Source organism: Formivibrio citricus, from assembly GCF_900115065.1.
GTDB classification, from domain to species: Bacteria; Pseudomonadota; Gammaproteobacteria; order Burkholderiales; family Chitinibacteraceae; genus Formivibrio; species Formivibrio citricus.
Map to the genome: position 1 here is coordinate 1 of NZ_FOVE01000005.1, position 115,343 is coordinate 115,343.

A 115,343-nucleotide genomic window follows, 5' to 3' on the forward strand; every position below is an offset into this window, starting at 1 on the left:
AAGCCTTGAATGCGGTGAAGCGGGAGTTCATCAACAGCCAGGATGGCCTCGATAACCCCGCCTACTGGGCTCCGTTTGTGTTGTATGGGGTGTGAGTGCCACAATATCCGCGACTCTCAATCATGGGGATTACGCAATGAGGTGGCTTGGTTTTTTGGTGAGTACAGCCGTATTACTGGCTGGCTGCGCCACGCAGCAAACGGACTCGGCACTGCAAGCACAAGAGACAAGTTTGCAGGCCAAAACTTTGGCCGCTTCTTCGTCCTCGGCCGCATCAAGACCAGCCAGAATCAGCCGGGGAATCCAGCAAACCCATGCCGTGATACGCGTCTATTTTGGTACTGACCGCAAACCGATGAGCAGCAGTGATCCTGCGCGAGCTTTTGGTAGCCAAAAAGCAGGCGGCATAACCTATGGCAACATCGATATCAGCATTCCCCGCGAGCACCGGATGGGCGCCTTGGAGCGCCCTTCCATCTGGCGGTTGGAATTTCGCCCCGATCCTGAAAAACATCTGGTGCTGCTATCCCTGAACCAGCAAGACAAAACACAATTTTTCAGTGAGGTTCTCAAGCGTTCGCGCGCGGGGGAGCGCCCCAAAGCTTTTGTATTTATTCATGGCTACAACGTCAGTTTTGAAAAAGCCGCCAAACGCACCGCCCAGATTTCGTACGATTTGGGATTCGAAGGTGCGCCTATTTTCTATAGCTGGCCTTCTCATGGCACCTTGCCCGGATACCGGAACGACGAAAAAACCGTCGAAGAAAGCGAGCCTTTGATCAAGCAATTTTTGAGCGATATCGCCCATCGGCTGGATAAGGAAGAGATCTACCTGATTGCCCACAGCATGGGTAATCGCCCCACAACGCGCGCACTGGCAAGCTTGCTCACTGAAAAACCCGGATTACGCTCGCGCTTCAAGGAAATTATCCTGATGGCGCCGGATATCGATGCCAAAGTCTTCAAAAACGAAATCGCCCCCAGACTGGTTGCGCCAGGACAACGCATCACCCTTTATGCATCATCCGAAGATATCGCCTTGAAAGGTTCCAAGGTGCTACACAAGGGGCAGAGGCTGGGAGATTCAAGCCCGCAAATCACGGTCATTTCCGGAATTGAATCGATCGACGCCAGCAATGTTGACACCAGTCTACTGGGGCATTCGTACTATGCCGACGCCAGCAGCGTACTTTCCGATTTGTTTGAAGTATTCCGGGATAAAGGCGCAGCCCGTTCGCGCAGTCAATTGACACGGATACCGCTTTCATCGGGAGAGTTCTTCCGTTTCCGTACGCAAAAATTGCAGACACCCAGAGTTGCGGACGCCGATTGACGTGAGGTCACAGAGGCGGAGATCGGAATATTAGATATGGGGGTACAAATAAAAATCGGCGCACTGATTGTGCGCCGATTTATATAAAACTGGCGTCCCCACGGGGATTCGAACCCCGGTTATCGCCGTGAAAGGGCGGTGTCCTAGGCCTCTAGACGATGGGGACAGAGGCAAAGTGGCGCGCCCGAAGAGATTCGAACTCCTGACCCTCTGGTTCGTAGCCAGATACTCTATCCAACTGAGCTACGGGCGCGCTGCTGAGAGGCCGAACTATACAAGCCATGCATGTGCCTGTCAATAACGGCGAACGATGTTTTTCAAAATAACGAAGCAATCGCATGAGCGCGCGCCGATTGACCAACTCCCTATTTGTAACCCCAGCCTACAGAACCTAGAATCAAGGGATACAGCTTCCATCCGATACCACACATGAATCTCCAGCCCTTTTTTAAATTGATGGCGGAACGCAACGCTTCCGATCTTTTCCTTTCCGCCAACTCGCCTATCGTCATCAAGATCCAGGGTGCCTGCTATCCGGTCAATAATCAGGTGCTCTCGGGCGAACACGTCAAGCAGCTTGTCTACCAACTGCTGTCCCCGGAAAGAATTGCCGCTTTCGAGCGAGACATGGAACTCAACATGGGGTACGAAATCCCCGGTGTGGGCAATTACCGGATCAACATTTTCCGCAGCCGGGGCGCTGTAGCCATGGTGGTGCGCTATATCCGGGCCGATCTGCCTACCATTGAAGAGTTGCGAATGCCGGAAACGCTCAAGACCCTGATCATGGAAAAGCGGGGCATCGTATTGCTGGTAGGCGCAACCGGGTCTGGCAAGTCATCCACGGTTTCTGCGATGCTGGAATATCGCAATCAAAACCACAACGGCCACATCCTGACCGTCGAAGACCCTGTCGAATTCATTTACACCCACAAGAAATCTCTGGTCAACCAGCGTGAGATCGGTGTGGATACAAAGAGCTATTCCGAGGCGCTGAAAAACGCGATGCGCGAAGCCCCCAACGTGCTAATGATCGGCGAAATTCGCGACCGCGAAACCATGTCGTACGCACTGCAATACGCGCTGGCAGGCCACCTGTGCATCTCTACTTTGCATGCCAACAACAGCTACCATTCACTCTCCCGTATCGTAAACTTCTTTCCGCTCGAAGCGCGCGAGAGTCTGCTCTATGATCTTTCCAACTCGCTCAAGGCGGTCGTTTCGCAGCGACTGGTAAGAGGCAAAGCCGGCAAGCTCATACCGGCGGTGGAGGTGATGCTCAATACCAGCTACATTGCGGAATTGATCCGCAACGGCGAGCTTTCAAAAATCAAGGAAGCCATGGAGCAGACGCTTTCAGAAGGCTCCCAGACGTTCGAGCAGGCACTCTACCGCCTCTATCGCGACGGCGAGATCGAGCTGGACGAAGCATTGCGCAACGCCGATTCGGCGACCAACCTTTCCTGGATGATCAACAACGCGCAGACCATCGAAGAGCGCGAGCAGGTGGTGCGTGACAAGAATGCCAGCAGCCAAACCAACAAGAAAGCGGGCGACGACCAGGACGGTGGCAATTTGATGTTCGACATGTCCCTACACTAAAAAACCATGAAGCTCTACGGCATCACCAACTGTACCACCGTCAAAAAGGCACGCGCTTGGCTGGATGAGCATGTGCTGGCTTATGAATTCCATGACTTCAAGAAATCCGGCATGGCAGCCGAACTTCTGGAAGCCTGGATCGAGCAGTGTGGATGGGAGTTGCTACTGAACCGCCGGGGAACCACCTGGCGCAAGCTCGACACCGCACTTCAGGCAAATATTGTTGATGCCAATTCTGCCAAGGCAGTGATGCTGGCCCATCCTTCCATCATCAAGCGCCCTATTCTTGACAAAGATGGTAGGATTTATATCGGCTTCAAACCTGAACAATACGAGACCCTATTCCGATGACCTCCCCGACCCTTACCCTCGCCCAGGAACTGATCCGCCGCAACTCGATCACGCCGGAAGATGCCGGTTGCCAGCAATACATCGCCGAGCGCTTGGCAAAAATCGGCTTTGCCAACGAGCACATGCCGCACAAGGAAGTGCTTAACCTGTGGTCACGGTTCGGAACAAGCGGCCCGGTCTTGGTCTTTGCCGGACATACCGATGTTGTTCCCACCGGCCCGGCCGAGCGCTGGCAACACCCTCCGTTCGCGGCAGAAGTACATGACGGCATTCTTTACGGCCGTGGCGCGGCAGACATGAAAGGTTCGGTCGCGGCTTTCATTGTCGCCGTGGAAAACTTCCTGAAAAAGCACCCCAATCCCAAGGGATCCATCGCACTGTTGCTGACTTCGGACGAGGAAGGTCCGGCCGTGGAAGGCACTGTTCGGGTGGTTGAAGCGCTGCAAGCGCGCAACGAAGTCATCGATTACTGCATCGTTGGTGAACCGACCTGCGAGAAAACCGTGGGCGACACGATCAAGAACGGTCGCCGTGGCTCACTCTCCGGCACGCTGGTCGTCCAAGGTATCCAGGGGCACATTGCCTATCCGCATTTGGCCGACAACCCCGTCCACCGACTTGCCCCGGCACTGACCGAGCTTGCTGCCACAGAATGGGATCAAGGGAACGAATTCTTCCCGCCCACATCCTGGCAGGTTTCCAATATCCGCGGGGGAACCGGTGCGACCAACGTCATTCCGGGTACGGTCGAAGTATTGTTCAACTTCCGCTTCTCAACGGCCAGCACCGAGGAGGGGCTTAAAGCCCGCGTGCACGAGATTCTTGACCGTCACGGGCTGAAATATCAGTTGCAATGGGAGCTTTCCGGTGAGCCATATCTCACAGGCAGTGGTGCGCTGGTCGATGCATTGCGCGAAGTAATCAGGGGGACCTGCGGCATGACACCGGAACTATCCACCAGCGGCGGCACTTCCGACGGGCGTTTTATCGCCAAGCACTGCCCGGAAGTTGTCGAATTCGGCCCGCTCAACGCCACCATTCACAAAATAGACGAGCACGTTCCAGTCAACGACCTGGAAATATTGTGTAAAGTCTACGAAATGGTGCTGGAAAAATTGGTTGCCTGAAGCAATAAATGAAGAATCGCGATTGCGGACGGATGGGAGAACATCGCATGAATCACATTCTGCTGGTCGACGACGACGAACGCGTCTTGTTTTCTCTCCGACGCCTGCTTGGTCGCATGCCCTGCGCCTACGAAGGAAAGAATTATCCTTTACAGGTGGAAGTCTGCCACGATCCGCTTGAGGCCATCGAGTATGTGCGCCAGCATGATCTCGACCTCGTAATTGCCGACTACCGCATGCCTCAGATAGATGGGATTACTTTTCTGAAGAAATGCCGCGATATCCAGCCCAACATGTCCCGGATGCTTCTTTCCGGACAGGCCGATCTCGAAGCCATGATAAGTGCAATCAACGAAGCTCAGATCTATCGCTTCATAGCCAAACCCTGGGATGACCACGAGCTAGTTTTCAGCATCGGGCAGTGCTTGGCGCACCATCATCACTTGAGAGCGGAAAGCCGCAAACTGGCAGAGCTGCAAGCCAACCTGCTTGGGCAACAAGAGGGAAGTTAGCTTGGCCTTCCATTGGCAACGCCCCGCTACCCGGAAAGCTGGCGGCCAGTTTGATTCACGAACAGCGAAAATTCCCGTTCAGCCCTGAACGGCCATGTTTGCCAGACCGATCTGATTGCGGCCCGCTGCCTTGGCCCGATAGAGTGCTTCGTCCGCAGCTTCGATCAAAGCTCGGCTGCTCATGCCCGGATCGAGCCGCGCCAGACCAGCACTGAACGTGGCATGAAAAACCCCGTCGCCGCGCTGCAAATCCAGCGCGGAGAAACGGTTGCGCAAGTAATCCATTTGCTGTGCGGCACGGATCAGCGTGGTATCCGGAAAAATCACTGCGAACTCTTCTCCACCGTAACGCCCCGCAAAGGCCGCCTCCCTGACGTGCTGGCGCAGCAATCGAGCCAAGCTCTTGATGACCCGGTCGCCGGTCGAATGGCCGAAGTTGTCGTTAACCTGCTTGAAATGATCGATATCTATCATTGCAAAAGCCAGCGGCGATTGCTCTGCCTTGGCGCGTGCAATTTCGTGCGTCAGGCTATCGGTAATATGGGTGTGGTTGAGCAAGCCCGTGAGACTGTCGCAGGTCATCCAGCGGCGCAAACGGCGGTATCGGGCAGCGGTAATGGACACGGCGGCAATCAGTTCGTCGCCATCGCTGGATTTGACGAGAAAATCGTCACCGCCCATGCTGCGCGCCATCAGTTGCCGACCACGGCTGGTTTCCGTGGAAAGAAACACGATGGGAATGCTGTCGTAGCTGGCATGCTGGCGGACGACTTGGGCAATTTCGTCGCCCGTGCATTCCGGCATGTAGACATCCATGAGGATGATTTCCGGCTTGAAACGCTCCAGCGAGAGGAAGATATTAAGCGGATTGTGCAGGACAGCCACTTGCATGCCTGCTTGAGTCAACATCGTGCGGGTCCACGTCGCAGAGGTTTCCGAATCGTCGACAACCAGAACGCGATATGGGCTTTCATGGCTGCGCTCCAGAAGGTGATCCAGTCGATCAATCAAGCGCAGGAGGTCAAATGGCTTGCCAATGAAATCGGTGATGCCGCTACGCAACAGCTCCAGTTGGCGCACTACGGGCAGAGGCTCCGAAATAAACAGAACCGGCCCTTTGGCCAGCTTGGCCGCAAGCGGGAGCGCTTGAGACAGCGGGGCATCTTCCAGTCCAGACTCATCCACCAGCAACGCGGCCGGCGGCGTGCCGTGCATGGCAGCCAATAGCCAGCTTTGCTTGGTGAACACCTTGACCGAAAAGCCGAACAGGTCCAGTTGACTGGATATTTCTGCCGCTTGTTGTTGCTGGCAGGTCACCAGATAGATCAGCGTTGGTTGATTTTCACCCATGAAATGACCGTCAAGCAAAATTTTGCTGACAGCATAGCAGATGCCCGCCCTTTCATGTTCACGAGTTATTGCGTTCAAAGAAATGTAATTGTCTGCGCCATTTCTTGGTCGGGCGGCCACGGACATCGGGATGTTCGAAGCGAGGCGCCAAGGCTTTTTCTTCCGCTGCACGCGCCCGTTTTTCGGCACTTTCCGGCGTTTCCGCATACAGAGTGCGCGCCACTTCCGCTGGTCCTCGCTTGTCGGCAAGCGCCACGACCTCAACCTCAAATTCGCCGTGAGTCGCAAGAATGCGCAACATGTCACCGATTTTCACGGTTCGCGCCGGTTTGACCTTGTCGCCGTTCAGATGGACATGCCCGCCTTCGATTGCCTCTGTCGCCAGGGAACGGGTCTTGAAGAATCGTGCGGCCCACAGCCATTTGTCGAGGCGAACCTTGTCGTTATCGTTCATGGTGCTTTCCATAAACAAACTCCCCGGCTGGCGGGGAGTTTGTATTTGATTGCTTGAGCATCACTCGGCAGCGCGCATGGCCCTGCGGCGGTCGTTTTCCGAAAGATGGCGCTTGCGGATACGGATGTTCTGCGGTGTGATTTCTACAAGCTCATCATCATCAATGAACTCAACGGCCGACTCCAGGGTCAGCTTGATCGGCGTAGTCAAACGCACGGCTTCGTCAGTACCGGAAGCGCGCACGTTGGTCAGCTTCTTGCCCTTGATCGGGTTGACGACCAGATCGTTGTCGCGGCTGTGAATGCCGATGATCATGCCTTCATAGAGCTTGTCGCCCGGACTTACGAACATGCGGCCGCGGTCTTCGAGGTTCCACAGCGCGTAGGCCACGGCTTCGCCGTTTTCCTGCGAGATCAGCACGCCATTGTGGCGACCCGGCATATCGGCCTTGACCGGCGCATAGTCGTCAAACACGTGGCTCATCAGGCCGGTACCACGGGTCATGGTCATGAAATCGCCCTGGAAGCCGATCAAGCCACGTGCCGGAATGTGGTACTCCAGACGGGTACGCCCCTGGCCGTCCGATTCCATATTGGTCAGCTCGCCACGACGGCGGCCGATTTCTTCCATGACAGCGCCCTGGTGGCCATCTTCCAGATCGATGGACAGGTTTTCATACGGCTCGCACTTTTCGCCGTTGATGTCCTTGTACACCACGCGCGGCTTGCCCACGGCCAATTCGAAGCCTTCACGGCGCATGTTTTCCAGCAGGATGGTCAGGTGCAGTTCACCTCGGCCGGAGACGCGGAAGATATCAGTGTCATCGGTATCTTCGACGCGCAACGCGACGTTGGTCAGCAGCTCCTTGGTCAGACGATCACGGATCTGGCGGCTGGTAACGAACTTGCCTTCGGTGCCGGCGAGCGGTGAGGAGTTCACCATGAAGTCCATGGTCAATGTCGGTTCGTCGACGGTCAGCATCGGCAAACCGATGGGATTGTCCTTATCGGAAATCGTGAGGCCGATACCGATATCATCAATGCCGGAAATAATGATGATGTCGCCAGCTTCGGCTTCTTCAACCGGAACGCGGTCCAGCCCCTGAAAGCCCAATACCTGATTGATGCGGCCTTGGCCAACCTGCTCTTCGTGATTCATTACCACTACGGACTGGCCAGGCTTGATGCGACCGTTCAGGATGCGGCCAACGCCTAGGCGGCCGGTGTAGGTCGAGTAATCAAGCTGGGCGATCTGCAATTGCAGCGGGGCTTCCGGGTCTCCGGCAGGTGCGGATACATGCGAGAGAATCGTTTCGAATAGCGGACGCATGGTATCGGAGGGGGTATCGATATCCAGCGTGGCGAAACCGTTGAGTGCAGAGGCGTAGACAATCGGGAAATCCAGCTGCTCATCAGTGGCGTGCAAGTTCACGAACAGATCGAAAGTCTGGTTGATCACCCAGTCAGGACGTGCGCCCGGGCGGTCGATTTTGTTGACCACGACGATAGGCTTCAAGCCTTGTGCCAGTGCCTTCTTGGTTACGAAGCGGGTTTGCGGCATCGGGCCTTCGACGGCATCCACAAGCAGAAGTACGCTGTCGACCATGCCGAGCACGCGTTCCACTTCACCACCGAAGTCGGCGTGACCCGGGGTGTCAACAATGTTGATATGCACGCCTTCGAATTCGATGGCGGTGTTCTTGGCCAGAATCGTAATGCCGCGCTCTTTTTCCAGATCGTTGGAATCCATCACGCGCTCGTCAACCTGCTGGTTGTCGCGGAAAGTGCCGGATTGGCGCAGAAGTTTGTCGACCAGCGTGGTTTTGCCGTGGTCAACGTGGGCGATAATGGCGATATTGCGGATGGCGCGGGTCATTGTGAACAGCCGGTATTTTGGGAAACCGGGGATTCTAGCATGTCCGGATGACTATTTGATTGTCAATCTGACAACCCAAAGCTGCGCAGGGCCGGTTTCAGGATCGCGGGAATTTTCAGAGGGTGTGTATTTTGTCCGTCTCGACCGGCTCGCCTTTCATTCCCAGAAGGCGGCCCAAGCCCACCAGCATGCCCGCCGTGGCGCCCCAAACCGTGATGCCTTCCAGTTCGATGAAATGCGAACGCACGCGCATGCCGGAACGCATGACCCAGCGCCGCTCGTAATGCCCCGGATCGATCAGTGCGGCAAGCGGCAGCTCGAATACTTCGGCAACCTCACGCGGATCGGGCTTGAGCAGGAACCCCGGACGTACCAATCCAACAACGGGCGTCACCCGGAAAGCACTGGCGGTGACATAGCTTCCCATTTCGCCCAGTACCCTGACCCGTTCAGGCATCAAGCCGATTTCTTCATGCGTCTCGCGCAGCGCGGCCGCCACGGCATCGGCGTCTTCCGGCTCGATTGCGCCTCCGGGGAAACTGACCTGTCCCGGATGCTTGTTCAGATTCAGGGCTCGCCGGGTCAGCAATACGGTCGGTCCCGACAGGTGAGTGACGATTCCGATCAACACCGCAGCAGGCAACATCGGTTCGATGCCGGCAATATCATGCCCGGCCGACTCATTTGCCCGTTCCAGTCGTTTTTTCAGCCAGTTGGCCAAGGCTTCATCGCCATGCGGCAACATTCGCTATCCAATTTCGTATCGATTCATGCCTGATGCAGTTGCGCAGCAAGCGCTTGTGCAAGCCTCTTCATGGCCGGGTATTCTGCGGCAGCCTCGTCGAGGCGCCCTTCCCTGCCCGCTCGCTCCAGAGACAAGGCGCGCGCAGCCAGGGATTTCGCCCCCAACTGAATCGAAGCACCTTTGAGTTTGTGCGCGACAGTCTGGACGACCTCGGCTTGCTTGTCGTCCAGCGCTTTTTCGAGAGCGGCCAAACATTCGATTTGCGTTGGGAAATACAATGCCAGTAATTCGTCGCGCATATCCATGCCCAGCATTTTATGAAGATCGGCAAAAGTAATTTCGATGCTGGCCAGATCGTCCCGCAGTTCATCCGATGTATCCGAAATTTCCGGATTTTCTCCGGTTGTTGTCTCTCCAGTCATCTCATCCGCATCGGGCGTCAATTCCGGCAACCAGCGGATCAAGGCTCGCAGCAAGGTTTCACGGGTAAAAGGTTTGGAAACAAAGTCATTCATGCCTGCGGCGATGCAACGATCCGCATCGGACTTGAACGCATTGGCCGTCAAGGCAATAATCGGAACCGAGCCCCTTTCCCCGGGCATTGCCCGAATGGCGGCAGCGGCAGAAAAACCGTCCATTTCCGGCATCTGGCAATCCATCAAAACCAGATCGTATTCCCAGCTTTCCAGTGCTGTGAGCGCAACTTTACCGTTTTCCGCCACATCTACCTGACAACCCATTCCTTCCAGCATCAATGCAGCCAGCCTCTGATTTACCGGATTGTCTTCCGCCAACAAAATATGGGGGCGAGAGACCGGCAAATTCCATGCCTTGATGAGAGGAGGCATTTCCTGCTGTTTGCCATTCAGGCGCAGAGCGTCGCGCACGCAGTGCAGCAAATGCGACTGGTGAATCGGTTTGCCAAGACTTGTCACAAACAGGACGTCCTCCGGATTTTCATGCAGAGGCAATGAGGCAAGCACAGTCTTGAGGCGGATCAGCGGTAATTCTTTCCAGCGTGGCGAACCCGCCAAATGACGTGCGAAGGCATATTCTTCGCCTTGGGCTGTCTGTGCATCGACGATCGCCAGAAGAAAACTTTCACTTGTTTCCTTGGAAAGCAGCGCCTGCGCCTCCCGGAGGTTCTCGCATCCGACGGCCACCAGGCCGATGGATTCCAGCTGCATTGCCAGTTGTTCGCGATACAAGGGGGAGGATTCCACAATCAATACTCTGCCCCCCAGGCATTCCTGGGAAAGCAGGTTCAATTCGCAACAGGCAGGGGCCTCATGCAATATCACTTCAAACCAGAACAGGGAGCCGGCCCCTGGCGTGCTTTGTACTCCCAGCACGCCCTGCATGGTTTCGACCAGCCTGCGGCAAATGGAAAGCCCCAGCCCGGTGCCACCGAAACGGCGTGTCGTCGAGGCGTCGGCTTGGGTAAAGGGCTGAAAAAGTCTTGCTTGTACTTCCGGAGGAATGCCGATGCCAGTATCCCGCACCTCGACACGCAGACGAATTCGCCCGTCGGACCTTTCGACGATGCTGGCTCGCGCAACCACCTCGCCGTATTCGGTAAACTTGACCGCGTTGTTGAGCAAGTTGAGCAAAATCTGGCGTAACCGCACCGGATCGCCCTTTGCCCAGAGCGGGACCGTCGGGGTGACGAGGAAGGCCAGATTGATGTTCTTTGCTGCGGCCTTGGGAGTGACGATATCGAGGGAGTCTTCCAGCGCGCTACGCAGGTCGAAATCGATCTCTTCCAGCTCAAGGCGGCCGGCCTCAATCTTCGAAAAATCCAGCAGATCGTTGATGAGTGTCAGCAAGGTATCGCCTGCCGTGTGGATCGAATCCACGAAATCGGCCTGACGGGATGTCAGCGCTGTTTCTGCAAGCAAAGTGGAAAAACCCAGAACCGCATTCAGCGGCGTACGTATTTCGTGACTCATGTTCGCGAGGAACTCGCTCTTGGCACGACTGGCCTCTTCTGCTGCGCGCCGCGCCTCCAGAAGTGCGATTTCGTTACGCTTGCGCTCGCTGATATCAATGTTCACCCCGAGCATGCGTGTCGGGCATCCAAGATCATCGTGGCTGACCACCCGCCCTACGCCCTGAATCCAGCGCCATTCTCCGGATTTGGCCAGCATGCGGTATTCACAGGAATAATATGGAGTCTCCCCCCGCCAGTGCGCTTCGTGGGCCGCCATGGTTCGTACATAGTCATCGGGATGCACCAGTACCTGCCAGGAAAACAGGTTCTGGTGGATATCATCGAGCGAGTATCCGATCATCTCACCCCATTTGCCGCCATATACCACCTCATTGGTCAGCAGGTTCCAGTCCCAGGTTCCAAGCCGCGCGCAGTCGATGGTAAGCGAGATCCGTTCGCGACTTTCACGCAGGTCCGCCTCTTGGCGCAGCATGTCGGTAATGTCGGCAAAAGTCCCGACTATCCGGATGACTTCGTCCTTGGCGTTGCGTTGCTGCACCAGCCTGCTGCGGACGGAAACCACATGTCCGTCTTTGTGCTGGAAGCGGAAAACCTCTTCAAAGCGGGTCGAATGCCCTTGCACGAAAGCATCGATCAGCTGCAGGCTTCGTTCGCGGTCTTCCAGCAAAACAAGCGCTTCCCACATCGCCAGCGTGTTATCGAGTTCAAATTCCTGATAGCCGAACATGGATTTCCACTGGGCGGAATACCACATCTGCCCGGAAACGAGATCCCAATCCCAGATACCCTCCTGTGCGGCTTGCGCTGCCAGTGCAAATCGCTCCTCCGATTGGCGCAACGATTGTTCGAGCATTTTTTGCGCCGTTACATCCTGAACCACACCGATAACGCTTTTCTGGCCGTCCTCATCCTCGGCTATCAGCATGTGGATATGCTGGTAACACAACTCACCATCGGCCAACCGTACACGAAACAGCAAGGATCGCCGCCCCTGAAAATGCAGTGCATCGCGCAGCGAGGCAACGATCTGTTCCCTGTCGTCTTCGTGGATGTACCGGAACCATTCGGCAAAGCTGCCCGTGAAGTCCTCCTGACTGACCCCGTAGAGGGCACAAGCCTTGTTGTCGGCGCTGAAATAATTGCTGTTCGGCCACCATTGCCATACGCCCAGCTCCGCGGCATCAAGCGCTAGAGCCAGACGGTGTTGCATCATTGCTTTTTCTTGTTCCTGTTGCCTGCGCCAGGAGATATCTCTCAGCATGAGCACGAAAAACAGGTCTTCGCCTGCAATACATTCGCCAACCGAGATTTCCGCGACAAAACGCCGCCCTTCATGGTCAATCAGCGTTCCCTCAAGTGTTTTTTCCGGAGTGCTGGCAATGAGTTCGCGGATGCGCGCCTCGTCGAAATTGATCAGTCCCGGAGTCAGTATCCCCGCATTTCGCCCCAGGATTTCTTCCTCGACGTAACCAAACAATTTCTGGGCCGCCCTGTTGAAACTGCGTATGGCGCCTTGCCGGTCAACGGTGATGATCGATTCAGCCGTGTTGTTGAAAATGGCTTCCAGTTGCGCTTCACGGGCACGCGCGGTTGCCGACATTTTTTCGGCCAGAAACAGGGCTATTTTGCGGGTATGGCCGGCAGCCAGTACAAACCAGGCCAGGAATAACGAAATCAGCGTTCCACCAAGCATGATGGAAAACGGATAACTTCGCTGGACGAACGGAACGATCGCTTTGTCGGTGGAAACGTTAAGAACGAATTCGGCATCGCCAAAACGCATCGGAATATCCCGCTCGAAATTCCGGCGCGCAGGCTGAGTATCCTGTGGTTTGCTTTCCTGTTCATTGTCCGAGTCAAACAACAGCGATGACGGATTTTTGGTGGCGCCGGAAAAAAGCATCACCCTCAGCGGTTGATCTTCGCTTATCTTCAAGCCGGCCATCATTCCTGGCAGGTGGATCGGGGCATAAACCCAGCCATACAGCGCTTGCCGACGCTGCTCTGGCGTCGAAACCGGCATGCCGTCGCGATAGCATGGCAGCATGAGAACGAAATATTTTCCGGGGAAAGGAGCCGACACGAGAGAAACCGGCCCATGGACAACGACTTGTCCGGTACGCATGGCCAAATCGAGTTTTTCTTTTCGATCGGGCGCCGTTGCATTGTCAAAACCGATGGATTGCTTGTTCAGCGCATATGGCTCCGTCATTTCAACGATGTAGCCATCGCCATTGCCTGCCGAGACGCCATAGGTTTTAAGGCGAAAAGAAGGATCGTTTCTTCTTTGCCGGGAAAGGTATTTTTCCATCCCGGTTGCTGGAACGTAACGCATGAAGCCAATACCGAGAAGGCCAGGCCTTTCCTCGGGCAGGTTGCGTCCGGCCAGGAAACGGCGCAGATCGTTCTGGTTCTGTTTGCCCTGCAAGGTTACGACCAACCCGCGGATACTGGACATCAACGACGTGGTTGCATCGAGATAAAGTGTTGCCTCCTTTTCCAGCTGGCTGCTGGCACGAAAGAAATCCGCCTGGGCCCTGGCTATGTTCTGCAAATGGACGAAGTACGCCAGCCCCAATGTAACAAGCAAACCCGTTGCGCCAACCGCAAATGCCAGTAGCCATACCTTGCCTTGAATTGTCTTGGGCAAACGCATTGTGCGGTTATTCCTTTGAGTGCCTGTTCATAGTCTTGCTGTGAGTGCCTGATCTGGGCTCACGCGTTGCTCGGATCCTAGTCATGACTGCGGCTTGCTTCGCGCCTCCGGAGCTCGAAAACACGTCCAAGCAGCGACACAAACTTGCGTGACTGACTACTAGGGATATTAGACCGCACGTCATCTGCCTGCCACTGGCTGCGTTATAATCCCCTCTTTCCGATCACCGCTGCATGCAACCGGCCATGACCCGCAAGATTCTCGTTACCTCTGCCCTGCCCTATGCCAACGGCGCCATCCATCTGGGCCACCTTGTTGAATACATCCAGACCGATATCTGGGTCCGTCTGCAAAAAATGCGTGGGCACACCTGCCACTATGTTTGCGCCGACGACACGCACGGTACGCCGGTCATGCTTTCAGCCGAGAAGGCCGGCATGACGCCCGAGCAACTGATCGACCGCGTCAACGCCGAGCACCAGGCCGATTTCGCCGGCTTCCATGTCGCGTTCGATAACTACTACAGTACGCACTCGCCCGAGAACAAGGAGCTGGTCTATCGCATCTATTCGGCGCTCAAGACCGACGGCAAGATCGTATGCCGCACCATCGAGCAGCTGTTTGATCCGGAAAAGAACATGTTCCTGCCGGATCGTTTCGTCAAGGGCGAATGCCCGAAGTGCGGCGCCAAAGATCAGTACGGCGATTCGTGCGAGGTATGCAGCGCCACCTACAGCCCGACCGAACTCAAGAACCCGTATTCCGCCGTATCCGGGGCGACGCCGGTATTGAAATCCTCCGAGCACTATTTCTTCACGCTCGGCGCCTGCCAGAATTTTCTCCAGCAGTGGACCACGCAGCCCGGCACGTTGCAGCCCGAAGCCGCCAACAAGATGCAGGAATGGCTGGCCAGTGACCTGCGCGACTGGGACATCTCGCGCGATGCGCCCTACTTCGGCTTCGAAATTCCCGATGCGCCGGGCAAGTTCTTCTATGTCTGGCTGGATGCTCCGATCGGCTACATGGCGTCCTTCAAGAATCTCTGCGGCAAACTGGGGCTGGATTTCGACGAATACTGGAAACCTGATTCCAAAACCGAGTTGTATCACTTCATCGGCAAGGACATCCTCTATTTTCACGCCCTGTTCTGGCCGGCCACGCTCAAGTATGCCGGCCTGCGCACGCCGACCGGCATCTTCACCCACGGCTACCTGACCGTTGGCGGCCAGAAGATGAGCAAGAGCCGCGGCACCTTCATCACCGCCAAGAGCTACCTCGACCAAGGCCTGAACGCCGAGTGGCTGCGCTACTACTATGCGGCCAAGCTCAACAGCAAGATCGAGGATATCGACCTCAACCTCGAAGACTTCGTCGCCCGCGTGAATGCCGATCTGGTCGGCAAGTACATCAACATCGCCAGCCGAGCAGCCGGTTTCATCACCAAGCGCTTTGGCGGCCAACTGGCCGCTGATCTGGGCGAGGCGCCGCTATTGACCCGCCTGCAAGCTGCCAGCGAAGAAATCGCCAAGACCTTCGAAGCACGCGAGTACGGTCATGCCATTCGCCTTGTCATGGCACTTGCCGACGAGGTCAACCAGTACGTCGATCAGAACAAGCCTTGGGAAATGGCCAAACAGGAAGGCCGCGATGCTGAACTGCAACAGGTCTGCACGGTGTTGATCAACGCCTTCCGCCTGCTCACCATCTACCTCAAGCCGGTGCTGCCAAAACTCGTCGCAGAGGTCGAAGCCTTCCTCAACATCGCACCGCTGACCTGGGCCGATGCGGCAACACTGCTCACCGGCCACACGATCAATGCTTACCAACACCTGATGACCCGCATCGACCCGAAGCAGATCGATGCCCTCGTCGAAGCCAACAAACAAACTCTGGAACCTGCCGTGACCGAACAAGCCAAACCGGAATACGAAATCCCCGCCATCGAACCGACGATCAGCATCGACGACTTCATGAAAATCGATCTGCGCGTTGCCAAGATCGTGGAGGCCAAGGCTGTCGAAGGCGCGGACAAGCTGGTCTCGCTCACGCTCGATATCGGTAGCGAAACCCGCCATGTATTCGCCGGCATCAAGTCGGCATACAAGCCGGAAGATCTGGTTGGCCGCATGACCGTGATGGTCGCCAACCTGGCGCCGCGCAAGATGAAGTTCGGCATGAGCGAGGGTATGGTGCTGGCCGCAGGCGGCGACGGCGGTCTCTACATCCTCACGCCGGACGAAGGCGCCAAGCCGGGTATGCGCGTGAAGTAACCGCACCGCATGACTCATCGCAAAGGGCACGAAGCACACCAGACTTCGTGCCCTTTTTCATGGCTCAGTCACAGGAGCAGAGATGATTGCCAAACGAATTCGGATTTACGGACGGGTGCAAGGCGTGGGCTTTCGCTGGTCGACCTGCCGCGAAGCCCGCCGTCTGGGAGTTAAAGGATGGGTACGCAATCGCGACGATGGAAGCGTGGAAATCCATGCCCAAGGCAACGCGGAATCCATCGCTGCATTGGAGGCTTGGGCAACCCAAGGCCCTCCTGCTGCGCGCGTTGACCGAATGGAGGCCACCGCAATGGCAATCGAGCTTTTCGATAATTTTATGGAATATCCGAACGGCTGAATGCAGCATTACAAAGAAAGCCGCACTTCCAGCCCCAATCCCTCGATCCGGGCTTTAAAGGCCTCCATCCACTCAGCCGGCAGCGCACTCAGGCCCGCGCCTTCCGGCAGCATCGGACGGCGCGCCAAGCCATAGAGCAACACTCCTTTGAGCGCCACACCTTCATCCAGCCGGGCTTTGACAAAATCCAGCCAAGCGACGATTTCCTCATCTGAAGGTGGTTCACCGTTGCGGGCGAACATGCAGGTCTGCAGCCAGGTGGAACAACGTGCAGCGGCAGAAGCCATGCGGCGCGCCACTTGTGTGGACGAGAGCACCACCTGGTTGACGGGATTGAAACGGCCATCCGGCGCGCGGTCAAACTTGAACCAGACTTCGCCATTGAGCTGGCGCATGTTTTCAAGCGCTGACAGCACTTCAGGCCGCCCCAACTGGCTGCCGTTGGTAATCAGCACCAACTTGATCTTGCCAACCAAACCGAAGTCTTCCAGTACGCGCCCCACGATCTCGACGCTTTGCGAAAACTGCTTGCAGGTCGTGGGCTCGCCATTGCCGGAAAAAGCGATGTCGTTCAGACGTCTGGCTTCTTCCGGTACGGAAGACTGCATGAAATCGCCCCGCACGATCTGTTGCAGCATCCAGCGCAACTCGTCTTCAAGTTGCAGTAGATCGATGTGCGGCGCAGCCCCGCGTTCAAGATCGGGAACCTGGCAATAGATGCAACGCCAGTTGCAGGCGTTATTGGGATTGAGGTTGATGCCGACCGAGACACCGCCGGCGCGTCGTGAAACCACTGGGTAGACGTAGGTCAACCCTGCGTTGTCGCGATCATGTTTTTCTACGCTCAAACGATGCTTGAGCGGGGAATCGGATACGATTTTCAAATCTCGCTTGCCTGGAGTCCATTTTATCTGCAAAAACGGACGTTTATTCTTTCAATCTGACCAGCAACACGGGTACGGGAGCATGGCGTACAACGCCTTCCGCCACGCTGCCCAGCAGTACATGTTTCAGGCCGCCATACCCATGTGTGCCCATGATGATCAGGTCGGCATTCCATTTGCCTGCATCTTCAATGATGACCTCGGACATGAGCCCGCCCCAAGTCTCCAGCATGGCCGAGTCCGGGGTGATTCCTGCGGCTTGCATGGCGGCGGTACTTTCTTTCAATACAGCCTGACCTCCTTCGCGCAGGGATGCCTGCAATCTGGGGACATCCAGAAATTCGTTGGCACTCCATGCAAACTGCGCAAGATCGATGACATGAACCAAGCGTACCTCCGCCTCTTCGCTTTTGGCAAAACGCTTGGCCTCTTCAAGCGCGGCACGGCTGGTGGCACTGTTGTCCACGGGAACCAGAATTCGTTTGTACATGATGCACCTCCTTGAACCAAGTCTAGCAGATAGCTGCACGCCCTCCGCAACATAGTTTCATTTCGCATTGCCCGCGTTTCAGCAACTCGATACACTGCCCCTCTGTCCAAGCCATACCTTTGCCCGATGCCGAGACTTCGCCTCGATTTGCCTGAACGCATTCTCCACACGGTCGAGCTCACCGTGCGTGTAACAGACCTCAACTATGGCAACCATCTGGGCAACAATGCTCTGCTCGGGTTGCTGCATGAAGCCCGCCTGCAATGGTTCCGCGCAATGGGTCACACCGACGAACGCAATCTGGGCGGTGCCGGTATCATCCTGGCCGATGCGGCCATCGTTTTCCAGAGCGAAGCCTTCCTTGGCGAAGAACTGCTGATCGAACTGCGCGTGGGAGAAGTGAGCCGCGCCGCGTTCGATCTTTATTATGTTGTCAAATCGAAAAAAGACCTCAGACAGGTGGCCAGAGCCAAGACTGGCGTGGTATTTTTCGACTATGAAACCCGGCGCACCGCGCCGATGCCAGCCGCCTTCAGAGCGGTGATCACGGAGGAAAAATGAAAAAATATCCTTACAACAGCCCGCAAGCGATGGCGCGCATCCTGATCATGCAAATGATCGGGGACGGCAATTTCGACCCAGCCGAGATTGACGAACTGGAACATCTGAATGTCTATGAAATCATTGGCATCAACCGCAAGGATTTCATCCATGTACTGCAGGATTATTGCAACGATTTGAGCGATGAGGCCGATCAGGAAGGCAATATTCACCTAATCGACAAGCAACGCATCGACGATCTGCTGGAAACCGTGGACGAACCGCAAAAGCGCCTGGTTGTCGCGGCGCTCGCTCTCGACATCGCCAAAGCCTGCCACGACTTTTCCGAGGTGGAAATGGCTGTATTCGCCCGCATGCTCCATCGCTGGCATCTCAGCCTGGACGATCTGCAAGCCACTTTCTCGGCCTGATCCTGACAGGGGCGTTCGCGAAATGCGAGCGGCCCTGTTGCGAAATTCACATAATATCCGGACTGTTCAATCCGCTGGCTGCGAGCAGCGCTTGGGTATAAGCGCTTTGCGGCGATACAAGCACGTCCCTGACATCGCCACTTTCCACAACCCGTCCATTTTTCAAAACCATGACCCGGTGCGCCATGGCGCGGACCAGCGCCAAGTCGTGGGTAATCAACAGGTAGCTGATACCGTACTGCTTCTGCAAATCGGCAAGCAAGACCAGCACCTGTTTTTGCACTGTCGCATCAAGAGCGGAAGTCGGTTCATCCAGGACCAGAATGTCCGGTCGCAACATCAGTGCGCGGGCAATCGCGATACGCTGGCGCTGGCCGCCGGAAAACTCATGCGGATAGCGTTCCAGCACTTCGACAGGCAAGCCGACTTGTTCCATGACTCGTTCAGCCCGCAAACGAAGCTCGGAATTTGAAAGAGTGGCCTCGTGAACCAGCAGCCCCTCGGTGACGATCTCACCCACGGTCTGGCGCGGCGACAAAGCGCCAAACGGATCCTGGAATACAATCTGCATATGGCGCCGGGCCTTCCGCAGGCTTGCACCTTTCAACAAATCGAAACGTTCGCCGGCACATTCGATTTCTCCCTGCGAGCCTTGCGCAAGCCGCAACAATGCGGTCGCCAAAGATGTTTTGCCGCTACCGGACTCACCCACGATAGCCAGTGTCTCTGCCCGTGACAGCTCAAGATCCAGCGGTTCAAGCGCTGTGAAATATTCGTCACGCAGGAAACGGCGCTTGCGCCATGTCTGCGCAAGCCCTCGCGCCTTCAAGATGATCCCCGAGTCAGGCAATGGGGAGGCTTGGCGGTCGGGCCGGCTTTCCAGCAACGTTCGCGTATAGGCTTCGCGGGGGGCTGCGAACAATTCAGAAGTTGTCGCTGTTTCGATAATGCGCCCGTACTGCATGACCGCGACCCGGTCGGCAAAACGCCTGACCAGATTGAGATCATGCGTAATCAGCAGCACGGCCATATTGCGTTCGCGCTGTAGCCCGGAAAGCAGATCAAGGATTTGTGCCTGGAGCGTGACATCCAGTGCGGTCGTGGGTTCGTCGGCAATCAGCAGTTCAGGATCGCCAGCCAGTGCCATGGCAATCATGGCACGCTGGCGCTGCCCGCCCGAAAGCTGATGAGGGAACGACTGCAGACGTTTTTCCGCATCGGAGATTCCCACGCGCTCAAGCAAGGAAATCGCCTGCCCGCGGGCTTGCAGACGCGTCAGGCCGCGATGCAGTTGCAGTACTTCACCGATCTGATCGCCGATGGAATAGAGGGGATTCAGTGCCGTCATCGGCTCCTGAAAAATCATGGCGATACGGTTACCGCGCAAAGCGCGCAAACGCGATTCCGGCAGGGCCAGCAGGTTTTCCTCTCTGTATCTGATCTCGCCTTCCAGCCGGGCACCCGGATCCAGCCGCAAAACAGCCCGGGCCGTCACGCTCTTGCCCGATCCCGATTCGCCTACGAGTGCGAGCCTTTCGCCCGCCTTGATGGCGAATGAAATACCGTTCACGGCAGGTTGCCTGGAAGAAGGAAAGTGTACAGAGAGATTGGAAATTTCAAGCAACGGCATGGAATCGGGAACTCCGCTAATCGGTAGCACTATAACCTTTTCGCCTGCGCCTCAGAAAGTGCTGTCTATGATGGGGAATGCCCGAGACCAGAAAGGATTCGTCATGAGTAATGTACGTCCTGCTGCGGTAGCCGGTTATTTTTATCCTGCCGATCGCAACCAGTTGGCCTCCGATATCCGCATGCTGCTGGACAAGACCACGGTCAAGCCAGGCAGCGCGTGCCCCAAAGCGCTGATCGTACCCCACGCAGGTTACATTTACTCCGGCCAGACCGCGGCCCATGCCTATCGTCTATTGGAACCCTGGGCTCAAACCATTTCGCGCGTCGTGCTGCTGGGGCCATCGCACCGGACATTCCTGCGCGGGCTTGCGTTGCCCTCGGCTGATTTTTTTGCCACCCCGCTGGGCGACATTCCCATCGACACGGAAACATGCCAGCGCCTTGCCGCCTTGCCTCAAGTGCATGTCATCCCGACCAGCCACATTTCCGAACACTCGCTGGAAGTGCAGTTGCCGTTTTTGCAAACAGTGTTGAAAACCTTCAGCCTGGTGCCGATGGCCATAGGGCTGGCTAGCCCCCAGGAAATTGCCGATGTGCTTGATTTATGCCGTGGGGGACAGGAAACGCTGATCGTCGTCAGCTCCGACCTCTCCCATTACCAAGCGTATGAACAGGCGCGAATTCACGACACAAACACGCTCAAGCACATTCTCTCGAACGACGGCCAGATTTCCGATGACGATGCCTGCGGTGCCGCGCCCATCCGGGGGTTGTTGTACCTGGCTCGCGATCTCGGATTGAAGGCCGAATTGCTGGACTACCGCAACTCCGGAGATACCGCGGGCGACAAAGACCGGGTCGTGGGGTATGCCGCGATTGCTTTTTCGGAGGCAACATGAGCAAGACCTTGGGAGAAGAACTGCTTGCTCAGGCTCGGTGCGCGATCGACGCTGCGCTGGGTGGCCCGCCCTGCCCTGCTGCGGCAGCCGATCTGCCGGAACTGAACGAGTTGGGCGCAACTTTCGTCACGCTCACCAAGGATGGCCAACTGCGTGGCTGTATCGGATCGCTGCAGGCGTGGCGACCGCTGGTTGAGGACGTTCGTGCCAACGCGGTAGCGGCTGCATTGCACGACCCGCGCTTCTACCCGCTTGAACGCAACGAGTTCGCCTCGATCCATGTGGAGGTTTCCCTGTTGAGTAAACCGGAACCGCTCGAATTTACGGACGAAGCCGATCTGTTGCAGAAGATCGTTCCCCACCAGGACGGACTGATTATCAATCGGCACATGCATCGCGCCACCTTTCTGCCGCAGGTCTGGGAACAGTTGCCCGACCCGCTGCAATTCCTCGCGCACCTCAAGCAGAAATCGGGCTTGCCGGCCGATACCCCCATCGAGCTATTCACCATCCAACGCTATCGGGTGCAAAAATGGAAAGAAAAGTAGCACCGCGCTGGCAGCACAGATTAACCGACGGCCGAATCCAGTGCGATCTCTGTCCGCGTGCCTGCCGCTTGCATGAAGGCCAGCGCGGAGCCTGTTTCATCCGCATGCGCCAAGGCGACGTTGTTATCCTGACTGCCTACGGCCGATCTTCCGGATTCTGTATCGATCCCGTGGAAAAGAAACCGCTCAACCACTTTTATCCGGGATCGAGCATCCTTTCCTTTGGCACGGAAGGCTGCAATCTGGCCTGCAAGTTCTGCCAGAACTGGGACATATCAAAGTCAAGAGAGACGGAAACGCTCATCGACGGTGCCACACCCTCCGCGATTGCCGACGCCTGCAAGATCTACGGCGCGGACAGCGTGGCCTTTACCTACAACGATCCGGTGATCTTCGCCGAATACGCGATGGACGTGGCCGATACCTGCCATGCCGTCGGCGTCAATACCGTCGCCGTCACGGCCGGTTATATCTGCGCCGATGCGCGGCGGGAATTCTTCGCCAAGATGGATGCGGCCAACGTCGATCTCAAATGTTTCACCGATGATTTTTACGTGCGCCTGTGCGGTGCGCACCTGCAACCGGTTCTGGATACGCTGGTTTACCTGAAACATGAAACCGGCGTCTGGCTTGAAATCACGACCCTTTTGATTCCCGGGGAAAACGACAGCCCAGACGAAATCGAAGCCATGTGCCGCTGGATATTGCGCGAACTCGGGCCGGATACGCCACTGCATTTCACAGCCTTCCATCCGGCCTGGAAACTGCTGGACCATCCACCTACCCCGGCCCGGACCTTGGTGGCCGCGAGGGAAATCGCTCAACAGGTCGGGCTTCACTATGTGTATCTTGGAAACATCCACACCACGGATGGCGCAACGACCTGGTGCCCGCAGTGCCATGCCGTATTGATCCGGCGCGAAGGTTACGACATCGCTGAGTACCGCCTCACCGAAGCGGGAACCTGCCCGGACTGCGGCGCAACCATCGCCGGCCGTTTCGGCCAATTCAAGGGCAGTTTCGGCAATCGCAGAATCCCCGTATATCTCGAAAAACGCTGATCCGGACATGCACCTCCATGCCGCTTCAAACGGCCGGCAGCGAGGAGCAGATCACCGGAACCCCAGATTCTGTCAGCCCACCAACTGCTCAGGCGGCATCGGCTTGGCATAGAGATACCCCTGGATAACATGGCAACCCAGCGTTTCCAGGAACTGCTGCTGTTCTTCGGTCTCGACTCCCTCGGCAACCAGCTCCAGCCGCATCGAGTGTGCCATTGCCACCACGGCAGCAATGACGGCCTCCGATTTGACCTGTCCGATGCGCGAAACAAAGAAACGGTCAATCTTGAGCACATTGATCGGGCATTCAATCAAGCGCTGGAGGGAGGAGTGTTCCATCCCGAAATCGTCGATAGCGATGTGTATGCCGTGATGCCGAAGTTCGCGCAGATTTTCGACCACCACATCGTATTGCCGGATCAGCGCGCGCTCCGTAATTTCGATTTCCAGCCGTCCGGGTGAAAGCCCGGCCTCCTCCAGCGCCTTGAGCACAGTCGGTACAAATTCCGTACCCAGCAAATCCAGCGTCGATACATTGATCGCTATACGATCAAAATCGAATCCTTGCTGCTCCCACAAGGCACCCTGCCGGCACGCAGTGCGCAGCACCCAGGAATCGATACTGCTCAGAATGCCGGAAAGTTCGGCCACATCGAGAAATTCCCCCGGCGATAGTAGACCGCGCTCAGGATGCTGCCATCGCAGCAATGCCTCGACGCCCGCCAGTCGTGCATTCCGCAAATCATGGCGCGGCTGGTAATGCAGGCAGAATTGCTCTTGCGCGAGAGCATTGCGCAACTCGTACTCCAGCAATGTGCGTCGCATGATCAGCCGGTGCATGTCGTCCGCATAGAAATGGTAGCGATTACCCCCCTGGCTCTTGGCCTGATACATGGCCAGGTCTGCCTGCTGGATAAGCTGCTCGGCATCGGCATCTTCCGACAGCAGTGAAATGCCGATGCTGGTGCCTACATGAAGGTAATTGCCGCCAACATTGATCGGCTGACTCAGGCTCTCCAGAATGCTCAGGGCAATCCGCTCGGCATTGCGCGGTGATTCGATCTGGTTGGCAATCACGGCGAACTCGTCGCCCCCCAATCGCGCCACGGTATCGTTCGAACGAATGCATCCTGAAATGCAGTGCGCAACCGCACACAGCAGTTCGTCGCCAACGGTATGCCCCAATGTGTCGTTGACTTGCTTGAAGTTGTCCAGATCGAAAAACAGCACGGCAACCATACGATTGGTATGGGTCGACTGTTCAATGGCACTGATCAGGTTCTGACGGAACCGTTCGCGATTAGGCAATCCGGTCAACGGATCATGTTCGGCAAGATGTCGTGCCTGTTGCTCGGCCTGACGCCGATCGGCAATTTCCACCTGCAGTTGCGTATTGGTCGACAGCAGCGCATCGGTGCGTTTTTGCACCAGGTCTTCCAGATGGTCGCGAACCTGGCGCAATTCGTTTTCGGTATGCTGCCGCTCCGTGATTTCATCTTCCAGCTTTTCCATCTGCTCGGTCACATGACTGGCTAACTGATCGAAAGAACTGGCCAGCTCGCCCATTTCATCGCGAACGGGCTGGTTGAAGCGAAAATCGCGGTCGCCGCTGCGGAAACGGGCGATGCCGTTTACCAGATAGGTGATCCGCCGCGTCAGGTAAGAGGCCATCCAGAAAGCAATCAGGATGACGGCCAGCGCCATCAGCAGTGTAGAGCCCCCCAAGCTGAGCGCCGTATTTTTCAGGTTGGTCCTGACTGCTTCCAGAGTCTCGGATGCCTGCGATTGCATGTCTGACTCAGTAACCCGGATCAGATCGTCGATTTTTTCCTTGGTCACGGTTGCTGGCCGGTGGAATTCATCCACGTTTGCACCGATGGTGACAATCCCGAAACCGCGCGGGGTTTGGCCATACTGGCCGGTGTGATAGGGAATGGCCGCTGCCGTGGTCAGTTTCCACAGCCCGCTCCAGAGAATCAGGAACGATCCGGAACCGCCGTTTTGGGTTACATCGAACCAGCCGATGCACTGCGGTGCGAAATTCAGATAGCGGCAATCCAGACCGAGCTGCCCTTTACGACTCTGTTCGGTAGCCGGCTTCTTGTCCAGCCCCTGCTCCCTGAAGGTTGGAACCGCGGACATGAACTCCCGGTAGGGTTTTCCGCTCTTCTGCCAATCGGCATAGATGCGGTCTTCCAGCCACGCCGGCACCGGCTCGCCCGTTTGCGGATCGAACCCCGGAATGAAGTAATGACGGGGGTGCGCAATGCTGCGGCCTTGATGGTCCCAGATGAAGGCGTAATTGCCTGCCGCGGCATCGGGAATATCCGAATACCGCTCTTCGGTCGGCACCTGATGGTCGGTAAACTCCATCACGTGATCGTGGTCGAGTGCCAGCGTGACATAACCGATGATCCGGCCACTGCGCACGACGGGCGTAGCCCAACGGATCAGGCCCTTGAAACGTTGGCCAACCGGGTTTTCCTTGCCGGCATAGGCTGCATTCTGTGGTTCATAGGGGATCCCCGCCTTCTTGGCACTCTCCGGCGTATAGTGCCCAACGACCCGCGAGCCCACATAGGCGCCGATGACATCGGAAACATAAATCTCGCCCGGCTTCAGCTTCTTGAGCGCGGCGAAATAGTTTTCTGCCCGCACATAAGTGTTGCGCGGTTGGGAAATGTCTTTCAGTTCCGGCGAAAGCCTCGGCGAACTGGTCACCTTGATCGACTCGCGACCATCAAGATCAACAAAACTGATTTCCAGATAAAGCGGTCGCAATTCTTCCTTGCCGAACCGCTCCTGCGGCCGGTAATGCAGCTCTTTCGTGCTGGACTTCAAGCTGAAGTTGATTGAATCCTCGACCTTGTGCATACGGGCCGCTTGCCAGGATTTCCCGTCTGGGGCCAACTCCCACTCCCCGTGGTCAACCAGTTTGCCTTTTCTGGCTTCAATAAAGCGCCGATAGATTTCTTTATCCGGCGCCAGTGATGCAGCAAGCCGGATATCGTCGTCACGCGCATACAGGAAGGAAGCCACCCGTTGCGCCGTATCGGTTGTCATGCGTTCGATGTCGTCACGTGCCCGCGTATCGAGGGCACGAACCGAATCGGCCACGGCCATCTCGCCGACCTCGGCCACAGCCTTGTTGGCCCGAGCGGACAAATCATTGGCACGCGACAGGAAGTGTTGCCCCAGATTACTGGCTTGGGACCAGGCCAGCCAGGCGAGCAGTATCAGCGGCAATATCTTGATGAGGATGAACAATGCCACGAGCTTGGCACGGATGCCCGGATGGATTGCGTCAAAACGCGCCCGGATGCGTTCCCGCAGATGGTCCAGCGTCTTTTTCATGCCGCGCCTATGGAAAACTCATAATTGTGTGGTTGCCGATCCGACTTTCTTCGTACGGTAAACACATGACATGCAGGCTCTGCCTCACTGCCAGCCCTACCGAAATACACAAATTATTTATAGTCAATCGATTGCGATGCCGCCCGTTCATCGCTTTGTCGACACAACAATCCGGATCTGAATGAAAAAACGGGGTGCAGAAAATCTGCACCCCGTTTTGTCCGGTGTTTTAGCCTTAGAGCCTGTTCACAATCTGTCGCGAGAAACCGTCAACGTGGTGAAGAGCCGCGCATGAGCCCCGATCACGGCTTCACAGCAAGATATTGAGCAGGTTCTTACAGGCCCTTCACGGCATAAATGGCCAGCGTATTGCGCCAGTAATCCTGGTAATCCATGCCACAGCCGAACAGGAAGCGATCTTCGACCTCCATGCCCACGAAATCCGCCTTGATACCCGGCGCTTTGCGATCATGCTGCTTGTCGATCAGAACGGCGACCAACACTTCCTTGGCGCCCTGCGCCTTGCAATATTCCACGATGGCGGCCAGCGTGTGGCCTTCGTCCAGGATGTCATCGACGATCACCACGGTCCGGCCGCGCATGTCGCCACGCGGTGGCACTTTCCACTCGATCTCTCCGCCGCTTGTTTCCATGCGGTAACGTGTGGCATGCAGATAGGACATCTGCAACGGCAGTTTCAGCCTGGGCAACAAATGTCCGGCAAGTATCATGCCTCCGTTGAGTACGGTGTATATGATCGGGTTGGCATGACGCAAACACGCGGTCATGTCTGCCCCCATGCGGTCGATGGCTGCCAGCACTTCCTGTTCGTCATGCAGGCAATCTGCGTTTTCCAAAATGGATTCGATTTGCGGGAGTTCCAAAGTCACGATACCAGTTCCAAAAAATCAATGGCCTTCAAAATCACATACGGTAAACAGCGGGATGCCCTGCTCGCGGATCAGTTTCGATCCACCCAGCTCCGGCAAATCGACGATTGCCGCAGTCTCCACCACTTTGGCGCCGATGCGGTCGAGCAGCTTGGCTGCCGCCAGCATGGTACCTCCGGTGGCAACCAGATCGTCGATCAACAGGATGCGATCCCCTGCCGTGCAGGCATCGGTATGGATTTCGACGGTGGCCGAACCATATTCAAGCTCATATTCCTCGGCTACGGTATCGAAGGGCAACTTGCCCTTCTTGCGTACCGGAATGAATCCGAGATTGAGCTCATAAGCCACGACGGCACCAAGGATAAAGCCGCGGGCATCCACGCCGGCTACATAGTCCAGCTTCTGGTCCATGTAGCGGTGAACGAACACGTCCACCAGCACGCGAAAAGTCTTCTTGTCCTGCAACAGCGGGGTGATATCGCGGAACATGATGCCGGGCTGGGGCCAGTCCGGCACCGTGCGGATGCGTTCGCGGATGTATTCGGCGTAAAAGGGCTTTTCCATGATGCGGCGTCGGTTATCCAAAATAGGCGAACTTTACCAGCCACAGCGCCGCAATGACCACTACCGCGATGGAAAGATCCTTGAAACGGCCGGCCAGTGCCTTGATGCCCACATAGCTGATGAAGCCGAAGGCAATGCCGTCTGCGATCGAGAAGGTAAACGGCATCGCAAACGCGGTCATCACGGCCGGAGCCGATTCGGTCAGGTCATCCCACTCGATTTCAGCCAGGCCGCGAGCCATCAGCACGGCTACGTAGCAGAGCGCCGGGGCGGTGGCGAAAGCGGGAACGGAACCGGCCAGCGGCGCAAAGAACAGCGCCGCGAGGAACAGGATGGCCACGACCAGCGAGGTCAGGCCGGTGCGGCCGCCTACTGCCGTACCTGCAGCCGATTCGATGTACGCGGTCGTTGAAGAAGTACCCAGCACAGCACCGGCGGCAATCGCCACGCTGTCAGCCAGCAGGGCTTTCTTCAGGCGCGGCAGCTTGCCGTCCTTGTCGAGCAGGCCCGCGCGATGCGAAACGCCGATCAACGTACCGGTGGTATCGAACAGATCCACGAAGAAGAACACGAAAATCACGCCGAGCAGGCCCGCATTCAGCGCGCCGGAAAGGTCCATCTGCATGAAGGTCGGTGCGATTGAGGGCGGCAGGGAGGCCACGCCGCCAAACTTGGAAAGCCCCATGGCGATGGAAAGCACGGTCACCGACATGATGCCGATGATGATGGAGCCCGGCACCTTGCGGTATTCGAGCGCCACGATCAGGAAAAAACCCATGATAGCCAACAGGCAGGAAGGCTCGTGGATCTTGCCCAGCGTGACCAGCGTTGCGGGCGAACCAACAATGATGCCGGCGTTTTTCAGGGCGATAATCGCCAGGAACATGCCTACGCCGGCGGAAATGGCGAGCTTCAGCGAATGCGGAATCGCATTGACGATGGCTTCACGAACCTTGAACAGACTCACGGCCAGAAAGATGATACCCGAGATGAAAACCGCCCCCAGCGCCACTTGCCAAGTCGTGCCCATCCCCTTGCACACGGTAAAGGTGAAGTAGGCATTCAGCCCCATGCCGGGCGCCAGTGCGATCGGATAATTGGCGACCAGCGCCATGATGCCGGTACCTAGCGCTGCTGCGAGGCAGGTGGCGACGAATACGGCATTGAAATCCATGCCGGAAATGGAAAGAATCGACGGATTGACGAAGACGATATAGGCCATCGTCAGAAAGGTGGTAAAACCGGCGATGACTTCGGTTTTGACGTTAGTGCCGTTTTCCTTGAGCTTGAACAGCCTTTCCAGCATGGGTGTTCCCCTGTTAAATAAATGAAGAAAGACCAGCCGGCTTGCGCCGACCGGTCGGTCCTGTCTGCGGATCGTGCGTCTCGAGACTGTTCACATGAATGACAGATCTCAGATTTGGGTGCCGACTCCGCAGAGCGCCAGCGTCCCCAGCAAAGCAAAAACAGCACAGGCTGCAAAGCGTACATATCGCAGCACATGCATGCGCGCGGAAATCCAGGTTCCGAGCAGTACTGCCGGCACGTTCGCCAGCATCATGCCCAGCGTCGTTCCCATGACCACCGCCCAGAGCGGCGAATATTTCACCGCCAAAGCGACTGTTGCAATTTGCGTCTTGTCGCCGATTTCCGCGATAAAGAATGCAATGGTGGTGGCAAGAAACGCTCCATAGGGCTTGAGTTGCGCTTCGTCTTCCTCGAATTTATCCGGGATTAGCGCCCAGCCCGCAATAGCGATAAACCCCAAGCCGACGATCCAGCGCAACGCGGCAGGAGAAATCAGGTGGGCCACCCACTGCCCCAGCCAGCCGGCGGCGAAGTGGTTGAGCGTCGTTGCTACAAATATCCCCAGAATGATCGGCCACGGCTTGCGAAAACGCGCGGCCAGAATCAGGGACAACAACTGGGTCTTGTCACCCATTTCGGCAATGGTGACAACACCGGTAGAAAGCAGGAAAGTTTCCATGAACGGGATTCCAGGGGCAGGCAGGCGACACGAGGCCGTTCGCCGCGGCCCACCCCATGAGCGCAGCAAACAAACCTCGGGTCTTGTCAAACCGGTCATTACCGGCCGGATGCGCCATGGGCAAGCCCAAGTCTGTTGACGCATCCCCGCATCTGGTGCGGCGACTACTCCCCCGACGGGAAAAACGCGCGCATTGTATCCTTACAACTAGCGGCCGGCAAGTTCGGGAATGGCCGATGGTTGGAGCAAGGCGCGAATCTCGTCCAGAATCCCGGCGCAGGCATCTTCGACCAGATCGAGAACGTGCTCGAATCCCTCCGCCCCACCGTAATACGGATCGGGCACTTCCCCGACCGATGCGCCTTGCGCATATTCCAGAAACAGGCGGACTTTGGATTTGTGTTCCGCCGGACACAAGCGATTCAGGACAGCAAAGTGGCTGCGGTCCATGGCCAGAATCAGGTCGTGGCGATGAAAATCTTCAGGCCCAACCTGCCGCGCACGCAACCCGGAAAGGTCATAACCGCGGCGCTGGGCATGCTGCTGCGCCCGTTGATCGGGTGCCTGGCCGACGTGGTAGCCCTGGGTTCCGGCCGAATCGACCTCCACCGTGCCATCCAGTTGGGCAGAGCTGACCAGTTTACGCAAAACACCGTCGGCCGTCGGGCTGCGGCAGATGTTGCCGGTACAGACGAACAAAACAGAAAATTTTTTCATTTCAGCGTGTTGCGTCCAAGATAGGGTGAACAGAAGTCCGCCTTTTGATTGCGGATGAACTGGTAATGCATTGGGGGTAGTCTACCACCGCCGATGACTAAAGTAAGGAAGATGCTTACACCTGTTTGCCAATTTTTTCCGGGAACTGTGTACTGTTTCCTGCCGGCATCCCGGGTAGACTTCCGGTTTACGCAACAGGTACTTCCATGCAATCCGGTATCCTGCGCGCATTGGGCGCCTATCTGATCTGGTCGTTGTTCCCCATCTACTTCAAGGCACTGCAAGCTATCCCGCCGCAGGAAGTCCTGCTGCATCGCATGGCCTGGTCGGTGCTTTTCCTGTTTGCCATCCTGCTGGTCAGGCGCAACTGGAAATGGTTGTGGAGCGCCCTGCAAGACCCCACAACCCTCAAGACGTTTTCACTGAGTGCGCTTCTCATTTCGGCCAACTGGTATGTCTACATCTGGGCCGTACAGGAAAACCGCGTGGTGGATGCCAGCCTCGGCTATTTCATCAACCCCTTGTTCAACGTATTGCTGGGCGTTTTCTTGTTGCGCGAACGCCTGCGCCCCGTGCAATGGACGGCGATTGCCCTTGCCGCCGCGGGCGTACTGTGGCTGACCGTAAAGGCCGGCCAGCTTCCCTGGATTGCGTTGTCGCTGGCCGCAACGTTCGGCACCTATGGCCTGATCCGCAAGACCGCACACCTGGGCGCGCAGGAAGGGCTGATGGTCGAAACCGCCCTGCTTTTCCCTTTCGCGACAGCGCTGCTGGCCTGGTTGGCAGCAACAGGCCAAAGCGGGTTCGTGAACGAGGGCTGGCACTACCGCTCCTTGCTGATCCTGGCTGGCCCCCTCACCGTGATCCCGCTGCTGTTGTATGCTTCCGGCGCGCGGCGGATTCCCTATTCACTGATGGGGATTTTGCAATATGTCACGCCGACGGTTCAGTTCATGCTGGGCGTTTTCCTGTGGCATGAACCGTTCAACCAGACGAAACTGGTCGGATTTTCCTTCATCTGGTTGGGGCTGGCGCTTTACACTGCCGAAAGTCTGATCACCTCGCAATTACGAAAGAAGCCATGCTGAGTTACCGCCACGCATTTCACGCCGGCAACCATGCCGACGTGCTCAAGCACTGTATCGAACTGTCACTGCTGGATTACCTGAACCAGAAAGACAAACCCTGGTGGTATGTGGACACTCATGCCGGCGCAGGTTGTTATGAACTGACCAAGGGCTATGCCGCCAAGAACGCCGAATACGAAACCGGCATCGCCCGGCTGTGGGAAAGAAAAGATTTGCCCCCGGCTCTGGGCCGCTATGTCGAGCTGGTGCGCAGTTTCAACCCGGACGGAAAACTGCATTTCTATCCGGGTTCGCCGCTGGTTGCGCTCCAAACTCTCCGCGAGGAAGACCGCCTGCGTCTTTTCGAACTGCACCCCAGCGACCATACCCTGCTGGCCGAGAATTTCGCCGAAGCAAGAAAGAAGACCATTATCCAGCAAACGGACGGCTTTGCCGGATTGCGCTCCGTTCTCCCGCCCCCACCGCGCCGGGCACTGGTGCTGATCGACCCGCCTTTCGAGGACAAAAGCGATTACCGGACCGTAATCACCGCTTTGCAGGATGCACTCAAGCGTTTTGCCACCGGCATCTATGCCGTCTGGTTCCCGCACCTGCAACGCCGCGAAATCGCCGAGTTGACCGCTGCACTGAAAACGCTGCCGTGCAAGAGTTGGTTGCATGCCGGATTGAATGTCCAGACGCCTTCGGCCGACGGCTTCGGGATGCATGGCAGCAGCATGTTCATCCTCAACCCGCCCTGGACACTCCATCAGGCGCTGCAAGAGGTTCTGCCTTACCTGGTCGAGTCACTCGGACAGGACAAAGGGGCCGGATATGTACTGGAACAGGTCGAAAACTGAGGCTTGCGGTTACGGAATTCCCGTTGGGCACGCCCTGAATCAAAACTGATCGCGCAAATTCCTTCGCAATGTGCCAATCTTGATTCAGGGTCTTGTCGCTCGATCAAGGATGGTCCATGTACGCGGAAGAAGTCGATTTTTCGATATTGCCCGAGGTGCTCGTCGAAGTTCAGGAACACTTGAACGAGCTGGAGCGCGATCTGCACCGCCTGGTGCAAGATCCGGTGTCGAACGACTTGCTGTCGAGCGCATTCCGGCACATGCACACGATCAAGGGCGATTTCAGCTATTGCCATGCCGCACCGATCGCCGATTTCGTGCATCAGCTGGAAGGCGTGCTGCAAAGCCTGCGCGAGCGCAAGTTCCAGTGCTCGGCACTGGTAGCCGAAGCGCTGGTGCAAAGCATGGACCAGGTCCAGTCCATGATGGACACATTGGCACGCAGCAAACGCTTTGACGGCATTGCGCGCGGCGTTTTGACCGGCCATATCAAGCAACTCGCCCAAGCACGCGGGCAGGAGTCGGCAGATCAGGCGGCTCGGCAGATTCTGCTCACGATCCACGATGAATTTCTCGGGGAACGTGACGCTGAAGTGGCCAGTGCACCGGCTGTTTCGGCAGAAAGCATCGTTCGCGCCACGGCGCTGGGCGAACAACTTGCCCAAGGTCTGGCGCTACGCATGCCGCGCTGGAAAAACCGGATTCATCAGCAGCGCAATCTGGTCTTGGCCCTGAACGAACGCTACCCGTTCCCGACCCCACCCGAAACACTGACCATCGCTGTTTACTGGCATGACGTCGGGCTGCTTGCAGCTCCCGATGCCCATCTGCAATCGCCGCCTCAACCCAAATCGCCGGACTGGGCAGCCTATTCGGCGCACCCGGAGCGCGCGGCGACCTGGCTGTTGAGCATCGCCCCGGATTGCACCGAGGTAGCGCAGATCATCCGCCAGCATCACCTCTGGGCCAACGGCGCGGGCATCGCCGCGCCAGCCTATGGCCTGCCGCCGCACCAAGGCGCCATGATGCTCGCCTGTGCCGACATGCTGCATGACAATGTGGCCGGGCTCAGCGGCGAAGACTACCGTCGCGGCGTACTGCGCACGCTGTTCGACGTAACCGGCGGGCTGGAAACCCGGTTCGACGCCGCCCTGATCAATGCCTTCGAAGCCGTGGCGCATGACCTGACACAACCAACCGGTTAAACGGCAATTGCCCGTCTTTATCACCGGGTGTCTTGAAAACTTTCCGGCCAAGCCCATCTTCGACGCAAAGACCAGTTTTTCACGAGGGTTATCATGCGTTTCGACAAACTCACGACCAAATTCCAGCAAGCCTTTGCCGATGCCCAGAGCCTCGCGCTGGCTCACGACAACGCCGCCATCGAGCCGCAGCATCTGCTGCTGGCGCTGCTCAACGATACCGACTCGGGCGCAGCCTCCCTGCTCTCCCGCGCCGGGGTCAACGTCGCGCCGTTCAAGACCGTGCTGGAACTTGCCATCAAACGCCTGCCCAAGGTGGAAGGCGTGGATGGCGAGATCACGGTTTCGCGCGATCTCAACAACCTGCTCAACCTGACCGACAAGGCAGCCACCAAGCGCGGCGACCAGTTCATTTCCAGTGACCTGTTCCTGCTCGCCCTCACCGAAGACAAAGGCGAGACTGGCAAGCTGCTCAAGCAGCATGGTGGCAAGCCGGAAGCCATCGCGGCGGCCATTGAAGCCGTACGCGGCGGCGCGAGCGTGGACAGCGCCGATGCCGAGCAGAAGCGCGAGGCGCTCACCAAATACTGCATCGACCTCACCGAGCGAGCCCGCGCCGGCAAGCTCGACCCCGTCATCGGCCGCGACGACGAAATCCGCCGTGCCGTGCAAGTCTTGCAGCGCCGCACCAAGAACAATCCGGTGCTGATCGGCGAACCGGGCGTGGGCAAGACCGCCATCGTCGAAGGGCTGGCGCAGCGCATCGTCAACGGAGAAGTGCCGGAATCGCTCAAGCACAAGAAAGTGCTGTCACTGGATCTGGCGTCCCTGATCGCCGGGGCCAAATATCGCGGCGAATTCGAGGAGCGCCTGAAAGCGGTGCTCAACGAGCTCGCCAAGGACGAAGGCAACAACATCGTTTTCATCGACGAGCTGCACACGCTGGTCGGCGCGGGCAAGGCCGAGGGCGCGATGGATGCCGGCAACATGCTCAAACCGGCCCTGGCTCGCGGCGAGCTGCACTGCATCGGCGCGACCACGCTCGACGAATACCGCAAGTACATCGAAAAGGATGCCGCGCTGGAACGCCGCTTCCAGAAAGTATTGGTTGAAGAACCCAACGTCGAGGACACCATCGCGATCCTGCGCGGTCTCAAGGAAAAATACGAAATCCACCACGGCGTGGGAATCACCGACCCGGCCATTGTCGCGGCGGCAGAGCTGTCGCACCGCTATATCACCGACCGCTTCCTGCCCGACAAGGCCATCGACCTGATCGACGAGGCGGCAAGCCGCATCAAGATGGAAATCGACTCCAAGCCGGAGGTCATGGACAAGCTCGACCGGCGGCTCATCCAGCTCAAGATCGAGCGCGAAGCGGTCAAGCGCGAGAAAGACGAAGCCTCGCAGAAACGACTGGCGCTGCTCGAAGAGGAAATCGCGCGCCACGAGAAGGAATATTCCGACCTCGAAGAAATCTGGAAAGCCGAAAAGGCCACCGTGCTTGGCAGCCAGTCGGTCAAGGAAGAAATCGAGAAAATCCGCCAGCAGATGGACGAAGCGCGGCGCAAGGGTGACTGGCAGAAAGCCTCCGAGCTGCAATATGGGCAGTTGCCACAACTCGAAGCCCGCCTCAAGGCCGCCGAGGCCGGCGAAGCGCATGAAACCAAACTGCTGCGCACCCAGGTCGGCACCGAGGAAATCGCCGAGGTCGTCAGCCGCGCCACCGGTATCCCGGTCAGCAAGATGTTGCGCGGCGAGCGCGAAAAGCTGCTGCGCATGGAAGACCACATCCACCAGCGCGTGGTCGGGCAGGACGAAGCGGTGCGTCTGGTTTCCGATGCGATCCGCCGTTCGCGCTCCGGTTTGTCAGACCCCAACCGCCCTTATGGATCGTTCCTGTTCCTCGGCCCGACCGGCGTGGGCAAGACCGAGCTGTGCAAGGCGCTCGCCGAATTCCTGTTCGATTCGGAAGAACACCTGATCCGCATCGACATGAGCGAGTTCATGGAGAAACACTCGGTATCCCGCCTGATCGGCGCGCCCCCCGGCTATGTTGGCTATGAGGAAGGAGGCCACCTGACCGAAGCCGTGCGCCGCCGCCCCTACTCCGTGATCCTGCTCGACGAAGTGGAAAAAGCGCACCCGGATGTCTTCAACGTGCTGCTGCAAGTGCTCGACGACGGCCGCCTCACCGACGGACAGGGCCACACGGTCGACTTCAAGAACACCGTGGTCGTCATGACCAGCAACCTCGGCAGCGAGCACATCCAGGCCATGGCCGGCAGCGATTACCAGTTGATCAAGCTGCAGGTCATGGCCGAGGTCAAGGCGAGCTTCCGCCCGGAATTCATCAACCGCATCGACGAGGTGGTAGTGTTTCACGGGCTGGACCAGAAACACATCCGCAACATCGCCCGCATCCAGCTCAAGCGCCTGGAATCGCGGCTGGCGCAACTGGAAATGGGCCTGCACGCCACCGATGCCGCGCTCGACCAGGTCGCCCAAGCCGGCTTCGACCCGGTCTACGGCGCTCGCCCGCTCAAGCGCGCAATCCAGAGCGAGATCGAAAACCCGCTGGCGAAGATGATTCTCAACGGCGAATACCTGCCCAAGGATATCGTGAAAGTGGATGCCCAGAACGGAGCAATTGTCTTTGCCAAGGAAAGTTGATTCGCTCGCTTTTGACCAGTAAAGAAATGGGGCCGGCAATACCGGCCCCATCCACTTTCGTCATGCCGGCACAGGCCGGCATCCAGAGACTTTGCCTTGGATAGAATCAGGACTCTTCGATCTTGAACCCGCGCTTGGCCAGCGCTGCCTTCATCGTCGGGCGGTAATTGCGGCTGTAATTGCCCGACAGCCCGTTGGACCAATTTAGCCCATCCGGTCGGCCGATCTGCTGCCAGTATTCGACCAGCGTCTGGTCATACGCCTCGATGGCCTGCGGTAAACCGGCTGCCTGATAGGTTTCGTTGTGGCGGAAGGTGCTCACCGGCAGGCGCGGCTTCAGCGGCAACTGGCTCGCCACATGGCCCACGGCCAGCCCGAGGATCACGAAGGTCCGCTCCGGCAGCTCCAGCAATTCGGCCACCGCTTGCACATCGGCGCGCACGCCGCCAATCGCTACGCAGCCCAGTCCTTGCGCATTGACGGCCGTCGCCATCGAAGCCAGCACGATCCCCGCATCGGTCGAAACCGCCATCACGCCTTCCAGGCACTCGTTGATGACCTGCTGTTTGCCAGCACGCTCGACCGCCAGCCCGGTCTTGTAGTAATCCGCCACGATGCAGAGAAACACCGGCGCTTTGACAATCCACGGCTGCCCACCCGCGAGCTCGGCGATGCGAGCGCGCTTGGCCGCATCGCGCACCACCACGACGGAAATGTTCTGCGAATTCATGGTCGTCGGCGCACGCTGACCGGCGAGCAGGATCGCCTCCAGCATCGCCTCGCTGACGGGTTCATCGGTGTAATTGCGCTCGCTGCGACGCTGGGTGAGGAGTTCGAGGGTGGGGTTCATGGGGTTCCTTTCCGAGATAAAACGGGGACAATTCATTCAATTCCGGACAATCGTAGTGCGGGTTAGGCGCCGCCGTAACCCGCAAAATTCATTTCAAATCAACGCAGCAGATAATTGATATGGCATTCCGCGCGGGTTCCCGATGGGAACCACGCCCTACGAAACCCAGCCTACTTGGCTGAGAGCAAGGCAACGAGCTGCCTTTGAATCTGTGCGTCACTCGTAGCAATTTCTAAGCGTGGATTCATAGCCCATTGCGACGCATGAACCAAGAGATTTCTAGCTTCCGAGCTGGCCATGAACGAGAAGCTGATGATCGTTCCGATAATCTTCTTGTGCCTTCTCTGGTAAACCCGCTGCCAGATATGAGAGTGCTCCTCGATAAACCGATCCATCATGCTATCCACAGATGCCAACAGCTCGTCATCGTTTCGCGTCACAAAGATCGTATCGCCCCGATTCAAAATTTTTGAAACATCCAAAGCCACAATCCCACGGTGACCAGAACCAATTGCCCCTTCAAGTATTGCTTCTAACTGACTGGACGCCTTTCGAGTATTGCTTTCAATCTTGGCGATGGTCGTTACGCGCTTGCACTCGACCCATATCTTTTTTCCACTCAGGCTGATACCTGTATCGGACTTGGCGTCGAGAATGGCCTCAATACCTCTACCAGGGCGATGTGCCTTTGCTGCAACTGCAGCTTCAAAAAGGAAGTTACGAGCAGTAGTAGATTCGGATGTTTCGTCCGCTGCGTTAATTGGCCCATTTACAGCTTTTTGAAGCTTCTCAATGATAGATGTGATTTGATGGACTGGCACGTCCCCGAACGCTTTAAAGATGCTCACGAAGTCAGATATTTCAAACATTGAACTAACGAAGTCAGGGAATATCTGTCGCCCTTCGTCCGCAGTTGCAGTCTTGTATACATCCGTCCAGTACCCAATAATCTTTTCGTAGTGAGATGTTCTTCCTGGGCTCAGTTTTATGCCAAGTCCAGCCATCCACTTCATCGCGGCAGAGTATTGTTCAAAGATGGCTTCGTAAGTTTCGACGGGAATAAGCATGTAAATCTAACTGATATGTAGGCAGCAAGTGCTACCTGATTCATCACGGCCTGCTGCCACCAAACAAGCCATTTACTGCTGCATCAACCCCTGAACATACCGCGCCACTCCCTCCTCCACCGTCAGCATCGGCGCATCGTAGCCGGCGGCGCGCAGGCGGGTGAGGTCGGCTTGGGTGAAGCTCTGGTATTTGCCTTTCAGGGCTTCCGGGAACGGGGTGTATTCGAGGATGCCCTGCTTGACCATTTCTTCGAGCGACAGCGCGGGCTTGCCCTCGAAGGTGCGGCAGGCGTTGACCGAAGCGACGGCAACGTCGTTGAACGGCTGGGCGCGGCCGGAGCCGAGGTTGAAGATGCCGCAGACTTCGGGATGATCGAGGAACCAGAGGTTGACCTTGACTACGTCCTCGACCGAGACGAAGTCGCGCATCTGCCCGCCATTGGGGTAGCCGTCTGCGCCTTCGAAGAGCTTGACCTTGCCAGTTTCGCGGTACTGGTTGAAGTGGTGGAAAGCCACCGAGGCCATGCGCCCCTTGTGCTGTTCGCGCGGGCCGTAGACATTGAAATAGCGGAAACCGGCGACCTGCGCAGTCAGCGATTCCCAGCGCTGGCGCATCACCTGGTCGAACAGCAGCTTGGAATAGCCGTAGACGTTGAGCGGGCCTTCGCAGGCCTCCTCTTCGCGGAAGCCGTGCTTGCCCGCGCCATAGGTAGCGGCGCTGGAGGCATACAGGAACGGAATCTGCTCGGCCTGGCAGAATTCGAGCAGCAGCAACGTGTACTGATAGTTGTTTTCCATCATGTACTTGCCGTTGTGCTCCATCGTGTCGGAGCACGCACCCTGGTGCAGGATGGCGCTGATTTCGCCGTCCCAGTGCCCGCCGACGATTTCGGCGAGGAATTCTTCCTTGTCCACGTAATGCCTGATCTGGCAGTCGACCAGATTGCGGAACTTGTCGCCGCGCGTGAGGTTGTCCACGGCGATGATGTCGGTCTCGCCGCGCGCATTGAGTGCCTTGACCAGGTTGGAGCCGATGAATCCGGCAGCGCCGGTAACCACGATAGCCATGTGAATATCCTCAGTCGATGCGCCAGTCGATCGGCGACTGGCCGTGTTGTTCAAGATAGGTATTGGTTGCGGAAAAATGTCCGTTGCCGATAAAGCCGCGATGAGCCGAGAGCGGCGACGGGTGCGGCGATTCAAGAATCAGGTGCCGGTTCGCGTCGATCAGGGCGCGTTTCTTCTGTGCATGCGCGCCCCAGAGCAGGAATACTCGATGCTCGTATTCGCGTGACAAGCCGGCGATCAGCGCGTCGGTGAATGCTTCCCAGCCTTTCTTGGCGTGGGAGCCGGCCTGGTTGGCGCGTACGGTCAGCGAAGTATTGAGCAGCAATACGCCTTGCGCGGCCCAGCTTTCCAGGCAGCCGTGCCGGGCGGGCGCATGGCCCAGATCGCGGGCAATTTCTTTGTAGATGTTGGCAAGCGAAGGCGGAATACGAATGCCGCGCGGCACGGAAAAGCTCAGGCCATGCGCTTCGCCCTCGCCGTGGTAGGGGTCTTGGCCGACGATCACGACACGTACATCCTGCGGCGCCAGCCCTTGCAGCGCGGCGAACCAGTTTTGCCGGGGTGGGTAGATTTCATGGCCAGCGGCAATTTCGGCCTGCAGAAACGTACCTAGGGCCGACCAAGCCGGAGAATGCATGGCCGCGTGCGCCAAATCCTGCCAGGCGGGCGGAATTTCCTTGGTCAGCCAATTCATGAGCGCGCGCTCCGCTCCAACTGGATGGCGCGGCGGTGGCGGCGGAATACCGTGCGCTCCCACCAGTCGCGAACCGTTTCATCGGCAAGTTGCAGGCGCGTCACGATCTGCCATGCCCCGCCCTGCTCCGAGCAGGATTCGATCTTCGCGGGCAGGGGTAGCAAGAACGGCAACGATTCCGAGAGATTGAGCGCTACAAAACCCGATGCGCCCGTTTCCAGCGGCGTATCGCTGGTCCAGACCAGTTGCTCCAGCCCGATCACGGTTTCGCATGTCGGCGGCATTTCGCTGGCGAGCGCGCGCGCCAGCCACAAGAGCGCCAGGTCCAGCTTGGCATTGATCCCGGTTTGCGCACCGGTTTCATCGTCGCCGCTTTGCTCGAATTCAGCCAGAACGGCCAGATACCTTGACACTTCCAGGTTCGACAACCCGGATTTCGCCCGCCAGGCCAGCGGCAAAACGGCACAAAAATGGACACCTTCAATCGGGGCTGGTTTCATGAGCGCAGGGTGTATAAGATCAGGAATGATTATCCGGGATTATAGCTTCCCGCCCATCCAGAAAAACAAGGAATAACTCATGCGCCCCATCCTGCCATTTGTTCTGATGGTTTCTTTGTTCGGTATTGCCCAAGCCGGCCCTGCCCCGGCCAAGAACGGAAAAAAGGCCGCCCATGCCGCTGAACAACATGAAAAGGGTCACTGGAGCTACTCAGGCCATGGCGGGCCGGCGCACTGGGCCGAGCTCGACCCGGCCTTTGCCGCTTGCGGCATCGGCCGCCAGCAATCGCCGATCAACATCGAGACCGCCTTTGCGCAATCCCTGGATCGCCTGCAGATCCGTTACCAGCCCAACAAGCTGGCCATTCTCAACAACGGCCATACCATCCAGCATCCGGTCGAGCCCGGCAGCCACCTGGAAATCGGCAAGAACCGTTACCAGCTTTTGCAGTTCCACTTCCACGCCCCCAGCGAGGAAGCCATCGGCGGCAAGCGCTACGCCATGGACATCCATCTGGTTCACAAGAACGATGCAGGCCAGTTGGCCGTGTTGACCGTGCTGATCGAACAGGGAAAAAAGGATCACCCGACCTTCAACGAACTCTGGCACAGCATGCCGGGTAACGACGAAACGCGCATCTTCGAGAAGAAACGCTATTCGCCGGCCAATGTCTTGCCTGCCGATCTGAGCTACTGGACGTTCATGGGTTCGCTGACCACGCCGCCCTGCTCGGAAGGCGTACGCTGGCTGGTGCTGAAAACGCCGATCCAGCTTTCCAAGAAACAGATCGACCGCTTCCGCCGTCTTTATCCGATGAATGCCCGGCCGGTGCAGCCGTTGAACGAGCGCGCCGTGCTCGATGCACAATAATCCTAAAACCGATTACGGGCGCGTCTGCCGGACGCGTTCGTACAGGCAAATCGCAGCCGCTGCGGCGACATTGAGCGATTCGATCCCGGCCGCCATCGGAATTCTGAGCCGGACATTGGCCTTAGCCGCCATTTCCGGCGAAACGCCCGCCCCCTCTGCGCCGAAAACCAGCGCCAGACTCCCCGTCAGATCGGTGGCATACAGGTCTGTCGAACCATCGAGCAGGGTCGTGGCAATGCGCCCCTGAAAACGGTCGGCAAATCCGCTCAGATCAGCGCGTTCGACAATGTCCAGCACGGCTTGCGCGCCCATCCCGGCGCGCAAGGTCTTGGGCGACCAGACATCGGCGCAACCGCTGGAAAGCAGCACCTGATCCACGCCAGCCGCAACAGCCGTGCGCAGCATGGAGCCGACGTTCCCCGGATCCTGCACGCCGTCGAGCAGCAGGCAAAAACCGTCGCCGCGCGGTTTGCCGCTTTCCGGAATTTCGACCAGCGCCAGCACGCCGCTCGGGCTGGGCAGTTCGGTCAGTTGAGCGAAAAGCGCAGTATCGAGCAGCACCTGCTGCGCCGCGGTTCGAGCCAGCAAGCCACAGATTTCAGGATCGGCCAAGCCTTCCTGCGTCAGGAACACCTTCTGCACCGCCCGACCGGCATCCAGCCAGGCAGACAGGAGGTGCGCGCCATCAAGCAACGTCTGGCCCGTTTTCAAGCGCTCGCGGCGGTTTTCCGCAAGCTTGCGCATGGCCTTGAACTGCGCATTTTGGGGGGATTGAATCGCGTCCATCTCAGCGGATCGCACTGTGGGTCAGCGCCCGGGTAGTCAGCAGGCAAATTTGCTTGAAATGCTGGTAGTGATGCTCGGTCAACGGGGACTCCTCGCAGTCGGCGAAAATCAGGCCCAGCGGTTTTTCTCCGACGAATACCGACATCGCACAGAAATGCTCTGCCGGATATTGCGCCTGGAAGCCGGCAGGCAACAACGGTCCGAACTGTTTGGCAGTGACCGGATTGAACCAGATGCTTTGCGGCTTTTCGAGCAACCTGACAAAGAGGTGCTGCGCATCCAGTTGAACAACAAGCTGGCGCAACGGGTGCTCCTTAGGCACGCCCAGGACATAACGGGCACGCAACTCTGGCTTGCCCGGCGTCATCAGGTTGAAGACGATGCGTTTCATCCCCAGCCCTTCTGCCAGCGCCCGCACTGTCAATGCCATGATGTCCCTGGCTGCCGCACCGGTCTTACCGGCCAGATGCAACGCCTGCATACGCTGGGAGAGGATATCTGGTACGGGTTTTTCCTGTACCGGTGCGACAGGTGCCGCTTCCGGCGGCTTGGGCCAAGCGCCCGGCAGCATAGGTAACCAGCGCGCAGGCTGATCGATTCCCTCAAAACGCGCCGGATCGCGCGCCATCGTCAGCGCTGCACGACACAGGGCTTGCCAGACTTCGTCCGGCTCCATGTTGAGAATGCCGGCAATGAGATCGACTTCCTGCTGCACCTCTGGCTGCCACCAGCCCTGATTGAAGGCATCGACGAGTTGCATGACTGCCCGCAGCATGGCGACACGCGGTGGTGCCTCGTCGTCTTTCCTTACCAGCTTGCACACCTGCTCCGGCAGCCCGATCCCCTCCAGAAAGGAATCAAGATTTCCGGCCTGCGGGGGAAGTTTTGCATCCATTTTCCCGCCAACAAGCCCGAGCATCTTCATGCAGCGCGAAAGAATGGTCGCCGCTGTGATTTCTTCAGGATGCGCATCGTAGCGCCAATAGGCATAAACCAGCGCCAGACGCGCGGCAAAGCGCGAAAGGAATACCTCGCCGAGAAAAGCCCGGTATTCGTCCGGATATTTCGGCAGCAGAATGCTTTCAACCGTGGGCAAGGCGCTAAAGCGCTCCAGAAAAGGCGCCACCCCCATCAGCATGACGATGTTTTCAATCGACACCACTTCGGCGGCAAGCGACGTTCTTGAACGGTTGCCGATGAAACGCAGCGCCTGCAGCATCAGAAGCGGGTCTTTCTGGACGATCTCGGCCACTTCCGATGTCCGGACACGCTCGGCCCGACGCAACAGCTGTTGCAATTCGGTGCGGGTCGTTTCCAGTATCGGCATAGCGCGGCTTTTCCAGTAAGCCACCCAAGCCTTGCTCTCAGCGTCTCGTTTATCTACATGCGCCATAACAACAATCTGCCATGCTTCCAGTCGTTCAATTCGATGATCTCGTCCGGCTCTTCGCCGGGTACTTCAAAAGTATTGCTGATAAACCATGACCCTGCCCGCATTTCCTGCCGCGCCTTCTGCCACAGCTCCAGCATGGGAACGGGGGAAAGGAAAGCATACAGGACATCGACCCCGGCAAAGGAAACCCGCCGGTAATCTCCGCGTTGCCAGTCAACGCTCGCAGACAAGCGCAGTTTGCCGATCAACCATGGCAACCAGGCATGCTCGATTCCCGACAGGGAAAGATCGGGGCGTGTTCGCGCCAACCAAGCCAGTACGGTGCCGGTGCCCGCCCCCACATCCATGAAACTGGCACCATGAGGAAGTTGTTCGCTTAGCCATGTCAGCGCCTGACGATTGGAGAGATACAAGGGAACGCCGCTGCTGGCCACATGACCGAACACCAGCCAGCTTATCCCGAAAGCAAGAAGGTACCAGCCCGGAGCCAGATCAAGTTGCGAGGCAAAGAAAACCAGGGGGGCAAACAACGCATGAATGACCAGCCACCAGCGCCCCGCCTGCCAGCGCAGCGAAGCTGTCACGCTCCAGAGGATGGCCGGCAGCAAGGCTGCGGACGCGCTCATGTCCAGCAGCACGCCGCTCAACCAGAACAGGGCTCCAACCAACTGGATCAGCAGGAAGCGGCGCACTTGCGGGCGCTGGCTGAAGAAAAAGGACTGCCCCATTGCTGCCGGAGCTATTGGGCAGGAGGTGCGGCAGTCGCCGGAGCTGATGCCGCCGTGACCATTTCGTCCGCAGCACGCCCGGCCTGGAGACGGATGTCTTCTTCGGCTTCCTTGTTGAGCACGACAATGCTGATGCGTCGGTTGATCGGGTTGTAGATATTTTCCTTGTCCAGTGGAATGACATCGCCAAAACCATTGACCCGCAGCACTTTCTGGATGTCCAGCCCGCCAGCGATCAATTCCCTGCGCGAAGTATTGGCCCGGTCAGAGGAAAGCTCCCAGTTGCTGTAACCGCGCTCCCCGCCGGCAAACTGCGTGGCATCGGTATGGCCTGCCAGAGAAATCGTGTTGGGTACTTCGTTCAGAAGTTGGGCAATTTCGTGCAGCACTTCCCGCGCATAAATTTCCAGTTCCGAACTACCCGAACGAAACATCGGACGGTTCTGCTCATCGACGATCTGGATGCGTAACCCCTCGGCGACCATATCCAGACGCATCTGATTACGAAACTGGGCCAGCTTGGTATTGCGCTGCATCTTGTCTTCCATCAGCGCTTCAAATTTTTTCTTCAGTTCGGAAAGGCGCCTGCGGTCTTGCGCCGCATCGCTGGGTTTTACATCACCGGCCTTGACCTGCCCGCCTTGCTTGGTCAGATCCTCCCCACCGCCCTTGATCAGCGAATCGGCATCGCCCGCTCCGCTTCCGCCGGCAGAGGCGACTTTCACAGGATTGGCAAAATAATCCGCAATCCCCTTGAGGTTACCTTTGGAAACCGAACCCAGCAGCCACATCAGCAAAAAGAACGCCATCATGGCCGTCATGAAGTCGGCAAAGGCGATTTTCCATGCGCCACCATGGTGGCCGTGACCACCTTTCTTGATCTTCTTGACGACTATGGGACGTTGGGAATCGTCGCTCACCCTGCTACTCCGGTGTTATTTGTTCTTGGCGTTTTTCACAAACTCTTCCAGCTCGCTGAAGCTGGGACGCTCGGTCGAATTGAGCGCCTTGCGACCGAACTCTACGGCAACCTGCGGAGCATAACCGTTGAGGCTGGCCAGAAGGGTCACCTTGATGGTGTTGAAAACCTGGGTGCCTTCGCTGGCCTTGCGTTCGAGAATCGTCGAGATCGGGCCGATGAAGCCGTAAGCCATCAAGATACCGAGGAAAGTACCAACCAGCGCCGCCCCCACCATCGGTCCCAATTCAGAAGGGGGCAAATGCAGGGACTGCATGGTGTTCACCACGCCCATCACCGCAGCCACAATACCGAACGCCGGCAGGCCATCGGCGACCTTGTTGACAGCCTGAGCCGGAATTTCCACCTCGTGATGATGGGTTTCGATCTCGACATCCATCAGATTTTCAATCTCGAATGCATTGAGATTGCCGCCCACCATCAGGCGCAGATAGTCGGTTACAAACTCGACAACGTGATGATCGTGAGAAACTTTGGGGTATTTCGAGAAAAGCGGGCTGTTGTGCGGATCTTCAACGTCGCCTTCGATCGACATCAAGCCTTCCTTGCGTACCTTTTGCAACAGTTCATACAACAGCGCGAACAAATCCATATAAAAGGCTTTGTTATAGGCACTTCCCTTGAAAACCGTAGGCAATGCCTTGAAGGTGGCCTTCAGCGGATTGCCACCGTAGGCGACGATCATCGCGCCGATGGCGCCGCCCAGAATAATCACGATTTCCAGAGGCTGCCACAAAGACCTCAGATCGCCGTGAACCGCAAACGATCCAAAAATGCAGGCGCACATGAAGATGTAGCCGATGATAAGGAACATATATCCGTTTTCCGTTCCGGTTTAATTTCTTGTAATCAGGCGTACGGCCAAACCAGCCTCCACTTACCGAATGGTAGAGGCTCGGGAAGCTCCGAACAAGCCCTCGTTAAGAACCTGCCCAACAAATCCGGTAGTTGCGCCTGTGCATCAGGAATGTGAACGGCAAATTCACCAAAGACTACCTTGGGCCGCAGCAAGGCGAACCGGCGCAAAACTCTGGCGATGAACCGGTGTCGGTCCCAGTCTGGTCAAGGCATCAAGATGTTCGCGGGTTCCATACCCCTTGTGGCGTGCAAACCCATATCCCGGGTAAAGAGAATCAAGTTCGGTCGCCTCGCGGTCACGGCTTACTTTGGCAAGGATGGACGCGGCAGAGATCACCTCGATCAAAGCGTCTCCCTGCACGATAGCGCGGGCGGGAATGTTCAATTCTGGAACCCGGTTGCCATCCACCAATACTTCATGCGGCATCAGGGACAAACCGGCTACCGCGCGCTGCATTGCCAGCATGGTCGCCCAAAGGATATTGAGTTCGTCGATTTCCTTCGGGCTCGCCTTTGCTACCGACCAAGCCAATGCCGTTTGGCAAATTTCATCGTACAGCCGCTCCCGTTTTTTTGCTGTCAGCTTCTTTGAATCAGCCAGTCCTTTTATGCCGTGAGCTTCCGGCAAGATCACAGCAGCCGCATAAACAGCCCCAGCAAGAGGGCCGCGACCAGCTTCATCGACACCGCACGTCAAGCTCATGCACGCTTCCCGAGCAAAGTTGCAACGGCAGATGCTGCCCGCTCCGCCGCATTGCATCGCAATGTTTCGTGCATGTCTCCGAATTTGTTTGTCAGCATTGTCGAGAGGCGTTGATCGTTCAGATAGTTGGCCAATGCTTGCACCAGATTTTCAGGCGTTGCGGCATCCTGAAGGAACTCGGGAACAAGGAAACGTTTTTCGATGATGTTCGGCAAACTCACATATGGCAACAGAAACTTGCGCTTGACCATGCGATAGGTCATGGGAGCCATCTTGTAGGCCACGACCATGGGACGATGAGCCAGCATGCATTCGAGCGCTGCCGTCCCGGATGCCAGCAATACGACATCTGCTGCCTGCATCGCCTCGTGGGAATGACCGAACATCAGCCGCCAAGGCATTTCCTGGCTTTCCTGTTTCCAGACTTCCTGCTCGAAACGCAAACGGGTTTCGCGCGAAACAAACGGCACCAAAAAACAGGCATCCGGATAGCGATCAAAAAGCAATTTCGCCGTCTTGACAAATAACGGCGCCAGCGCTTCCAGTTCTCGTTGTCGGCTGCCGGGCAGTATGGCAATGACCCGCTTGCCCGGCGGGACGTTCAGCATCTCACGCAGACCAGCCTGGTCTGGTTTGAGCGAAAATTGATCAGCGAGAGGATGCCCGACACATGTCGCCGGGATGCCCGCGGCCTTATAAATCGGCTCTTCGAAAGGGAAAAGCAGGAGCATGTGATTGACCGCGGCGCGGATGGTCTTGATTCGCTCGGGGCGCCACGCCCATACCGAAGGGCTGACGTAATGCACAGCAGGAATGCCTGCTCGTTTGAGCCGCCGCTCAACCCCCAGATTGAAATCTGGCGCATCGATACCGATGAATATGTCGGGCCGGTCCGCGAGACAAGCTTTGATCAGGTGCCTGCGCACGCCAAGAATCGCCGGGAGGTGTTTGACAACCTCGACGATGCCACCGACTGCCAGCGTTTCCATCGGTTCGATGGAAACTGCACCAGCCGACTGCATGCGCGGACCGGCAACACCGGCAAAGCGCGCATCGGGGAAACGCACCCGCAGCGCTTCGATCAATGCCGCACCGAGTTGATCTCCCGAGGCTTCACCAACCACAATGGCAATCTTGGGGCCGGTCCCGGGGGGAAAAAGCTTTGCTGCCATACCCCGATCAGCGCACGATTCCGCGCTTGGCGCGCGCAAAAAAGTCCACAAACAGATTCAGGACCGGCTCGGTTCTGGCCTGCTCGGCAATCCGTGCACACGCCTCTTCGTAACCCAAACCTTCGCGGTAGAGCAATTTGTAGGCTTGCTTGACAGCGGCGATCTGCTCCGGCGTGAAACCGCGTCGTTTCATGCCTTCAGTATTCAAGCCACGAGCACCGGCGCGATTGCCTTCGCACATGACAAACGGCGGAACATCCTGTGCCACCATGGCGCCCCCGCCCGCCATCGAGTGCGGCCCGATGATGCAGAACTGGTGTACAGCGGACAACCCGCCCAGAAAGGCGTAATCGCCCACTTCGATATGGCCTGCCAGCGTTGCGTTGTTGGCCATGATGATGTGGTCGCCCAGCACGCAATCATGGGCGATGTGGGCATAAGCCATGATCCAGTTGTCGTTCCCGATCCGGGTAATTCCCTTGTCCTGGATCGTGCCCGTGGATACCGTCACGCACTGGAAAAAGCTGTTGTCGTCGCCGATTACCAGTTCGGTGGGTTCGTTTCTGTATTTCTTGTCCTGGGGCGCGCAGCCGATGGCGGCCCCGGAATAGAATCGGTTGTTCTTGCCAATGCGCGTCACGCCTTCGATGACAACATGAGGTCCAACCACGCACCCGGAATCGATGGAAACGGCACCACCGATCACTGCGTAAGGGCCGACTTCCACGTCATCGGCAAGCTGTGCGCCGGGAGCAACCAGCGCCGTAGGATGAATTCTTGCCATTTCAATCAGCCATTTCAGATTTCACGGGTTGCGCACATCAGGTCGGCCTCGGCGGCGACTTCGTCACCCACGAACGCCTTGGCCGCGTATTTCCAGATGCCGCGCTTGTTGGCGGTAATTTCGGCCTGGAGCGTCAGGACATCGCCGGGCATGACCTGGCGACGGAAACGTGCGTTGTCGATCCCGGCATAGAACAGCATGGTGTTCTCAGACGGCGGAGCCCCCACGCTCTTGAAGGTCAAAAGACCGGCAGCTTGCGCCAGCGCTTCGAGAATCAGGACGCCCGGCATCACCGGATACTTCGGGAAATGCCCCTGGAAGAACGGCTCGTTGATCGTGACGTTCTTGTAGCCCACGATGCGCTTGCCGACTTCCATTTCCTTCACGCCATCAATCAGCAGGAACGGATAGCGGTGCGGCAGATATTCCATGATGGCTTGAATATCCATGATGTTCATAGCTTGTCTCCCTCTTCTTTATCGGTGTCTTCTTCCGTTGCACCGAGTTTCTTTTCCAGAACCTTGACCCGTTTCACAAGCTGATCAAGGTTACGATAATGAATTGCATTCCTGCGCCAGATACCCTGCGGCATGATCGGCGTCACGCTGCCGCCGTAAACACCGGGTTCATCAATACTGGAAGGCACGTTGCTTCCGCCAAGGATAGTCACCCGGTCAGCAATTTTCAGGTGGCCGCTCATCCCGACACCACCGCCAATCAGGCAACCAGCACCGATCTTGGTCGAACCGGCAATACCGCTGCATGCGGCGATGGCGGTAAACCTGCCGATTTCGACGTTGTGGCCAATCTGGATCATGTTGTCCAGCCGCGCGCCCGAAGCAATCACCGTATCGCCCAACGCGCCCCGGTCGATCGTGGTGTTGGCGCCGATTTCAACATCGTCGCCGACAACCGCGCGGCCGATCTGGGGGATCTTTTCCCAGTGATCCCTGGCCCAGGCATTGCCAAAGCCATCGGAGCCAATCACGGCTCCCGCATGAATGATCACGCGATTACCGATCACCGTATTGTGGTAGACCGTGACGCGCGGGTAGAACAGGCAATCCTCGCCAATCACCGTATCCGCGCCAATCACGCAACCAGCCTTGATAACGGTACGCGCACCGATCCTGACACCGGATTCGATCACCACCTGCGGCCCGATTTCGGCTCCGGAATCGACAAAAGCATCTTCGGCGATGATGGCGCTTGGGTGGATACCGGAAACGGGCGCAGGTTGCGGATGCAGCAGCGCCGTAACACGCGCGAAATACAGGTAAGGATCCGGCGTTACGATGCAAGGACAATGCAAACCGGCTGCATCGGCCGCTTTGACGATAACAGCAGCTGCCGCCGTGGTTTGCAATTGCGGCCGAAGTTTCGGATTGGAAAGAAAAGCGATGGACTGTCTATCCGCTTGATCCAGCGGGGCAATTTCAAAAATTTCAACATCTTCGCCCCGGAGCTCCCCACCCAGACGGGCAACTATTTCGCTCAGGAAAAATACTCGCCTTGATTTCGACATATCCGCCTTATTTTTCATCCAGTTGCTTGATGATTTTCTCGGTGATATCCAGGCGGCGGCTGCGGAACAGCACTTCCTGCTCGGTCAGGATCAGGTCGTATTTTTCCGTTTCGGCAATCCGCTTGATCGCTGAACGTGCACGCTCCTGAATGGCGGCAATTTCCTCGTTCATGCGGGTATTGCGATCTTCGTTGAATTCACGCTGGAGTCGCTGGTAATCCTGGTTCAACTTGACCAGCTCGCGCTCCTTGGCCTTGCGCTCGGTTTCCGAAATATTGTTGCGGCTCAGGATGGTTTCCAGCGCCTTGCCTTGGGTCGCGATACGCTGCATTTCGGCACGCCGGGCTTCGAATTCCTTTTCAAGCTTCTTCGTGGCACGAACCGCCGGCCCCGATTCACGCATGATGCGCTCCACATCAACCACAGCCACTTTGTAGTCAGCTGCAAAAGCGGCGCTGGAAGCAAACAGGCAAGCAGCAAGGCAATATCGCATCGTTTTCATTTTCATCTCCCGACTTCTTAAAATACCTGGCCCAACTGGAACTGGAAGGACTCCGTCTTGTCGTCCGATTTCTTCTTGATGGGTTTGGCAACACTCATCTTGATCGGGCCTACAGGAGACACCCAAGTAAATGCCACGCCTGCAGCATGCCGCAAATCACTCAAATGCAATTTTTCGCTTTCGGCCCATGCTGCACCGCTGTCGACAAACACGCTCAAACGCATGGATTTGTCATCCTTCATGCCTGGCATCGGCGTCAGGAATTCGAAATTATTGACAAAGCGGCGCGTCCCGCCCATCGCATTGCCATATTGCGGATCCTTGGCACTGATGCTGCCGGTCTTGAAACCGCGAACCGAGCCGATGCCACCCACGTAGAAATTGCTGTAGAACGGCACTTCACTGCCTGCATAGGCGTGGGCATATCCAGCCTCGACATTCCAGACCCCGGTCAACCAGTTGCCAAAGGTGTGGAAAGCCTGATTCTGGCCGCTGACCTTGAAGAATTTCGTCGTTGAGCCAGGCACGGTCAACGAAGTTCCGGCGGTGCGGTAAGTCCCGCGAGTCGGGTAGGATGCCGAATCGCGGGTATCGCGCGACCAACTCGCTCCAAGGGAGAAATTTTTGTTGACGTTCCCTTGCCGGGAGATGTAGTCGTTAATGTACGAGGCCGTATCGCTGTTGGTATTGATATTGATTCGCTCGGCATTGGCCGTCAGCGTGATACGGTTTTCTTCCGAAACCGGCAGGCCAACCGAGAAACCCGTACCCAAGGAATTGGTATTGTAGCTCCCCAGACTCATGACGCTCGGGTCAGTATGACGAGAATACGCATTCCAGCCAAACGACACGCCATCCGGAGTTGCATATGGATTCATCACCCCCAAGGCATAGGTCCGGCTTGACTTGCTGGTGTTGCCCTCCAGCGTCACCGATTTGCCGCTACCCAAGAAATTTGCTTGAGACAACGAAGCGGCAAGAATCACCCCTTCGCCCTGGCCATAACCGGCACCAAGGCTGAAATTCCCGGTTTTTTTCTCAGTCACATTGATATTGATGTCGACTTGGTCCACGGCATCCGGAACAACCGGCGTGGAAATGTTGACTTCCTTGAAATAATCAAGCTGATTGAGACGCTCCTTGGAGCGCTTGATCTTGGCACCATCATACGGAGCCGCCTCCATTTGGCGCATTTCTCGACGAATCACTTCGTCGCGGGTTACGGCGTTGCCGCTGACATTGATCTTGCGAACAAAAGTCTTGCGGCCGGGGTCAACATAAAAAGTGAAGTTCACGAGACGCTTGGACTTGTCGACTTCGGGGACCGGGTTCACGTTGGCAAAAGCGAAACCAGCAGCACCAAGACGATCGGAAATCGCCGCAGTGGATTTGGTCACCTTTTCCCGTGAAAAAACATCGCCTTGCTTGACTTCAAGCAACTTGCGCAACTCGGTATCACCAATAACCAGATCGCCGGCGAAACGCACCTCGCCCACGCTGAACTTTTCACCTTCTGTCACATTGACAGTAAGGTAAATACCTTCCTTGTCTTCCGAAAGCGAAACCTGGGTCGAGTCGATACTGAACTCAAGATAGCCACGATCCTGATAATAGGAACGCAGTTTCTCCAGATCGGCTGTCAATTTTTGCTTGGAATACTGGTCACTCCTTGTGTACCAGGTCATCCAGCCGGAGGTGGTCAGGGAAAATAGATCAATCAACCTCTTTTCGGCAAAAACCTTGTTGCCGACGATATTGATCCGCTTGATACGGGCAACATCGCCTTCAGCGATATCGAACTGCACACCGATCCGGTTGCGTTCCAGCTTTGTGACCGTTGTCTTGACATTGACCGAGTACCGCCCACCAGCAAAATACTGCTGCTTAAGCTCATTGACCGCGTTGTCCAGCACGCCCTGCTGGAAAATTCGCCCTTCCGCAAAATTTTGCGATTTGAGTGCGGCACGAATCTGGTCTTTATCCAGGAAACTGGAGCCATTGATATTGATCTGGGCAATCGTGGGCCGCTCAGCCACCGTCACCACAAGGACATCGCCTTCCGTTTCAATGCGGACGTCATCAAAGAATCCCGTGGCAAACAACGCCTTGATCGCATCCTTGGCAACGTCGTCATCGAAACGGCCGCCAACCTTGACAGGAAGATAATTGAACACAGTTCCGGCATCGGTTCGCTGCAATCCTTCCACGCGGATATCCTTGACAGTGACAGGATCTATAGCCAAGACAGGAAAGGACGTTGCGCCAAGCGCAGCCAGAAGAAGCAGGGAAATAGGCTTGAGTTTCATTGTTCCGGGTCTATTTTTATGGCGATTGTGCAAAATCAGCCGGGGATAAATCGGTTAATGTCGTTGTAGAGCGCCAGCATCATGAGGCCCACCAGCAAACCAATGCCAATGCGTTGGCCGATCTCCTGCCAAGCTTTGGGGACCGGGCGTCCACGAACAAGCTCGGCCACATGATACAGCAAATGCCCCCCGTCCAGTACGGGGACAGGCAGCAAGTTAAGGATGCCCAGACTTAAACTGAGCAGAGCCAGAAACTTCAGGTAAGGAGCAAAACCCATACTGGCCGTTTCTCCGGCCAAGGCCGCAATCCCTACCGGCCCGCTGACATTTTTGGCAGACATGTCGCCAGACAGCATGGCAGCGGTAAATTTGAACGTCAGCACTGTGAGTAAACGCATTTCCTGTGCGCCTCGGCTCATCGATTCGAGCCAAGACAACTTCAGTTGCATTTTTTGCGTCGCCCATCGTTCTGCATCAATTTGCGGCGCTATACCGATCCGCCCTACTGCGCCTTGGGGGGATTCATGAATGCGCGGCGTCAGTGCTACAACCCGCTCTTCCTCCCCGCGCCGGATGGCAAGGCTGATTTCGCGTCCGGAACTCCTCGAAATCAAGTGTTGCAGCGTTTCCCAGCGCACAACAGGGAGCGCGTTCACCGCGATGATTTCATCCCCTTTCTGCAAACCAGCCCGTTCTGCCGGACTGCCTGACTCTATTTCCGCAACACGGTTCAGCAAAGGCAAAGGGGAAAGACCAAGCCGTTCCAGTATATGAAAATCGAGCTTTTTTCCTTCCACACCGGAAAGATCCATTTCAACTTCGCGCACAGAGCCGCGAGAGGAGCTCACTTCCAAGAAAATAGAAGTCTTGCCAGCTTCATCCAGCGCAGCCACCCGCAAATCGTCCCATTGCAAAATCTCGTGGGAACCGAAACGCAATATCTTATCGTTGGGTGCGATCCCCGCCCGATCGGCCAGACTGTCGATCCGGACTCCGGCGACAACCGGTTTCAATGCTTCTTCTCCAAGCGCAAGAGCCAGACTGAACAACAACCAAGCCAGAAACAGATTGGCCAAGGGGCCTGCCGCTACAATAGCCATCTTGCGAAGGGGATGCTGACGATTGAATGCACGCGCTTCTTCACCCGGCAACAGCTCGATCTCGTCATCTTCGCCCAAAAGACGAACGAAACCGCCGAAGGGAATCAAGGCAATCTGCCAGCACGTCTCGCCACGTTGCCACTGCAGGATCGGCTTGCCAAAACCGATCGAAAACGTCAGGACTTTGACACCACACGCCTTGGCAACCCGGTAATGGCCATACTCATGGACCGTTACCAGTATCCCGATCGCAACAAGAAAAGACAGCAAGGTCAACAGCATGGCAAACGAACCTCGACCAATTCCCGCGCGAGGCTGTCGGCCTCAAGCAACTCTTCCAGGGAGGAAGAAGGCATACCGACCGCCCTTTCAACTGCCATTTCTATCAAGCGCGGGATAGCTGTAAAGCCGATACGGCGCTCGAGAAATGCGGCAACCGCAACTTCATTGGCAGCATTGAGCATGGCCGGCGCTGCACCGCCAGCCGCCAGCGCGTCGAATGCCAGCTGCAGACAGGGAAACCGCTTCAGATCGGGCGCTTCGAAATCGAGCCGCCCCACAGCGAACAAGTCCAACTGCTCGACACCAGCCTCGATTCGCTCCGGATATGCCAAGGCGTTGGCAATCGGCGTGCGCATGTCGGGCGAACCCAGTTGTGCCAGCACCGAGCCATCAACGTACTCGACCAGAGAATGAACCACACTCTGGGGATGAACCACCACCTTGATCCGGTCATGCGGCGCATTGAACAGCCAGTGCGCCTCGATGACTTCCAATCCCTTGTTCATGAGCGAGGCCGAATCGACCGAAATCTTGCGCCCCATTGACCATTTAGGATGCTTGACCGCCTGCTCCGGAGTGACTTGCTCCAATTCGGCCTGGCTGAACGTACGGAAAGGCCCTCCGGACGCAGTCAGCAATAGACGCCTGACACCGGCCGCGTCCAGATTTCCCGGATAAGGGTGCGGCAAACTCTGGAAAATCGCATTGTGTTCGCTGTCGATGGGCAACAGTATTGCGGCGTTTTCCTGGGCTGCCTGCATGAAGAGATGTCCGGCCAACACCAGGGTTTCCTTGTTGGCCAGCAAAACCCGCTTGCCAGCCCGGGCAGCAGCCAGCGTTGCCGGCATGCCGGCTGCCCCGACAATCGCCGCCATGACCGCATCAACCTCTGGCAAGGTAGCCACTTTGATCAAGGCTGCATTGCCGCACAGCACTTCCGTCGTGCTCCCGACCTGCCGCAATTGGCAGGCAAGTGCCTCTGCTGCTGCTTCATCCAGTACCACCGCATAGCGCGGTGCATAGCGAACGCAAGCGGCAAGCAGCTTGTCAAGTTGCCGCATGCCGGTCAGGGCAACGATTTCGTAACGATCAGGGTGGCGGGAAACGACATCCAGCGTACTGGCACCGATGCTTCCGGTTGCACCGAGGATGGTAAGACGGGTTTTCATTGGCGTCCTTATTTGCCGAACGGAACGACAAAAAACAGATCGTGGGCAAGATACAGGGCTGCAGCAACCGGCAAGATGGCCAAAAGGCTGTCGATTCTGTCCAGTACGCCACCATGCCCCGGCAATAAATGGCCACTATCCTTGATGCCGGCCTGGCGTTTGAACAGTGACTCCAGAAGATCGCCGAACACGCTGACTACCATGAGCAAAACGCCGCCGGCCAGCCACACCATTTTCTGCGTCAAGGGATCGGTAGCCAGGAAGGAGCCGGGGAAAAAGGCAAACGGTTTGGGCAGGAACCAGACATAGGCTCCGACAGCCAACAGCGCACCTGCCGCCCCTTCCCAAGTCTTGCCCGGACTGATAGCAGGGGCCAGTTTGTGGCGCCCGAAAAGACAACCGGAAAAATAGGCAAAGGTGTCTGCCACCCATGCCACCATCATGATCGCCAGTAACAGCCAACCATCACCGCGCAAATGCAGCATGGCCAAGCCTGCTGGCAACAACAACGCCCAACCGATGAAGATATTCAAATGGCCGGCACGCTGAAGTAACCACTTTCGCGCCAGCCAGCACGGCACGACCCCCAGCCAGAACACGCCCGCCGCACTGAAAATTCCAAGCAACACCCAAAGCGGCAAAGGAAAAAAAACAACGCCGATAAAAGCAAGCGAGGTAGCCATGGGAAAAAAAACTGCCAAGCGCCCAGTCATGCCGGCAATCCGGCGCCATTCGCTTGCGGCGGCGGCCATGACGACTGCACAGAAGAGGCCCCATCCCTTCTCTGGCAACAGGAAGAGCGCCCCCAGAAACAATGGCACCAGCACCAGCGCTGTCAGTACTCGCGTTTTGAACATATCGTGGACCTAAAGCTGCTCGCTGATGCGCCCGAAGCGGCGCTCGCGGCCGTGATACCAGTCAATTGCAGCTTCCAGCGCTCTGCGATCGAATTCAGGCCAGGCCAGATCAGTGAAGTAAAGTTCGGCATAGGCAAGCTGCCAGAGCAAAAAATTGCTGGTGCGCTGCTCGCCCCCCGTACGGATAAACAGATCAGGGTCAGGCGCATAGGCCATCGCCAGATACGGGGCCAAATCTTCTTCGGCAAATCCGGAAATTTTTTCCGGATGCTCGGCCAAGAGACGGGTCGTTGCGTTCACAACGTCCCAACGACCACCATAATCCGCAGCAATGGTCAGCGTGAGGCCGGTATTGGCCGCTGTTTCCCGCTCGGCATCCTCAATCCGGGAAACCAGCTCAGGGGCAAAACGGCTACGATTGCCGATCACTTTCAAACGGACATTGTTGCGATTGAGGCGTTTGATTTCAGATGACAGCACCTGCAGAAACAGGTTCATCAAAAAACCGACCTCGTCAGGCGGACGCCGCCAGTTTTCGCTGGAAAACGCGAAAACCGTAAGGTAGGAAACGCCGAGCTCACCGCATGCGCGCACTACGTTCCGCAGTGTCTCGACACCTTTTTTGTGCCCATAGATGCGCGGCATCATGCGGCGCTTGGCCCAACGGCCATTGCCATCCATGATGACTGCGATGTGACAGGGCACAGCGCCCTGCCCTGCCGGCTTGCCAATCTGGTTCGTCACGGTTGAGTTTCCGCCGAATCAGACAGTCATCAGATCCTTTTCCTTTTCGGCCAAAACCTTGTCGACCTCGGCGATATACTTGTCAGTGAGCTTCTGGATGTCATCCTGAGCGCGGCGTTCGTCGTCCTCGGAAATCTCCTTGTCCTTGAGCAGTGCTTTCAAGTCATTGTTGGCATCGCGGCGCACGTTGCGCACGGCTACGCGAGCACCTTCTGCCTCGGAGCGCACAACCTTGGTCAGATCCTTGCGACGTTCTTCGGTCAGAGCAGGCATCGGCACACGGATCACATCACCTGTTGCAGCCGGGTTGAGGCCGAGGTCGGAATCGCGAATCGCCTTTTCAACCTTCGCCACCATGTTCTTTTCCCACGGCTGGACACCGATCGTGCGCGCATCAATCAGCGAGACGCTCGCGACTTGAGAAAGTTGCGTCATTGTGCCGTAGTAATCCACCATGATGTGGTCGAGCAGGCCGGTATGTGCACGTCCCGTACGCACCTTGGCAAGATCATGCTTCAGGGCTTCCACCGTTTTTTGCATTTTGCTTTCGGTGGTTTTCTTGATGTCGGCGATCATTGCTTTCTCCTCAAATTCAATAAAAACAGGCGGAGGCAGTCCTATCCTTCCGCCTGCTTGTAAAACTCAAACCTCAGCAGTGTACCAGCGTACCTTCATCTTCCCCAAGCACCACGCGCTTGAGTCCGCCCTGCTTGAAAATACTGAAAACGCAGATATTCATTTTCTGGTCGCGGCACAGGGCAAACGCCGTTGCATCCATCACCTTCAGATTGCGGCCGATGGCCTCGTCGAAGGTTACTGTGTGATAACGCACGGCATCGGGGTTTTTCTTGGGGTCATCGGTATAGACGCCGTCAACCTTGGTGGCCTTGAGCACGATATCGGCCCCGACTTCCATGCCGCGCAGCGCAGCCGCAGTATCAGTCGTAAAGAAAGGGTTACCAGTGCCGGCGCCGAAGATCACGACCTTGTTTTCTTCAAGGTAGCGGATGGCCTTGCCGCGAACGTAGGGTTCGGCAACTTGCTGAATGGTCAGCGCAGACTGTACACGGCTGACGACACCAGCGTGCCGCATGGCATCCTGCAAAGCCATCGCATTCATCACGGTAGCCAGCATCCCCATGTAATCGGCCGTGGCCCGATCCATGCCTGCAGCTGCTGGCGCCACGCCACGGAAGATATTGCCGCCCCCGATCACGATTGCCACCTGGACACCCAGATCAACCACATCCTTGATTTCCTGGACGATGCGATCAATCGTCGCACGGTTGATCCCGTAACTATCTTCACCCATCAGGGCTTCGCCAGAGAGCTTGAGCAGGATGCGTTGATATTTTGGCGCTTGACTCATTTGAATGACTCCTCTCGATGATGGGGGTGGTTGCAGAAACGCCGCGCGTCGCCGCGCGGCGTTCCGTTGGTTTGTTCAGGTGTTGTCACACCTGGCGGCTCAATCAAATATAGATCAAACCTTGGCGGCTGCAGCCACTTCAGCGGCGAAATCAACTACCGCCTTTTCAATGCCTTCGCCCACGGTGTACATGGTGAACGCATTCACAACAGCCTTCTTTTCGGCCAGCAGTTTTTCAACGGTCTGGTCCGGATTCTTCACGAACGGCTGGCCCAACAGGGTCACTTCGGCCAGATACTTGTTGATACGACCCTCAACCATCTTGGCAACGATATCGGCCGGCTTGCCGGATTCGGCTGCTTGAGCAGTATAAATCTTGCGCTCTTGGTCGAGCAGATCGGCAGACACTTGGTCCTTGGAAACGCAAACCGGTTTGGATGCTGCAACGTGCATCGCCACGTCCTTGCCCAGCCCTTCATCACCGCCGGCAAAATCGACCAGAACGCCGATCTTGGCACCGTGCAGGTAAGCTGCCAGTTGGCCAGCAGTCTGGTAACGCACGAAGCGGCGCAGGGACATGTTCTCGCCAAGCTTGGCAATGATTGCCTTGCGCAGGTCTTCAACAGTTTCACCGGAAGCGGTCTTGACATCGGCCAGAGCGGCTACATCTGCGGCAGTCGATTCGGCAGCAGCTTGGGCAGCGGCATTGGCAAAAGCGACAAAGCCTGCATCCTTGGCCACGAAGTCGGTTTCGCAGTTTACTTCGATCAGCGCGCCGGTTTTCTTGTCAGCGGAGATGAAGACAGCCACAACACCCTCGGCAGCGGTACGGCCGGCCAGCTTGGAAGCCTTGTTGCCGGATTTGATGCGCATGACTTCTTCTGCCTTCTTGATATCGCCTTCGGCTTCGACAAGCGCCTTCTTGCACTCCATCATGCCCAGACCGGTCAGTTCACGCAGTTCTGCCACCATCTTTGCGGTAATTTCCGCCATTTCCGTTCTCCTGATACTTGGTCGGACGATTTCGCCCGGAAAATGTTTGCAAAAAAGGGGCGAAACATGCGCCCCTTTTTGACCTCAAAGGGGAAACTTACTCTGCCGCAACCTCTGCGGAAGCAGCAACGATTTCCTGCACAGACTGGTTGCGGCCTTCAAGGACTGCATCGGCGATACCACGGGCATACAGGCGGATCGCACGGGCGGAATCGTCGTTACCCGGAATCACGTAGTCGATGCCTTCTGGAGAGTTGTTGGTATCAACCACGCCGATCACGGGGATACCCAGCTTCTTGGCTTCGGTCACGGTACCTTTCTGGTAGCCGGTATCGATCACGAAAATCGCATCCGGCAAGCCGCCCATATCCTTGATGCCACCGAGGGAGCGCTCAAGTTTTTCGACTTCGCGCTGCATATCGAGCAGCTCTTTCTTGTTGAAGCCGTTGTTTTCGTCGGCCAGAATGGCTTGCAGTTCGCCCAGACGCTTAATGGATTGCTTGACGGTCTTGAAGTTGGTCAGCATGCCACCGAGCCAGCGGTGATCGACAAACGGAACACCTGCGCGAGCAGCTTCTTCAGCCACGATTTCACGGGCTGCACGCTTGGTACCGACAAACAGGATCGTGCCCTTGTTAGCGGAGAGACGACGCACGAACTTGGCGGCCTCTTCGAACATCGGAACAGTCTTTTCCAGGTTGATGATGTGAATCTTGTTGCGAGCACCGAAGATATATTGACCCATCTTCGGATTCCAGTAACGGGTTTGGTGGCCGAAGTGAACACCGGCCTCGAGCATATCGCGCATGCTGACGGACATTGATTTAACTCCAAATCATAAGGGTTATGGACTTCCGCTCGTGCGTGACGCCGACAAATCGACGCACCCTTACGGTACGAGCGAGAAATTTTCTTTGCAGCCCCATGCCACAAAGCCCGAGGATTCTACTCCGTCTCCCCGCAACAGATCAAGGTTTTGTCCGTTTTCACCTTCCACACCCCGCCAATTTCGCACCTCTGCACAACGAAGCAATGCGTGCCGCCGCATCTTTCTGTTCCACCCCGTCACCGATCGCGGCGGCAATGCGCCCCAGAAGCGTATAGTCTTCCAGCAGCCATTCCGGCTCGGCCAGCTCCCGATCAAGCGTCAATGCCTGAATGATACTGGCTCGCGCAGTCACCAATTCCCCGCGTTCAAATTGGGTCTCTGCTAGAAGGCGCAGCGCATGGGAACGTTCGGCCGCAACCACTTCGTGACGCGCCAAGACGCCTGTTGTCAGCCGCTCCACCATACCCCAATCCGCTCGCGCGGCACTCAAACGCGCCTCCAGATTGTCGAAAGAAGAAACATGGGCACAGTCTGGCGCACAGAGCTGCCTGGCTTCCGCCAGCCACCGGCCAGCCTGCTCGCGATCTTTTTCTGCGGCAAGCAAAGCCAACTGGTAATGCGCTCGCGCACGCAACAGGCGAGAAAACGCCCCTTGCCCCGTCATGTAGAACAGATTGTTTTCCGCTTCCGTTTTGCGTCCCAGCCGCGCCAGCACATCCGCCAGACCAAGCCGCGCCCGCCCCTGTCCTTCCCAATCGTCGATAGCTTGGTAGGCTGTCAGAGCCTCTCTCCATGAAACGGCTGCACTCTCCCAATGCATTGACCGCGCAGCCGAAATCGCTGCGCGATTGGCATTTTCGGCCAACACACGCAAAGCCGGAACCGGTGCTAGCGGTTCGCTGGCGCACCCCATCAACAACAGAACACATAAGCAGACCAATATTCGCTGCACGCTCATTTCCTCTTTCAACGCCGACTTTCCGGTAGCGGTGGCTCCAGCGACTGCGGTGTCAGCATCGTATTCAGCGGCCAGCTTCGCCGCACGCCTTGCAGGGTATCGCGACTATCGCGCACCAGATCGTCCGAGTTGCGTACAATCGAAGGCAGGCGCGGAACAGACTCCTCCACCGCGCCCCGCACCATGGAAGCAACCGCACTGGCATCCCGCACCGCCGATTCGACGCTCGCCAAGCTGGAAGCTGTACGGTCCAGTATGCGTGGCAAACGGGCATTGACCGTTCCCGCGGTCGAATCGAGCCGCACCAGCAAGGCATCCATACGGGCCCGCGTCTGCTGAAGCTCGGCAGTCAGTTGTTTCACATTAGCCACAGACTGACGAACGTCTCCTTTGGGATCATTGATGTAATCCATCGTGATCTGGAATGAGTCCAGAATAGGCAAGGCGCGACTGCGCAAGTCATACGCGACATCGGCCAGGCTGTGCGCCGGAGCGAAGTTAACCTTGCCTCCTGCCTTGAGGGGCTGCTGAGCAGGGGAGCCCCCCATCATTTCGATGTAGTAATCCCCCATCAAACCTTCCTGCAGCAATTGAGCCGTCGAGTCGGCTTTGATCCACTTCATGTAACGCGATTCGACAAGCAGATCGACCTGCACCTTGGCCTGCTCGGTCAGCTCCACTTTATCGACAACACCGATGCGAAAACCAGAGAAACGTACCTGCATGCCGGGCAGCAACCCCGCCCCATGGTCAGCCAGAAAATGCAGGCGGGTTTTGCTGACAAACAGCCCCTGCTTGAATGCAATGACCGCCGCCAGTCCGGACAATGTCAACAAAATGGTCACGCCGAATACCACGACCCGCCAACCCAGCCACTGAAAGCGCGGATCGGTTTCCTTAAGCAATTTCAACGCCATCATTCCTCCTCTCGTTCCGCAACAAGCCCCCACCCCCCGGGAACTTCGCAGCCCCCTGCCACGATCATGCATTCAGCAGCCAGCAGCGCACGCCAAGCCCGCCCATGAGCCGTTTCCTCCCCACGGCCAAGCATGTCGCGCCAGAACTCTTCTTCCACGATCACGCAACTCGGTTCCAGCAACAACGAACGCAGCAAAACCATCAGGCGCCGTTCACCACGATCAAGCGCGGCAGGTTGAAGCCCCATCAGTATGGTCTGCCGATCTTCGGACAGACCTGTCGCAACCAGCAGGTTCGACAAGCGACCCTCAAAGCCCTCCAGCGCGCCGCCTTCCCGATACCACAACGGCAAAACCAGGTTTTCCCACACGCGCAAATTGCTGACCATGACCGCATCGGCATCCAGCACAGCTACGCGTCCGGGGCATTTTAGCTGTGCAGCAGAGGCGAGCCGGTCAACCCATTCCCTGGCGGCATTCCCGTCCTTGGGCAAAGACACCCACCACCGCCCTGGCAGGCACGGGTCACCGAAAAATTCCGTATGGGATACAACATGCCTCATAGAACCAACGACCATAAAAAATCCATCAAAAACAAAGCGAGGATGCCGAAAAAGACGGCACGAGATGCCGTTTTGGGAATTTCCGTGGGCAGCGGCGGGGTCAACACGCCCACTGCGCAAGTCAGCAACCCCGTGCACAATCCAAACAACAGCGACTTGCCCAGACAAACCGCGATCCAGGCGGGGAGGAGCATCCGGTCAAGTTGCAGCAATTGGTAACCCGCATGCCAACCGGAAGAAAAAGCCACCCCGCCCGCCAACGCAAACAAAGCCAGGCATCCCGACAGGATCATCGCAGCAACCGCGAGCGCAGCTACACGAGGCAGAAGCAGGTAATGCTCGCAAGGAATTCCATGGAGCTCCAGACAGCGGAACTCCCCATGCATGCGCATATTGGCGAGCTCGTTCGCCACGGCAGAAGAAGAGCGCGCCACGACGATCAACGTCCCCAGCAGCGGCCCCAATTCGTTCATGACGAGCCGCCCCAGTATCCGCAGCGCGGTGTCCCAACTCTGGCCATATTCGTCATGCAATTGCAATACGACAGTCGCCCCCAGGGCGAACCCGATCATGGCAACAAGCCATCCTGCCTCGTTGCCGGTAAAGTAAATCTGCTTCAAAAAAACGCGGCGCACGGGAGGGTGGCGCAAAAGGGGCCAGCCACGCCAGAGCAGGAATAGCGGTGAAAGTGTCTTGAGGATTCCCATGCCCATCATTGTAGGCGGCGAGACAAGCCAGAGAAAGGGCGGACCGCTATCGGAAACATTGAGAGATTTGATTGGGAACTCGGCGCAAAAAAACAGTAAACTTGCATCATTCCCAACAAGGAAACCAGACCATGTCCACCAAGCACTCCAACTTGCTCATTCTCGGCTCCGGGCCTGCCGGCTACACGGCGGCTGTTTACGCTGCACGCGCAAACCTCAAGCCCACCCTGATTACCGGTCTGGCCCAAGGCGGCCAGTTGATGACGACAACCGAAGTAGACAATTGGCCGGCTGACGCCGACGGCGTGCAAGGACCGGAACTGATGGCGCGCTTTGAACTGCATGCAAAACGTTTTGGCACCGATATGGTTTTCGACCATATCCATACTGCAAAACTGACAGAAAAACCCATCCGCCTGATCGGCGATGCAGGTGAATACACTTGCGATGCACTGATCATCGCCACGGGCGCATCTGCCCAGTATCTTGGGCTGCCAAGCGAACAGGAATTCATGGGGCGCGGGGTTTCCGGCTGTGCAACCTGTGACGGTTTTTTCTACCGCGGACAAAAAGTGGCGGTAGTCGGCGGGGGGAACACTGCCATTGAAGAGGCTTTGTACCTGGCCAACATTGCCGAGCACGTCACGCTGATCCATCGTCGCGACAACTTCCGTGCGGAAAAGATCATGGTCGACCATCTAATGGAAAAAGTTGCCAGCGGCAAGATCAGTCTGGCCACCAACCAGATTCTCGACGAAGTATTGGGCGACGGCAGTGGCGTAACAGGTACGAGGCTCAAGTCTACGCTGGATGGCTCCACACGTGATCTTGACGTGACTGGCATTTTCATCGCCATCGGCCATAAACCCAATACCGACCTGTTCGCCGGACAACTGGAGCTGGACAACGGCTACATCGTAACGCAAGGGGGACGCAACGGTAATGCAACCGCCACCAGCCTTCCTGGCGTTTTCGCAGCTGGCGACGTTCAGGACCACATCTACCGCCAAGCCATCACTTCCGCAGCCACAGGCTGTCAGGCCGCTCTGGACGCAGACCGTTACCTGGAATCCCTGCGCCGATAACGCGCGGTATTCGACGAACAGGCTGCACACATGCAGCCTGTTCGAAACTGCTAACAGTCCTGCCTGTTGCCCTCCTGTGTAGGGCTTTCTATTTGCGCCGTCACATCCCGGAAGCGCCAGACTCTTCCGATAACGCACTCCTCCAACATTTGCGCCTGGGCATCGCATTCAATGATGCGTCCGTCCTTGATCTGCACCGTTTCCCGCCCACAAGCACGAGGGTTGGCCAGAACATCGGAAAGCAAGCTCAGCGATTCCAAAGACAACTCCGCCCGTCCCATGACATGAGTGATCAGCGCATCAGTTTGCCCTGCGGCCAGCAAGCCCGGGGGGACGGACCACATTTCCATGAAGCGCTGATTGAACGCAGCAATTCTCTGATTGCCGTCAACAATCAGGATGCCATCGGCCGTGGATTCCATGACAGAACGAAACAGCAAGGCGGATTCCACTCTCCGAGTCTTGGCATGCTTGTGGTAAAACTTCCAGACAAAACCAGCCACCAGCAGCAAACCTGTAGCCAGCAGCAAAGAGAACAACCACCGTTTTTCCATGTTCAGGACTTCGATCTGCGGTAGGCGCCGATAGCTGTGCACTTCCAGATCCTTGCCTTCCAGAACCCGCTTGGAAAACAGAAATGGCGAGGTTTCGGTGCCAAAACGGCGCAAGACGGGAAATTCGGCACTACCCCATGGAGCGATGTCCAGCCCCGGAAAATCCATTTTTTTGTAGCGCGCCATCCGTACCGCTTCCGTGGTATGTGCCACAGGCGCATTGGGCAGTGTGCGCATTTCCATCGTTTTGTCATTTGCCAGGATAACCACGCCGTTCTCGTCCGAGACAAAGGCGTCTGCGTGCCGAACAAGGTGGGCCAGCTTGGGAAGGTCAATCTTTGAAGTAACAGTACCGACAAAACGCCCTTTGACCATGACTGGCACGCTAAAAAACATGCCCGGAATATTGGTCTTGCGTCCCATCGCATACTGTTGACCAGTCTTGCCCAGCCGCGCTTCCTGAAAATAATCGCGGTCTGCATAATTGGTTCCAATAAAGCTTTCCGGTAAATGGGCATTGCTGGCGGCCACGCAATCACCCGTTGCAGCGGTTATCCAGACGACATCGGCAGACAAGGAGGCGCTCAGATTGGCCAGATAGCGGTTGATCTCGGCCAGCCGTTCACCCCTCGCCCCCTGCCGCCGCATAGCCGGCACGGAGACATCGGAAAGGAGGCCGATGACACGCTCGTCGCGCGCAACCAGTTCGGAAACGCCCAGCAGAAAGCCCAAGCTGGCATCGGTATCGCGAGCCAAGCTATCTGTCTGTTTGTTCAGCACCTCCAGCTCTTCGCGAACCAGCTTGCCAATACGCTCACGGGAAAAAGAAGAGACAAACAGCCACGACAGGGCTACCCAGGCAGTCAGGGCCATGGCAGCCAGGATGAGCAGCTTTTGTGTTTTTCCCCTCTGTGAACCGAACATGGCTACCTCCTCGCAACCGGCTTACTCAGCCATTTTCAGGAAGTTTTCCCGGTAAAACTTCATTTCTTCGATGGATTCATAGATATCGGCCAGCGCCTCGTGCTTGCCCTCTTTCTGGAAGCGGGCATACACCTCAGGCCGCCAGCGTTTGCACAGTTCCTTCAAAACGGAAACGTCGATAATCCGGTAGTGCAGGTACTGGTCCAGCCTGGGCATGAATTTCACGATAAAGCGGCGATCCTGATGCACTGAATTGCCACACAGGGGAGACACGCCCTTGGGGACATGCAGTTCCAGAAACCGGATGATTTCGTCTTCAACCTGGGCTTCCGTCAGCGTGGAAGCACGTACGCGATCGATCAGCCCCGATTTGCCATGCGTATTCTTGTTCCAGTCGTCCATGGCATCCAGCAGCTCATCGGACTGGTGAATCACCCAGACAGGCGCTTCGGCGACCGTCTCCAGATTGGCATTAGTCACCACCAAAGCGACCTCGATGATCCGCTCGCGTTCCGGGTCGAGACCGGACATTTCCATGTCCAGCCAGATGAGGTTGTTCTGGTCTTGTGGCATACTCACAGCACTCCGCACTCAAGCAAAAATATCATTATAAATGACTCCCGGCCTGTTCTCCCTGATCTTCCTGCTTGCATTGCTCAGCGGCACCCTCCTCCACCTCTGGTTGCAACAACGGCAGATTCGCCATGTGGCGGCATGCCGTTCGTCCGTCCCCGTCGACTTCGCCGATTCGATTCCGCTGGAATCCCATCAGCGTTCCGCCGATTACACTGTAGTGAAATCCCGCTTCAAACAGATTGAGACACTCATCGAAGGCGCCACGCTGCTGGCTTTCACGCTGGGTGGCGGGATTGACTGGCTGAACGATGTCTGCCGGACCCTGTTTACATCTCCCTTGACCGCTGGCGTGGCATTGCTGGCAAGCTTCACCCTGCTCAGCAGCCTGATCAACCTTCCCGGTTCCATCTACGCCACGTTCAGGATCGAGGCACGCTTCGGCTTCAACAACATGACACCGCGCCTGTTCTTCATCGATCTCGCCAAATCGACATTCATCAGCGCCTTGATCGGCCTGCCGTTGATCACCCTGATTTTGTGGCTGATGAACAAGATGGGGACTCATTGGTGGTTGTGGGTCTGGATTGTCTGGGTTGCTTTTTCGCTGTTCATGATGCTGGCCTACCCGACTTTCATCGCTCCGCTGTTCAACAAGTTTGAACCGCTTGCCGACGAAGCACTGAAGCAACGCATCGAAGCATTGTTGCTGCGCTGCGGGTTCAAATCCAGCGGTGTTTTCGTCATGGACGGCTCGAAGCGTTCCAGCCACGGCAATGCCTACTTTACCGGCCTGGGCCAATCCAAGCGCATCGTTTTTTTCGATACGCTACTCAAACAGCTCGATCCCCAGGAAACGGAAGCGGTACTCGCTCATGAACTCGGACACTTCAAATGCCGTCATGTACTTAAAAGGCTGGCCTGGATGTTTTCCCTGGCGCTCGGTTTGCTCTGGCTGCTGGGGCAAATCATGCAGCAAGACTGGTTCTATCAAGGACTGGGCGTCAGCATATCCGGCGAGGCTGTTGCTCTGCTGCTGTTTTTCCTCGTCCTGCCGGTCTTTACGTTCATTTTTGCGCCAGTCACGTCCTGGCTGTCTCGTCGTCAGGAATTCGAGGCCGATGCCTATGCAGCTCAACACGCTTCCCCAAGCGACCTGATCCAGGCTTTGGTCAAGCTTTATCGCGACAACGCCAGTACACTCACACCGGACCCGCTCTTCAGCATGTTCTATTACAGCCACCCGCCTGCGGCCATTCGCATTGCGACGCTGCGCGCGCTCGGCTAGAAAGAATTGTCGCCTCTTTCAATTGAAAGGAATGCCGCCATGTCCCTTGCCGAAGAACGTTGCAGCGCCACTCCCGCCAAGCTCGATCCCATCGAAGCCGAAATGCTCGCCAGCGAACTCGATGACTGGCTTGTCGTGGACAACAAACTGGAAAAAACATTCCGTTTCAAGAATTTTCACGAAACCATGGCTTTCGCCAACGCGGTAGCCTGGATCGCCCACAAGGAAGACCATCATCCCGACATGGAACTCACCTTCAGCCGCTGCCGGTTGTCGTGGAGCACCCGTTCGGTAAACGGTCTTTCGCGCAATGACATCCTCTGCGCAGCCAAAGTAGACCAACTCACACCCAAATGACCCACGCCCGAATCATCGCCAGCCATGGCAAAGCCTATATTGTTGAAACCGCCGATGGCGTGCGCCGCATCGCCTCGGCGCGCGGCAAGAAAACCGACTTCGCCTGCGGCGATCAAGTTGCCGTCAAACTGATCAATGCCGAGCAAGCCGTCATTGAAAAAGCTTTGGAACGCAAAACACTGCTGTACCGCTCCGACCAGTGGCGGGAAAAACTGATTGCAGCCAATGTCACGCAGATCGTCATCGTTGTTGCACCCGTACCGTCCTGGCTCGACGAATTGATCGGGCGCTGCCTGATCGCGGCCGAAGCGGCCGGCATTCATCCGCTGATCTGCCTGAACAAGTGCGACCTGCCCGAAGCCACCGCCGCGCGCGAACGGCTCGCTTACTATTCCAGCTTGGGATATGACTTGGTTGAAGTTTCTGCTTTGCAGGACATCACCCCGCTGCGCCAACGCCTTGAAGGACATACCTCGGTACTGGTCGGACAATCCGGCATGGGCAAATCCACGCTCACCAACGCCCTGATCCCGGACGCCAACGCCCGCGTCAACGACATTTCCACTGCGCTGGATTCCGGCAAACACACCACGACCCATGCTGCGCTCTACAAGCTGGATGCGAATTCCGAACTGATCGACTCCCCCGGTCTGCAATCGTTCGGGCTGGCCCACATCCAGACCGAAACCCTGGCCGCCTATTTCCCGGAATTCCGGGAACTGCTCGGCCAGTGCCGCTTTCACAACTGCCGTCACCGCGCCGAGCCCAGCTGCGCCATCCGCAATGCCGTGGCCAATGGCACTGTACCCGCTTCACGGCTGGAGTTGCTCAACCGCCTGCAAGATGAGCTGGCCTTGGTACCGGCATATTGACCGCCCCAAATGGCTGATCGACTTGCAAAAATAAGAAGTCCAGACTGAGTCTGATGATGCAATCAGCCCCAGCCTGGACTTCCGGAACCACCACGAACGTGCTCAAGCCTCAGTAAAGAAAGCAATGCACCCCAGGCTTGTCATTCCCAGATTGAAGTGCTGACACGTCATCGCCTGCTTGTTTATTCGCTGTTCGGCGCGACGCAACAGTACATGCAGCACTTCAACTTCCTTGAAACGCTTCAGCAAAAGCATGTCATTGTTGATGAGATCGGTAATTTCCGCCGTTGCCGGGTGATCGCCCAAGGCCAGGACATGCCCTTCATCAGGGCTGTGCAATTGTATTGCCGGCGGTATGCGGATACCGCGCTTGCCAAGCTCCGCCTGCAGGACTTGGCCGTATGCAGACAATTCGCTTGCTGCCTTGACCCTAATATCCCCAAGAGGAACGCCCCCTTCGCAGGTCTCGCCGACTCCCAAAAAACGTGCGATACCTTCATCCAATGTCATGGATTCCATCGTGCCAACACCTGCGTTCACTTTCTGTCACCTTTCACAAAAAATCAAACAAAACCCCAAGATATAGTAGCCAGAAGACGGTAATGGCGGCTTCTATTGTGTTTCACCTTAGCAAAGCACTTTTCAAGAAAAAGTTGTAACTGACGAACGGTTGCAACTGCAGCTTTTCAGTGGCTACCCCTCTTGAGCCACAAAAAAACCCGCAGTGAAAGTCCTGCCCCAAAGCCCGGTATAATCGACATCTTTCAGCTTTGCATCCAACACTTCCAGCCATGTCCACCCTTATTGACGATGCTCTTGTTCTGTTGCGCGCGGGCGCGCTTGTTGCCATTCCGACCGAAACGGTCTATGGCCTGGCAGCCGATGCCGCCAACCCTCAGGCCGTCGCCAGGATTTTTGCCGCCAAGGGGCGGCCGAGCGATCATCCGGTTATCGTACACATTGCAGGAGCAGCCCAGATCGACGACTGGGCGCGCGAGGTTCCGGAAGTTGCACGCAAGCTTGCTGCGGCCTTCTGGCCCGGCCCGCTCACGCTGATTCTAAAACGCCAACCGCATGTCCCTGATGCAGTCACCGGCGGGCAGGATACTGTTGGCCTGCGCGCACCAGCCCACCCGTTGACCCATGAGCTGCTTGAACGCTTTGGCGGTGGGTTGGCGGCGCCTTCGGCCAACAAGTTCGGCCACGTCAGCCCGACGACGGCCGAACATGTGAGCAAGGAATTCGGCGATGCCGTGCCGCTGGTACTCGACGGCGGACCTTGCACGGTGGGTGTGGAATCCACGATTATCAGTCTGGTCAGCAATACGCCGATGCTACTGCGTCCCGGCGGCGTACCGCGCGAAGCCATCGAAGCCGTGCTTGGGCAGACGCTTGAACACCACCAGAAACCGCAAACCGCCAAAATCAGGGTTTCCGGTCTACTCGATTCGCACTATGCGCCCCGCACAACGCTGGTGACCGGTTCAGGCGAGCGCTTGCGGGAAGAAGCACTGCGTCTGCACCAGAACGGCGAACGCGTCGCACTCATCACGCTGGGAGCCATGAACGAGGCGTGCCCGGCGACACATTGTGAGGTCATGCCGGTCACTCCCGTTGACTACGCACGCACGCTGTACGCGACACTGCGCAAGCTGGACAACGGAGAATTCAACACCCTGCTACTGGAATCGCCTCCAGTGACAGCGGAATGGCTGGCCGTGAACGACCGGCTCATGCGCGCCGCGCATTGGCGGCTGGATTGATCTATGGTATCAGGAATACATGCAGCAAAAAGAGTCTGTTTGAGCCGCACACGAACCCCGATCACGGCTTCACAGCTAGAGCGAAAACAGATTCTAAAACAGCGAAAAAAGCACTGGCTGTCGCAGACTGGCCACGCATTGTAATTAGCACTTTACCCAGCCAAAAAGTCGGTTAATATACGCCCCTTTTCCACCCTGCCCTGCGGCGCTCGCACACAAGGATTTCCGCCATGCGCTTTCATTTCCCGATTGTCATCATCGACGAAGACTACCGCTCGGAAAACGCCAGCGGCTCAGGTATCCGTGCGCTGGCCGAAGCACTGGCTCACGAGGGGTTGGAGGTCGTCGGCTATACCAATTTCGGCGACGTAACCTCATTTGCACAACAGCAAAGCCGTGCGGCAGGATTCATCCTGTCCATCGACGATGAAGAAATCGAAAACGCGAACGAAACCGCCTCGCAAGTCGCGCTGACCCGGCTGCGTCATTTCGTCGAAGAGATCCGCCGCCGCAACCCGGACATTCCAATTTATCTCTACGGCGAAACACGCACTGCACGGCACATCCCGAATGACATCCTGCGCGAGCTGCACGGCTTCATCCACATGTATGAAGACACGCCGCAGTTCGTGGCGCGCCACATCCATCGCGAATCGCGCGCCTATCTGGATTCCCTGCCGCCGCCGTTCTTCCGCGCCCTGACGCATTATGCGCAGGACGGTTCGTATTCCTGGCACTGCCCCGGTCACTCGGGAGGCGTCGCTTTTCTGAAGTCGCCACTCGGGCAGATGTTCCACCAGTTCTTCGGCGAGAACATGCTGCGCGCCGACGTCTGCAACGCGGTGGAAGAGCTCGGCCAGTTGCTAGACCATACCGGCCCGGTGGCCGCATCCGAGCGCAATGCTGCGCGCATTTTCAATTGCGATCACCTGTATTTCGTCACCAACGGTACCTCGACCTCGAACAAGATTGTCTGGCATTCGACGGTGGCGCCAGGCGACATCGTGCTCGTCGACCGCAACTGCCATAAATCCAACCTGCACGCGATCATCATGACCGGCGCAGTGCCGGTGTTCCTGATGCCGACACGCAACCACTACGGCATCATCGGCCCGATTCCGCGCAGTGAATTCGAACCGGAAACCATCCGCCGCAAGATTGCTGCCAACCCGTTCGCACGCGAATCGCTCGCCAAACGCCCGCATATCAAGCCGCGCGTGCTGACCCTCACGCAATCGACCTACGACGGCATCATCTACAACGTCGAGGAAATCAAGGGCCTGCTCGATGGCGAAGTCGATACCCTGCATTTCGACGAAGCCTGGCTGCCGCACGCCAACTTCCATAAGTTCTACCACGGCATGCATGCAATTGGTGAAGATCGGCCGCGCTGCAAGGAGTCGATGATTTTCTCGACCCAATCGACACACAAGTTGCTGGCAGGCCTGTCGCAAGCCTCGCAGATCCTGGTACAGGAACCGGAAAACCGCAAACTGGATCGGGATGTATTTAATGAATCCTACCTGATGCACACCTCGACCAGCCCGCAATACGCGATCATCGCCTCGTGCGACGTCGCCGCTGCGATGATGGAACCGCCTGGCGGCACTGCGCTGGTCGAAGAATCAATTCTGGAAGCACTCGATTTCCGCCGCGCCATGCGCAAGGTCGACGAGGAGTACGGTGATTCCTGGTGGTTCAAGGTCTGGGGGCCGGACCATCTGACCGAAGAAGGCATGGGACATCGCAAGGACTGGATGCTCAAGGGCAACGATACCTGGCACGGTTTCGGTCCGATCGCCGACGGCTTCAACATGCTCGATCCGATCAAGGCGACCATCATCACGCCGGGATTGAACCTGGACGGCGAATTCTCGGAATCTGGTATCCCAGCCGCCATCGTTACCAAGTATCTGGCCGAACATGGCGTCGTAGTCGAAAAAACCGGTCTCTACTCCTTCTTCATCATGTTCACGATCGGCATTACCAAGGGCCGCTGGAACACGATGGTAACCGAGTTGCAACAGTTCAAGGATGCCTACGACTGCAATGCACCGCTGTGGCGTGTCATGCCACAGTTCAGCACGAAATATCCGTGCTATGAGCGCATGGGACTCAAGGATCTGTGCAACATGATCCATGGCTTCTACAAGAAGAACGACGTGGCGCGCCTGACCACCGAGATGTATCTCTCCGATATGGTGCCCGCACTCAAGCCAGCCAAGGCTTTCGCCATGATGGCACACCGCGAGATCGAGCGCGTGCCGATCGACGAACTCGAAGGCCGTGTCACCGCCGTGCTGCTGACGCCCTACCCACCAGGAATCCCGCTCCTGATTCCGGGAGAGCGTTTCAACAAGACCATCGTGGACTACCTGAAATTCGCACGCGAGTTCAACAAGGCTTGTCCGGGATTTGAGGCAGACATTCACGGACTGGTCAAAACGGAAACCAATGGCGAGACACACTACTACGTGGATTGCGTGCGCCTCTGAGTTGTCCTGCAATAACGAACAAGGCCCGGCAAATGCCGGGCCTTGTTGTTTTCAATTCAAAAATAGCGTATCCATCCTGCAAGCATCAACAGAAAACCCGCTCCGATCAAGGCGAAAAACAGCCAGTTCATCGGCGAACGCGAAGAAATATCGATCGAGTGACGTCTGATCTTTCGAATTACCCGCTCAGGATCGTGTGAGCGCTCTCCTTTGGCCGGCTTCTCCCGGAACGACTCAATCACAGCGGAAACCTTTTCCAGAACCTCATCCTGCATGGTATCGATATGCCGTTTGCGAGCTTCGTCTGTACGCTTGTAGCGTGTCATTGGCCGAGGCACCTCGCCTTCCATGGAAAGCGGCTGTTCTGCATCAAGGCATTCACTGACTTTTTCTGACATGAATTCACCAAAAAATTCAAAGCCTGATGAAAATATTATGCCCAATCACCTCAGGATTCAAACCTGTTTGTCCAACGCACAAAAAAACCTGGCGCATGTCCAGGCTTTTTTGCAAGCAAATAAAAATCAACCCAGGAACGGGTGGCGCAGCACAATGGTTTCCTCGCGATCCGGGCCTGTGGAAATCATGTCGACCGGAGCACCGCAAACTTCTTCCAGTCGCTTGAGATAAGCCCGCGCATTGGCCGGCAAATCTTCGTAACGCTTGATACCGAAAGTGGATTCGCTCCAACCCGGCATTTCTTCCAACACCGGTTCGCACAGCGCCACCTCTTCCGAGCCGGAGGGCAGCAGGTCCAGCATCTCGCCGCGCACCTTGTAGCCAACACACAGGCGTACCGTTTCCAAACCATCCATCACGTCGAGCTTGGTGATGCAGAGGCCGGAAACGCCATTGATCTGAATGGAGCGTTTGAGGGCGGCGGCATCGAACCAGCCACAACGGCGCGCCCGCCCGGTCGTGGCACCGAATTCATTGCCGCGTTGGGCCAAGCGCGCACCCACATCGTCGAACAACTCAGTCGGGAACGGGCCAGATCCAACGCGGGTCGTGTACGCCTTGGTGATCCCCAGCACATAATGCAGCGATTGCGGGCCGACACCAGCACCCGGCGCAGCCGTACCCGCCACACAGTTGGACGAGGTGACAAACGGATAGGTACCATGATCGATGTCGAGCAGCGCGCCCTGCGCGCCTTCAAACAACAGGTTCTTGCCTTCCTTCTGCAACAGGTTCAATTCGCGAGACACATCGGCCAGCATCGGGCGAATACGCTCGGACAAGGCCAGCGCATCGTCAAACACTTTCTGATAATCAACCGTCGCGACATTGAAATAGTTTTTCAGCACGAAGTTGTAGAAATCCAGGTTTTCAAGCAGCTTGGCAGCAAACCGGTCATGGTGGAACAAGTCCTGAAGGCGGATGGCGCGGCGCGCAACCTTGTCTTCATAAGCCGGGCCGATGCCACGGCCAGTCGTTCCAATCTTCTTGTCGCCCTTCGCCGCTTCACGCGCTACATCGAGCGCGCTGTGGTACGGCAGGATCAGCGGACATTCGCCGGATACGCGCAACCGGCTTGCAACATTGATACCGGCGGCCTCAAGTTCATCCACTTCCTTGAGCAGCGCTTCCGGTGAAAGTACCACACCATTGCCGATATAGCAGGTCACCCCCTCGCGCAGGATGCCGGATGGAATCAGGTGCAGCACCGTTTTCTTTCCTCCGACCACAAGGGTATGGCCGGCATTGTGACCGCCCTGAAAACGCACAACACCCTGCGAGTGATCAGTCAGCCAGTCAACGATCTTGCCCTTGCCTTCATCGCCCCACTGGGTGCCGATGACCACCACGTTTCTGCTCATGGAAAACCTCTAATCAAGTCAATTCAACACGCAACAAGGCCCACCGCTGATGCGGCGGGCCACATTCCAAACATCAAGCTTGGGCTACGACCTTCCAGTCGCCATCCGTCTTGACCAATCGGCGATTGCAACCAGATTCGTCTCCGACCACACCCAGATCGACCACTACGATTTCGCCCTGCTCGCGCAGCTTGCGGATACAACACACAAGCGCAGGCTCATCGCCTGCCGGAGCCAGAATTCCCGAGCGCCGTGCAGGAAACGGCAAGTGGCTCAATTCACGCAAATCAAGACTGAATCCGGTTGCCGGCCGCGGACGCCCGAACTTCTCACCAACGCTGTCGTAACGCCCGCCGCGGGCCACCGCATTGGCATATCCCGGTGTATAGGCGGCAAAAACAAGGCCGGTGTGATAATAGCTGCTGCGCAACTCCGCCAGATCGAAACAGGGCTCTATCCCCCTCACCTGCAAAGCTGCGCGAAGTGCATCCAGCGCATCCAGCGCCTCGGTCACACCCGGCAGGGCCGGCAAGGCTTCGCGGGCGCTCTTGAGAACTTCTGCGCCCCCGTAGCAATTCGGCAAAGCCAGGAAGCCTTGGCGCAATTCTGCACTCAAACCAGTCGTGGAAGCTTTGAGCGAGGGCAAGTCCTTTTGCTGCAACGCCACAAAAATCTCTTCGCGCGCGGAGCCATCCAGACCGGAGGCCTCTGCCATCGCCAGGAAAAGCCCCATGTGTCCGATTTCCAGACGCAGGTTGTTCATGCCGGCCAGCGACAGGCTTTCGCGCATCAGCTCGATGATTTCGACATCGGCCGCCAGTCCGGCGCAACCGTATATTTCTGCGCCGATCTGCCGTGGCTCACGACTTGAAAGCGTTCCATCCGGACGGGTATTGACGACCGAACCTGCATAGCAAAGACGTGCCACGCCTTTGCGGTTCAGGATGTGGGCATCGATCCGCGCCACTTGCGGCGTGATGTCGGCCCGCAACCCCATCTGGCGACCGGTCAATTCGTCGACCAGCTTGAAGGTCTTGAGGTCCAGCGCCTTGTCTTCCTGCGTGAACAGCGATTCCACGTATTCAACGAGGGGAGGAATCACCTGTTCGTAGCCGTAACAGGAAAAAAGATCCAGCATGCGGCGGCGCAGACCTTCCAGTAGCCTGGCCTCGCATGGCAGCACGTCGGAAATGTATTCGGGCAATATCCAGTTACGCATTATTTCGTTCACAAAAATCTCCGCAACTGCGGAGAATAGATTCAATTAAGCAAAAAACAAGGCTATAAGCAGGGCACCCATCAGCAGAGAAAAACCCAGTGACCGGGCCTGCGTATCGCTCATGCCGGCGAGCTTTCCCAGTATCTCACGCCAGGCGGACGGGGCCACAAAGGGCATGATGCCTTCAAAGACCAGCATCAACGCCAGTGCCATCACCAGCGCCTTGCTCATTTCGTTTTCGATTTTCCTGCTTGAGAGTTCTTCATGTATTTGAAGAAGTCCGCACTGGGATCTACCACCAGCACATCGCTCTTCTTGGCAAAGCTTTGCTTGTAGGCATCCAGGCTCTTGTAAAAAGCGTAAAACTCCGGGTTGCGGCCGAATGCCTCGGCATAAATGGCCGCGGCTTTGGCATCACCCTCGCCCTTGATCTGCTGCGCCTTGCTGTAGGCATCGGCCACGATGATTTCACGCTGCTTGTCGGCATCGGCCTTGATGCGCTCCGCTTCGGCCGAGCCGCTGGCCCGGGTCAGGTTGGCAATCGACTTGCGCTCGGACTGCATGCGCAAGTAAACCGAGTTCAGCGTACTGTCCACGAGTTCAACGCGCTTGATCCGTACGTCGATCACTTCAATGCCGAAAGCCCGCGCGGCAGCATCAGCCTTGGCTCGCACTTCGGCCATGACCTCGTCGCGCTTTCCGGATACCACCTCTTTCAGCGAGAACTGGCCGAACTGGTCACGCAGCATATTGTTGACGGTGTTGTTGAGTTGCTCGCGCGCCTTGCTGTTGCGGCTGCCCTCGAAACCATAGGCCTTGTAATACTTGGCAACATCGACGATCCGGTACTTGATGAAGCTGTCTGCCTTGACGTTCATCTTTTCGTTGGTCTGGATCAGCGCCGGCTTGTCACTGTCGATGGTCTGGGTTCGATTGTCAAAATAGCGCACATCCTGCAGCAACGGGATTTTGAAATACAAACCCGGCTCGGTGATGACCTGCTTTGCTTCGGAGAACTGGAAAACGATTGCATAGCGCCGCTGGTCGACCGTGAAGATCGCCATCGAAAGCACGAACAAGGCTACAAGAATCAATGCCAGGGAGGAAAGGGTTCGTTGGTTCATTTGCATCTCCTTAACGGCCATCTCTTTCAACACGCCGGGTTCGCGGCGCAGGCTGCGGTTCCTGGACCGCAACGGGAGATGCATTGGTTGAGGGAGCCTCGCCAACGGTGGATTGGGCCGGGGCAGTCATCTGGACCAGTTTGTCGAGCGGCAAATACAGCAGGTTGTTGCCGCCTTTCTGGTCCACGAGAATCTTGGTGGTGCTTTGGAACACCTGCTGCATGGCATCCAGGTACATGCGATCACGCGTTACTTGCGGAGCCTTGGCATATTCCGTCAGCACCTGCTTGAAACGCGAGGCATCGCCTTGCGCGCGGGAAACAACCTGCTGGCGATAGCCCTCTGCTTCCTGGCGCAGGCGCGATGACACGCCGCTGGCCTTGGGGATGACATCGTTCATGTAGGCGGTGCCTTCAAGCGTCAGCCGTTCGGCATCGGCCTTGGCGGCCACAGCATCGGCAAATGCGGCCTGCACCTGCTCGGGCGGCTGCGCCACGATATTCAGCGCCGTTACCGAAACGCCCATCTTGTACTGGTCGAGCAAGGACTGCAGGATGGCGCGCGCATCCTCGGCAATCTTGTTCCGGCTCTTGTAGAGAATGTCATCGACCTCGTTGCTGCCCACAACTTCCCGGATGGCAGCTTCGGCGGTCTGACGCACCACCTCGCTTGGATCGCGGTTCTTGAGGTAGTTGTTGAAGACGAAATCTTCAACCGATTTCAGGTTGTACTGAACCTCGAACTGCATGTCGACGACATTCAGATCCTTGGTCAGCATCATCGCATCGTCCTTGCCGCCGCCCCCGACCTTCAGGCTGCGGATCTCCGTCATATTGACGACTTCATGCGATTCGATTGGCCACGGCAGGCGCCAATGCAAGCCGGACTTGTTGACCGGCTGCCCGGTATAGCGCCCGAAACGGGTAACCACCGCGTTTTCCTGCTCGTTCACGATAAACAAGCCGGACCCCGCCCAGAGCACCGCCAATACCGTCAGGATGATTGCCGCGCCTACGCCAGCTGTTTTGCCACTACCCGGATTGCCCGGACGGGGTTGAGAAGGCGTCTCCGTATCAGATGCACCACCTCCGAAAAAACCACCCAGCTTCGTTTTGATGCCACGAATGATTTCTTCCAGATCGGGCGGACCATCGTTTTTGTTGCCGCCGCCCGGCTGTTGCGGATCGTTCTGACTCATTGTGTATCCTCTTGTTGTGTGCCCATGGCTGCAATCAAGGCTTCGCGCAGCAATTCCAGTCCATCGCCCTTGATAGCGCTGACGCGCACGGCGCGGATTCTACCATACTCGTCCAGCTCAATCTGCGGTGCAACATCCTTGAGATCGATCTTGTTCCAGACCATCAGTTGCGGAATCTTGTCTGCACCAATTTCCGTCAGCACCTTGTTGACCTCAATCACCTGCATCTCGCGAAGCGGATGATGGATGTCGACCACATGCAAAAGCAGGTCTGCCTCGATCGTTTCCTCCAGCGTTGCACGGAACGCCGCAACAAGCGTGTGCGGTAACTGGCGAATGAAGCCCACAGTATCCGAAATGATGACGGAGTGCTCAGGATCAAGGTAGAGCTTGCGTGCCGTTGTGTCCAGTGTGGCGAACAATTTGTCCGCTGCGTAGGTCTGTGCCTTGGTCAGCGTATTGAACAGGGTGGATTTCCCGGCATTCGTGTAACCCACGATGGAGACCGTGAACATGTTGCGACGTTCGCGCGCCCGGCGTTGCGTGGCGCGCTGCTTCTGCACCGTCACCAGTTGCGCCTTGAGGCGCTTGACCCGTTCGCCGATCAGGCGCCGGTCGGTTTCGAGCTGGGTTTCGCCCGGACCACGCAGGCCGATCCCGCCCTTTTGCCGCTCCAGGTGGGTCCAGCCACGTACCAACCGCGTCGATATATGAGAGAGCTGGGCAAGCTCCACCTGTAGCTTGCCCTCCGCGGTGCGCGCGCGCTGGGCAAAAATATCGAGAATCAGCGTGGTGCGGTCAAGCACCCGACACTGGATGGCTTTTTCCAGGTTGCGCTCCTGCGCCGGTGAAAGTTGATGATTGAAAATCACCAGCTCCGCGCCATGCGCCCGCACGGTCTCAGCCACTTCTTCCACCTTGCCCGAGCCGGCAAAATAAGCCGGATCGGGTCGCTGTCGCTTGCCTTCGACAATGGTCAACGGGGTTACGCCGGCACTCTCCACCAGCTGAACGAATTCCTCGACGCCATCGCGATAATCCGGCTCGCCGAAATCCAGGCAAACCAGTACGGCGGAATCACCGCCTTTGTGTCTTTCAAACATTCATGTACCGTTTAAACAAGACAAAACCCCGAAGGCTGATGCCATCGGGGTTTGGAACAACAGAATGGCTATCAGGCTTCTGTCGTGGCCGGATGCTCGTGCGGAACGGAAACCGGACGCGCGGGAACCACCGTGGAAATGGCATGCTTGTAAACCATCTGCGTCACGGTATTGCGCAACAGCACCACATATTGGTCGAACGATTCGATCTGCCCTTGCAGTTTGATGCCGTTGACAAGATAAATGGAAACCTGAACATGTTCCTTGCGCAGGACGTTCAGAAACGGATCCTGCAACATTTGCCCCTTGGCGCTCATCTTGTTTCTCCTGTATTTGCTGTTATCGGATTGGCTGGCTTGGCGGGTCTTGTATCATGCATGGTACAACAAAGTCTGCGAATCAGACAGCCTAACCTTTCGCAGCATTTGCCTGTTTTCTCCGGCCCGGATGAACGCGCTTGGCACGTTCTTTTTCCGCTTTGGCCTCGAACGGATTTTCGCTCTTCTTGAATTGCACCCGCAGCGGCGTACCCTGCAGCTTGAACAGTTTCATGAAGGTGTGTTCAAGATAGCGCCAGTACGAAGCGGGCACATTTTCGAGCGCATTGCCGTGCACCACGACCACCGGCGGATTACTCCCGCCCTGGTGGGCATAGCGCAACTTGGGACGGATACGCCCTGACAATGGCGGCTGCTGCCGCTCCAGCGCAAGCTGCAATACCCGGGTCAGCTTCGGCGTCGGGATCTTGATCATCGCCGCGGCATAAGCTTGGTCGATCGAGGCGAACAAGTCGCCCACGCCCTTGCCCTGCAGCGCAGAAATATAGTGGAACTTGGCAAAATCCAGGAACGCCAGTTTTCTCGCGATTTCCCGCTTGATACGGTCTCTCTGTTCTTCGGTCGCCACTTCCCACTTGTTGATCGCCACAACCAGTGCGCGCCCGGTTTCGAGTACGAAGCCGGCCACGCGCGCATCCTGATCGGAAACATCCTGCGTGGCATCAAGGACGAGTACAGCAACGTTGGCGTCTTCAATCGCCTTCATGGTCTTGATGACCGAGAATTTCTCGATCGCATCGTCGACCTTGCTGCGACGGCGCACGCCGGCTGTATCGATGATTGTGTAGTTATGACCGTTGCGCTCAAAACCAATGTAGATCGAATCACGCGTCGTTCCCGGTGCATCGAAAGCAATGACGCGCTCTTCGCCCAGGATCGCGTTGACCAGCGTGGATTTTCCCACGTTCGGGCGCCCGACTACGGCGAATTTGGGATGTTTGTCTTCAGGCTCTTCTTCAGCCTCGGGAAAATGCGCCAGCACATCGTTGATAAGATGGCGCACGCCCTCGCCATGAGCTGCTGAAATGGCAACAGGTTCGCCCAAGCCCAGCTCGTGGAAATCGGCCGTGACCACATTTTCATTCATCCCCTCGACCTTGTTCACGGCCACGCAGACCGGACGGTCGGACTGGCGCAAACGGTTGGCGATGATTTTGTCCTGCGGTGTAATCCCGACGCGTCCATCGACGATGAATACGACAGCATCGGCCTCGTCAATGGCTTGCAAAGTCTGCCGGGCCATTTCGAACATGATGCCTTCATCAACCACGGGCTCGAAACCGCCGGTATCGACGACCAGATAAGGCCGGCTTCCGACGCGGCCGTGGCCGTAGTGCCGGTCACGAGTCAGACCGGGAAGATCCGCAACCAACGCATCACGCGTCTTGGTCAAGCGGTTGAAAAGCGTGGACTTGCCGACATTCGGGCGTCCAACCAGAACTACTGTGGGTTTCATTGCATTCCTTATTTCGTACCCAAGAGGGAGATGACACCCTTCTGGGTCTGCACCAGCCACTGGCCATTTACCACTTGCGGGGCTGCGACAACGGCACCACGGGTCGCGTGCCGGGCAACAAAACTGCCATCTTCCGTATTGAGTACATGGAGATATCCAGCCTGATCGCCAACCATCAGGTTGCGACCGATAACCGCCGGTCCGCTTACACCGCGGCCGTAGAGTTTTTCCTGGCGCCAGAGATTGCGACCGCTGCTGCGCTCGTAAGCCACCACATAACCCTTGTCGTCGGTCACATAAACCGCTTTGTTGTCCATAAAGAGACCGTTCCAGCTCGATACTTCGCGCGACCAAACCAGGCTACCGCTCTGGGTGTTGAAACAACTCAAGCGCCCCTGGTAGGCGACGGCACAAACCATGGAACCATCCACCACCGGCGCAGCTACGACGTCAGCCACACGCTCCACCTCGGAAGCGCCGCGCGGTTGCGCTACCGCAGCCTCCCACAGCACCCGGCCTTCACGCAGCGAAAGCACGACCAGCTTGCCGCCGGCTTGACCATAGTAGACCAGGTCGCCAACCACGACGGGAGCCGCAAAGTTGCGCAAAACCAATGCAGGTTGCTGACGGGAATAAGTCCACTTGAGCGCGCCATCCGCAGCGGCAAATGCCGTCAGGCGGCCATCGCCGCTACGCACCAGCACCAAGCCGCCCGCGATGACCGGCGGAGCCATGATCTCGCTGGATGTACGTGCCTGCCAAACCTGCTTGCCCTGAAGATCGAAAGCCAGCACTTCGCCCTTGACCGTACCGGCCACCAGCAACTTCTCGCCCAGCCCTACGCCGCCGGCAGCCGGATTCGGCAGGGTTGCGCTCCAGCGCTCTGCCCCGGTCGCCAGATTCAACAGGGAAACCTTCTTCTCGCCGTTTTGCACGGCAACCAGTTCACCAAACAGTGCCGGCTGAAGGCGCGCGCTGGCAGCACTTCCCAGTGACTGCCGCCAGGCTTCGGTCAACGTGAACTTGTTCTGCACAACAGGAAGCGGCGAAGGAACAGGCACATTGCTTTTCGGTCCGCACCCGGCCAGCAGGGCGGCCAGCAAGGCGCCGGCAAATAGCGAGGAAGTTTTCATGTCAGCGGCTCCCGAGCGATTCCAGCTTCATCTCGACGAACTTGTAATTCGGCGCATCTTTCTTCAACTTGGCCAAGGACTGCTTGTAGGCCTCCTGTGCGCCAGCGATATCGTTCTTGAGCGCAAGCACGTCGCCGCGCGTTTCGGCAAACATCGCGCCGAAGCTTTGCTCCTCGGGCGACTTGAGTTGCGCCAGTGCCTCGTCGAGCTTGTTCTCGTCCATCAGGACATTGGCCAAGCGGATTCGCGCCATGTCACGCAGACTGGCTTCGCGGGCATTGCTCACCACCCACTCCAACTCAGTTTTCGCCCCTGCCAAATCTTTCTTTGCGAACGCAGCGCCAGCGGCCAGCAACGCAGCTCGTGCCGCATAGGCAGTGCGCACATAGTCCTTTTTCAGTTCGGCAACCGGCGCCTTGAGTTTTTCCGTATCGCCACCGGCTTTTTCAGCCTTGGCATAGACCGCAGCCGCATTGAGCGAGCGGCTCTTTTCCCATGTCTGCCAACCCTTCGAGCCGGCAAAGGCCACCGCCCCGACAACCAGCGCCAGCGCGATATAACGGCCGTAGTCGTGCCAAAAGGCCTTGAGTTCAGCGATCTGTTCCTGTTCCTGCAAATCGAATGCCATTGCGGCTTACCCCCGTTTGGTTATCGTCATGCACGGCTCAGCCGCGCAGGTATTGTGCTATCTCGGCCAGTGGCAGCACGCTCTGCTGCCCTGCACCCTCACCCGTCAGGCGCTTGACCGCAGCCGTGCCGCTGGCGGCTTCCTCTTCACCGATGATGATGGCAAAGCGCGCCCCGCTGGCATCGGCCTTCTTGAACTGCGTCTTGAAGCTGCCACCACCGCAATGCAGCACGGCTTTCAACCCCGCAGTCCGCAAGGAGCAAGCCAATTTGAATGCCTGATGCGCCGCTCCTTCGCCCTGATGCACGACGTAGGCATCCGGCACATCCGCCGGAATCGTCACACCTTGGGCTTCCATCAACAGCAGGATGCGTTCGATGCCGATTGCATAGCCCACGCCGGGACAAGGTTTGCCGCCCAATTGTTCGACGAGGCCATCATAACGCCCGCCAGCTGCAACCGTGGCTTGCGCACCCAACTGGTCAGTCGTCCACTCGAACACGGTACGGTTATAGTAATCGAGACCGCGCACCAGCCGCGGGTTCAGCTTGTACGAAATCCCCGCATCATCCAGCAAGGCGCAGACGGCGTCAAAGTGCGCGCGCGATTCCGCCCCCAGGAAGTCCGTGAGCTTGGGCGCCTTTTCGGCCATTTCCTGCATGGCGGGGTTCTTGGTATCCAGCACGCGCAAGGGATTGGCGTACATGCGGCGCTTGCCGTCCTCGTCGAGGATGTCCTGATGTTCTTCCAGATAGGCGATGAGTTCGGCACGGTGCTCGGCGCGCTCGGCCGGATCGCCGAGGGTGTTTATTTCCAGCGTCATGCCGGTCAAACCCAGGCGGCACCAAAGATCGGACAGCATCACGATCATCTCGGCATCGATATCCGGGCTAAAGAACCCGAAAGCTTCCACGCCAAGCTGGTGGAACTGGCGATATCGGCCTTTTTGCGGGCGCTCGTGACGGAACATCGGGCCGGAGTACCACAGGCGCTGGGTCTGGTTGTAGAGGAGGCCGTGCTCGATACAAGCACGTACGCACCCTGCAGTGCCTTCCGGACGCAGGGTCAGTTGCTCGCCGTTGAGGCTGTCCTCGAACGTGTACATTTCCTTCTCGACAATGTCGGTATGCTCGCCGACACCGCGCACGAAGAGCGGGGTCGGCTCGACGATGGGTGTGCGCACCTGCTTGTAGCCATGCGCCGCGAGCCATTCGCGGCTGACCGCTTCGAAGTGGAGCCAGGCCGGGGATGCATCCGGCAGCACATCGTTCATGCCGCGGACGCCTTGGATCATCTTGGTCATTGTTCGGTTCAGATTTTCTTGAGTGGAATGGTTGCAGTTTCACGCCGCTTGGGGCCACCCTCGGCGTAGCGGGTTTTAACATAATCATCGACGATGGCCTGGAACTCCTCAGCCACTCGCTCGCCCTTGAGTGTCACGGTCTTTTCACCATCGACGTACACCGGGCAAACCGGCACCTCGCCCGTGCCGGGCAGGCTGATGCCGATGTCGGCAAGCTTGGATTCACCCGGCCCGTTAACCACGCAGCCCATAACGGCCACCTTGAGGTCTTCCACGCCGGGGTATTGCAGGCGCCAAAGCGGCATCTGCGTGCGCAGATAGGTCTGGATACTCTGAGCGAGCTCCTGAAATACGGTCGAAGTGGTACGACCGCAGCCGGGACAGGCCGTAACCAGCGGCGTAAACGAGCGCAGGCCCATGGTCTGCAATATTTCCTGCGCCACGATCACTTCACGAGTACGGTCACCGCCCGGCTCAGGCGTCAGCGAAACGCGGATCGTGTCGCCGATGCCTTCTTGAAGCAGGACAGCCAGCGCCGCGGTCGAAGCCACGATACCCTTGCTGCCCATGCCGGCTTCGGTCAGCCCCAGATGCAGCGCGTATCGGCAACGCTTCGCGAGTTCGCGATAGACAGCAATCAGATCCTGCACATGCGAAACTTTGCACGACAGGATGATCTGCTCGGGACGCATACCCCAGCCGACGGCCTGTTCGGCCGAATCGAGCGCCGAGCGGATCAGGGCCTCGCGCATCACGGCCTCGACCGGTAGTGGTTCGGCAAGCTTTGCATTGTCATCCATCAGCTTGACGACTAGCGACTGATCGAGCGAGCCCCAGTTCACGCCGATACGGACGGGCTTGTTGTGCTTGATTGCCTGCTCAATCATGAAACCGAATTTCTCGTCGCGCTTGGTGCCCTTGCCAACGTTACCGGGATTGATACGGTACTTGGCCAGCGCCTGCGCGCACTCCGGATAATCGCGCAGCAGACGGTCGCCATTGAAATGGAAATCACCCACCAGCGGCACGTCGCAGCCCATTTGATCGAGCCGGCTGCGGATATTGGCCACCTGCGCGGCGGCTTCGGGGCTGTTGACCGTGATGCGCACGATCTCGGAACCAGCCTGCCAAAGCTCGTAAACCTGTTTGACCGTTGCCTCAAGATCGGCGGTATCGGTATTGGTCATGGACTGCACAAGCACCGGGTGTTCGCTACCGACCAGAAACTGGCCGATGCGTACCTGATGCGTGGCGCGGCGGGGAATCGGGGAAAAAGTCATGACGGTCCGTTACTTGAGTTCCAGCGTTGCCACGTCGGCACGCGTATGCGGTTCCAGATCCACGCGCTGGCCGCGGTAATAAAGTTGCGTTTTCGGCGCGTTACCGATCTTGATCCGTAGCGGTGGGCGGCCTGTCGCCGAGCGTTCGCCACGTGGCGCCACGAGTTGTTCGATCAGGACACGGCCGTCGGCATCAACCACCTGAACCCAGCTGCTCGACTCTGTCGTCTGCACCCGGATCAACTCGCCGGCGGTTGCCTCAGTTACCGCGGCAGTATTCTTGTCTTCAACAGGAGCGGAAGCCGGCAAGGCCGGCGGTGCCGGAATATCGGCAGCAGGAACGGAAGCAGCCTGCAGCGGAACGACTGGTGAAGCAACAGGAATTGCGCTTGATTGAACAGGGGACTCAATGCTCCCGCGTTCCTGGAAGCGTGTGGCATCGCTCACAGCCACTTCCGGCGCGGCAGGTTTCTGGAGATACCAGAACACCCCCCCTACTCCGGCCAGCACGCCAAGAACCACAAATACCCAGACCAACCAGGAAGAACCTGTCCGGCCCACCTCCATGCCTTTTTCATAGGCCGTGGCCTCGCTGACCGGCGGCATGGCGATTTGGACCCGCTCCTGCGGCAGCGTTTGGGCAAGCTGCTCCAGCAGCAATTGGGGGTCGAGATCCAGACAGCGGGCATAGTTGCGCACAAAACCGCGAATGAAGGTATTACCCGGCAAGGAAGCAAAATCATCAGCCTCGAGCGCCATTATCTGGCGCTGTGAAAGCTTCAATTTTTCCGCCACTTCCGCCACAGACAAACCTTTGGCTTCGCGTGCTGCTCTGAGCATTGCGCCGGAGGAAAGCGGTGCCGGCTCGGCATCTTGTTGAGTTGAAATATCCGTCATGATTCTTCTGGTTAGTATTGACCGGCAAGCAGGCGCGAAGCCTCAAGCGATTCCGGGTACAGGCGACGCAGTTGATCCGCATACTGCAACTCCCCCGGTCTATTGCCCAGTTTGCGCTCCACCCGAACGCCCAGCCACAGCACTTCCACCGGCGCCGGATTCTGTATTTTGACCAGTTCCATCAAATAGCGGCGGGACTCGGGGAGTTTTCCCTGGGCCAGCAGGATATTGGCCAACGACAGTTTGGCCAGGGCATTCTCGGGGCGATAACGCAAAGCACGTTCGAAATATCCTTGCGCTTCCTTCTGCTGACCGGCCTTTTCCGCACACACGCCAGCCGCTACGAGCGTTTTGTCGGGTACTGGATACAGTGGATTTTTCAGGGCGGCCATGTATTCGGCAATACCGGCCGAGGTCTCTCCGCGCTCGCACAGGAAATAGCCGTAATTGTGATGAATATCGGAATCAGCGGGCGCCAAAGCGGATGCCTGGCGGAAATAATCGCGCGCAGCGGAGTCCTCGCGCAGCTCCATGTTGATCAATGCCAGCATATTGTAGGCCGGAGCATATTTCGGATCGGCCACCACCGCTTTTCTGGCTTCTTCCATCGCCACGCCGAACTGGCGGCGCTTGAAATATTCCGCAGCCAGCTGGGTACGGATGTTGGCCCGTTCCTCAGACGACGTTTCCGCCTGTGCTGCCGGCAGCACAGCTGTCAGCGCCAGCATGGTCAACATCAATCGTTGCATCCATTTCATCATTCATTCCCTCTGCATCTTCAGGCTGATGGTCTGCACATCGCCCTCACGTCGTTCGCGGCGGCGAGTTCGATCCTGAACCTTGCCGGCCAGTTGCCCGCACGCCGCATCGATATCGTCACCCCGCACCTTGCGCACGGTCACGACATAGCCTGCTTCGATCAGAATTTCACGGAAAGCAAGGATAGCATCCTTGCCCGAACGCCGGTAAGGTGAACCCGGGAACGGATTGAATGGAATCAGGTTGAACTTGCACGACACATTGCGCACCAGGCGCGCCAGCTCCCGTGCATGCTCCGGCTGATCATTAACACCCGCCAGCAGGATGTATTCAAAAGTGATGAAATCGCGCGGCGCCTTCTCCAGGTAGCGCTGACAGGCAGCCAGCAACTCCTTGAGCGGATATTTTTTGTTGATCGGCACGATTTCATCGCGAATGCGGTCATTGGGCGCATGCAGGCTGACCGCAAGTGCAACAGGGCAATCTTCGCGCAGGCGATCCATCGCCGGCACCAGCCCCGATGTTGACAGCGTCACGCGCCGGCGAGACAGCCCGTAGGCATTGTCGTCCAGCATCAGCTTCAGCGCAGGGACGACGTTATCGTAGTTGGCGAGCGGCTCGCCCATGCCCATCAGAACCACATTGGAAACGATCCGGCCGTCTTCGTTGACCGGGGTTCCCAAGCGTGCAGCTTCTGCATTCAGCCGGTTATTGGCCCACCAGAGCTGGCCGATGATCTCGCCCGTGGTCAGATTTCGATTGAACCCCTGCTGCGCCGTGGAACAGAAAGCGCAATCGAGCGCGCACCCCACCTGACTGGAAACACAAAGCGTTCCCCGGTCATCTTCGGGGATGAACACCGTTTCGACGCCGTTGGCCGCCCCGACATCCAGCAGCCACTTGTGTGTACCGTCAGCGGCCACCTGCTCTGCCAGCAAGCCGGGAATCGCCACCTCGGCAGTTTCAGAGAGTTTCTGGCGGAAAGACTTGGCGATATCGGTCATGGCCGAGAAGTCGGCCTCGCCGCGTTGATGGACCCACTTCAGCAGTTGTTTGGCGCGAAACGGCTTCTCGCCCATGCCGGCCACGAAGCGGGTCAGCGCATCGGCATCGAAATCGAGCAAATTGACGAGACTCACCGGGAATACACCTCGCTCTGCGGGAAGAACCAGGCAATCTCGATTGCGGCATTTTCCGGGCTGTCGGAACCATGCACGGCATTGGCTTCGATAGAAGAAGCAAAATCTGCACGCAGCGTGCCGGCTGCCGCCTTCTGCGGATCGGTCGCGCCCATCAGCTCGCGGTTCTTGAGAATCGCGTTTTCGCCTTCCAGCACCTGAATCATCACCGGCCCGGAAGTCATGAACTCAACCAGGCTGTCAAAAAATGGTTTGCCCCGGTGCACGGCGTAAAAGCCTTCTGCCTCTGCCCGGGAAAGGTGTTTCATCCGGGCTGCAACAACGCGCAAACCGTTGGTTTCAAAACGGTCATAAATCTTGCCGACCAGATTTCTGGCCACAGCATCGGGTTTGACAATGGAAAGGGTTCGTTCGATTGTCATGTCGCGCTCCGGGTCATTTGTGCATGCAATGCAGGTCGTTTGACACGCCAAGCCGCTAGTCCAGCTATACTTGGCAGGTTTCTTGCGGCATCATCCGCAAGCTAACCGTCGATTATATACCAAACCACCCGCAAAGCCCGATGAACGACGCACTCGACCCTATCTTGCAACAGGAAGAACAACGCCGCCTTCGCACCCAGCTGATCTGGCGGCTGGGTATCGCTGTTGCACTGGTCGCCGGCGTTCTGGGTGTTTTGGCATGGCTCGACCAAGGCAAGGAAGCGCCGACCAAGATGACGGTCGCACAGCCGCGCGACGTACGAATCGCCCCCCGAGCCTCCGTGGCCGCTTCTGCACCCACTGCATCCGCGCCAATTGCAGCCGCGACAGCATCCACTCCGCAAGCCTCTGCACCGATCGCAGAAGCTTCAAAACCGGTTTCCCCGGTTCCAGCAGCCGCCAGCGCACCGGAGCCCGCAGCACAGACATCCCGGCCTCAGGTCGGTCAACCCACCCCCCCCCCTTTCAAGACCCCCGCCGTTTCCGCACCGGCAAAGCCCGTTCCTCCCGGCACCGCTCGTTCCGCGCCACCGACGGAAGCCGTTAAACCCTTTTCGCCGGCCAAACCCGAAATACAGACACAAGGCACCGCCCGCCCCCTGCCGGAAAAGCAGGCACCGCGAGCAGGCGAACCCGCCGTCCGTTATCCCGCACCCGTCTCCACTCCCAATGGCTACACGGTTCAGGCTGGCGTATTCCTGCACTCTTCGAATGCGGAAAAATTATTGAAGCAGTTGCAAACGACAGGCGTTCCTGCTTACCTGGAAACCCGCGTGCAAATCGGCCCCTTCCGCAACAAGGCCGAGGCTGAAGCTGCAGTGCGCAAACTGCGGCAGGCCGGCATCGCACCTGTCCTGAAAACGAATTGACCCCGCAACCACCCAGAGACACACAAAAACAACGGCATTATTACCAATCGGCTCTTGCTCATTTTTCGACCATGCCTGCCATCGCGGATAAGGGTTTTCCAGTATAATTCCGCGTTCTGCCGAACAACTGCACCAGCCAACTGGTATTTACGAGCATGTCCGACAACACCCTGACCGCCGCCCCGACCACGGATTACTATTACGAAGGGGTTCCAGACTACATGACCGAAGTATACGACTGGGCCTACGTCAACCCCGAGCGTGTGCGCCAGCTCGACCACAACATCGTGGTCAAGACGCTACTGTTCTGCAACGACCAGCGCCTCATGCGCGCCTATCTCAGGGAAATCGAACCCGGGATGCGTGTCTGGCAGGTTGCCCACGTCTACGGTGACCTGGTTCGCCGTGCGGCAGAAAAAGCCGGCCCGCAGGGTGCATTCCACCTTACCGACATCACCCCGATCCAGGTCGAGCATGGCAAGAGAAAGCTGGCCGGTCTCCCTTGGGCCAAGGTTATCCGCCACGATGCAGGCACCTTTGTCGGCGAAGACGGCGATTACGACCTGATCTGCAGCTTCTTCCTGCTGCACGAAGTACCCGACGAGAAAAAACGTCAGATACTGAACAATCTGCTCGCCAGACTTCCGAAGGGGGGAAAGCTCGTGTTGGTCGATTACCATCGCCCGGCTTGGTGGCAACCCATTCGCCTGATCCTCAAGGTAGTCAACGCTTGGCTGGAACCGTTCGCGCAAGCCGTTTGGGATCACGAGCTATCCCATTTCGCAGACATGGCCGATGACTTCGACTGGAAAAAGCGTACGATTTTTGGCGGCGTCTATCAGATTGTCACCGTGCAGCACAAGCAGTAACCGGCACTCCGATACTGCTCCGCTCCACAAAACCCCGCCTCCTTTCAAGGCGGGGTTTTTGCATGAATTTACACAGTTGGCTGTTGCGCTTGCTTTTTGAATTCGCGAATCATGCTTTGTCATCCCGGCACAAGCCAAACATTGACCGGATCAATAATGAACAGCAGCAGTTTTACGCCTAACATCAAATTTTCAGGGCGTTACTGAACAAAGGGGTCGACCTTGCTTGCCACCAACCGCAAACTCGAACTTTCCGCCGTTCTGCAGGAACTGGTGGCAGACAAATTGCTTTCCGCCAAGGATGCGGAAAAAGCCCAGCCCCCAAGCAACCGCAAAGGGCAGGAAATACACCCATTGGTGGTCATCGGCAACGCCCGCTTGGTCGACCAGCGCAACCCGCAGAAATTCCTTTCGACCGAAGCGCTGACCGAATGGCTGGCCGGCAAGGCCGGGCTGCCTTATTTCCACATCGACCCGCTGAAAATCGACGTCGCCAGCGTCTGCGATGCATTTTCGTACGCCTATGCAACGCGTTTCCGCATCCTGCCGGTTGCAGTCGCTGCGAACGAAATCACGGTCGCAACCGCCGAGCCTTTCGAGCGGGAATGGCAGGCCGAACTGGAACGCGCCCTGCGCCTGCGAATTCATGCAGTCGTGGCCAACCCGCTCGACATCGTTCGCTATCTTGCCGAGTTCTACAATCTGGCACGCTCCGTACGTCATGCACTCGACACCCACCGCTCTCTGCCGACGGGCATCACCAATTACGAGCAGTTGGTCAAACTGGGCAAGACCGGATCGATCGACGCCAACGACCAGGCCATCGTCACCATCGTGGACTGGCTGCTGCAATACGCTTTCGAACAACGCGCCAGCGACATTCACATCGAACCGCGGCGCGATATCTGTCTGGTGCGTTTTCGCATCGACGGCATCATGCATCTGGTCTACCAGACCCCCATGCCAGTCATGGCTGCCATCACCAACCGTATCAAGCTTTTGGCGCGCATGGATGTAACCGAGAAACGCCGACCGCAGGACGGACGCATCAAAACCCAGTCGCCTGCAGGCGAAGAAATCGAACTGCGTCTTTCCTGCATGCCAACCGCTTTCGGCGAAAAACTGGTATTGCGTATCTTCAACCCGGACGTTCTGCTGCGCAGCTTCAACGAACTTGGGTTCACAGACGATGAATTGCGCCAGTGGCAGGAACTTTCCCATCGTCCGCACGGCATTGTCCTGGTTACCGGACCGACAGGCTCCGGCAAGACCACGACCCTCTATTCCACGCTGCGCGAACTTGCGACACCGGAAGTCAACGTCTGCACGGTGGAAGACCCGATCGAAATGGTTTACCCGCACCTCAACCAGATGCAGGTGCAGCACAACATCGGCCTCGATTTCGCCAGTGGCATCCGTACCCTGCTGCGCCAGGATCCCGACATCGTCATGGTGGGTGAAATCCGCGATCTGGAAACCGCGGAAATGGCCATCCAGGCCGCGCTGACCGGCCACCTGGTATTTTCCACGCTGCACACCAACGATTCGGCCTCGGCCATCACCCGCATGCTGGATCTGGGCGTACCTGCCTACCTGATCCGCGCCACGGTACTCGGCGTCATGGCGCAACGGCTTGCGCGCACCGTCTGTCCGCATTGCAAGAAGATGGAAGAAACCGTACCGCAAGTCTGGAATGACCTGATCAGGCCCTGGAAAGCGCCGGCTCCAGCCAAGACCGCCACCCCGGTTGGCTGTCTGGAATGCCGCATGACAGGCTACCTTGGGCGCGTCGGCATCTATGAAATGCTGGTCATGACCCCGGCCCTGCGCGAACTGGTCGTCGAAGGACTGGACTCGGCCAAACTGCGCGATGCAGCCGTCAAGGAAGGAATGCGCCCCCTGCGCATTGCCGGTGCCTGCAAGGTTGCCGAAGGATTGACCACACCGGAAGAAATCGCCCGCAACACCCCGCCTGCGGACGGAAGATGAACGACGACGCAACAATGCAAGACCGGTCAGCAGCCTATACTGACTCCATGCATGGAGGTGTTCCACAATGAGGCTTGCTTCTCCGGCACCGCTTGGCCAGTTCAGCGCTTTCCTCGCGCGCCTTGCAGCGCTCGTGGTGCTGGCGTTTTGCCTTCAGGGCGTTTACGCCGCAGAAGCACAGCCTCCGGCGCAGGACAAAAGCCTCAACCGAGAAGTTGCCACCGACAAGGCAACACCACCGGCTTCGGGCAAGTCCAGCGCGGTAAAGAACGTCGCGCGCGCCGAATCCGAGTTCGACATGGACAAGGCCAGCGCTTCCAGCCGGGACAAATACCGCGACGTCCTGTTCGCCAGCCAGCTTGCCGTCATCGTTCTGACCGCGCTTTGCTGGCTTTTCTTTGCAATCAATCGCCGGCTGAAAACCGAAATCCAGGCCAAGGAAGCCTTGTCCGAAGAATTGCGCAAGGCAGGGCAGGAATATGAGGCCTTGCTGGATTCCGCTCCCTTCCCCGTCGTCGTCACCAGCCTACAGGATGGCCGGATCGAATACGTCAACACAAGAGCCGCCGAACTCTATGGCGCGCCGAAGGAAAACCTGATCGGCCATCCGGCGGCTGATTCCTATACCAACCCGCGGCAGCGCGAGGAAGTCATCGGACACGTCAAGCGCGACGGGAAACTCATCGATTTCGAAGCCGAACTGGAAAACCTGTACGGAGAAAGAAGGCAGGTGCTGCTTTCCTGTATCCAGACCACGATGCGCAACAAGCCGGTCATCCTCACCGCTTTCAGCGACATCACTTCGCTCAAGCAGGCCAAACAGGAAATCATCAACCGGGAATGGCAACTGCGCAGCGTGATCGAGAATGCGCCGATTCCGATCGTTATCTGCCAGATCGAAACCCATCTGTTCCACTATATCAACCAGCGTGCCGCTACCATTCTGGGGCTGACCCAGGACGAAGCCACAGGCCGTTCCTTTGCCGATTATTTTGTCAACCTGGCCGACCTTGAGCTTCTGGAATCCAGAAGAGGTGCCCATGATGGCATCCGTGACATCGAAGCGCGGTTGATCAACGAGCCCGGCATCCCCTTCTGGGCGCTGATTTCCAGCCAGATCGGCGAAATGGATGGAAAAAAACTGGCGTTTTATTCCTTCAGCGACATTTCGCTGCAGAAAAAAGCCGAAGAAAGCATCACCCAAAGCGAACAGGAGCTGCGCCGCCTGCTGGATTTTGCGCCGACACCGATTCTGATCATTCATCTCACGGACAATCGCGTGCTTTACGCCAACCGGCTTGCCGGGGAGCAGACCGGCATTGATGCAGAACATCCCGAGAATGAAACGGTTGCAAATTACTGCGAAACCGGCGAACTGGAAAGACTGTCCGGACTGCTGCAAAAAGACGGTTTCGTATCGGGATTTGAAACCCGCATTTACCCCAGAAGGGGCGCCCCCTTCTGGGTGCTCATGACGGTGGGGCGAACCCGCTTCCAGCTCCAACAGGCCCTGATCGTGGCTTTTTCCAACATCGACGAACGCAAGCGCATGGAGGAAATCCTGCGCGAAAGCGAAGAGCGCCTGCGCTTTATCGCTGACAACACCGCCGACGTCATCTGGCAGATGGACCGCGATTTCAACATCCTCTACATCAACGAATCGGACGAAAAACTGCGCGGCTTCCCCCGCGAGCAGGTTGTCGGCCAGCCGGCCAGCACGCTGTTTACGCCGGAATACGCCGAATACTATGTCGCGCTGGGCAATGAACGCATGCGGCAAGAGAACGAAGGGATCATCACCGGAACCTACACTTACCAAGCCCAACAGATCCGGGCCGACGGCACCAGCATCTGGGTCGAGGTCGTATCCACGCCGCAGCGCAACGAACAGGGCGAAATCGTTTTCTTTACCGGCGTGACCCGCGACATCTCCGAGCGCAAGAAAGCCGAACAGACGCTCAAGGCGACCAATGCCAAGCTTTCCGAACAACTGCAACAGATCAGGGAATTGCAGGCAGCCCTGCAGGAGCAGGCCATCCGCGATCCGCTGACCGGACTGTTCAACCGGCGCTATTTTGATGAAGCAGTGGAAATGGAACTCGCCCGCGCCCAGCGCGAAGGCTATCCGGTCACGTTTGCGCTGCTCGATCTGGATCACTTCAAGCAGATCAACGATACCTACGGCCACCAGGCCGGCGACGAAGCGCTCAAGAACATGGCGAGAATCCTGCGCGAATCTTCACGCGGCAGCGATATCGCCTGCCGCTTCGGCGGTGAGGAATTCCTCTTGCTGCTGCCCAATCTCGGCCTGGAAGCGGCACACAACCGTGCCGAAGCCTGGCGCCAGCGGCTGGCGAACACCGAGATCCACTTCGGCCAGTTCAGTTTCTTCATCACGGCTTCCATCGGGCTGGCGGCCTACCCCCAGCACGGACGGCGCGCCGATGATCTGGTTCGCCAAGCCGACGAAGCGCTGTACCGGGCCAAGAGCAGTGGCCGCAACCAGGTGATTATTGCTGCCTATCCGCCCGAATCGCCGTCGGCACGGTAAAATGCACGCTTTGCATTTTCCGCCAGCGAGTTTGCCATGCCGACCTATCGTATCGCGCCCAGCCTTCTTTCCGCCGATTTCGCCCGTCTGGGCGAAGAAGTCCGCGACGTCATCGCCGCCGGGGCCGACATCATCCACTTCGACGTCATGGACAACCACTACGTCCCCAACCTGACCATCGGCCCGCTGGTCTGCGAAGCGATCCGTCCGCACACCACCGCACCCATTGACGTGCACTTGATGGTCAAACCCGTTGACCGCATCATCCCCGACTTTGCCAAGGCCGGCGCCAACATCATCACCTTCCACCCGGAAGCAAGCGAACATGTCGACCGCACCTTGGGCCTGATCCGCGATTCCGGCTGCAAGGCGGGGTTGGTGCTCAACCCGGCCACGCCGCTCAACTGCCTCGATTACGTCATGGACAAGCTCGACATCATCCTCTTGATGAGCGTCAACCCCGGCTACGGCGGCCAGTCGTTCATCCCCTCCGTCCTGGACAAGGCCCGCGCCACGCGCGCGCGCATCGACGAATACACCGCCCGCACCGGACGGGAAATCTGGCTGGAGATTGACGGCGGCGTCAAGATCGACAACATCCGTGAAATCGCCCAGGCCGGCGTGGATACCTTCGTCGCCGGTTCGGCCATTTTCGGCAAGCCCGACTACAAAACCATCATCGACCAGATGCGCAGGGAGCTCGCACAAGCATGACCATCAAAGCCATTGCCTTCGACCTCGACGGTACCATCGTCGATTCGATACCGGATCTTTCCAATGCCGCCAACCATGCCCGTGCGCACCTCGGCATGGAGCCGTTGGCCGCGAAAATCATTGAAAGCTACGTCGGGGACGGCGCCGACGTCATGGTCGCCCGCTCGCTCGCCAACGACATGAGTGCGGTCTACACCGGCACGCCGCAGCAACAGGAAGGCCTGGCCGCCTTCGACGCCCATTACCTCGAGCACCTGCACGTCAACACCCGCTTCTACGAGGGTGTGGAGCCGGTTCTGCGCGCGCTGAAGCAGCGCGGCTACCCGCTGGCGCTCGTCACCAACAAGGCCGAACGCTACACGCTGCCGCTGATCGAGCGCCTTGGCGCCAGGGAATTGTTCGACGTCGTGGTCGGCGGCGATACGCTGGCCACCCGCAAGCCGGACGCCGGCCCGCTGCTGCATGCCGCCAGCCAGTTCGGCATCGCCCCGGCCGAGCTTTTGATGGTAGGCGATTCGAAAAACGACGCGCTCACGGCCCGCAACGCCGGCTGCCCGGTCTATCTGGTGCCGCACGGCTATGCCGACCCGCGCCAGTTTGATTGCGACCGGGTTCTGCGCGATACGGCAGAGCTACTGGAACTGTTGCCGGTTACGCCTGCTTCGGCCGCTTGAATGGTTGCAGGGTGCGCCGTGCGCACCCATAGACGGGGCGGTGCGCATGGCGCACCCTACCCATAGCTACCCTCGGCTTACCCGCTTGAATCACCGTGGGCGCGTCGTGCGCACAGTGCATTTCCATGGATACAGTGGGTAGTAGGTAGCCCGGATGCAGCGTAGCGGAATCCGGGAACGCGAGTTGCGAAGACAAACCGGGGTTGCGGCAATCGCCAACGAAAGCCCCGGATTTCACGTTGTTTCATCCGGGCCACTCGCTTGAATGGTTGTAGGGTGCGCCATGCGCACCAATAGACGGGGCGGTGCGCACGGCGCACCCTACCCATAGTTATCCCTGGCGCGCCCGCTTGAACAAGCGGAAGAAATTCTCGGTGCTCGCCGCTGCGATCTCGTGCAGCGGCACGCCGCGCAGGTCGGCGATGCATTCGGCCACGTGGCGCACCAGCGCCGGGTGGTTGAGCTTGCCGCGGAACGGTACCGGCGCGAGATAAGGCGCGTCGGTTTCGATCAACAACCGGTCCAGCGGCACCCTCTTCGCCACTTCCTTGAGTTCGACGGCGCTCTTGAAGGTCACCACGCCGGAGAAGGACAAGTAGAAGCCCATTTCCAGCGACTGTTCGGCCACCGCCCATGACTCGGTAAAGCAGTGCATCACGCCGCCGACTTCGGCGGCGTTTTCTTCGCGCAGAATCAGCAAGGTATCCGCCGCCGATTCTCGGGTATGCACGATCAACGGCAAGCCGGCCTGTTTTGCGGCGCGGATGTGCGTGCGGAAACGTTCGCGCTGCCATTCGGGCTGATCTTTGTGCCAGTAGTAATCCAGCCCCGTTTCACCGATTGCGACCACTTTTTCCCATTGCGACAGCGCCAGCAGGCGCTCCAGCGTCGGCTCTTCGCCCTCGTCATGGCTCGGATGCACGCCAACCGAGGCAAACAGGTTTTCATGCTCCTCGGCTAGCGCCAGCACCTGCGGCAGGTTTTCGAGGTCTACGCCCACGCACAGCGCGTGAGTCACGCCGTTGGCTTCCATTTGCGCCAGATGCAGATCGAGATTGGCGGCAAGGTCGGGAAAATTGAGATGGCAATGCGAATCGACGAACATCATTTCGGTTCCTGAAATCAAAAGGCCGCACGATCGTGCGGCCTGTTACTTTGCTGCATATGGATCCGGCCGGATTTTGTTTGCACTCGTCACCTCGGCGCTGGCCAGGGTTCAGTGGTTTGAAACGGCTTCGTCGCTGGATACCGGCCTGCGCCGGTATGACGGCAAAAATTCAAACTTCACTTGGCTCGAATCGATAAGGTCACATGGTGTGCGTGGCGCGACCGGATTGTAAATATCCGCCCAGCAAGCCCTCGATCTTGTTGCGCGCCTGCTGTCCGGCCTCGTTGCCGGAAAACTGTACGCCGATGCCCTGCTGGTGATTGTTGTGCGCACCGGCCGGCGTTACCCAGACCACATGCCCGGATACGGCGATCTTGGCCGGATCGTCGAGCAGGGAAAGCAGCATGAATACTTCGTCGCCCAGGTTGTAGTGCTTGTTGGTCGGGATAAAAATACCGCCGCCCTTGATGAAGGGCATGTACGACGCATACAACGCGGCTTTCTCGCGGATATTCAGCGAAAGCACACCGGGGCGGCTCACCGCCGCCTGCTTGGGAATTTCAGCCATGTCCCGTTCCGCGCGGCTTGCCGCGCAATGCCTCCAGATAACCGAACAACAGGGATTCGAACACCAGCCGCTGGTTGAGCGGGTGATGCGCCAGGCGCCGCGATTCCTTCAGGCCATCAAGGAAACCCAGCAGGTTGCCGGCACGGCTTGCCAGCCGTGCAAGATCGTCGCGCCAATCCGGATAATAGCGGATTCTGCCGGACAACCCCAAGGCGATCAGGTCATGCACCCATTTTTGCAGCCAGTCGACCACCAGTCCGGTATCGAGCTTGGCTTTTTCGAGCTCCGCCGCCACGCCCAGGACATCCAGCGCGGCCGGGTTGGCGATATGCCCCAGGAACGCTGTACGCAACGGCAACCACTCGGCGCGGGCATCGTCCAGCGCCGCCAGCGGTGCGCCGCCCGTATGCGCAAGATGCTGCACCGGATTGACCACGCCGTGGCCGGCCAGCCAGTCAGCGGCAACAGCCGCAGCCGGCGTAGGCACGGGAAATACGCGGCAACGACTACGAATGGTCGGCAGCAAGCGGCGCCAGTGATGCGAAACCAGGATGAAGGTCACGCCCTGCGGCGGTTCTTCGAGCATCTTGAGAAACGCGTTGGCTGCCGAGGTATTCATCGCCTCCGCCGGTTCGACGAGCACAACCTTCGATCCGCCGCGATGCGGGGTCAGGTTGACGAAGTCGACGAGTTCGCGGATGCCCTCCACCTTGATCAGCGGCAATTTGCGCTTGGTCTTGGCCTCCTCGCCCTCGCCGGCATCGGACTGGTCTTCGGGGGTCAGCAGGCGGAAATCAGGGTGGTTGCCGGCCAGGAACCAGCGGCAGCCATCGCATTCTCCGCACGGGGTGTGGTCCGGTTTGCGGGCTTCGCAAAGCAGGTATTGCGCCAGAAATTCGGCAAGGCGGCGCTTGCCGATGCCCGGCTCTCCGGTGATCAGCAGCGCATGCGGCAACCGCTCCCAGCCGCGCACCAGTTGCTTCCAGGAAGGGGCAAGCCAGGGATAGAAGGAGTGGGTCATGCCAGCCATGACTCCAGCAAAGCGGACAGATCGGCACGGATTGCATCCAGGCTGCGCGTGGAATCCACCACCCGAATCCGGCCATTCGACGCTTGCGCACGGGCCAGGTAGGCGGCACGCACCCGCTCGTGAAAATCCGCCGCTTCGAGCTCGAAACGATCCAGCTCGCGGCCGTTGGCCAGGCGCGCCTGACTCACGGAAAGCGGCACGTCGAAGAGCAGGGTCAGATCGGGTTGCAGCATGGTTGCGCCCTCGCCCTGCACCCAGTGTTCCAGCGTCTGCAACTTCTCAAGCACCAGACCGCGACCGCCGCCCTGATAGGCAAAACTCGCATCGGTGAAACGGTCGGAAACCACCCACTCGCCGCGCGCCAGCGCCGGTTCGATGACACGCGCGATATGCTCGCGGCGCGCGGCGAACATCAGCAGCGCCTCGGTTTCAAGATGCATGGGTTCGTTGAGCAGTAACTCCCGCAGCTTCTCGCCCAAGGGCGTACCGCCCGGCTCGCGCGTTACCACCAAGGGAACGCCACGCTCGCGCAACCGATCCGCCAGCCAGGCGAGATGGGTGCTCTTGCCGGCGCCATCCAGCCCTTCCAGGGAAACGAAGCGGCCACGCCGAGGATTTTGTTCTGTCATGCTGACTACCGATTGAAGGATGGGCGGATTTTCTCACACGCCAGCGTGGTACGCAGCAGACATGTGGGGGTTCAACAGCATCCACCCTCACCCCACCCCTCTCCCTACCAGGGAGAGGGAGCTGGTGCAGTGGAGGTGCGATGCGGTCAACTTACAAATTTTCCTCGCCCAGCGCTTCTTCCGTGAGTAACGGCGTCTTTTCGTCCTCGTCCAGGCGCACCTGTTCGATGCGGGTGAACTGGCGCGAAATCTTCTCGCTGGTGGTGGCCACCTGCTGCACGTCGTCGTTGGCCTGGCGGATGTGGGTGGCCAGTTTCTTCATCCGGTCGTCGAAGCGGGCGAATTCCTGCCCCAGCTTGCCGAGCGCTTCCTTGATGATGTGCACCTGGCGGCGGGTTTCCACGTCCTTGATCACGGCGCGCGCGGTGTTGAGCACGGCCATCAGCGTGGTCGGGGAAACGATCCAGACCCGGCGGCTGTGCGCATGCTGCACCAACTCCGGGTGGTAGGCATGGATTTCGGCGAACACGGCTTCGGCCGGGACGAACATCACCGCTCCGTCCGCCGTCACGTTGGGGATGATGTACTTGCTGGCGATGTCGTCGATATGCTTTTTCACGTCGGCCTTGAAGGCGCGCGTGGCCGCGACCTTGTCGCCGGCCGGGTCGAACATGCGGTGGTAGTTTTCCAGCGGGAACTTCGAATCGACGGCGACCGTTCCGGTGGGCTCGGGCAGTTTCAGCAGGCAATCGACCCGCACGCCGCCCGGCAAGGTAGCCTGCAATTCGTAGACCTGCGCCGGCAAAACGTTGCTGACGAGATGCTCCAGTTGAACTTCCCCGAACGCGCCGCGCGAGCGCTTGTCTCCCAGCAATTCCTGCAGGCTGACCACGTTGGTCGTCAGGCCGTCGATCTTCTTCTGCGCCTCGTCGATCGTCGCCAGGCGCGCCATGACGCTGGCAAAGGTCTCGTTGGTCTTTTTAAAACCTTCGTCGAGGCGCTCGGTCACCTTGCCGGAAATCTCGGCCAGACGGCCGTCCGCGGTCTGGGTCAGCTCGGCCACGCGCGCGCTCAGTTGCTGCGTGGACTGGTTGAGCGCGCTCTGCAGCAGATCCATCTCGCGCTTGGATTGCTCGGCCAGCATCTGCGCCAGCTTGAGCAGCACGTCCTCGCGCAGCGCATCCTGCTTGCCGCGCAAATCGGCTGAGATTTCGGCCAACTGTTTTGCCTCGTGCTCGCGCGATTCGGACAGAGTGGTGGACAGCGTCAGGCGCAGGCCGGAAAGGCTTTCAGCCTGCGAGGCTTGCAGGCGCTCCAACACGTTGCGGGTTTCCTTGAGTTCGGCCGCGACACTGCCGCGCAGGCGGTCGAACGATTCGTTCATGCTGTCGCGCAGGCGCTCGCCCGAGCGGGTCAGCGCCTCGTGCAGCAGGTTGCCGTGCTGGGTCAGCGCCGCATGCGTGCTTTCAGTTTGGCGCGACAGGCCATCGTGCAGCGCCGCCAGCATGGCGCGGTGCCGTTCCTCCATTTCCTGCCCCAGGAGTTCCAGCGTTTGCCGCTGCGCGGTTGTCAGGGCCTGCAGACGCAGCGCCACCCAGAAGCCGGCCAGCAACACGACCAGGATGGTAAGACCAAAAAGCAGTTCCAGCATGGGGTGTTCCTTTTTTTGTACTGGCGGAATTGTAGGCGACTAATCCGGCGAAGCCTATAATCGGCATCATGAAACCTGCCCTCCGAACTTTTCTTGCCCTCCTGCTTTGCATTTCGAGCCTGCCCGCCATGGGTGCGGAGCGGCAAAGCATGGCCGCCGTCCGGAAAAACGTGCAATCCTGGCTGGACCAGGCGCTGGCCAATTCGCCGGGGACGCCCTCATACAAGATCGGCGAGACGGACAGCCGCTTGCGGCTCGATGCCTGCCAGGACATGCAGATCAGCTTGCCCACCGGCTATCGGCTTCTGGGCAAGACCATGGTGCGCGTGCAGTGCATCAGCGGCGCGTCCTGGTCGTTTTCCATTCCGATCCAGGTATCGATCAACGCCACCTACTATGCAGCGGCGCGTCCGCTGGCTGCGGGGCAGGAAATCCGCGAAGGCGATCTGGCGCCGCAACAGGGCGATCTGGCCGCCCTGCCCGGCTCGGTGGTTCTCGATCCTTCCCGCGCCATCGGGCGCACGCTGAATTCCCCCGTCGCAGCCGGCAACCCGTTGCGCCAGGAAATGCTGCGCGCCCAGATAGTCATCCGCCAGCATCAAAAGGTTCGCCTGATTTTCCGCAGCGGGGACATAGAGGTCGTGAACGAGGGAACGGCGCTGGGCAATGCCGCCGAAGGCCAGCCGGTGCGCGTCAAGGTCAGCAACGGCCAGACGGTTCAGGGCATCGCGCGCGCCGATGGCTCGGTTGATATGGGGCGTTGATACGCAAGGAATCTTGCGGTTCTGTCATAAAACAGTATTGTTCAAATCCACCTTTGGCAAAGGCTATCTCCCAAAGTTGTATTGCAAGCCGCAAGCTTGATTGGTTATGCCGGAATCAGGCTCGTCATACCGGCGAAAGCCGGTATCCAGGCAGCAATCTGAGCAAAACCTCTGGATTCCGGCCTACGCCGGAATGACGAAGCAGGTTGCAACACGGTTCTGGTACAGAGCTGCCGTACCCGTCTAGCAGCCGCTGACGGGTTAAAACCCGTCCTACATTAAAGCGGCTTCGTTGCTGGATACCGGCCTACACCGGTATGACGACAAAAATTCAAACATCACTTATCAAACATTCACGACCGTTCCTTCGAACGGTTCTTCGCCTTCTTCCCCGCCGCCAGCGATTTTCTGATGTCCACCCACTCGGCCAGCCGTGCAGCCACCCGCTGGTTGATGCTTCCCGACGGGTAGTTGCCCTTGCTGTCGGCTTCCCCAGCCGGCAGGCCGGTCAACAGGGCAACCGCCTGATCGACGTTTTCCACCGCGTAAATATGGAAGTGCCCGGCCTGCGCTGCGGCGACCACATCCCAGCGCAGCATGAGATGCTTGACGTTGGCGGCGGGGATCAACACCCCCTGCTCGCCGGTCAGCCCGCGCGCTACGCAGATATCGAAAAAGCCCTCGATCTTTTCGTTGACCGCGCCGATGGCCTGCGCCTGGCCTAGCTGGTTGACCGATCCGGTGATCGCGAACGATTGCTTGATCGGCACGTTGGCAAGGCGCGAGAGCAGCACGCACAGTTCGGCCATCGAGGCACTATCGCCGTCGATCATCCCGTAGGACTGCTCGAATACGAGGCTCGCGGAAAACGCCAGCGGCCGGCTTTGCCCGTAGCGCGCGGCAAGGAAGGCGGAAAGGATCAGCACGCCCTTGGAGTGGATGGCGCCCGAGAGCTTGACCTCGCGCTCGATGTTGACGAGGTCGCCCTCGCCCAGCCGCGCGGTCGCGGTAATCCGCGTCGGCATGGCAAAGGCGAAATCGCCGAGCGAGAGCACCGAGAGCGCATTGATCTGCCCCGTCACCGCGCCCTGCGTATCGATCATCAGCGTGCCGCGCAGGATTTCCTCGTGCAGGCGCGAGCGCAGCCGGTCCTGGCGGTGGATCTGGGTATCGATGGCCTGCTGCACGTCCGCCGCGCCGATAACCGCACGCCCGGCTTCGTGCGCCCAGTAATCGGATTCGCGCAAGAGATCGGCCACGCTGCGCATGTGGGTGGACAGCCGCTCCGAATCGCCGACAAGGCGCGCGCCGTACTCGATCACCCGTGCCACCGCGCCGCGGTCCAGCGGGCGCAGTTTTTCCTTGCGGCACAGCGTGGCCACGAGGCGCGCATACAGCATGTGGCTGTCCGGATTGCGCTCGATGCGTTCCTCGAAATCCGCCACCACCTTGAACAGCTCGCCGAAATCCGGATCGTATTGCTCCAGCAGGTAATACAGCAGCCGGTCGCCGAACAGGACGATTTTCACGTCGAGCGGAATCGGCTCGGGCTCCAGCGAAACCGTGCTCACGATGCTCAGCATCTGGCCCAGCGATTCGATGCGGATTTCGCGCGTTTGCAGCGCCCGCTTCAAGCCTTCCCATGCGAAAGGCTGCATCAGCACCTTGCGGATATCGAGCAGCAGGTAGCCGCCGTTGGCTTGGTGCAAGGCGCCCGGCTTGATCAGCGTGAAGTCGGTCACCAGCGCGCCCATCTGGGAAATGTGCTCGACCCGCCCGACCAGGTTGCTGTAGCTCGGGCTATCCTCGCTGACGATGGGCGCGCCGTGCTTCTGCCCGTCGGTCACGAGCACGTTCACCTCGTAGCGGTGGAAAGCATGGTGCGCCATCTCGCCTGTGTTGGCCGATTCCTCCTGCTTGCGGAAGTCGTCGCCGTGCTCGACCATGTTCTGCTGCACCACGTCCAGGTATTTGAGTACTTCCGGCAGTCCGGCATAGTCTTCGCGCAGGTCGTTGATGAGGTGTTCGACCACGGACAGCATCGTTTCGCGGTTGAGCTGCTTCACCCGCTCGCTGCGCGCCTTGCGCCATTGCGGAATCTGCCGCAGGATTTTCGCCAGGCGGTCCTGCAACTCCGAGATGACCGTTGCCAGCCGGCGTTTTTCCTTCTCGGGCAGTTTTTCGTATTCCTCCTGCGGAATCACCTCATGATCGCGCGTCGGCGCGAAGGCGAACCCGTCGGGCGTGCGCAGCAGCGCAACGCCCTTGGCATCGGCATCCTCGCCCAGCGCCTTGAACGTCTCTTCCTGCTGCCGGCTGTATTCGTCCTGGATCGCGGTGATCTTGGTGCGGTATTCCTCGCTGTCGAACGAAGCAGGAATCGCCGTGCGCAGGTAATCGACCAGCCGCTCCATGTCGCGCCGCAAATCAGCGCCCTTGCCGGTCGGCAGCCTGAGCGCGAGCGGCTTGTGCGGATCGGAGAAATTGTTGATGTAGCACCAGTCGAAAGGCGCGGGTTCGGACCTGGCTTTTTTCTCCAGCAACTGCTGCACCATGCTGCGCTTGCCCATCCCCGACGGCCCAAGCACGAAGAGGTTGTACCCCTCCTGCCGGATGCCGGCGCCGAAGCGCACCGCATTCATGGCGCGCGTCTGGCCGATGATCTCCGTCAAGTCTTCAAGCTCGGCGGTGGTCTGGAAACTGAACTGCAGCGGATCGCAGGGATGGTGGAGTTGTTGCGGAGCCAGCGGTGGAAGGGGTGTCATTTTTTTCTTCCCGGCAGGTGGGTTCTTCTTTCAATATAAGCAGTTGCTGCCTGCTTGCTGGAAGAAATTCGTTGCTGGCGGTGCGGGGGCGTGCTTTCCAAGCGCAGCATGGAAGGTGTAATCTTTTGTTCAGCATGTCGCGCGTCTTGGCCCTGCGGGGTTAACGGCAGTGACGTTTTATTTGAATACGCCACCAGTGGTGGCGATACCACGTTATGCATAGGATAAGAATCCGTGGCCATTTTTGATCTCTTTTCTAAGCGGCAGAAGAAACTCAGGGGTGAAATGCCGGATGTCTACCAATATTCGGATATCCCACACGCGCTTCGCGTACAGATCGTTCATATCTGGATGGACACTCTTGGCAATGCAGAAAACTATTGGAACGGCAAAGTTAACGAGGCCTACAAATTCATAGTGGATACTTTGTGTCGTGAATATGGCATTTTCAGGCTTGCCGGTGCAAAAAATTACGGAAACCGCGAGTACTTAGAAGAGTTTGTAAATGCATTCCTAAACGAAAGAGACACTGAAAAATGCCTCGACTTCATCGAACTGGCATTTAAGGTGATAGATCTCTTCACAAGGGATTACGAATACTTGCGACGAAGTCGCGCATCGCAAAAGGCAGATGAATCAATTGACGAATTAAATTCAAGATTCAAGGAGCATGGTGTAGGGTATCAATTCACCGACGGTGAAATGATCAGGGTTGATTCGGAGCTTATTCATTCCGAGGTAATAAAGCCCGCTCTTCGTCTTTTGAATCAAAAACACTATGCCGGCGCGCACGAGGAGTTTTTGAAGGCGCACGAGCACTACAGGCACGAGCGGCACAAAGAATCTCTCAACGAATGCCTAAAGTCATTCGAAAGCGTTATGAAAGCAATTTGTGACAAGAGAAGCTGGGCATATCCATCCGGAGCAACCGCGAAGGCACTAATTCAAGTTTGCCTTGACAACAACCTTATTCCATCCTTCTGGCAGCAGAGTTTTGGCTCGCTACGAAGCCTGCTCGAGAGTAGTGTCCCAACTGGACGAAACAAACTCGGCGGGCATGGTCAAGGATCAGAGTCCTTCTCTGTTCCAAGCCATCTCGTCGCGTACATGTTGCACATGACAGCAGCCTCGATCGTCTTTCTCGCAGAAGCTGAAGCGAGCATGCCGTAATGCATAACCTACAGTCGAGCGGGACAGCCAAAAGCTGCGCTTTTGGTTCCCTCCGCTTCGCTTCGGCTGCCCCTCACTTCCACGTTGAAGCTGTAAAAAACCCACCAACCTCTACCATCCCGCCGCAAGCCGGTATCCAGCAACAAAGCCACCCCGGCCTGCGCCGGGGAATCAATGGGGTCAGACTCGATTGATTTGGAGTCGCCCACCAATCTCCTCCAGCGCCTTGCCGATCCCGTCCTGCGCCGTATCGACCACGACCACCCTACCCCGTTCATCCTCGCCCAGCGCATCGGCGTTCGCCAGTTGCTGCGCGAGCACGGCGGGGTTGGCTTCCGAGGCGTCGTAGCCATGGCTGACACGCACGGCGAGGCGTTGCAGCAGCACGCTGGCCGGGGCCTGGCAATCCAGGATCAGGAACGGGATGTCTTTTGCCTGCGCCAGATCGCGGAACAACTGGCGCTGCCAGCGGAGCAGGAAGGCGGCGTCGACGATGACCGGGCAACCGGCGCTCACGATGGTTTCGGCCAGCGTCTTGAGGTATTCATAGGTCGCAGTGGTGGCTGCAGTGGTGTAGAGCCCGCCGCCGATGGCCGACCCGCTGCGCGCGAGCGGCGGCAGGCCGTGCAGGCGTTTGCGCTCCACGTCCGAGCGCAGGCAGACGGCACCGAAACTCGCCGCAAGCTGGCGTGCGGCCGTGCTCTTGCCGGAGCCGGAAAAGCCGTGCGTGACGATCACGGCGGGGGTTCGGGGCTGTAACGCCGCGGTGGCAAAGTCCAGATAGGCGCTCTGGCTGGCGTTCGCCGCCTCCCGCTCCGTGGCAGCCAGGGCCGTATCTTGCGCACGTAGCCCTGCCACCTTGGCGCGCACCAGCGCACGGTAGACCTCGTAGAAGCGCCATGTTTCAAGACCGGCGTAATCGCCGGTGATTTCCAGCCAGCCGTTGAGCAACCGCCAGGCATGGTCCGGCCGGCCGTGCACGGCGAGATCCATCGTCAGGAACGCCAGATCGTTGAACACGTCGATCCAGCGCAGCTCGTCGCTGAATTCGATGCAGTCGAAAACCAGCGGCTGGCCGTCGAAGAGCAGCATGTTGCCAAGATGCAGGTCGCCGTGGCATTCGCGCACCAGGCCCTGCGCCTTGCGCTGCCGGAACACGGGTTCAAGACGCGCGAGTTCGGCTTCGCTCCAGCGTTGCAGCTCGGCAAGCCGCAGCGGGCAGGCATCGGGCCGTTCGCGGAAAAATGCAAAGTTGGCATCGACCGGCGCGCGGATGCATTCCGGGCTGCCCCACGGGGATTGCGCATCGGCAATCGGCGCGCACTGGTGGAACCCGGCAAGCTCCGCTGCCAGCGCATCGACCTGCACTTCGCCCTGCCCGTTGCGGGCCAGGACTTGGTCGAGCAAGTCCTGCTGACTGAATTGCCGCATCTTCACGGCATATTCCAGCGCACCGTCATCCTGGCCAAAGCGTGGACTATCCGGCGCGCCACTGATGACAACCGTTTCGAGATAGAGCTGCGGCGCCAGGCGCCGATTGAGGCGCAGCTCCTCGTTGCAGTAGAAACGCCGCTTTTCGAGCGTGGTGTAATCGACAAAGCCAAGATCCACGGCTTTCTTGATCTTGTAGGCGAACGGCCCCGTCAGCAGCACGAAGGAGATATGCGTTTCGATCACGCACACCTCATCGACCGGATGCGGGTAGCAAGCCGGGTTTTTGAGCGCTTCAACAAGCTGGCGTTGTGCTGGCGGGGCGGTGCCCGATGTCATGCAGGCGCTCCTTCATCCAAAATTTTCCAAGGCGTTTTCATTAGCGAGTAGCCCGGATGAAACTACGTGAAATCCGGGGCTTTCGTTGGGGGGGCACAAACTCGGTTTGTCTTTGAACCTGTGCCCCCGGATTTCGCTGCGCTGCATCCGGACTACCCGCTTTTTCTCCCTCCCACAGACCCATCCCGCGAGGGGAGCGCGTAGGTCGGATAAGCCGTAGGCGCCATCCGACGCGTAAACCACAATCGTCGGAAGGCGCTTTGCTTTTCCGACCTACTCGCTACTTACTGTCATGCTGCCTCCCCGCCTCTGCCAACGAACACGGGCTCGCCGCGTTCCAGTGCCGAGAAGATCACGGGCAGGATTTCTCGGGTGGTGATTTCGCCTTTTTCATCCTTGCAGATCAGCAGCAACTGCTGGTAGCAAGACGGCCCCACGGGCAACACCATGCGCCCGCCGTTTTTGAGCTGATCGACCAACGCTGGCGGGATCCACTGCGGCGCGGCGGTGACGATCACCTTGTCGTAGGGGGCATGCTCGGGCCAGCCGAGGTGCCCGTTGCCGACCCTGATCTCGACATTGTCGTATCCCAGCCGCACCAGCCGTTCCCGCGCCTGGCGCGCCAGACCTTCGATCAGCTCGACACTGTAGACCTGCCGCGCGAGCCGGGTCAGGATCGAGGTCTGGTAGCCCAGCCCGGAGCCGATTTCGAGCACCGTTTCATCGGGTTGCAGTTGCAGCAGGTCCGTCATCAGCGCCACGATGAAGGGCTGGGAGATCGTCTTGCCGTAGCCGATCGGCAGCGGACGGTTCTGGTAGGCATGGGCCAGCATGTCGTCGGGGACGAACGCATGGCGCGGCACACGGCCCATGACCTCCATGACCCGCGCATCGAGTTGCGCCTTGCCGAGATACTCGCATACGTCCGCGGCCTCGCTGGCGATGTCTTCCAGCATGCATCGGCGCTGCCGGGCGAACCATTCCTCGTCCATCGCACTCCTCTTCTTTTCACTTTCTTTGTCAGCAATGCCGTAGGACGGGATTCATCCCGTCACAATGGTTTTGGTCAATGAAGCGACGGGTTGAAACCCGTCCTACAGCAGACTCGCAACCTTTCACCCTGTGGGAGCGGTTGAAAACCGCGAAGATTCCGGCCATCGAGCCAGCGATCTGCCGACTTATTCACCCACTTGATCGTTGAATCATAGACAGCGCGAAATTTCTGCCAGCAGGAAATCATCTGAAGGCATGCCAGCCGGGCGGAACAGGCCCTAGAACCTGTTCACAATCTGTCGCGGACGCCGTCAACGGGGTGAAGAGCAGCGCAGGAACCGGAGTTTATGCGGATAAATGAGGATTCCGAGCAGCACATGAGCCCCGATCACGGCTTCGCAGTAAGATTGTGAACAGGTTCTATGCTGAAACCATGGCCCATCACACCCCCCTCCTCTTCGGCGCTTTCGACCGCCACAACTTCGGCGACCTGTTGTTCCCGCACGTCGCCGCCGCGCTCTTGCATTCCGGAAACCTGCTGTTTGCCGGGCTGGCCGAGCGCGACCTGCGCAAGCACGGCGGCCATCGGGTGCGGGCACTGGCGAATCTGGCGGCGGAGTTGCAGGACCAACCGGTCGACGTGATTCACGTCGGCGGGGAAATCCTGACCTGCGATGCCTGGCAGACGGCCGTGATGTTGCTGCCAGCGGAAGAGGTGCAGGCCACGATTGCGCATCTCGATTCGCTGCCGGCAGAAAAAATGGCGTGGGCGCAGCGGCAGTTGCAACTTGCCGACCTCGCCCCGTACGCCCTGTCGCGCGATTTGTTTCGGAAAGCCGGCAAGGTGGTTTATGCCGGCGTGGGCGGCGTGGAACTGGATCGCCGCCCGCCCGCGATGCGGGCCGAAGTGCTGGCCAAGCTCAGGGCGGCGGACTGGGTGAGCGTGCGCGACCGCTGGACGCTGGCGCATCTGCAAGCCGCCGGCATCCCGGCGCGGTTGATCCCCGACCCGGCTTCGCTCGTCGCAGAGCTTTTCGGCGAACGCGTCCGGCTGCACGGGCAAACTGGCGAGCCAGCCCGCATCGCTGCCGAGTTCCCGCAGGGCTATATCGCGATGCAATTCAGCGCGGATTTCGGCGACGACGCGACACTCGCCCAAATAGCCGCCCAACTGGACGAAGCCGCCGCCGAGAGCGGGTTGGGCGTGGCGTTCTTCCGCGCCGGCGCCGCGCCCTGGCACGACGATCTGGAATGCTTCCGACGAATCGCAGCCCGCCTGCGCACACCGCGCGTACAGATATTCGAATCGCTGAATGTGTGGGACATCTGCGCGCTCATCGCCCGGAGCTGCGTCTATTGCGGCAGCAGCTTGCACGGCCGGATCGTCGCCATGGCCTTTGCGCTGCCGCGCATCAACCTGATCCACGCAGCCGCGCCGGAACATGCGCCCGGCAAACAGGCCGCCTACGCTACGACTTGGGAAGCGGAAGGCACGCCCATCGCCGTCGAAGCAGCCGGAATCGCTTCCGGCATCCGAGAAGCGCTCGCAGTTGATCGGTTGGGGCTCGTGCAGACAGCCTGCAGGTTGGTTGGTGCCAGCCGTGAGGGGTTATTGGCTTGGACGTGTGAAGTTTGAATTTTGCAGTCATACCGGCGAAGGCCGGTATCCAGCAGCGGAGCCGCTTCAAGCCTCTGGGCCCCGGCCTGCGCCGGGGCGACGACTTCGAGCAGCGAGCAGGTCGGAAAAGCAAAGCGCCTTCCGACGATTGCGGTTTATGCGTCGGATGGCGCCTACGGCTTATCCGACCTACGCTCTGCAAAATTGGGGGGAATAGGGGCCTGCTTAATCAAGAACCAGCTCAGTAGGCGAGCGAGCCAAAGCAGGAGGCCGGAGCGCAGGAACCGGAATGTACATGGAGTACATGAGGATTCCGAGCACCGCCCGACTGCCAGATGCGAAGGCGCAGCCGCCTAATGAACAGGTTCTAAGTAAGCAACCCGCGCAGCTTGTAAATCAACTCATGCGCCTCGCGCGGCGTGAGTTCGTCCGGATCGATGTCCTGCAACTCTTGAATCACCGCATGGGGTTCGGGTTCTTCGGGCTGCGGCAGCACGGCAAAGAGATCGCCCTGACCTTCCACGCGCACGCTGCTTTGCTCCAGCTCCACCAGCTTGCGCTTGGCCAAGCGCACCACGTCGCGCGGTACGCCGGCCAACTGCGCCACGGCCACGCCGTAGCTTTGCGAGGCCGGGCCTTCCTGCACGGCATGCAGGAACACGATCTTGTCCTTGTGCTCGACCGCATCCAGGTGCACGTTGGCGACGGTCGGGTAATCCTGCGCCAGCCGCGTCAGCTCGAAATAGTGCGTGGCGAACAGCGTGTAGGCACGGTTCTTTTCGATCAATTGCCGCGCAATCGCCCACGCAAGCGCCAAGCCGTCGAATGTGGACGTGCCACGCCCGACTTCGTCCATCAGCACCAGCGAATGCTCGCTCGCGTTGTTGAGGATGTTCGCGGTTTCGGTCATCTCGACCATGAAGGTCGAGCGCCCGCCCGCCAGATCGTCCGATGCGCCGATACGGGTGAAGATGCGGTCCACCGTACCGATCACGGCCGAGGTCGCCGGCACAAAACTGCCGACATGCGCCAGCAGCACGATCAGCGCCACCTGGCGCATGTAGGTCGATTTACCGCCCATGTTCGGGCCGGTGATCAGCAACAATTTGCGCGCCAACTGCAGATCGACACCGTTGGGGATGAAATCGTCGATCTGCGCTTCGACCACCGGATGACGGCCGGCTTCGATGCGGATCAGCGTTTCGTCGGAGAATTCCGGCGCGGTGTAGTTGCCCAGCGCGGCGCGTTCAGCCAGACAGGCCAGCACATCGACCGTCGCCACGGCCTGCGCAGCGAGACGCAAGTCGGCCAGCCAAGTTTGCAACTGGTCCAAGATGGCCTCGAACAGCGCCTTTTCCAGCGCCAGCGAGCGCTCCTGCGCCGAGAGGGCCTTGTCCTCGAATTCCTTGAGTTCCGGCGTGATGAAGCGCTCGGCGTTCTTCATGGTCTGGCGACGGCGGTAATCGTCCGGCACTTGATCCAGATAGGAATTGGTGATCTCGATGAAGAAGCCGGCCACGCGGTTGTATTCCACGCGCAGGGTGGCGATGCCAGTGCGCTCGCGCTCGCGCGCTTCCATTTCGATCAGGTACTGGCCGCAGTTGTGCTGGATACCGCGCAGTTCGTCGAGTTCCGCCGAATAGCCGTCGGCGATCACGCCGCCTTCGCGCAGCACGACCGAGGGCTCGGGCAGGATGGCGGCGGCCAGCAAGGCATGGATGGACGCATCCGGCTGCAGGGCGCGCGCCAGTTGCTTGAAGAATTCGCCTTCCGGCAACACGCGGACGAGTTCCGGCAGTTGCGCCAAACTATCGCGCAAGCTGGAAAGATCGCGCGGCCGGGCGCTTTTCAGCGCCACGCGCGCGCAAATGCGCTCGATATCGGCCACGGCATCCAGCACCCGCGCCACGTCCTGATACGCGCCGGTTTCCAGCAAAGCGCCAATCGCCGACTGGCGCTCCAAGATGCGCGCATGGCTGCGCAGCGGATGATGCAGCCAGTGCGCCAGCAGACGGCTGCCCATGCCGGTCGAGCAGTGGTCGAGCAACGAAAACAGCGTCGGCGCAGCCTCGCCGCGAATGGTTTCCGTGATCTCCAGATTGCGCCGCGTAGCGGCATCGAGTTCGATGTATTGGGTATGGTGCTCGACACGCAAGCCCAAGAGCTGCGGCAACGCCCCACCCTGCGTGCTGCGCACGTATTCGAGCAAAGCCCCGGCCGGACCAACGGCAAGCAGATCGGCTTCGACACCGAAACCGGCCAGATCGTGCACGCCGAAATGGCGCGTGAGGTTGCGCCCGGCCGCTGCCGGGTCGAACTGCCAGCCGGAAAGCTTGCGGACCGGCATCGGCAGGTTATCGAGCAAGGCCAGATCGGCATCGTCCGGCGCCAGGATTTCCGCAGGGCGCAGACGTTCCAGCTCGGAAGCGAGCTTTTCCGCATCGGTATCCATCAGCGCAAAATCGCCCGAAGCCAGGGACAGCCACGCCATCCCCATCTTGCCCTTGTGGAAAGTCAGCGCCAGCAGGCGGTTTTCGCGCTTGTCGTCGAGCAAGGCCGCATCGGTCAGCGTGCCCGGCGTCACCACGCGCATCACCTTGCGCTCTACCGGCCCCTTGGCATTGACCTCGCCCACTTGCTCGCAAATCGCCACCGATTCACCGAACTTCACCAGCCGCGCCAGATACTGTTCGGCGGCATGATAGGGGATGCCCGCCATGCGGATAGGAATGCCGGCCGACTGCCCGCGCGTGGTCAGCGTGATATCCAAGAGCTTCGCCGCCCGTACCGCATCGTCATGGAACAGCTCGTAAAAATCGCCCATGCGGTAGAACACCAGCTTGTCCGGGTGGTCTGCCTTGATGCGAAGGTATTGCTGCATCATCGGAGTGTGCTGGGGCGTGCTGTCCTTGCTGGCCATCGTCTGTTCTTGCTTTGATCGGGAAACAGCGGAATTTAGCATAAAGGCCGGCCCTGTTGACATGACCGCGAGCCGATACCGGAAAGGCCATTGCGACCTTGCACGGTTTCGCTCGGCGGCCACCTCGCGTGGGAGCGGATGAAATCCGCGAATCGGGCGGTGGTTTCAAGCCGTAGCCGGTCTTGCGACCGGGCGGATTTTTTGCGAGCCATTCGTCACAATGGGTCGAGTCAAGCCGGCGTAGAGGGCAAGTTCGGATCAAGTGACTCTGGCATAAACAAGCTGTTATGATTTCTGCACGCTACAGGCATCAAGGAGTACCCATGACACCCACCCCCATTGAGACGATCGAAGCCGCTGCCATGCAACTGCCCAAGGCCGACCGAATTCATCTGGCGGAACGCCTGCTGGCCAGCCTGGAAGAAGATGATGAAATCCAGACCGCCTGGATCGCAGAAGCCGAACGCCGTGCCGATGCACTGGATAGCGGCACGACGCAAGCCATCGCTATCGAAGATGCCATGGCCCAGCTACGTGGCAGCTTGCAGCATTGAACATCGTCATCCATACGGCCGCAATGGCTGAGCTTCAACAAGCCTGCGATTACTACCGGGATCAGGCTTCCAGCCTCGTCGCCGAAAACTTCCTGGCGCAAGTCGATCATGCGATTGGCTGCCTGCGCGAATACCCGGAACTGGGTCAGCCTGTTTCATCGCGCCTGCGCACGCTACCGCTGCGCCAGTTTCCGTACTCCATGATCTACCGTCTGCAAACCCAAACTCTCACCATCCTGACCATTGCCCACCAACGCCGCCGTCCGGGGTATTGGGCGGGGCGTTAAACCCCGCTCAATTTAACGATTGCGCATTCATGCGCCCTGCATCCACCCATCCCACGGCGGCGGATCGCCGAGTTCTTCGGCGAGGTAATCGACCAGCGCCCGTACCTTGGCGGACAGGTGGCGGCGGGAGGGGTAGACCGCGTGCATGAACAGATCGGTCAGGCGGTAATCCGGGAGCACGGGCACCAGCCGACCGTTGCGCAGGTCTTCGCCAATCAAAAATGTTGGCTGGCGCGTAATGCCCTCTCCTGCCAGCGCGGCCACGCGCAGGATGTCGCCGCTGTTGGCGCGCCAGCCGCCTTTCACTGCGACGCTTTCCTGTCCGTTGGGGCCAATGAAAGTCCATTCATCGCAGCGGGGTGAGTTGGTGTAGATCAGGCAGGCGTGCCGGGTCAGTTCT

Annotated in this window: 108 protein-coding genes, 2 tRNA genes and 1 riboswitch (1 of these 111 running past the window's edge); of the genes, 34 read left to right on the forward strand and 76 right to left on the reverse strand. The window is 58.1% G+C overall.

Going from position 1 to position 115,343, the window contains the following annotated elements:
* The first annotated feature begins 157 nt into the window (after positions 1–157).
* Positions 158–1,333, forward strand: coding sequence for an alpha/beta hydrolase (locus tag BMZ36_RS04245; protein WP_177187772.1), 1,176 nt, complete (start codon positions 158–160; stop codon positions 1,331–1,333).
* Between the two features lie 90 nt (positions 1,334–1,423).
* On the opposite strand, the gene BMZ36_RS04250 is transcribed toward BMZ36_RS04245, so the two are convergent.
* A tRNA-Glu gene (locus BMZ36_RS04250) sits at positions 1,424–1,499 on the reverse strand.
* A gap of 10 nt (positions 1,500–1,509) precedes the next feature.
* Positions 1,510–1,586 (reverse strand) — tRNA-Arg (locus BMZ36_RS04255).
* Positions 1,587–1,762: 176 nt separating this feature from the next.
* On the opposite strand from BMZ36_RS04255, the gene BMZ36_RS04260 reads away from it, so the two are divergent.
* From BMZ36_RS04260 to BMZ36_RS04275, 4 genes are read left to right on the forward strand one after another with little or no spacing between them, the layout of a single operon-like run.
* Positions 1,763–2,935, forward strand: coding sequence for a PilT/PilU family type 4a pilus ATPase (locus BMZ36_RS04260; RefSeq protein WP_091191826.1), 1,173 nt, complete (start codon positions 1,763–1,765; stop codon positions 2,933–2,935).
* A 6-nt stretch (positions 2,936–2,941) separates the two neighbouring features.
* Entirely contained in the window at positions 2,942–3,286 is a 345-nt protein-coding gene (locus tag BMZ36_RS04265) for an ArsC family reductase (protein WP_091191829.1), read from the forward strand.
* Entirely contained in the window at positions 3,283–4,413 is a 1,131-nt protein-coding gene (gene dapE / locus BMZ36_RS04270; RefSeq protein ID WP_091191832.1) for a succinyl-diaminopimelate desuccinylase, read from the forward strand. Before BMZ36_RS04265 ends, dapE begins: the two co-directional genes overlap by 4 nt.
* Positions 4,414–4,460: 47 nt before the next feature.
* On the forward strand, positions 4,461–4,925 hold the full coding sequence (locus BMZ36_RS04275; RefSeq protein WP_177187773.1) for a response regulator: 465 nt from the start codon (positions 4,461–4,463) through the stop codon (positions 4,923–4,925).
* A 78-nt stretch (positions 4,926–5,003) separates the two neighbouring features.
* Here the strand turns inward: BMZ36_RS04275 and BMZ36_RS04280 are convergent, their stop codons facing one another.
* From BMZ36_RS04280 to BMZ36_RS04300, 5 genes are all read right to left on the reverse strand, one after another.
* Positions 5,004–6,275 carry a diguanylate cyclase gene (locus tag BMZ36_RS04280; RefSeq protein ID WP_177187774.1) on the reverse strand — a complete coding sequence of 424 codons (1,272 nt, stop codon included), beginning with the start codon at positions 6,273–6,275 and terminating at the stop codon, positions 5,004–5,006.
* A gap of 58 nt (positions 6,276–6,333) precedes the next feature.
* A complete protein-coding gene (locus BMZ36_RS04285; RefSeq protein ID WP_218142631.1) occupies positions 6,334–6,729 on the reverse strand; it encodes an RNA-binding S4 domain-containing protein in 396 nt (131 codons plus the stop codon).
* Between the two features lie 60 nt (positions 6,730–6,789).
* Positions 6,790–8,604: a translational GTPase TypA gene (gene typA / locus BMZ36_RS04290; protein ID WP_091191841.1), complete on the reverse strand. Its 1,815-nt coding sequence runs from the start codon at positions 8,602–8,604 to the stop codon at positions 6,790–6,792.
* A gap of 115 nt (positions 8,605–8,719) precedes the next feature.
* Complete coding sequence (locus BMZ36_RS04295) at positions 8,720–9,349, reverse strand: CoA pyrophosphatase (RefSeq protein ID WP_091191845.1); 630 nt, start codon at positions 9,347–9,349, stop codon at positions 8,720–8,722.
* Positions 9,350–9,372: 23 nt separating this feature from the next.
* On the reverse strand, positions 9,373–13,956 hold the full coding sequence (locus tag BMZ36_RS04300; RefSeq protein ID WP_091191847.1) for a PAS domain S-box protein: 4,584 nt from the start codon (positions 13,954–13,956) through the stop codon (positions 9,373–9,375).
* A gap of 245 nt (positions 13,957–14,201) precedes the next feature.
* Here BMZ36_RS04300 and metG point away from each other — a divergent pair, with 245 nt between their 5' ends.
* On the forward strand, positions 14,202–16,226 hold the full coding sequence (gene metG, locus BMZ36_RS04305; protein WP_091192239.1) for a methionine--tRNA ligase: 2,025 nt from the start codon (positions 14,202–14,204) through the stop codon (positions 16,224–16,226).
* 82 nt (positions 16,227–16,308) lie between these two features.
* The gene (locus BMZ36_RS04310; protein WP_091191849.1) at positions 16,309–16,584 is read left to right on the forward strand and encodes an acylphosphatase; all 276 of its coding nucleotides are present in this window, start codon (positions 16,309–16,311) and stop codon (positions 16,582–16,584) included.
* 8 nt (positions 16,585–16,592) lie between these two features.
* On the opposite strand, the gene BMZ36_RS04315 is transcribed toward BMZ36_RS04310, so the two are convergent.
* Together BMZ36_RS04315 and BMZ36_RS04320 are read right to left on the reverse strand one after the other, a co-directional pair.
* A complete protein-coding gene (locus BMZ36_RS04315; RefSeq protein ID WP_245747767.1) occupies positions 16,593–17,468 on the reverse strand; it encodes a radical SAM protein in 876 nt (291 codons plus the stop codon).
* Positions 17,469–17,511: 43 nt separating this feature from the next.
* Positions 17,512–17,958 carry a universal stress protein gene (locus BMZ36_RS04320; RefSeq protein WP_091191852.1) on the reverse strand — a complete coding sequence of 149 codons (447 nt, stop codon included), beginning with the start codon at positions 17,956–17,958 and terminating at the stop codon, positions 17,512–17,514.
* Between the two features lie 126 nt (positions 17,959–18,084).
* Here BMZ36_RS04320 and BMZ36_RS04325 point away from each other — a divergent pair, with 126 nt between their 5' ends.
* Positions 18,085–18,519 (forward strand): acyl-CoA thioesterase, encoded by a 435-nt coding sequence (locus BMZ36_RS04325; RefSeq protein ID WP_091191855.1) that lies wholly within the window; start codon positions 18,085–18,087, stop codon positions 18,517–18,519.
* Positions 18,516–18,929 (forward strand): tellurite resistance TerB family protein, encoded by a 414-nt coding sequence (locus BMZ36_RS04330; RefSeq protein ID WP_091191859.1) that lies wholly within the window; start codon positions 18,516–18,518, stop codon positions 18,927–18,929. Before BMZ36_RS04325 ends, BMZ36_RS04330 begins: the two co-directional genes overlap by 4 nt.
* A gap of 46 nt (positions 18,930–18,975) precedes the next feature.
* On the opposite strand, the gene BMZ36_RS04335 is transcribed toward BMZ36_RS04330, so the two are convergent.
* Entirely contained in the window at positions 18,976–20,559 is a 1,584-nt protein-coding gene (locus tag BMZ36_RS04335) for an ABC transporter ATP-binding protein (protein WP_091191861.1), read from the reverse strand.
* A gap of 103 nt (positions 20,560–20,662) precedes the next feature.
* Here BMZ36_RS04335 and amrB point away from each other — a divergent pair, with 103 nt between their 5' ends.
* The 3 genes from amrB to amrS are packed head-to-tail and all read left to right on the forward strand — an operon-like array spanning position 20,663 to position 23,069.
* Positions 20,663–21,460 carry an AmmeMemoRadiSam system protein B gene (gene amrB / locus BMZ36_RS04340; RefSeq protein WP_091191863.1) on the forward strand — a complete coding sequence of 266 codons (798 nt, stop codon included), beginning with the start codon at positions 20,663–20,665 and terminating at the stop codon, positions 21,458–21,460.
* Positions 21,457–22,008: an AmmeMemoRadiSam system protein A gene (amrA, locus tag BMZ36_RS04345; protein WP_091191865.1), complete on the forward strand. Its 552-nt coding sequence runs from the start codon at positions 21,457–21,459 to the stop codon at positions 22,006–22,008. The genes amrB and amrA overlap by 4 nt, the downstream gene beginning before the upstream one ends.
* The gene (amrS, locus tag BMZ36_RS04350; protein WP_091191868.1) at positions 21,993–23,069 is read left to right on the forward strand and encodes an AmmeMemoRadiSam system radical SAM enzyme; all 1,077 of its coding nucleotides are present in this window, start codon (positions 21,993–21,995) and stop codon (positions 23,067–23,069) included. The genes amrA and amrS overlap by 16 nt, the downstream gene beginning before the upstream one ends.
* Before the next feature lie 72 nt (positions 23,070–23,141).
* Here amrS and BMZ36_RS04355 read toward each other — a convergent pair whose 3' ends face one another.
* The 6 genes from BMZ36_RS04355 to BMZ36_RS04380 form a co-directional block, all read right to left on the reverse strand.
* Positions 23,142–26,423: a putative bifunctional diguanylate cyclase/phosphodiesterase gene (locus tag BMZ36_RS04355; protein ID WP_091191870.1), complete on the reverse strand. Its 3,282-nt coding sequence runs from the start codon at positions 26,421–26,423 to the stop codon at positions 23,142–23,144.
* A gap of 335 nt (positions 26,424–26,758) precedes the next feature.
* A complete protein-coding gene (locus tag BMZ36_RS04360) occupies positions 26,759–27,313 on the reverse strand; it encodes a hypoxanthine-guanine phosphoribosyltransferase (RefSeq protein ID WP_091191873.1) in 555 nt (184 codons plus the stop codon).
* A gap of 18 nt (positions 27,314–27,331) precedes the next feature.
* Positions 27,332–27,880, reverse strand: coding sequence for an adenine phosphoribosyltransferase (locus BMZ36_RS04365; RefSeq protein ID WP_091191876.1), 549 nt, complete (start codon positions 27,878–27,880; stop codon positions 27,332–27,334).
* 13 nt (positions 27,881–27,893) lie between these two features.
* Positions 27,894–29,186, reverse strand: a complete 1,293-nt coding sequence (locus BMZ36_RS04370; RefSeq protein ID WP_091191879.1) for an NCS2 family permease — start codon at positions 29,184–29,186, stop codon at positions 27,894–27,896.
* Between the two features lie 108 nt (positions 29,187–29,294).
* Complete coding sequence (locus tag BMZ36_RS04375; RefSeq protein WP_091191881.1) at positions 29,295–29,867, reverse strand: TMEM165/GDT1 family protein; 573 nt, start codon at positions 29,865–29,867, stop codon at positions 29,295–29,297.
* A gap of 14 nt (positions 29,868–29,881) precedes the next feature.
* Positions 29,882–30,040: riboswitch (yybP-ykoY riboswitch) on the reverse strand.
* Between the two features lie 34 nt (positions 30,041–30,074).
* Positions 30,075–30,584, reverse strand: coding sequence for a low molecular weight protein-tyrosine-phosphatase (locus tag BMZ36_RS04380; protein WP_091191883.1), 510 nt, complete (start codon positions 30,582–30,584; stop codon positions 30,075–30,077).
* A 206-nt stretch (positions 30,585–30,790) separates the two neighbouring features.
* Between BMZ36_RS04380 and rarD the strand changes: the two genes are divergently transcribed.
* The 4 genes from rarD (at position 30,791) to clpB (ending at position 36,386) form a co-directional block, all read left to right on the forward strand.
* Complete coding sequence (gene rarD, locus BMZ36_RS04385; RefSeq protein WP_091191886.1) at positions 30,791–31,672, forward strand: EamA family transporter RarD; 882 nt, start codon at positions 30,791–30,793, stop codon at positions 31,670–31,672.
* Positions 31,666–32,511 (forward strand): 23S rRNA (adenine(2030)-N(6))-methyltransferase RlmJ, encoded by an 846-nt coding sequence (locus BMZ36_RS04390; RefSeq protein WP_091191888.1) that lies wholly within the window; start codon positions 31,666–31,668, stop codon positions 32,509–32,511. Before rarD ends, BMZ36_RS04390 begins: the two co-directional genes overlap by 7 nt.
* A 116-nt stretch (positions 32,512–32,627) precedes the next feature.
* Positions 32,628–33,716: an Hpt domain-containing protein gene (locus BMZ36_RS04395; RefSeq protein WP_091191890.1), complete on the forward strand. Its 1,089-nt coding sequence runs from the start codon at positions 32,628–32,630 to the stop codon at positions 33,714–33,716.
* Between the two features lie 93 nt (positions 33,717–33,809).
* Positions 33,810–36,386 carry an ATP-dependent chaperone ClpB gene (gene clpB, locus BMZ36_RS04400; protein ID WP_091191892.1) on the forward strand — a complete coding sequence of 859 codons (2,577 nt, stop codon included), beginning with the start codon at positions 33,810–33,812 and terminating at the stop codon, positions 36,384–36,386.
* Positions 36,387–36,492: 106 nt separating this feature from the next.
* Here clpB and BMZ36_RS04405 read toward each other — a convergent pair whose 3' ends face one another.
* The 5 genes from BMZ36_RS04405 to BMZ36_RS04425 all read right to left on the reverse strand — a co-directional run bounded on the left by BMZ36_RS04405 (position 36,493) and on the right by BMZ36_RS04425 (position 40,565).
* The gene (locus BMZ36_RS04405; protein ID WP_091191894.1) at positions 36,493–37,236 is read right to left on the reverse strand and encodes a nitroreductase family protein; all 744 of its coding nucleotides are present in this window, start codon (positions 37,234–37,236) and stop codon (positions 36,493–36,495) included.
* A gap of 170 nt (positions 37,237–37,406) precedes the next feature.
* Positions 37,407–38,303, reverse strand: coding sequence for a hypothetical protein (locus BMZ36_RS04410; RefSeq protein WP_091191896.1), 897 nt, complete (start codon positions 38,301–38,303; stop codon positions 37,407–37,409).
* 72 nt (positions 38,304–38,375) lie between these two features.
* Complete coding sequence (rfaD, locus tag BMZ36_RS04415; RefSeq protein WP_091191898.1) at positions 38,376–39,371, reverse strand: ADP-glyceromanno-heptose 6-epimerase; 996 nt, start codon at positions 39,369–39,371, stop codon at positions 38,376–38,378.
* Positions 39,372–39,381: 10 nt separating this feature from the next.
* A complete protein-coding gene (gene ung, locus BMZ36_RS04420; RefSeq protein WP_091191901.1) occupies positions 39,382–40,065 on the reverse strand; it encodes a uracil-DNA glycosylase in 684 nt (227 codons plus the stop codon).
* Positions 40,062–40,565: a PilZ domain-containing protein gene (locus BMZ36_RS04425; RefSeq protein ID WP_091191903.1), complete on the reverse strand. Its 504-nt coding sequence runs from the start codon at positions 40,563–40,565 to the stop codon at positions 40,062–40,064. The genes ung and BMZ36_RS04425 overlap by 4 nt, the downstream gene beginning before the upstream one ends.
* A 79-nt stretch (positions 40,566–40,644) precedes the next feature.
* On the opposite strand from BMZ36_RS04425, the gene BMZ36_RS04430 reads away from it, so the two are divergent.
* Positions 40,645–41,436, forward strand: coding sequence for a carbonic anhydrase (locus tag BMZ36_RS04430; RefSeq protein WP_091191905.1), 792 nt, complete (start codon positions 40,645–40,647; stop codon positions 41,434–41,436).
* 12 nt (positions 41,437–41,448) lie between these two features.
* On the opposite strand, the gene BMZ36_RS04435 is transcribed toward BMZ36_RS04430, so the two are convergent.
* From BMZ36_RS04435 to BMZ36_RS04550, 24 genes are all read right to left on the reverse strand, one after another.
* Entirely contained in the window at positions 41,449–42,222 is a 774-nt protein-coding gene (locus BMZ36_RS04435; protein ID WP_091191907.1) for a TrmH family RNA methyltransferase, read from the reverse strand.
* 1 nt (position 42,223) lies between these two features.
* Complete coding sequence (locus BMZ36_RS04440; RefSeq protein WP_091191909.1) at positions 42,224–43,549, reverse strand: hypothetical protein; 1,326 nt, start codon at positions 43,547–43,549, stop codon at positions 42,224–42,226.
* A gap of 53 nt (positions 43,550–43,602) precedes the next feature.
* A complete protein-coding gene (locus BMZ36_RS04445) occupies positions 43,603–44,343 on the reverse strand; it encodes a class I SAM-dependent methyltransferase (RefSeq protein WP_091191912.1) in 741 nt (246 codons plus the stop codon).
* Between the two features lie 11 nt (positions 44,344–44,354).
* A complete protein-coding gene (gene motB / locus BMZ36_RS04450; RefSeq protein WP_091191914.1) occupies positions 44,355–45,263 on the reverse strand; it encodes a flagellar motor protein MotB in 909 nt (302 codons plus the stop codon).
* Positions 45,264–45,278: 15 nt separating this feature from the next.
* Positions 45,279–46,136, reverse strand: a complete 858-nt coding sequence (gene motA / locus BMZ36_RS04455) for a flagellar motor stator protein MotA (RefSeq protein WP_091191916.1) — start codon at positions 46,134–46,136, stop codon at positions 45,279–45,281.
* A 168-nt stretch (positions 46,137–46,304) separates the two neighbouring features.
* A complete protein-coding gene (gene rnhB / locus BMZ36_RS04460; RefSeq protein WP_091191918.1) occupies positions 46,305–46,883 on the reverse strand; it encodes a ribonuclease HII in 579 nt (192 codons plus the stop codon).
* On the reverse strand, positions 46,880–48,055 hold the full coding sequence (gene lpxB, locus BMZ36_RS04465; RefSeq protein ID WP_091191920.1) for a lipid-A-disaccharide synthase: 1,176 nt from the start codon (positions 48,053–48,055) through the stop codon (positions 46,880–46,882). Before lpxB ends, rnhB begins: the two co-directional genes overlap by 4 nt.
* Before the next feature lie 7 nt (positions 48,056–48,062).
* Positions 48,063–48,839, reverse strand: coding sequence for an acyl-ACP--UDP-N-acetylglucosamine O-acyltransferase (lpxA, locus tag BMZ36_RS04470; RefSeq protein WP_091191923.1), 777 nt, complete (start codon positions 48,837–48,839; stop codon positions 48,063–48,065).
* Between the two features lie 14 nt (positions 48,840–48,853).
* Positions 48,854–49,297 (reverse strand): 3-hydroxyacyl-ACP dehydratase FabZ, encoded by a 444-nt coding sequence (gene fabZ, locus BMZ36_RS04475; protein WP_218142632.1) that lies wholly within the window; start codon positions 49,295–49,297, stop codon positions 48,854–48,856.
* The gene (lpxD, locus tag BMZ36_RS04480) at positions 49,294–50,382 is read right to left on the reverse strand and encodes a UDP-3-O-(3-hydroxymyristoyl)glucosamine N-acyltransferase (protein ID WP_245747769.1); all 1,089 of its coding nucleotides are present in this window, start codon (positions 50,380–50,382) and stop codon (positions 49,294–49,296) included. The genes fabZ and lpxD overlap by 4 nt, the downstream gene beginning before the upstream one ends.
* Positions 50,372–50,866: an OmpH/Skp family outer membrane protein gene (locus BMZ36_RS04485; RefSeq protein WP_177187775.1), complete on the reverse strand. Its 495-nt coding sequence runs from the start codon at positions 50,864–50,866 to the stop codon at positions 50,372–50,374. The genes lpxD and BMZ36_RS04485 overlap by 11 nt, the downstream gene beginning before the upstream one ends.
* 17 nt (positions 50,867–50,883) lie before the next feature.
* Positions 50,884–53,172, reverse strand: a complete 2,289-nt coding sequence (gene bamA, locus BMZ36_RS04490) for an outer membrane protein assembly factor BamA (protein ID WP_091191930.1) — start codon at positions 53,170–53,172, stop codon at positions 50,884–50,886.
* Between the two features lie 35 nt (positions 53,173–53,207).
* Positions 53,208–54,554, reverse strand: coding sequence for an RIP metalloprotease RseP (rseP, locus tag BMZ36_RS04495; RefSeq protein WP_091191933.1), 1,347 nt, complete (start codon positions 54,552–54,554; stop codon positions 53,208–53,210).
* Positions 54,545–55,723: a 1-deoxy-D-xylulose-5-phosphate reductoisomerase gene (ispC, locus tag BMZ36_RS04500; RefSeq protein ID WP_091191935.1), complete on the reverse strand. Its 1,179-nt coding sequence runs from the start codon at positions 55,721–55,723 to the stop codon at positions 54,545–54,547. Before ispC ends, rseP begins: the two co-directional genes overlap by 10 nt.
* Positions 55,724–55,731: 8 nt before the next feature.
* A complete protein-coding gene (locus BMZ36_RS04505) occupies positions 55,732–56,580 on the reverse strand; it encodes a phosphatidate cytidylyltransferase (RefSeq protein WP_091191939.1) in 849 nt (282 codons plus the stop codon).
* Between the two features lie 9 nt (positions 56,581–56,589).
* On the reverse strand, positions 56,590–57,324 hold the full coding sequence (gene uppS, locus BMZ36_RS04510) for a polyprenyl diphosphate synthase (RefSeq protein ID WP_245747770.1): 735 nt from the start codon (positions 57,322–57,324) through the stop codon (positions 56,590–56,592).
* An 18-nt stretch (positions 57,325–57,342) separates the two neighbouring features.
* Positions 57,343–57,900 (reverse strand): ribosome recycling factor, encoded by a 558-nt coding sequence (gene frr, locus BMZ36_RS04515; protein ID WP_091191942.1) that lies wholly within the window; start codon positions 57,898–57,900, stop codon positions 57,343–57,345.
* Between the two features lie 73 nt (positions 57,901–57,973).
* The gene (gene pyrH, locus BMZ36_RS04520) at positions 57,974–58,693 is read right to left on the reverse strand and encodes a UMP kinase (RefSeq protein WP_091191945.1); all 720 of its coding nucleotides are present in this window, start codon (positions 58,691–58,693) and stop codon (positions 57,974–57,976) included.
* 114 nt (positions 58,694–58,807) lie between these two features.
* Entirely contained in the window at positions 58,808–59,686 is an 879-nt protein-coding gene (tsf, locus tag BMZ36_RS04525) for a translation elongation factor Ts (protein ID WP_091191948.1), read from the reverse strand.
* A gap of 97 nt (positions 59,687–59,783) precedes the next feature.
* Positions 59,784–60,494 carry a 30S ribosomal protein S2 gene (rpsB, locus tag BMZ36_RS04530; protein ID WP_373277399.1) on the reverse strand — a complete coding sequence of 237 codons (711 nt, stop codon included), beginning with the start codon at positions 60,492–60,494 and terminating at the stop codon, positions 59,784–59,786.
* Positions 60,495–60,672: 178 nt separating this feature from the next.
* The gene (locus BMZ36_RS04535) at positions 60,673–61,335 is read right to left on the reverse strand and encodes a hypothetical protein (RefSeq protein ID WP_143085967.1); all 663 of its coding nucleotides are present in this window, start codon (positions 61,333–61,335) and stop codon (positions 60,673–60,675) included.
* Between the two features lie 146 nt (positions 61,336–61,481).
* Complete coding sequence (locus tag BMZ36_RS04540) at positions 61,482–62,393, reverse strand: MlaD family protein (protein ID WP_177187776.1); 912 nt, start codon at positions 62,391–62,393, stop codon at positions 61,482–61,484.
* Positions 62,390–62,890, reverse strand: coding sequence for a hypothetical protein (locus tag BMZ36_RS04545; RefSeq protein ID WP_143085968.1), 501 nt, complete (start codon positions 62,888–62,890; stop codon positions 62,390–62,392). Before BMZ36_RS04545 ends, BMZ36_RS04540 begins: the two co-directional genes overlap by 4 nt.
* A gap of 59 nt (positions 62,891–62,949) precedes the next feature.
* Entirely contained in the window at positions 62,950–63,669 is a 720-nt protein-coding gene (locus BMZ36_RS04550) for an ABC transporter permease (RefSeq protein ID WP_091191964.1), read from the reverse strand.
* Between the two features lie 122 nt (positions 63,670–63,791).
* Between BMZ36_RS04550 and trxB the strand changes: the two genes are divergently transcribed.
* Positions 63,792–64,745 (forward strand): thioredoxin-disulfide reductase, encoded by a 954-nt coding sequence (gene trxB, locus BMZ36_RS04555; RefSeq protein WP_091191966.1) that lies wholly within the window; start codon positions 63,792–63,794, stop codon positions 64,743–64,745.
* Between the two features lie 50 nt (positions 64,746–64,795).
* Here trxB and BMZ36_RS04560 read toward each other — a convergent pair whose 3' ends face one another.
* Both BMZ36_RS04560 and orn read right to left on the reverse strand, forming a co-directional pair.
* Positions 64,796–66,223, reverse strand: coding sequence for a cache domain-containing protein (locus tag BMZ36_RS04560; protein ID WP_091191969.1), 1,428 nt, complete (start codon positions 66,221–66,223; stop codon positions 64,796–64,798).
* 21 nt (positions 66,224–66,244) lie between these two features.
* Positions 66,245–66,796, reverse strand: coding sequence for an oligoribonuclease (gene orn, locus BMZ36_RS04565; RefSeq protein ID WP_091191974.1), 552 nt, complete (start codon positions 66,794–66,796; stop codon positions 66,245–66,247).
* Positions 66,797–66,836: 40 nt separating this feature from the next.
* On the opposite strand from orn, the gene BMZ36_RS04570 reads away from it, so the two are divergent.
* From BMZ36_RS04570 to rsgA, 3 genes are read left to right on the forward strand one after another with little or no spacing between them, the layout of a single operon-like run.
* Complete coding sequence (locus tag BMZ36_RS04570) at positions 66,837–68,084, forward strand: M48 family metallopeptidase (protein WP_091191977.1); 1,248 nt, start codon at positions 66,837–66,839, stop codon at positions 68,082–68,084.
* Positions 68,085–68,123: 39 nt separating this feature from the next.
* Entirely contained in the window at positions 68,124–68,441 is a 318-nt protein-coding gene (locus tag BMZ36_RS04575; RefSeq protein ID WP_091191980.1) for a 4a-hydroxytetrahydrobiopterin dehydratase, read from the forward strand.
* The gene (rsgA, locus tag BMZ36_RS04580; protein ID WP_091191983.1) at positions 68,438–69,313 is read left to right on the forward strand and encodes a ribosome small subunit-dependent GTPase A; all 876 of its coding nucleotides are present in this window, start codon (positions 68,438–68,440) and stop codon (positions 69,311–69,313) included. The genes BMZ36_RS04575 and rsgA overlap by 4 nt, the downstream gene beginning before the upstream one ends.
* A gap of 102 nt (positions 69,314–69,415) precedes the next feature.
* Here the strand turns inward: rsgA and BMZ36_RS04585 are convergent, their stop codons facing one another.
* Positions 69,416–69,832 (reverse strand): hypothetical protein, encoded by a 417-nt coding sequence (locus BMZ36_RS04585; RefSeq protein ID WP_143085969.1) that lies wholly within the window; start codon positions 69,830–69,832, stop codon positions 69,416–69,418.
* A 272-nt stretch (positions 69,833–70,104) separates the two neighbouring features.
* Here BMZ36_RS04585 and BMZ36_RS04590 point away from each other — a divergent pair, with 272 nt between their 5' ends.
* Positions 70,105–71,076 carry an L-threonylcarbamoyladenylate synthase gene (locus tag BMZ36_RS04590; protein ID WP_091191987.1) on the forward strand — a complete coding sequence of 324 codons (972 nt, stop codon included), beginning with the start codon at positions 70,105–70,107 and terminating at the stop codon, positions 71,074–71,076.
* Between the two features lie 230 nt (positions 71,077–71,306).
* Positions 71,307–73,571, forward strand: coding sequence for an arginine/lysine/ornithine decarboxylase (locus BMZ36_RS04595; protein WP_091191990.1), 2,265 nt, complete (start codon positions 71,307–71,309; stop codon positions 73,569–73,571).
* A 56-nt stretch (positions 73,572–73,627) separates the two neighbouring features.
* Here the strand turns inward: BMZ36_RS04595 and BMZ36_RS04600 are convergent, their stop codons facing one another.
* From BMZ36_RS04600 to ndk, 17 genes are all read right to left on the reverse strand, one after another.
* On the reverse strand, positions 73,628–73,969 hold the full coding sequence (locus tag BMZ36_RS04600; RefSeq protein ID WP_091191993.1) for a hypothetical protein: 342 nt from the start codon (positions 73,967–73,969) through the stop codon (positions 73,628–73,630).
* A 126-nt stretch (positions 73,970–74,095) separates the two neighbouring features.
* Positions 74,096–75,391, reverse strand: a complete 1,296-nt coding sequence (locus tag BMZ36_RS04605; RefSeq protein WP_091191995.1) for an adenylosuccinate synthase — start codon at positions 75,389–75,391, stop codon at positions 74,096–74,098.
* Positions 75,392–75,464: 73 nt separating this feature from the next.
* Positions 75,465–76,622: an ATP phosphoribosyltransferase regulatory subunit gene (locus tag BMZ36_RS04610; RefSeq protein WP_245747772.1), complete on the reverse strand. Its 1,158-nt coding sequence runs from the start codon at positions 76,620–76,622 to the stop codon at positions 75,465–75,467.
* A 33-nt stretch (positions 76,623–76,655) separates the two neighbouring features.
* Positions 76,656–76,841 (reverse strand): DUF2065 domain-containing protein, encoded by a 186-nt coding sequence (locus tag BMZ36_RS04615; protein WP_091191997.1) that lies wholly within the window; start codon positions 76,839–76,841, stop codon positions 76,656–76,658.
* Positions 76,838–77,734, reverse strand: a complete 897-nt coding sequence (hflC, locus tag BMZ36_RS04620) for a protease modulator HflC (protein WP_091192249.1) — start codon at positions 77,732–77,734, stop codon at positions 76,838–76,840. The genes BMZ36_RS04615 and hflC overlap by 4 nt, the downstream gene beginning before the upstream one ends.
* 10 nt (positions 77,735–77,744) lie before the next feature.
* The gene (gene hflK, locus BMZ36_RS04625) at positions 77,745–78,932 is read right to left on the reverse strand and encodes an FtsH protease activity modulator HflK (RefSeq protein ID WP_091192000.1); all 1,188 of its coding nucleotides are present in this window, start codon (positions 78,930–78,932) and stop codon (positions 77,745–77,747) included.
* Complete coding sequence (gene hflX / locus BMZ36_RS04630; protein ID WP_091192003.1) at positions 78,929–80,035, reverse strand: GTPase HflX; 1,107 nt, start codon at positions 80,033–80,035, stop codon at positions 78,929–78,931. Before hflX ends, hflK begins: the two co-directional genes overlap by 4 nt.
* 71 nt (positions 80,036–80,106) lie before the next feature.
* On the reverse strand, positions 80,107–80,352 hold the full coding sequence (gene hfq, locus BMZ36_RS04635) for an RNA chaperone Hfq (RefSeq protein ID WP_091192006.1): 246 nt from the start codon (positions 80,350–80,352) through the stop codon (positions 80,107–80,109).
* Positions 80,353–80,443: 91 nt separating this feature from the next.
* Complete coding sequence (gene der / locus BMZ36_RS04640) at positions 80,444–81,829, reverse strand: ribosome biogenesis GTPase Der (RefSeq protein ID WP_091192009.1); 1,386 nt, start codon at positions 81,827–81,829, stop codon at positions 80,444–80,446.
* 8 nt (positions 81,830–81,837) lie between these two features.
* Positions 81,838–82,962 carry an outer membrane protein assembly factor BamB gene (gene bamB / locus BMZ36_RS04645; protein WP_091192012.1) on the reverse strand — a complete coding sequence of 375 codons (1,125 nt, stop codon included), beginning with the start codon at positions 82,960–82,962 and terminating at the stop codon, positions 81,838–81,840.
* Between the two features lies 1 nt (position 82,963).
* Positions 82,964–83,590, reverse strand: coding sequence for a YfgM family protein (locus tag BMZ36_RS04650; protein ID WP_091192015.1), 627 nt, complete (start codon positions 83,588–83,590; stop codon positions 82,964–82,966).
* Between the two features lie 37 nt (positions 83,591–83,627).
* Positions 83,628–84,893 (reverse strand): histidine--tRNA ligase, encoded by a 1,266-nt coding sequence (hisS, locus tag BMZ36_RS04655; protein WP_091192018.1) that lies wholly within the window; start codon positions 84,891–84,893, stop codon positions 83,628–83,630.
* A gap of 8 nt (positions 84,894–84,901) precedes the next feature.
* Positions 84,902–86,173: a flavodoxin-dependent (E)-4-hydroxy-3-methylbut-2-enyl-diphosphate synthase gene (gene ispG / locus BMZ36_RS04660; RefSeq protein ID WP_091192020.1), complete on the reverse strand. Its 1,272-nt coding sequence runs from the start codon at positions 86,171–86,173 to the stop codon at positions 84,902–84,904.
* A gap of 9 nt (positions 86,174–86,182) precedes the next feature.
* Positions 86,183–87,070 carry a RodZ domain-containing protein gene (locus BMZ36_RS04665; protein WP_091192022.1) on the reverse strand — a complete coding sequence of 296 codons (888 nt, stop codon included), beginning with the start codon at positions 87,068–87,070 and terminating at the stop codon, positions 86,183–86,185.
* An 11-nt stretch (positions 87,071–87,081) separates the two neighbouring features.
* A complete protein-coding gene (pilW, locus tag BMZ36_RS04670; RefSeq protein WP_177187778.1) occupies positions 87,082–87,819 on the reverse strand; it encodes a type IV pilus biogenesis/stability protein PilW in 738 nt (245 codons plus the stop codon).
* Positions 87,820–87,831: 12 nt separating this feature from the next.
* Positions 87,832–88,968, reverse strand: coding sequence for a dual-specificity RNA methyltransferase RlmN (rlmN, locus tag BMZ36_RS04675; protein ID WP_091192027.1), 1,137 nt, complete (start codon positions 88,966–88,968; stop codon positions 87,832–87,834).
* Positions 88,965–89,390 carry a nucleoside-diphosphate kinase gene (gene ndk, locus BMZ36_RS04680; RefSeq protein WP_091192031.1) on the reverse strand — a complete coding sequence of 142 codons (426 nt, stop codon included), beginning with the start codon at positions 89,388–89,390 and terminating at the stop codon, positions 88,965–88,967. The genes rlmN and ndk overlap by 4 nt, the downstream gene beginning before the upstream one ends.
* A 140-nt stretch (positions 89,391–89,530) precedes the next feature.
* Between ndk and BMZ36_RS04685 the strand changes: the two genes are divergently transcribed.
* The 6 genes from BMZ36_RS04685 to BMZ36_RS04710 all read left to right on the forward strand — a co-directional run bounded on the left by BMZ36_RS04685 (position 89,531) and on the right by BMZ36_RS04710 (position 97,116).
* Positions 89,531–90,319, forward strand: a complete 789-nt coding sequence (locus BMZ36_RS04685; RefSeq protein WP_091192033.1) for an SPOR domain-containing protein — start codon at positions 89,531–89,533, stop codon at positions 90,317–90,319.
* Between the two features lie 155 nt (positions 90,320–90,474).
* Positions 90,475–91,188: a rhodoquinone biosynthesis methyltransferase RquA gene (rquA, locus tag BMZ36_RS04690; RefSeq protein WP_091192036.1), complete on the forward strand. Its 714-nt coding sequence runs from the start codon at positions 90,475–90,477 to the stop codon at positions 91,186–91,188.
* 222 nt (positions 91,189–91,410) lie between these two features.
* A complete protein-coding gene (tfpB, locus tag BMZ36_RS04695; protein WP_091192039.1) occupies positions 91,411–93,177 on the forward strand; it encodes a type IV pilus assembly ATPase TfpB in 1,767 nt (588 codons plus the stop codon).
* A 67-nt stretch (positions 93,178–93,244) separates the two neighbouring features.
* On the forward strand, positions 93,245–95,728 hold the full coding sequence (locus BMZ36_RS04700; RefSeq protein ID WP_091192042.1) for a sensor domain-containing diguanylate cyclase: 2,484 nt from the start codon (positions 93,245–93,247) through the stop codon (positions 95,726–95,728).
* Between the two features lie 36 nt (positions 95,729–95,764).
* Positions 95,765–96,442: a ribulose-phosphate 3-epimerase gene (gene rpe / locus BMZ36_RS04705; RefSeq protein WP_091192044.1), complete on the forward strand. Its 678-nt coding sequence runs from the start codon at positions 95,765–95,767 to the stop codon at positions 96,440–96,442.
* Positions 96,439–97,116, forward strand: a complete 678-nt coding sequence (locus BMZ36_RS04710; RefSeq protein WP_091192047.1) for a phosphoglycolate phosphatase — start codon at positions 96,439–96,441, stop codon at positions 97,114–97,116. Before rpe ends, BMZ36_RS04710 begins: the two co-directional genes overlap by 4 nt.
* A 331-nt stretch (positions 97,117–97,447) precedes the next feature.
* Here the strand turns inward: BMZ36_RS04710 and BMZ36_RS04715 are convergent, their stop codons facing one another.
* The 5 genes from BMZ36_RS04715 to BMZ36_RS04735 form a co-directional block, all read right to left on the reverse strand.
* The gene (locus BMZ36_RS04715; RefSeq protein ID WP_091192252.1) at positions 97,448–98,221 is read right to left on the reverse strand and encodes a TatD family hydrolase; all 774 of its coding nucleotides are present in this window, start codon (positions 98,219–98,221) and stop codon (positions 97,448–97,450) included.
* A 202-nt stretch (positions 98,222–98,423) separates the two neighbouring features.
* On the reverse strand, positions 98,424–98,792 hold the full coding sequence (locus tag BMZ36_RS04720) for a PilZ domain-containing protein (protein WP_091192051.1): 369 nt from the start codon (positions 98,790–98,792) through the stop codon (positions 98,424–98,426).
* Entirely contained in the window at positions 98,785–99,822 is a 1,038-nt protein-coding gene (gene holB, locus BMZ36_RS04725; RefSeq protein WP_245747773.1) for a DNA polymerase III subunit delta', read from the reverse strand. The genes BMZ36_RS04720 and holB overlap by 8 nt, the downstream gene beginning before the upstream one ends.
* On the reverse strand, positions 99,810–100,451 hold the full coding sequence (tmk, locus tag BMZ36_RS04730) for a dTMP kinase (protein ID WP_091192057.1): 642 nt from the start codon (positions 100,449–100,451) through the stop codon (positions 99,810–99,812). The genes holB and tmk overlap by 13 nt, the downstream gene beginning before the upstream one ends.
* Positions 100,452–100,602: 151 nt before the next feature.
* Positions 100,603–102,102: a DNA recombination protein RmuC gene (locus BMZ36_RS04735; protein WP_091192060.1), complete on the reverse strand. Its 1,500-nt coding sequence runs from the start codon at positions 102,100–102,102 to the stop codon at positions 100,603–100,605.
* Between the two features lie 149 nt (positions 102,103–102,251).
* On the opposite strand from BMZ36_RS04735, the gene flgA reads away from it, so the two are divergent.
* Complete coding sequence (gene flgA / locus BMZ36_RS04740) at positions 102,252–102,866, forward strand: flagellar basal body P-ring formation chaperone FlgA (RefSeq protein WP_245747774.1); 615 nt, start codon at positions 102,252–102,254, stop codon at positions 102,864–102,866.
* 353 nt (positions 102,867–103,219) lie between these two features.
* Here flgA and BMZ36_RS04745 read toward each other — a convergent pair whose 3' ends face one another.
* Positions 103,220–105,631: a Lon protease family protein gene (locus BMZ36_RS04745; protein WP_091192065.1), complete on the reverse strand. Its 2,412-nt coding sequence runs from the start codon at positions 105,629–105,631 to the stop codon at positions 103,220–103,222.
* Positions 105,628–105,873: a hypothetical protein gene (locus BMZ36_RS14260; RefSeq protein ID WP_143085970.1), complete on the reverse strand. Its 246-nt coding sequence runs from the start codon at positions 105,871–105,873 to the stop codon at positions 105,628–105,630. Before BMZ36_RS14260 ends, BMZ36_RS04745 begins: the two co-directional genes overlap by 4 nt.
* Here BMZ36_RS14260 and BMZ36_RS04750 point away from each other — a divergent pair.
* The gene (locus BMZ36_RS04750) at positions 105,866–106,801 is read left to right on the forward strand and encodes an abortive infection family protein (protein WP_091192067.1); all 936 of its coding nucleotides are present in this window, start codon (positions 105,866–105,868) and stop codon (positions 106,799–106,801) included. The genes BMZ36_RS14260 and BMZ36_RS04750 overlap by 8 nt on opposite strands.
* Positions 106,802–106,981: 180 nt before the next feature.
* Here BMZ36_RS04750 and BMZ36_RS04755 read toward each other — a convergent pair whose 3' ends face one another.
* Both BMZ36_RS04755 and BMZ36_RS04760 read right to left on the reverse strand, forming a co-directional pair.
* Positions 106,982–108,571, reverse strand: a complete 1,590-nt coding sequence (locus BMZ36_RS04755; protein WP_091192069.1) for a bifunctional aminoglycoside phosphotransferase/ATP-binding protein — start codon at positions 108,569–108,571, stop codon at positions 106,982–106,984.
* 290 nt (positions 108,572–108,861) lie between these two features.
* A complete protein-coding gene (locus tag BMZ36_RS04760; RefSeq protein ID WP_218142633.1) occupies positions 108,862–109,563 on the reverse strand; it encodes a protein-L-isoaspartate(D-aspartate) O-methyltransferase in 702 nt (233 codons plus the stop codon).
* A 434-nt stretch (positions 109,564–109,997) separates the two neighbouring features.
* On the opposite strand from BMZ36_RS04760, the gene BMZ36_RS04765 reads away from it, so the two are divergent.
* Entirely contained in the window at positions 109,998–111,200 is a 1,203-nt protein-coding gene (locus tag BMZ36_RS04765) for a polysaccharide pyruvyl transferase family protein (protein WP_091192071.1), read from the forward strand.
* Positions 111,201–111,549: 349 nt separating this feature from the next.
* Here BMZ36_RS04765 and mutS read toward each other — a convergent pair whose 3' ends face one another.
* Positions 111,550–114,102: a DNA mismatch repair protein MutS gene (gene mutS, locus BMZ36_RS04770; RefSeq protein WP_245747775.1), complete on the reverse strand. Its 2,553-nt coding sequence runs from the start codon at positions 114,100–114,102 to the stop codon at positions 111,550–111,552.
* Positions 114,103–114,425: 323 nt separating this feature from the next.
* Between mutS and BMZ36_RS04775 the strand changes: the two genes are divergently transcribed.
* On the forward strand, positions 114,426–114,656 hold the full coding sequence (locus tag BMZ36_RS04775; protein ID WP_091192073.1) for an addiction module protein: 231 nt from the start codon (positions 114,426–114,428) through the stop codon (positions 114,654–114,656).
* A complete protein-coding gene (locus BMZ36_RS04780) occupies positions 114,653–114,943 on the forward strand; it encodes a type II toxin-antitoxin system RelE/ParE family toxin (protein WP_091192075.1) in 291 nt (96 codons plus the stop codon). The genes BMZ36_RS04775 and BMZ36_RS04780 overlap by 4 nt, the downstream gene beginning before the upstream one ends.
* Positions 114,944–114,970: 27 nt before the next feature.
* Here the strand turns inward: BMZ36_RS04780 and BMZ36_RS04785 are convergent, their stop codons facing one another.
* Positions 114,971–115,343, reverse strand: the 3' portion of a protein-coding gene (locus tag BMZ36_RS04785) for a LysR family transcriptional regulator (protein ID WP_091192077.1). The gene runs 545 nt beyond the window's last position; only the last 373 of its 918 coding nucleotides appear in the window; its start codon lies off the right edge, out of view; its stop codon occupies positions 114,971–114,973.

Coding starts and splice junctions, on each gene's coding strand:
- BMZ36_RS04260 (WP_091191826.1), top strand. CDS start 1,763: ATGAATCTCCAGCCCTTTTTTAAATTGATGGCGGAACGCAACGCTTCC.
- BMZ36_RS04265 (WP_091191829.1), top strand. CDS start 2,942: ATGAAGCTCTACGGCATCACCAACTGTACCACCGTCAAAAAGGCACGC.
- dapE (WP_091191832.1), top strand. CDS start 3,283: ATGACCTCCCCGACCCTTACCCTCGCCCAGGAACTGATCCGCCGCAAC.
- BMZ36_RS04275 (WP_177187773.1), top strand. CDS start 4,461: ATGAATCACATTCTGCTGGTCGACGACGACGAACGCGTCTTGTTTTCT.
- BMZ36_RS04280 (WP_177187774.1), bottom strand. CDS start 6,275: ATGGGTGAAAATCAACCAACGCTGATCTATCTGGTGACCTGCCAGCAA.
- BMZ36_RS04285 (WP_218142631.1), bottom strand. CDS start 6,729: ATGAACGATAACGACAAGGTTCGCCTCGACAAATGGCTGTGGGCCGCA.
- typA (WP_091191841.1), bottom strand. CDS start 8,604: ATGACCCGCGCCATCCGCAATATCGCCATTATCGCCCACGTTGACCAC.
- BMZ36_RS04295 (WP_091191845.1), bottom strand. CDS start 9,349: ATGTTGCCGCATGGCGATGAAGCCTTGGCCAACTGGCTGAAAAAACGA.
- BMZ36_RS04300 (WP_091191847.1), bottom strand. CDS start 13,956: ATGCGTTTGCCCAAGACAATTCAAGGCAAGGTATGGCTACTGGCATTT.
- metG (WP_091192239.1), top strand. CDS start 14,202: ATGACCCGCAAGATTCTCGTTACCTCTGCCCTGCCCTATGCCAACGGC.
- BMZ36_RS04310 (WP_091191849.1), top strand. CDS start 16,309: ATGATTGCCAAACGAATTCGGATTTACGGACGGGTGCAAGGCGTGGGC.
- BMZ36_RS04320 (WP_091191852.1), bottom strand. CDS start 17,958: ATGTACAAACGAATTCTGGTTCCCGTGGACAACAGTGCCACCAGCCGT.
- BMZ36_RS04325 (WP_091191855.1), top strand. CDS start 18,085: ATGCCGAGACTTCGCCTCGATTTGCCTGAACGCATTCTCCACACGGTC.
- BMZ36_RS04330 (WP_091191859.1), top strand. CDS start 18,516: ATGAAAAAATATCCTTACAACAGCCCGCAAGCGATGGCGCGCATCCTG.
- BMZ36_RS04335 (WP_091191861.1), bottom strand. CDS start 20,559: ATGCCGTTGCTTGAAATTTCCAATCTCTCTGTACACTTTCCTTCTTCC.
- amrB (WP_091191863.1), top strand. CDS start 20,663: ATGAGTAATGTACGTCCTGCTGCGGTAGCCGGTTATTTTTATCCTGCC.
- amrA (WP_091191865.1), top strand. CDS start 21,457: ATGAGCAAGACCTTGGGAGAAGAACTGCTTGCTCAGGCTCGGTGCGCG.
- amrS (WP_091191868.1), top strand. CDS start 21,993: ATGGAAAGAAAAGTAGCACCGCGCTGGCAGCACAGATTAACCGACGGC.
- BMZ36_RS04355 (WP_091191870.1), bottom strand. CDS start 26,423: ATGAAAAAGACGCTGGACCATCTGCGGGAACGCATCCGGGCGCGTTTT.
- BMZ36_RS04365 (WP_091191876.1), bottom strand. CDS start 27,880: ATGGAAAAGCCCTTTTACGCCGAATACATCCGCGAACGCATCCGCACG.
- BMZ36_RS04370 (WP_091191879.1), bottom strand. CDS start 29,186: ATGCTGGAAAGGCTGTTCAAGCTCAAGGAAAACGGCACTAACGTCAAA.
- BMZ36_RS04375 (WP_091191881.1), bottom strand. CDS start 29,867: ATGGAAACTTTCCTGCTTTCTACCGGTGTTGTCACCATTGCCGAAATG.
- BMZ36_RS04380 (WP_091191883.1), bottom strand. CDS start 30,584: ATGAAAAAATTTTCTGTTTTGTTCGTCTGTACCGGCAACATCTGCCGC.
- rarD (WP_091191886.1), top strand. CDS start 30,791: ATGCAATCCGGTATCCTGCGCGCATTGGGCGCCTATCTGATCTGGTCG.
- BMZ36_RS04390 (WP_091191888.1), top strand. CDS start 31,666: ATGCTGAGTTACCGCCACGCATTTCACGCCGGCAACCATGCCGACGTG.
- BMZ36_RS04395 (WP_091191890.1), top strand. CDS start 32,628: ATGTACGCGGAAGAAGTCGATTTTTCGATATTGCCCGAGGTGCTCGTC.
- clpB (WP_091191892.1), top strand. CDS start 33,810: ATGCGTTTCGACAAACTCACGACCAAATTCCAGCAAGCCTTTGCCGAT.
- BMZ36_RS04405 (WP_091191894.1), bottom strand. CDS start 37,236: ATGAACCCCACCCTCGAACTCCTCACCCAGCGTCGCAGCGAGCGCAAT.
- BMZ36_RS04410 (WP_091191896.1), bottom strand. CDS start 38,303: ATGCTTATTCCCGTCGAAACTTACGAAGCCATCTTTGAACAATACTCT.
- rfaD (WP_091191898.1), bottom strand. CDS start 39,371: ATGGCTATCGTGGTTACCGGCGCTGCCGGATTCATCGGCTCCAACCTG.
- ung (WP_091191901.1), bottom strand. CDS start 40,065: ATGAATTGGCTGACCAAGGAAATTCCGCCCGCCTGGCAGGATTTGGCG.
- BMZ36_RS04425 (WP_091191903.1), bottom strand. CDS start 40,565: ATGAAACCAGCCCCGATTGAAGGTGTCCATTTTTGTGCCGTTTTGCCG.
- BMZ36_RS04430 (WP_091191905.1), top strand. CDS start 40,645: ATGCGCCCCATCCTGCCATTTGTTCTGATGGTTTCTTTGTTCGGTATT.
- BMZ36_RS04435 (WP_091191907.1), bottom strand. CDS start 42,222: ATGGACGCGATTCAATCCCCCCAAAATGCGCAGTTCAAGGCCATGCGC.
- BMZ36_RS04440 (WP_091191909.1), bottom strand. CDS start 43,549: ATGCCGATACTGGAAACGACCCGCACCGAATTGCAACAGCTGTTGCGT.
- BMZ36_RS04445 (WP_091191912.1), bottom strand. CDS start 44,343: ATGGGGCAGTCCTTTTTCTTCAGCCAGCGCCCGCAAGTGCGCCGCTTC.
- motA (WP_091191916.1), bottom strand. CDS start 46,136: ATGTTCCTTATCATCGGCTACATCTTCATGTGCGCCTGCATTTTTGGA.
- rnhB (WP_091191918.1), bottom strand. CDS start 46,883: ATGAGCTTGACGTGCGGTGTCGATGAAGCTGGTCGCGGCCCTCTTGCT.
- lpxB (WP_091191920.1), bottom strand. CDS start 48,055: ATGGCAGCAAAGCTTTTTCCCCCCGGGACCGGCCCCAAGATTGCCATT.
- lpxA (WP_091191923.1), bottom strand. CDS start 48,839: ATGGCAAGAATTCATCCTACGGCGCTGGTTGCTCCCGGCGCACAGCTT.
- fabZ (WP_218142632.1), bottom strand. CDS start 49,297: ATGAACATCATGGATATTCAAGCCATCATGGAATATCTGCCGCACCGC.
- lpxD (WP_245747769.1), bottom strand. CDS start 50,382: ATGAAAAATAAGGCGGATATGTCGAAATCAAGGCGAGTATTTTTCCTG.
- BMZ36_RS04485 (WP_177187775.1), bottom strand. CDS start 50,866: ATGAAAACGATGCGATATTGCCTTGCTGCTTGCCTGTTTGCTTCCAGC.
- bamA (WP_091191930.1), bottom strand. CDS start 53,172: ATGAAACTCAAGCCTATTTCCCTGCTTCTTCTGGCTGCGCTTGGCGCA.
- rseP (WP_091191933.1), bottom strand. CDS start 54,554: ATGCTGTTGACCTTGCTGTCTTTTCTTGTTGCGATCGGGATACTGGTA.
- ispC (WP_091191935.1), bottom strand. CDS start 55,723: ATGAAAACCCGTCTTACCATCCTCGGTGCAACCGGAAGCATCGGTGCC.
- BMZ36_RS04505 (WP_091191939.1), bottom strand. CDS start 56,580: ATGTTCAAAACGCGAGTACTGACAGCGCTGGTGCTGGTGCCATTGTTT.
- frr (WP_091191942.1), bottom strand. CDS start 57,900: ATGATCGCCGACATCAAGAAAACCACCGAAAGCAAAATGCAAAAAACG.
- pyrH (WP_091191945.1), bottom strand. CDS start 58,693: ATGAGTCAAGCGCCAAAATATCAACGCATCCTGCTCAAGCTCTCTGGC.
- tsf (WP_091191948.1), bottom strand. CDS start 59,686: ATGGCGGAAATTACCGCAAAGATGGTGGCAGAACTGCGTGAACTGACC.
- rpsB (WP_373277399.1), bottom strand. CDS start 60,494: ATGCGCGATATGCTCGAGGCCGGTGTTCACTTCGGCCACCAAACCCGT.
- BMZ36_RS04535 (WP_143085967.1), bottom strand. CDS start 61,335: ATGCATTGGGAGAGTGCAGCCGTTTCATGGAGAGAGGCTCTGACAGCC.
- BMZ36_RS04540 (WP_177187776.1), bottom strand. CDS start 62,393: ATGATGGCGTTGAAATTGCTTAAGGAAACCGATCCGCGCTTTCAGTGG.
- BMZ36_RS04550 (WP_091191964.1), bottom strand. CDS start 63,669: ATGATGGGCATGGGAATCCTCAAGACACTTTCACCGCTATTCCTGCTC.
- trxB (WP_091191966.1), top strand. CDS start 63,792: ATGTCCACCAAGCACTCCAACTTGCTCATTCTCGGCTCCGGGCCTGCC.
- BMZ36_RS04560 (WP_091191969.1), bottom strand. CDS start 66,223: ATGTTCGGTTCACAGAGGGGAAAAACACAAAAGCTGCTCATCCTGGCT.
- orn (WP_091191974.1), bottom strand. CDS start 66,796: ATGCCACAAGACCAGAACAACCTCATCTGGCTGGACATGGAAATGTCC.
- BMZ36_RS04570 (WP_091191977.1), top strand. CDS start 66,837: ATGACTCCCGGCCTGTTCTCCCTGATCTTCCTGCTTGCATTGCTCAGC.
- BMZ36_RS04575 (WP_091191980.1), top strand. CDS start 68,124: ATGTCCCTTGCCGAAGAACGTTGCAGCGCCACTCCCGCCAAGCTCGAT.
- rsgA (WP_091191983.1), top strand. CDS start 68,438: ATGACCCACGCCCGAATCATCGCCAGCCATGGCAAAGCCTATATTGTT.
- BMZ36_RS04585 (WP_143085969.1), bottom strand. CDS start 69,832: ATGGAATCCATGACATTGGATGAAGGTATCGCACGTTTTTTGGGAGTC.
- BMZ36_RS04590 (WP_091191987.1), top strand. CDS start 70,105: ATGTCCACCCTTATTGACGATGCTCTTGTTCTGTTGCGCGCGGGCGCG.
- BMZ36_RS04595 (WP_091191990.1), top strand. CDS start 71,307: ATGCGCTTTCATTTCCCGATTGTCATCATCGACGAAGACTACCGCTCG.
- BMZ36_RS04600 (WP_091191993.1), bottom strand. CDS start 73,969: ATGTCAGAAAAAGTCAGTGAATGCCTTGATGCAGAACAGCCGCTTTCC.
- BMZ36_RS04605 (WP_091191995.1), bottom strand. CDS start 75,391: ATGAGCAGAAACGTGGTGGTCATCGGCACCCAGTGGGGCGATGAAGGC.
- BMZ36_RS04615 (WP_091191997.1), bottom strand. CDS start 76,841: ATGAGCAAGGCGCTGGTGATGGCACTGGCGTTGATGCTGGTCTTTGAA.
- hflC (WP_091192249.1), bottom strand. CDS start 77,734: ATGAACCAACGAACCCTTTCCTCCCTGGCATTGATTCTTGTAGCCTTG.
- hflK (WP_091192000.1), bottom strand. CDS start 78,932: ATGAGTCAGAACGATCCGCAACAGCCGGGCGGCGGCAACAAAAACGAT.
- hflX (WP_091192003.1), bottom strand. CDS start 80,035: ATGTTTGAAAGACACAAAGGCGGTGATTCCGCCGTACTGGTTTGCCTG.
- hfq (WP_091192006.1), bottom strand. CDS start 80,352: ATGAGCGCCAAGGGGCAAATGTTGCAGGATCCGTTTCTGAACGTCCTG.
- der (WP_091192009.1), bottom strand. CDS start 81,829: ATGAAACCCACAGTAGTTCTGGTTGGACGCCCGAATGTCGGCAAGTCC.
- bamB (WP_091192012.1), bottom strand. CDS start 82,962: ATGAAAACTTCCTCGCTATTTGCCGGCGCCTTGCTGGCCGCCCTGCTG.
- BMZ36_RS04650 (WP_091192015.1), bottom strand. CDS start 83,590: ATGGCATTCGATTTGCAGGAACAGGAACAGATCGCTGAACTCAAGGCC.
- hisS (WP_091192018.1), bottom strand. CDS start 84,893: ATGACCAAGATGATCCAAGGCGTCCGCGGCATGAACGATGTGCTGCCG.
- ispG (WP_091192020.1), bottom strand. CDS start 86,173: ATGACTTTTTCCCCGATTCCCCGCCGCGCCACGCATCAGGTACGCATC.
- BMZ36_RS04665 (WP_091192022.1), bottom strand. CDS start 87,070: ATGACGGATATTTCAACTCAACAAGATGCCGAGCCGGCACCGCTTTCC.
- pilW (WP_177187778.1), bottom strand. CDS start 87,819: ATGCAACGATTGATGTTGACCATGCTGGCGCTGACAGCTGTGCTGCCG.
- ndk (WP_091192031.1), bottom strand. CDS start 89,390: ATGACAATCGAACGAACCCTTTCCATTGTCAAACCCGATGCTGTGGCC.
- BMZ36_RS04685 (WP_091192033.1), top strand. CDS start 89,531: ATGAACGACGCACTCGACCCTATCTTGCAACAGGAAGAACAACGCCGC.
- rquA (WP_091192036.1), top strand. CDS start 90,475: ATGTCCGACAACACCCTGACCGCCGCCCCGACCACGGATTACTATTAC.
- BMZ36_RS04700 (WP_091192042.1), top strand. CDS start 93,245: ATGAGGCTTGCTTCTCCGGCACCGCTTGGCCAGTTCAGCGCTTTCCTC.
- rpe (WP_091192044.1), top strand. CDS start 95,765: ATGCCGACCTATCGTATCGCGCCCAGCCTTCTTTCCGCCGATTTCGCC.
- BMZ36_RS04710 (WP_091192047.1), top strand. CDS start 96,439: ATGACCATCAAAGCCATTGCCTTCGACCTCGACGGTACCATCGTCGAT.
- BMZ36_RS04715 (WP_091192252.1), bottom strand. CDS start 98,221: ATGTTCGTCGATTCGCATTGCCATCTCAATTTTCCCGACCTTGCCGCC.
- BMZ36_RS04720 (WP_091192051.1), bottom strand. CDS start 98,792: ATGGCTGAAATTCCCAAGCAGGCGGCGGTGAGCCGCCCCGGTGTGCTT.
- holB (WP_245747773.1), bottom strand. CDS start 99,822: ATGGCTGGCATGACCCACTCCTTCTATCCCTGGCTTGCCCCTTCCTGG.
- tmk (WP_091192057.1), bottom strand. CDS start 100,451: ATGACAGAACAAAATCCTCGGCGTGGCCGCTTCGTTTCCCTGGAAGGG.
- BMZ36_RS04735 (WP_091192060.1), bottom strand. CDS start 102,102: ATGCTGGAACTGCTTTTTGGTCTTACCATCCTGGTCGTGTTGCTGGCC.
- flgA (WP_245747774.1), top strand. CDS start 102,252: ATGGCCGCCGTCCGGAAAAACGTGCAATCCTGGCTGGACCAGGCGCTG.
- BMZ36_RS04745 (WP_091192065.1), bottom strand. CDS start 105,631: ATGACACCCCTTCCACCGCTGGCTCCGCAACAACTCCACCATCCCTGC.
- BMZ36_RS14260 (WP_143085970.1), bottom strand. CDS start 105,873: ATGGCCACGGATTCTTATCCTATGCATAACGTGGTATCGCCACCACTG.
- BMZ36_RS04755 (WP_091192069.1), bottom strand. CDS start 108,571: ATGACATCGGGCACCGCCCCGCCAGCACAACGCCAGCTTGTTGAAGCG.
- BMZ36_RS04760 (WP_218142633.1), bottom strand. CDS start 109,563: ATGGACGAGGAATGGTTCGCCCGGCAGCGCCGATGCATGCTGGAAGAC.
- BMZ36_RS04765 (WP_091192071.1), top strand. CDS start 109,998: ATGGCCCATCACACCCCCCTCCTCTTCGGCGCTTTCGACCGCCACAAC.
- mutS (WP_245747775.1), bottom strand. CDS start 114,102: ATGGCCAGCAAGGACAGCACGCCCCAGCACACTCCGATGATGCAGCAA.
- BMZ36_RS04775 (WP_091192073.1), top strand. CDS start 114,426: ATGACACCCACCCCCATTGAGACGATCGAAGCCGCTGCCATGCAACTG.